Here is a 115,343-nt window from a genome sequence, read left to right on the forward strand (position 1 = left end):
CAACAACGACGGCGCCGCCAAAGCCGGGTTCTACGCTCCCTCGGTCGCGGGCCAGGCGGAGGTGATCGCGGAAGCCCATCTTCTGGCCGGCGTGGATGCCGCCGACATCGACTACGTGGAAACCCACGGCACCGGAACGGCCTTGGGCGACCCCATCGAGATCCAGGCCCTGACCCGCGCCTTCAGCCTTGCCGCCAAACCCCTGCGCGGGTGTACGCTCGGCTCGGTGAAGACGAATGTCGGCCACCTGGATACGGCCTCCGGGGCGGCCTCGCTGATCAAGACCGCGTTGATGTTGCACCACGGCGATATCCCGCCGAGCCTCCATTTCGCGACACCCAATCCCCGGATCGACTTCGAAACCGCCAAGCTGCGGGTCAACCGCGAATTGGATGCGTGGCCCGAACGCAACCGACCTCGTCGCGCCGCCGTGAGCGCCTTCGGTGTCGGCGGGACCAACGTCCACCTGGTTTTGGAAGAAGCGCCACGCCCCGTGTCGCTCGAAGGTCGACGCGGGCCCCAGGTTCTGCTGCTCTCCGCGCCCCACCGCGAAACCCTTTCACACCAGGCACACCAACTCGCGGATTACTTGGAGCAGGCGCCCGAAACACCGCTCGCGGACGTGGCCTACACGCTTGCCATGGGCCGCCGCCACTTTGCGCGGCGCCATGCGATCGTGGTCGCCAATACGGCCGAGGCGCTGGCCCGGCTGCGGGCGCCGATCCCCTTCTCGGACCGGGATTCGCATCTCCGCGAGGGGAACGATCATGCCGAAAAGGATCCCTGGGCGATCGCCGAGTCGGTGGCTCGCGATTGGACGGCGGGCGGTGCGCCCGATGCGGCGGCTTTTTCGGGAAGGCGCCTTCACCTGCCGGGTTATCCCTTTCAGCGTCGTACCTATTGGATCGACCCGCCGCCACCGGCGCCGGTCGCCCTGGCGCCGCAATCAGGTCGCGCTCGCGTTGACACGCCGCCGCCGACCAAACGCCGGAACGTCGCAGATTGGTTCTACCTGCCCTCTTGGCGCCAGGCACCGATGCCGCCCACGAGTCGGCGTCTGGATGGCGATGTGGTCCTGTTCGGAGATCGACATCCCCTGGTAGCGGGCCTCGAAACGTCCCTGGTCCAGCGTGGCGCACGGGTGCACCGGGTGCATCGCGCATCCGAATTCGGCACCACCGACGCGGGTGGCTTCCACCTGGACCCCTGCGATCGCGAACAGGTACGCGAACTGTTCGATGCCTTGGACCGTCGCGGCTGCGAACCGACCTGGCTGATTCACGCCTGGCCCGCGCTCGACGCCCCGTCCGACCGGGCATTTCGGTTTCTGCTCCACCTGGCCGCCGTGGTCGCACTCCGACCGCGACCCAGACCCATGTCCCTGCTCACGCTGGGCCGCGGCATGCTCGACCAGAGCGGCGACGATCCCGTGGATCCGCTCGCCGCGACCATGCTGGGTCCCCTGCGGGTGATGCCGCAAGAGTCGCCTCATCTGCGAACCCGCTGTGTGGATCTTCACCCGGACCGCTTCGATCCGAACCAACTGGCGGAACGACTGGCGGCCGAACTGTTCGATCTGGCCGAGGGCGATCCGCCGCTGACCCTGGAAATCGCCTACCGGGGCCGAACCCGTTGGGCCCGGTGCTACCAGCCCTGGGGCACGGGCGAAGCCACGCCAACGAGCCTCGTCCGCCGCGGCGGGGTATACCTGATCACGGGCGGTCTCGGCGAATTGGGCCTGTTCGTCGCCGATCACCTGGCCAGGATCTACGACGCCAGACTGATCCTGACGAGCCGTCATCCCGAAGCGCTGCCATCGCGGCGCGCCGAACAATTGGCGAGCCTGAAGACCCGCTGTTCCGCCTTGATGGTGGCCCAGGCCGATTGCGCCGATCGCGATCAGATGGGCGACCTGATGTCCCGCGTGGAAACGACCTTCGGCGCGCTGAACGGCGTCATTCACGCCGCGGGCATCACCGGCCACGCCGCGTTTCGCCACGCCGCGGAAGTGACGGAGGACGACATCGCCCCCCATTGGCGCGCCAAGGTGAACGGAACCCAGGTGTTGGGGGAACTGTTGGCAGCGCGACAAGCCGCGACGCCGCTCGATTTCGTGATGCTGTTCTCGTCACTCTCCACCGTGCTCGGTGGCATGGGCTTCTCGGTTTACGCCGCCGCCAACGCCTACTTGGACGCTTATGCGTCACAGCGCAATCGCGAGGGTGCCACGCCCTGGATCAGCGTCGCCTGGGACGGTTGGCGTCTGGAACCCACCCCCAAAACCGGACCGGAAGCATTGCTCGCCTACGCGATCGACGGATCGGAAGGCGACAAGGCGTTCGCCTGCACCCTCCAGCGAGAAGTCACACACCTGGTGGTATCGACGGCGAACCTGGATGTGCGCCGGAGCCTCTCGCGCGGCGGAGATCGACCGAAGTCTGCCTCGCCCGCCGGCGCCACGGCTGAACGACACGAGGCCACCTCGACCCTGGCCGAGGTGAAGGCCGCCCCCGCGCGCGGTTCTCACCCGCGGCCACCACTGGACAACGCCTATCAAGCACCCAGCAACGAAATCGAAGCGGCCATCGCCGAGGTATGGCAGGAGCTGTTCGCCATCGAATCGGTCGGCATCGAAGACGGCTTTTTCGATTTGGGTGGCGACTCGGTACTCGCGGCGCGCATCGTGTTCCGCGTCAACGAACGACTCGGCAGCGCCTGCCATGTGGCCGACCTGTTCGAAGCACCCACCGTTTCCGCTCTGGCGGAAAAAATCCTGGCCGACCGACTCGCACGTCTAGATGACGAGGCCCTTGCCGATCTGGTGGCCCAGGTCGAACATGCCGGCGCGTCCCATGCACCGCGCCCCTCTGGAAAGGATTCGCAGACCACATGACACACGACCGCCTCCCCAAAGATCTCGTGAGCCGCATCAAGGCCCTGCCCGAAGACCAGCGTTCGGCCATGCTGGCCAAGTTGATGCGGACCACGGAACCCGCAGCGAACGGGCGGGACCGCCCAGCCGTGAGCAAGGACCTGAACGGGTCCCAGGTAAAAGAGGCCGGCACTGCCGATGCAACCCACGTCAAAGAAGCGCCACTGACTCCCATTCAATCCCGGCTGCTGTTTCTGCAACAGCTCGAAGGGCCGAATGCGGCTTACCACATCCAGTTTGCGTTCGCGTTGCAGGGCCCGCTGGACCCGGCTGCGCTTCACCGCGCGCTGCTGCGGGTCATCGCCCGCCACGAGCCGCTCCGCGCTCGTTTCGACACCCGTGAAGGGCGCCAGGTCCAGCGCATTCTCGCCGATCCGCAGGTCACCTGGCGCGTGAACGACATGGGCGAAATCCCACCGGAACGGCACGAGACCGCAGTGGCCGAGGCCATCGCCAAAGACGAGCTGGACCCTTTCGACTTGACGAAACAGCCGCCCATTCGGGTCACGGTTCTGCGGACGGCGGAAAAGCATCACGTCCTGATCGTCAACGTGCACCACCTGGCTTTCGACGGCTGGTCGGGGAACCTGCTGTTCCAGGAATGGTCCGGTTTCTATCGCGACGAGCTGGGCTTGGCGGCGGCTCATCCCCCGGAGCTGAAGCTGAGTTATTCGGAATTCGCGAGCCATCAACTTCCCAGAAACCATGCGGACGAGGACGGGCTGATCGCCTATTGGCGCGATCGATTGAAAGGCGCGTCCACCCTGTTGGACCTGCCGACCGATCGGCCGTACCCGAACCCGCGGGGCTTCGAGGGCGGCATGGTACGTACCCGACTGTCCGAGACTTTGACACGAGGCCTGACCCGTTTGGCCGCCCGCGAGGGGGCCACCTTGTTCGCCGCACTGTTGGCGAGCTGGGGCGCTTTGTTGCGCCGACTGTGCGGGGCGACCGACGTATTGCTGGCAGTTCCCCACAACGGTCGCGGCGATCGCGCCCACGAAACGCTGATCGGCCCGTTCGTCAACACGCTGGTGGCACGGGTCGATCCCGATCCCCACGAGAGCTTTCGCGCATCGATCCGCCAGGCGCAGGCGACGATGGCCGGCGCCCTGCGCCACGCCGATCTGCCGTTCGAGCGCCTGGTCGAGGCCCTGGACCTGCCGCGCGACATGCGCCACATGCCGCTCGTCCAAGCCGGAATCGTCCTGCAAAACCAACCCGTCGCGCCGCTTTCGCTGCCGGACCTGACCATCACCCGATTACCCGCCGATCAACGGACCGCCAAGTACGACCTCAACCTGATCTGCATCCCCGATGGCAACGAGCTCGACGTCGCCCTGGAATACCACGCCGACTTGTTCGAACGAGAAACCGCATCGCGTTGGTTGGGCTACTGGACCTTCCTGCTCGAAGGGGCTTTCGCCCACCCCGACACCTCCCTGGCCGAGTTACCCTTGGTTCCGTCGGAGATTTTGGCGCAGGTGCACGAAGGCTGGCATCGGACCCGGCTCGATGACCCCGATCCCAGGCCGATTCACGCACTCGTCGCCGAGCGTGCGACGAACCATTCGGATCGACCGGCCCTCGTCTTCGGCGATCACGAGTTGAGCTACGGCGAGCTGAATCGCCGCGCCAACCAGCTCGCAACGCTGCTGCGGACGCGCGGTGCCGGTCCGGAAGCCTTGGTGGGTGTCGCGCTCGAACGCGGGTTCGAGATGGTGATTTCGCTATTGGCGGTGTTGAAAACGGGTGCGGCCTATCTGCCGTTGGATCCGAATTCCCCCCACGAGCGGTTGGTTCAGGTGATACGCGACGCGCGTCCCCTCTTGGTCGTGACCCAGGGTTCCCACGAGCGTTGCCTTCCCCCCGGTGAATGCGACATGTTGTCCCTGGATCGGGTGCCAAACCCGCAGGAAACCCCGGAAGCCCAACCGCCTCGCGACGAGGTTCATCCCGACATGCCCGCCTATGTGATCTACACCTCGGGCTCTACGGGAACACCCGAAGGCGTGGTCGTGACCCATGGCGCCATCCGCAATCGCCTGCGCTGGATGCAGGATTATTTCGGGCTACGGGTCGGTGAGCGAGTGCTCTTGAAAACCCCGTTCACCTTCGACGTTTCGGTTGGGGAATTCTTTTGGCCCTTGACGGTCGGAAGCACCCTGGTCATCGCGAAACCCTTGAGTCACTACGAACCGGATTACCTGGCCGATCTCATCGTCGCTCATCGGGTCACCACGGCCCATTTCGTGCCCTCGATGCTGTCGGTCCTGCTGGATCAAGTGGAGTTGAATCCCAGGTCCGACTTCCCGCTCCAGCGCATGATCTGCAGCGGCGAAGTGTTGCCGGCGGCCTTGGCGTCGCGCTTCCACCGGGTCCTGAACGCGGCGCTCTACAATCTCTATGGCCTCACGGAGACCACCATCTACGTCAGCGCCTGGAAGTGCCGACCCGGCGCCTCCGAGGACCGGGTCCCGATCGGGTACCCAATCGACAACGTTCAGCTCCACGTGACCGACCAGGGACTGCGCCGGCAGCCGCCCGACGTAGCCGGCGAGCTGGTAATCGGCGGGGTCGGCCTGGCTCGTGGGTACGCGGGTCACCCCCGCCAGACCGCGATTTCTTTCGTGCCCGATCCCTTTTCCGAGGAAGCCGGCGCACGCCTGTACCGCACGGGTGACCTGGTTCGCCGTAGCGAGGACGGCAGGCTTCATTTCCTGGGACGCATCGACCGGCAAATCAAGATCCGCGGTTATCGCGTCGAGCCGGCCGAAATCGAATCGGCCCTGCTGCACCACCCGGTCGTGGCCGAGGCCGCGGTCGTGCCGGCCCTGGACCGCCAGAACATTCCCTCACTCGTCGCCTGGCTGCGCCTGGTGCCCGGCCTGACCGCCGCACCCTATCGCGTCGACGATTTGCGGACCTGGCTTGCCGAGCGATTGCCGGAATACATGGTGCCCGCCTACCTGCTCCAGCGCGAGCACATGCCGTTGACCGCGAGCGGCAAGTTGGACCGCCAGACGCTGTCCGAATCGGCCGCCAAGACGATTCGCAACCCCCCCGGCCAAAAGACCAACATCGCGCCCCAGGGTCCCTACGAAACGGCGGTCGCGGAGATTTGGTGCGACATTCTCCAAATCGATCGGGTCGATGCCACCGACCACTTTTTCCGCATCGGTGGGCATTCCCTGCTGGCCGCCACCGTACTGAATCGGTTGGGCAAACGCTTCGGAGTCCGCCTCCCGGTTCGGACCTTGTTCGAGGCCCCGGTTCTTCGCGCCTTCGCCCGAAAAATCGAGACGGCACAGAAAGGTCCCCACCAACGCCACCAGCAGACCGACTCCACTTCAGACGAAAAGAATTCCCCTAAACGAGAATCAGGATTACTCTAGAAAAACATCAAATCGAAAGGAATTTCACTGTTTCACCAATATTTCATCAGTTAACTTTGGTTTATTCCATATGTCGATCTCTCTTCACCTCACCCCCGCTCACCGAATCTCGATGCCTTAAGGCCGGAAGGAAGGTGCTCGCTCTATGTGTGAAAACGGAGCTTTGGACACTGCAATGGACATTGAAGCGTTCCTGCTGGAATTGACAGAACGCGACATCAAGTTGTGGCGTGAAGGTGCGAATCTTCGTTACGACGCCCCAGAGGGGGTCATGGACGAGGATACCCGAGCTCGCATCGTCGCCAACAAATCCCATATCCTGGACTACCTCCGGTCGGGTTCGGCGACGGACCCGATCGAACTCGCGGACCGAGGTCGGCCGCTGCCCCTTTCCTTTCCGCAGGAGCGCCTGTGGTTCCTGGACCAAATGACACCCCAAAACACGGCCTACCTGCTCCAGGCCGGTCTGCTGCTGGACGGTCATTTGGATTACGGCCTGTTGCGGCGCACCTTGAGCGCGCTGATCGAACGTCACGAAATCCTGCGCACCTCGTTTCCGGCCGAAGACGGCAAACCGGTCATGCGCATCAGTGAGCGCACCGAGCCCGTCGTCGAAAAAGCCGATTGGTCCCATCAACCGGGCGAAATTCAATTGGCCCTGCTGAACGAGCTGGCGACGGACCAGGCCCGCACGCCTTTCGACCTGGCGAGTCTGCCCCTGATGCGGATCCACCTGGTGCGCTTCGGGCCGACGAACCACGCGCTGCTGATCACCATGCACCACATGATCACCGACGGCTGGTCGACCGGGGTGTTCACTCGCGATTTTTCGCGTTATTACGAGGCGTTCTGCCAGGATTTGAAACCACGCATGCCACCACTCCCGATCCAATTCGCCGACTACGCGTGCTGGCAGCGGCGGAAACTGGCCAGGACCCAACACCTCCACCTGGCCTTTTGGTGCCAACACTTGGAGGGTGCGGCGCCGGTCCTGGAGTTGCCTTGTGACCGGCCGCGTACGGCACGGGTTCAGTTCCACGGTCGCGCGGAATCCTTCTCGTTGCCGCCGCTCCTGACGCGCCGGCTGAGCCGCTTGGCGGAATCCTGCGAGGCCAGCCTGTTCATGGTGTTGCTGGCGACGTTCGCCACGCTGTTGATGCGTCTTTGCCGCACCGAAGACCTGGTGATCGGGGTGCCGGTCGCCAATCGCGAACGGGAGGAGCTGGAGCACTTGATCGGGTTTTTCGTGAACACGCTGCCGTTGCGGCTGCGGGCCGGCACCGGAACACCGTTCCGCGACCTGGTGGCCCAGGTGCGCGAGGTGACCTTGGACGGATTCGACCATGCCCAGGTCCCGTTCGAAAAGGTCGTCGAAGCGGTACAGCCCCGTCGCGACCTGAGCCACAACCCTTTGTTTCAAGTGATGTTCGCGCTTCAGAATACGCGCAGGGAACGGCTTCAGATGCCGGGCCTGACCGTGCGCCCCCTGGATTTGGACACGATCACCAGCAAGTTGGACCTGTCGCTCGTCATGTGGCCGGAGTCGAACGGCGAGGAGCTGCACGGGCTCTTCGAGTACAACACCGAACTCTTCGACCAGGTCACCATTCGACGCTGGATGGGTCATTTCCAGATTCTGCTTCAGGCCGCGGTCAACGGACCCGATCGGGCTCTGACCGACCTGGCCCTGATCGATACGCGCGAACGCAAGATGTTGCTCGACGCGGGCCGCCCCTCGGTGAGCACGGACAGTCCGGGCGGTTGCCCCCATCGCCGGTTCGAGATCCAGGCGGCGCGCTATCCCGATGCGGTGGCCCTGATGCGCGGCCCCCGCGAAATCAGCTACGGGATGTTGAACCGCAGCGCCAACCGGGTGGCCCACGTGCTGCGCAGTTTGGGTGTGACGCCGGAGACCACGGTGGGTCTCTTCATGGAACGCACGACGTCCTTCCCCGCGGCCCTGCTGGGCATTCTCAAGGCCGGTGGCGTCTACGTGCCCCTGAATCCCGACTACCCGCCCGCGCGCCTGGCCTGGATGATGAGCGACGCCCGGATCGGCGTCATGGTCACCGAATCCCACCTGGCCGAGCGATTGCCGCACCACCACGCCCGCCTGGTCTGCCTCGACCAGCTCGACGATCCCGGCGAACCGGGAGCCACGGCCGGCACCGACGATCGCAATCTGATGAGTGCACCCCACCCGGAAAACGCGGCCTACATCATCTACACGTCCGGATCGACCGGCAAGCCCAAGGGGGTGGTGGGCACGCACGCCTCCTTGATGCGCCACCTCGAGGCCCGCAACCGCCTCGACCGCATGCATCGCGGCGACCGCATGCTGCAGATGTCGTCGCTGAGCTTCGACATGTCGCTGGAACAAGTGACCGCGCCGCTGCTGGTCGGGGCGACCTGCGTGCTGCCCGAGTTGCAACGTTGGGACCCGGAAGCGTTCGCCGGGGAGTTGGAAGCGCGCCGGATCACCCACCTGATCCTGCCGCCGGCCCTACTGCAACAGTGGCTGGATTCCTGGCTGGAACACCCGGAGCGCCCGCCGCTGGCGCATTTGCGCATGGTCCAAAGCGGTGGAGAGGCGATGCCGCCGGAACTCCTGGAGCTGTGGGCGGATTCGCCGCTCAAGCACCACGCGCGCCTGGTCAACGGCTATGGCCCGACCGAGGCCACCATCTGCGCCACAGCCTTCGAAGTGCCGGAAACCTGGTTCGAAACGGCGCCGCCCAGCCGCATTCCCATCGGCGGGGTGCTCGGCGCGCGATCGATTCACGTGCTGGACGTGCGCGGCAACATGTTGCCGACCGGGGTGCCAGGCGAGCTTTGTATCGGCGGTCCCCTGTTGGCTCGTGGTTATTTGAACCAACCGCGACTGACGGCCGATCGCTTCCGACCCGATCCCTTCGGCGGCCGGCCCGGCGAGCGGCTGTACCGCACCGGGGATCTGGTGCGGTTCCACCCCGATTCGGAGGGCCATCCCGGCGCGCTGGAGTTCCACGGACGCCTGGACCACCAGGTCAAGGTGCGCGGATACCGCGTGGAGTGCGGCGAGATCGAAGCGGTCCTGATCGAACACCCGGCCGTCCATGCCGCCGCGGTGGTGACCCGAGCCGACGCGACCGGGCAGAACGCGTTGATCGCCTTCGTGGTCACCGAGACGCACACCAACGAGCTGAGGGCCTTCCTGGCGGCACAACTGCCCAACTACATGATTCCCGCCCACTTCGTGCTGCGCGGCCAGTTGCCGCTGACCGCCAGCGGGAAGACCGACCGAGCGGCGCTGGAGCGGGTCGATGCCGAGAACACCTACATCGAGGACGGCAGCACGCGCGGCTACCAACCGCCGTGTACACCCACGGAGGAGTTGCTGGCCACGACGTGGTCGGACGTGCTGCAAATCGGGGCGATCAGCCGCGACGCCCACTTTTTCGACCTGGGCGGACACTCGCTATTGGCGACCCGGGTCGTATCCCGGGTGCGCGCCAGCTTCCAGGTGGACATGCCGGTGCGCCGCCTGTTCGAATTGCCGGTGCTGGCGGATCTGGCTCGCCACATCGACAGCCAACGCCGCAAGCCGCACCAACGCCTTCCACCCATCGAGCGACGCGATCGCAGCCTGCCACTCCCGCTCTCGTTCGCCCAGGAGCGCCTGTGGTTTCTCGATCAACTGATGCCCAATCACGCCTTCTACAACATGCCCGCCGCGGCGACGTTGACCGGTGAGCTGGATACCGCGTCCCTGACGCGCGCCTTCAACGAGCTGATTCGGCGCCACGAGTCGCTGCGCACCCACTTCCCCGCCGTCGACGGTCGCGCCACGCAGGTGGTCGCCGAGACGTGGGAACTGGAGCTGGCGGTTCACGATCTCGAAAACCTGACCGAGGACTGTTGGCGCCCGTCCATGCTGCGCCTGCTGGACGAAGCCTTCGAGGAACCCTTCGATTTGAGCGGTGGCCCCCTGCTCCGCTGTGGCCTGATTCGCATGGGGCCGCGAACCAACGTGCTCTACTTCGTGCTTCACCACATCGTTTCCGACGGCTGGTCCATGGGCATCTTTCTCGACGAATTGACCCGCCTCTACCAGGCGTTTCACGGCGGCAAACCCAGCCCGCTCCCCGAACTCACCACCCAGTACGGTGATTTCACGGTGTGGCAACGCGCCCACCTGCATGTGGAGCCCCTGCTCGCCTACTGGCGGCGGCATTTGGCCGATGCGCCGCCCTTGCGTCTCCCCACCGATTTCCCTCGCCCACCGATGCCCAGCTTCCGCGGCGGCAGGGTGCGTCACGGCCTGGACGCTTCCCAGGCGGCAGGTCTGCGAGCCATCGCCGGCGCCTGCAACGCCAGCCTGTTCATGGTGTTGCTGTCGGGGTTCAGCGCCCTGTTGGCCCGCTACAGCCGCCAAGAGGACATCCTGGTGGGGAGCCCGATCGCCAACCGCAACTATCGCGAAATCGAGGGTTTGATCGGCTTCTTCGTCAACACGCTCGCGCTTCGTTGCGACCTGAGCGGGAACCCCAGCTTTCGCGATCTGGTGCTGCGGGTCCGCGAGACGGCGTTGGAGGCCTACGCCCACCAGGATCTGCCGTTCGAGCGCCTGGTCGACGCGATGGTACCCGAACGGGATATGAGCCGCAACCCACTGACGCAAGTCACGATGGCGCTCCAAAACGCGCCGCGGGCCCGCCAACAGATCATGGCGGGCCTCCACCAGGAAGCGCTCGACTTGGCCCCAAAAAACGTGCGTTTCGACTTGGAGCTACACATCTGGGAGGTCGAGGATCATCTGCTCTGCGATTTCTATTACTCCCGCGACCTGTTCGAAGAAGAGACCATCGACGCCATGGCGCGCTACTTCACCAACCTGTTGGCCTCGGCGATCGCGTCGCCCGACACGCCGTTGGACCGTCTGTCGTTGGTCAACGCCAACCAGGAACGCACCTTGATCGCGGCCGCGGGCCTGACCGCCAAGCCCTTCAGCCAGAGCCGTTGCCTGCACCACCTGTTCGAAGACTGCGTGGCCCGCCACCCTGAACGGATCGCCCTGCTGGACGAAGCGCGAGAAATCAATTACCTGGACCTGGACGTGGCGGCGAACCGCCTGGCCCACCTGCTGCGCGGCCGCGGCGTGACCACCGAAACCAGGGTGGGCCTCTGTCTGCAGCGATCGCCGGAAATGGTCACGGCCATGTTGGCGGTGCTCAAGGCCGGTGGCGTCTACGTCCCACTGCAGCCCGACTATCCCGATGCGCGGCTGCGCACCATGGTCGCGGACAGTCGCCCGGTCGTGATGCTCTGCGATACCACCTCGCGCGAAGCGGCGGCCGTGGCGGCATCGACGATCAAATGCCCGGTCATCGTACTCGACGACGAACGCCACCTGCGCGCGCTCCGCAGCCAACCGACGGTGGCGCCCCCCTGTCGCGCGGCACCGGAGGCCGCGGCTTACACGATCTATACTTCCGGTTCGACGGGTCGCCCCAAAGGGGTCGTCATCACCCACGAGGCCCTGGTCAACCACATGCAGTGGATGCAGGGCCGCTTCCCCCTGACCCCCGACGACCGGGTACTCCAGAAGACACCGTTCTTCTTCGACGCCTCGGTTTGGGAGTTCTACGCGCCACTGCTGGCGGGCTCGACCCTGGTTCTCGCCGCACCCGACGGCCATCGGGACCCGGCCTACCTGGTGGATTTGATCGACCGCGCCCAGGTCACGGTACTCCAATTGGTACCGTCGCTGCTGCGCCTGCTCCTACAGGAAACCGATCTGGGGACCTGCGCTTCGCTGCGACGGGTCTTTTGCGGCGGCGAAGCACTGACACCCGATGTCCAGACCGCCTTTTACGGTGTGTGCTCGGCAACCCTGATCAATCTCTACGGCCCTACGGAATGTTGCATCGACGCCACCGCCTGGGTCTGCCGTGCCGATCGCCCGCCGTTGATCGGCACACCGATCGACAACACGGCCGCCTGGATCCTGGACGACCGAATGCAACCCGTGCCGCCCGGCATACCCGGCGAGCTGTACCTCGCCGGAGCCGGGCTGGCCCGGGGCTATCACGGGCAGGCCGGCATGACCGCGGCCCGTTTCGTTCCCCATCCCTTCAGCAACCATCGCGGTGCGCGACTGTACCGCACCGGCGACCGCGTGCGGGTCCGCCCTTCGGCGGGTGCAGCCGGCCCCTTGGAGTTTCTGGGCCGCGTCGATCACCAGGTCAAGATCCGTGGGCACCGCATCGAGACGGGTGAAATCGAGGCGGAGCTGGCGAACCACGAAGCGGTTGCCGACGTGTCGGTGGTCGCGCGCGAGATTCTGCCCGGCGAATCGCGACTGGTGAGCTACGTGGTTCCGGATTTCGCGTCCTGGGACCAGGGAAGCGAGGGTGCCGAGCAACTGTCCCGTTGGGAAGAAGTCTTTCAAAACAACTACAGTACGACGTCAAGAGGCTCGACGGGGGACGGATCGCAAAGCGAACTCCAGCAGGATCCCCGCTTCAACACGGTGGGCTGGAACAGCAGTTACACGGGCGATCCGATCGCGGCCGAGGAAATGACCGAATGGGTGGAACGGACCGTCGAGCGCCTGAAGCGCTTCCGCGCCCAACGCATCCTGGAAATCGGATGTGGCAGCGGCCTGCTAGTCTCGCGACTGGCTCCCGCCTGCAGCGTCTACGTGGCCACCGATTTTTCGCGAGGCGCCCTGGATCACTTGGAAACGGTTCGCGCCGACCACCCCGAGTTGGGCCACGTTCAAACGCGTCTGCAACCCGCCGATTGCTTCGATGGGCTGGATCCCGATTCCTTCGACCTGGTGATTCTCAACTCGGTCATCCAGTATTTTCCGAACATCGACTACCTGATGCGGGTCATGGAAGGTGCCGCCCGCGTGCTGAGAACGGGTGGCGCCATCTTCGCCGGCGACGTGCGCGACCTAGGCCTGCTGGAAGCCTTTCACGCCTCGGTGGAGTTGTTCAAGGCCCAACCGACCGATACGTTGGCCCAGTTGAAGTACCGAATCCAACAGGCGATGCTGCAGGAAGAGGAACTGTTGGTGGACCCCGCCTGGTTTTTCTTGTTACGAGACCGCATCGGACGCCTCGACCATACCCAGGTCCTGTTGAAACGCGGCCGTTTCCACAACGAGATGTCGCTGTTTCGCTACGATGTGGTGTTGCACGCGGGCATTCGCCCGGTTCCCGCGGGGGCGCTCTCGATTACCGAGCTGGAACCGTCCAGCGACGGTCCCACCCTGGCGCGCGAGTTGACCCATCGCCAGGCGGATCTGGTTCGGGTTCGCGGTCTGCGAAACAGTCGCGTGAGCACGGCCCTGGCCGCGGTAGCCCTGATGCGCGATTTGGACGAGAAAACGACGGCCGCCGCGCTGCGCGATCAACTGGCCGACCTGCCCGCCCGGGGTTTCGATCCCGAACGGATCTGGACCCTCAGCGAGGAACACACGGCCAAGCTCAGCATCGCCGGACGAAGCGGTCCCGGTCGCTTCAACGTGATGTTCCGACGAGCCCACGCGCCGGCACGGCCCATCGCCTGGGACACGCCGGTACTCGATCCCCGCCGCCCGTGGAGGAGCTACGCCAACGATCCGCTGCAGAACAAATTCAGCAGAAAGCTGGTGCCGCGTTTGCGTAGCTTCCTGGAGCGCCGCCTGCCCGATCACATGATTCCGGCGGCCTTCGTCATGTTGACCGACATGCCGCTGCTGCCCAACGGCAAGATCAACCGCGCTGCACTCCCGGTGCCCGAACGCGTTCGACCGGATCAGGTGGATTTCGTGGCACCGCGCGATCGCCACGAACGCCTGCTGGCCTCGATCTGGAGCGAAGTGCTCGGTCTGAGCAAGGTCGGGGTTCACGACAACTTCTTCGAATTGGGGGGCGATTCGATCCTCAGCATTCAAATCGTGTCGCGCGCGAACCAAGCGGGCCTTCGCCTGTCGCCACGCGATCTCTTCCAAAACCAGACGGTTGCCGACCTGGCGATGGTGGCCGGCACGGACGAACCCTGCCATGCGGATCAGGGCCCGATCACCGGATCGGTGCCGCTCACGCCGATCATGCACCGCTTCCTCAGCCAGGCGCCGCCCACCTTGGCCCACTTCAACCAGAGCCTTTTGCTGCAGGTCCCACCCGATTTCGATCCACTCGCCTTCACCGAGACCCTGCGCCTGCTGATTCACCATCACGATGCGCTGCGTTTGAGAATGGTGCGCGAGGACAGCGGGCCACGCCTGGAACACGGCCCTGCGGAACAACAGCCGATCCTGACCCGGCACGACCTGAGCGCCATGGCGCCGGAGGCCCGCCTCCAGGAATTGAGCCGTCATTGCTCGTTCATGCAGCGGGAGTGCGACCCGATCCAGGGTCCCCTGTTGCGGGCGTCCCACTTCGATTTCGGCGGCGACCTGCCAGGCCGCTTGTTCCTGGTGGCCCACCATCTCGGGGTCGACGCCGTCACCTGGCGAATCCTGATGGAGGATGCGGGAAAGGTCTACCGAGCCATCAAGACGAACGGGCCGATCTCGCTTCCGCCCAAAACCACCTCGTTCCAACACTGGTCGCGCACGGTTGCCGCCCACGCCAACGAACCCTCGGCCTTTCCCTCGGCAGAGCTGGCCCATTGGCACGACCTCGTCGAGCGGAACCCGACCGCCCTGCCGACCGATTATCCGGTCACGGACCGCAACAATCGCTTCGGCGATCGCCTGACCTTGTACACCGCCCTCGACGAGGCGACCACCCGCTCGCTGATTCAGGACGTCCCGCGCGCCTACAACACGCGAATCAACGACGTCCTGTTGAGCGCCCTGCTGCAGACGGTCGCCGCCTGGACCGGCCGGGCCGAGCTGTGGGTCGAACTGGAGGGCCACGGTCGCGAGGATTTATTTCCCGGCGTGGATCTTTCGCGCACCGCCGGCTGGTTCACGACCCAGTTTCCCGTCTTTCTCGATCACCCCGGTGCCGGCGAGTCGCTCGATCGGGCCGAACGTCAGGGTGACCTGCTGAAATCGGTGAAGGAACAACTGCGCGCCATTCCCCGCAACGGCTTCGGCTTCGGCCTGCTGCGCGAGCTGCGTGGCGATGCCCGGCTGCGGGCCCTTCAGATTCCCGAAATCGGTTTCAATTATCTGGGTCGGTTCGAGCCGACCGACGGTGAGAGCCCCTTCGTTCCGGCTCCCGAATGGGTGGGCCCCGATCAGGACCCCGCCATGGGATGCGACCATTTGATCGATTTGCACATCGTCACCAACAATCGAGAACTTCACGTGAACTGGCACTATGGCCGACACCTGTTCCGCCGCGACACCATCGCCCGCTTGGCCGATGATTTCCTGGCCTCCTTGAGAGCAATCACGGCCCACTGCACCTCACCCGAGTCCGGCGGTTTCACTCCGTCCGATTTCCCCCAGGCCGACCTCGACATGGCGGAATTGGACGAAATTCTGGACGAACTGGAGGAATGACCCACCTGACGGCCTTGTTTCGACCGATACCGATCGCCCAATCGGAACCGGCACCGCCCCTGCCCTGAGGCCCTCGAAACGGCCCGCCGAGCCCGTCCCCCAAAGCCCGTTCGGGACTCCGGCACTTGCTCTTCCGACATCTTCCTTTCCGGCACCGGCGCCATCTTCTCACCCCCACACCCCACCTCCCTGCGACGCCGGCCATGCCCCCATTTCATCGATCAAGGTGTGTTCTCTATGGTACAAGATCGCAATATAGAAGATATCTACCCCCTATCGCCCATGCAGTCCGGCATGCTGTTTCACGCCCTCTACGAGCCCCGCGCCGGCCTCTACGTGGAGCAGGCCGTCTACGAACTGGCCGGCCCCTTGGAAAGCACGGCCCTCAAACGAGCCTGGCACATGGTGGTCGCCCGGCACCCGGTCCTGCGCACGCTGTTTCTGTGGAAGAAGCGCAAAAAGCCGCTGCAGGTGGTTCGTCGCCAGGTGGATGTTCCCTGGCACGAGGAAGATTGGCAGCGGTTGTCCGGCGAGGCGCGCGAGAAACGACTCGCCGCCTATTTGGAAGACGATCGCGGCCAGGGTTTCGACCTCGGCCGCGCACCGTTGCAACGCTTCGCCCTGTTTCGCCACGGCGCGGAGCGGTTCACCCTCATTTGGACCCATCACCACATGCTTCTCGACGGATGGTGCATTCCGTTGATCTTCAAAGAAGTGCTCACCTGTTACCTGGCCATTCGTTCGGGCCGGGCGCCACGCCTGGAAACGGTGCGTCCCTACAAGCATTACATCGCCTGGTTGGCCCGACAGGACCGGGAAAAGGCCGGTGTTTTCTGGCGCGACTCACTCTCGGGATGGGCCGCACCCACCCCATTGCCGCTGGCCGCCCATGCCGCGGAATCGACGCGTGGGCGCGATTTCGCGGCGTTCGAGCGCAGGCTCACCACGGAGTTGACCACCCAACTGAAGCAGCTCGCCCGCGACCATCGCATCACCATCAACACGCTGGTCCAGTATGCCTGGGCCCTGGTTTTGATGCGCTATACCGGCCATCGAGACGTAGTGTTCGGCGCCGTGACCAGCGGACGCCCCGCCGAGTTGGGCGGGGTGGAGAACATGATCGGGCTGTTCATCAACAGCGTGCCGATTCGGGTCGATTTGCGCGGGGACGCGCCGGCCCTGACCGGTCTCCAGGCGCTACATGCACGCAACATGAACATCAACCAGTACGCCTATCTGCCGCTTTCCGACATCGCCGCGGCCTGCGACACGGGCCAGGGCCGCGACCTGTTCGAGAGTCTGATCGCCTTCGAGAATTATCCCGTCGACCGCGACCTGAAACAGCGCCCATTCGACGTCCAGCTCCTTCAGACCAAGATGCTGGAAAAAACCAACTACGGCCTCAACATCCTGGTTTCCCCGGACGAAGCCATGTGGTTCGAATTCCTCTACGACACCGGGTGCCTGACTCGGGCCAAAACCGAAGCCCTGGCTGCCGCCCTGCGACAGGTCCTCACGGAACTGGCGGCGCACCCGCGCAAGCGACCTTCGCAACTGAGCATCATGGACGAAGCCGCACTCGCCGCGCGCTTGACCTCGGCCATCGTGCCCGCGACGGAGCGTGGCCGGCCGGAGCCGGTCACGGAACGCTTCGCCCGGGTGGCCGGGAAGGCGCCCGAAACGACGGCCTTGGTTCAGGGTGACGTTCGGGTGTCGTACTGGGAACTGAAATGCACCGCGGACGCCTTGAGCCGGCGGTTGATCGAGGCGGGCATCGAACGGGAAGAACCGGTGGGGCTGCTGCTCGAGCGGTCCCCTGAATGGATCGCGGCTCAATTGGCGGTCATGCAGGTGGGCGGCGCCTTCGTACCGCTGTATCTGGACGCGCCCGCGGAACGGGTGCGCTTCATTCTGGAGGACTGTGGCGCGAGAATTCTCATCGCCGCGGCGCCGATGGCGGAAGAATACGGCCTGAACGAGATTCTGGTCATCGATCCCGATCGAAGCGATTTGCACGAGGCGCCTCCGGCGGATACTCCGGCGCCGATGCCGCCCGGCCCCGACCCGCAAGACCTCGCCTATTTGATCTACACCTCCGGTTCTACCGGTCGTCCGAAGGGCGTGATGATCGATCACCACGCCCTGGCCAATCTGGTGGACTGGCACTGCAAACGATTTCACCTGGAACCCGGCGTCCGCACCAGCCACCTCGCCAGTCAGGCCTTCGACGCCTCGATTTGGGAAATCTGGCCCACCCTCGGCGCCGGCGGCGAACTGCACCTCCCCCTGGGCGATGACCTGGACTCACTGGAACGGTACCAGGCTTGGTTCGAGCGGGCGAAACTGGATATCGCCTTTCTACCGACGCCACTGCTGGAGCCGTTGATGGAGCTGGACTGGTCGCGGTCGCAGTACCCACGCCTGATTCTGACCGGCGGCGATCGCCTGAGTCGGACCGCACCGGGCGATGCACCCTTCCGATTGGTGAACAACTACGGCCCCACCGAGAACGCGGTCGTGTCCACTTCGGGACTGATCCCTCCCGGCGAGATGGAGACACCACCGACCATCGGCGGACCGATCGCCGGCGTTGCCGCCCACGTGCTCGACGCGGATTTGATGCCGGTTCCTCCCGGCTCCGTGGGTGAACTCTACCTGGGCGGCGTCCAGGTGGCGCGCGGTTATTGCCGGCGTCCGGCCCTGACGGCGGCGTCGTTCGTACCGGACCCCTTCGGTACCGCGCCAGGGGCGCGCCTGTATCGAACCGGCGACCTGGTGCGCATCCCGTTCGCACCGACAAACGAACCGATGTCGGGTTTCGATTTCGTGGGTCGGCGCGATTTCCAGGTAAAGTTACGCGGGTTCCGCATCGAACCCGGCGAAATCGATGCGGTCCTGTTGAGCCATCCGGAAGTTCAGCGCGCCCTCACCGTGTTGGACAGAAACGGTCCCGCACGCCTGGTGACCTTCGTGATCGGATCGGCCGCGGAAACATCCATGCGCGCCCACCTGGTCGCCAATCTTCCCGAATACATGATTCCATCGCAATTCTTCGAACTGACCGAGTTGCCGTTGACCGCCAACGGCAAAGTCGACCGCAAGGCACTGATCCAACGTGCGGCCGAAACACCACCACCCGTCGAGGTTCATTCGGCATCGGGAGAGCCGGCTTCGGAAACGGGATCGGAATCCGTGGATGAGACACCTTCCCAGCCACGCACCCCGGAACGAATGCACATCGAAGAAACCCTCGCGGCCATTTGGAGCGAGGTTCTGGGTCGGGATCGGGTGGGCCTGGACGAGAACTTTTTCGATCTGGGCGGCGATTCGATTCTCAGCATCCAGATCTTGTCGCGGGCCGTGCGGGCCGGTTATCACTTCACACTCAAAGAGCTGTTCGCCCATCCTACGGTGGCGGCCCTGGCCGAACTGGTCGAACGGGGTACCAGTGCCGCGAAAGACGAGGGCCCCAGCAGCGGTGAGGTGCCGCTGACGCCGATCCAACGCTGGTTTTTCGAGCAGGATCTTCCCAACCGGGATCATTTCAACCAGTCCTTGCTGCTCTCGGTGCCGGCGGAATGGACGGAGACCCAGTGGCAGGCGTGGGTTGCGAGCCTCGCCGCCCACCACGACGCCTTTCGGCTGCGGTTCCGTCACGACGGCGACGGCTGGCGCCAGTTCCATGTCGACGACGCCGAAAACCTGACGCTGGATGTGGTCGATTGCGACGAAATGGACATCGAGACATGCGCGGCGATGTGGCAGGAGCGGCTCGATCTCGGCGAGGGCCCGCTGGCCCGCTGTGTGTTGATGCGAACCGGGACACCGCGCAATCGCCTGCTCTGGATCGTTCATCACCTGATCGTCGACGGCGTGTCGTGGCGCATCCTGGTGGACGATCTGAACCACCTGGCGGTTCGCAAACGTGCGGGTGAACCGATCTGGCTGCCGCCGCGATCCACCTCCTTCAAGCGATGGTCCCAGATGCTTTTGGACTGGTCCCAACGGTCGTTGCCCGCCGAGCAGGTCGCGTGGTGGCACCAAGTTGCCGATCGGCCCCCTCCGCCGTTTCCCCGCGATCGAAATGCGACGGAGGGTGCCAATACCTTGGAATCCTGCGAAAGCGTGGCCGTATCCTTGGACGAAGAAGCGACCGAGGACCTGCTATTACGGGCACCCCGGGCCTATCGTTCGCAAATCGAGGATCTCCTGTTGAGCGCCCTGGCCCTGACCATCTGCGAATGGAGCGACCAACCCGCGTTCCCGGTGGAATTGGAGAGTCACGGTCGAGAGGCGCCCCTCTCGGAAGTGGACCTCTCACGCACGGTCGGTTGGTTCACGGCTGTCTATCCCTTGTGGTTGGAGCTCCCCGCCACGACGAACCTGGGTCGCGTCCTGACCGCGATCAAGGAATTGCGTCGGGCGGTTCCCGATCACGGCATCGGTTGGGGACTGTTGCGTCATCGGTCCGGCGCGCCCGAACGGGAGGACGCCGCACGAGCGGCCGCCGAGCGAGCCATTCGTGCCTGGCCCACCCCTCCGATCAGCTTCAACTACCTGGGTCAGTTCGACAGCCTAGCCAACGACGAGGACCAGGAACTCTACCTCGCCCAAGAAAGCACCGGGCTCGACATCGCCGCCCAGGGCCGACGAACCCACCTGTTCAATCTGAACGCGCTGATTCGGGACGGCCGCCTTCACCTGAGTTGGACCTACAGTCACCATCTCCACGATCGAGTCACCATCGAGAACCTGGCCCGATCGTACATGGACCACCTCGCGAAACTTATCGAACACTGCCTGGACCCCTCCGAAGGCGGATTCAGTGCATCGGACTTCCCCGCCGCGCGCCTCGACCAGAACCAACTCGAAGAGTTCATCGCCCAATTGGAATTTTGATCGAAAGCCCCCCGCCCACCGGGAACGACCCCAAGCACAATGGAAACGTGAATCATGAATCAACAGATCAAGAAGAACATCGAGGACATCTACGAACTGACGCCGATCCAGGAAGGCTTGCTGTTTCACACCGTCTACGCCCCCGGATCCGGAGCCTACCTGCAGCAGTACAGCTTCGAGTTGCAGGGGCCCTGGCGGCCGGAGTTGTTGCGGCGGGCCTGGGAGATCCTGGTCGCGCGCCACCCCATCCTGCGCACCTCCTTTCACTGGGAGAAAACGCCCAAACCGTTGCAGGTGGTCCACAAGGCGGTGGATCTGCCATGGACCGAGTTGGATTGGCGCGAGCGATCCCAGGCGGGCCGCCGCACCGACTTGGAGGCGTTGATGGCTCGGGAACGTGCCGAGGATCTGGACACCAAGCGGCCACCTCTGATGCGGCTGACGTTGATTCGTACCGGACCCCACGCATGTATCCTCGTCTGGAGTTTCCACCACCTGCTGCTCGACGGTTGGAGCATGGCGCGGGTGATGGCCGAGGTTGGCCAGCTCTGGCACCAGTTGGACGCGGGAAAAACGCCGAGCCTGGCGCCCTCGACACCCTTTCGGGCCTATGTGCTTTGGCTCCAGCAACAGGATCGCGCCGCGGCGCAAGCCTGGTGGCGCGCCAACCTTGCCGGATTCCGTCGGCCGTTGGCGTTGATGCCGGAGCGCGAAGCGCAATTGCCACAGGATGCGACGGCCCGCTACGCTTCGGTGGCCTCGACCCTGCCGGCAGACAGTATCGAGGCGGCCCGCGCTTTCTGCCGCGATCGACAGATCACCCTGAACACCTTCTACGAAGCGGTGCTGGCCCTGATCCTCAGCCGGTACCACGGCCGCGACGACGTCTTGTTCGGCGCCAATATGGCGACGCGGCCACCGACACTGACCGGCTCGGAGGCGATCGTCGGCCCGTTGATCAACACGGTTCCGGTGCGGATTCGGGTTTCCGGGGCCCAAACGGTGGAAGACTGGCTGCACGACCTGCAGCAGGGCGCACTGAACCGCGAACGCTATGCCTTCTGCTCGTTGGTGGACATTCAGAGCTGGAGCGAGGTCGCCAAAGGGTCGCCCTTGTTCCAGATCATTTCCGCGTTCGAGAGTTACCCGAAAGCCAAAACCAACGAGGACCCCGAAAGTGGATTGCGCATCGAGAACGTGAGCTTGAAGGAACGCATCAACTATCCGGTCTCGATCACGCTGGTTCCCGATGACGAGGTGCGCCTCGACATCACCTTCGATCGGGACCTGTTCGAGAAAGCGGAAATCCAACGATTGCACGATCAGGTCGCGCACCTGTTCGATCGGCTTCCCAAAGCGGCCGCGCACCGGCTCGACAGCATTTCGCTGCTGAGTCCGGCGGAAGCGGCGATCTTGTTACCGCCAGCGGCGCCCTCGCCGGCCTTTCGCGACGTGTCCGCATGGTTTTCTCAAACGGTCGAACGGTTTCCCAGAGCGGTTGCATTGCGGGAAGGGCCGCGGACCTGGACCTACGCCGAGTTGGAAGGTGCCGTCGCTGCGCTGACCGTGCAGCTTCGCGCCGAATTACGCGATTCGGAGTCGCGGGTGGGCCTTTGCTGTGGACGCTCGGCCGAAATGGTCGTCGGCATGCTGGCGATTTCCGCCGCGGGTGGGATTTGCCTGCCTCTGGAGCCCGAATATCCGGACGCGCGCTTGGCACAATGGTGTGCCGAAACCCAGCCGGCCCTGATCCTGGCGGAACGTGGCCAGGTGGCGCGACTACGGGCGTTGGGCAACGAAGCGGTTTGGGATTTGACGCCGGCGCCGGACACCTTTCTGGACACGCGCACGCGCGCGTACCGGGCGGAGATCCATCCCGATCAGGGTGCCTATCTGATGTACACCTCGGGTTCCACGGGCAAACCGAAGAGCGTGCTGATCCCCCATCGCGCCCTGAGCAATCACATGGCCTGGATGAAGCGGACCTACCCACTCGCCGAGGATGATCGGGTCCTCCAGAAGACGCCGTTTACGTTCGATGCCTCGGTCTGGGAATTCTGGGCACCGCTGCTTTCCGGCGCCCAACTGGTGCTGGCTCCCGCAGGGGCACATGCCGATCTCAATGCCATGATCGACATTGTTCGCGAGGCAGGCATCACCGTTCTTCAGTTGGTACCCTCCATCGCACAGCTCCTGTTCGACCTGCCCGACTTTGCGGGTTGCACCAGTTTGCGCCGCATCTTCTGTGGCGGAGAGCCGCTGACGCCGTCACTGCAGCAGGTCTTTTTCCAGGCGTCCGGCACGGTCCAAGCCGACCTGATCAATCTCTACGGACCCACCGAGACCTGCATCGACGCATCGTCCTGGTTGTGCCGGCGCGGGTGCGCCCCCTGCCTGGGCTTCGCCATCGATCACCTGCGTCTCCTGGTGCTGGATCGCGCCATGCGGCCCGTGCCGCCGGGCATTCCCGGGGAGATCTGCATTGGCGGGGAGGGCCTTGCGCGAGGCTACTTCGGCGATCCGGTCGCGACCGCGCTCAAATTCGTACCCGATCCTTTCACGGGTCCGGAAGCGCCTGGATCGCGTCTCTATCGCACCGGTGACTGGGCGCGCCGCGATCCCTGTTACGACGGTCAGGGTGCACAGGTGGCAGGTCCCCTGATCTATCAGGGCAGACTGGACGACCAACTTAAGATCAACGGACAGCGCGTGGAGGCGGTGGAAATCGAAACCGCGTTGTGCGACCACCCCGGTGTGCGTCAGGCGGCGGTGGCCATACGGTGCCTGGCGGGAGAAGATCGCGACCGTCTCCTGGCCTGGGTACAACCCCGAGCGGAGAAGGAAGAGGATGCACCGGGCGACGAGGCCTGGTCAAGGGAACTCCGGCAGCATTTGGAGGAGCGACTGCCTCGCGGTTGGATCCCTTCGCTGTTTACGCGTGTGACAGAGCTCCCGCGTCACGCCAACGGCAAGTTGGACCGAACCAGACTACCGAATCCCGAGCCCGTTCTTACGAAAACGGCAGAGCGGCTCGAACCCATGACGCCCACCGAACGACGCCTGACCGAAATCTGGTGTGACTTGCTGGGGATTGCCGAAATCGGCATTCACGACAATTTCTTCGAGCTGGGCGGTGATTCCATTCGCTGCATCCAAATCGTGGCCCGTGCCCATCTCGCCGGGCTTCGATTGACGCCCAAGGACATGTTCGCCCAACCCACCATCGCGGCTTTGGCGACGTTGGCCGACAACCGACCCTCCGGTCGCGGTTCCAGGGAGCCGGACCCCGGGTGGCCGGACCCCGGAAGGCCTGACCCCGGAAGGCCGGACCCCGGGTGGCCGGACCCCACCACCCATGACTTCCAGAAAGAGGATCTTCTCGAGCAGGAAGGCCTGGAAACCGTGGTCGATCGCAGATCGGCCCGGGATCCCTTCCCTCTCGCGAATTTGACGCCGGATCGATTGGCGCTTTTGAAAACACAGTATCCCGACTACGAGGACGTGCTGCGGCTCTCCCCTCTGCAGGAAGGTTTCCTGTTTCACACCCTGCTGGAACCGGAGCAGCCCATTTATTTCGAGCAAGCTTCTATCGAATTGGTGGGTGAACTCGATGGTGCCGCGCTGAAAGAGGCCTGGCAAGCGGTGATCAACCACCACACCATCACCCGCACAGCCTTCGCATGGCGCGATCTTGTCGATCCGCACCAGGTGGTTCTGCCGGCGGTGGAACTCCCCTGGCGCGAGGAGGACTGGCGCGAGATGGACGAGAGCGACCAGGAAGCCCGCCTCCAAAGGTTCTTGGATGAAGATCGCAGCCGCGGATTCGAACTGTCTCGAGCCCCCTTGATGCGCTGCGCACTCTTTCGCTTGAGCGACGACCGGTTCCGTTTCGTGTTCAGCCACCACCACCTGCTCATGGACGGTTGGAGCCTGCCGATTCTGTTCCGCCAGGTCCTGACCGCCCACGCGGCGCTGCTCGCGGGGATCAAACCAAGCCTCGCCGCCGCACCACCCTATCGCGCCTTCATTCACTGGCTGGCCGGCCGCGATCGCGAAGCCGCCAGAGACTTTTGGTGCGCCGAACTGAACGGGTTCACCCGACCGAATCCCCTGCCGGGTGCAATCGACATGGTCGGTCCCCGAAAAGACGGAGAGGGGACCCTCCGCAGACTTCACCGCACACTCGAAGAATCGACGACGACCGCCTTGACCGATTGGGTGAAATTCCACCGCGTGACGCTGAATGCGGTCGTGCAAGCCTGCTGGGCTTTTCTTTTGGCGCGTTACCTGGACCAGCGGGACATCGTGTTCGGCACCACGGTCGCGGGCCGGCCGGCGGATTTACCCGATGCCGGGCTCATCATCGGACCCTTCATCAACACCGTGCCCGTACGGGTTCGCATGGCGCACGCCGCGGTCTTCGCCGACCTGGCAGGGGAGATCCAGCATGGCCATATGCGGCGCGGCCCCTATGACTGGGCCAGTTTGAAAGATATCCGGGATTGGAGTGACGTCGACAACGGCTCGCCGCTGTTTCGGACCCTGCTGGTTATGGAGAACACCCCATTGGAGCGCTCCTTCCCGGAGCGAGCCCTTGGCTGGCAAATCCGAACCGTAGAGGCGCACCAGCAAACCAATTTCCCATTGAGCGCGATGGTGGTGCCAGGGCCCCGACTCGGTATCCACTTGAGCTGGCGGGACGAATGTTTCCCGCCCGGGGCCATGCCCCTGTTTCTCGATCGCCTGATGTGGCTGCTGGGCGAGGTCGTCCATCGGGGAGACCGCCCGCTGGGCTCCTGGCCGCCCATGTCCGAATCCGAGCGCCACCGCGTGCTCGTGACTTGGAACCAGACCGATCGACCCCCCACCGACGACGGTCCCCTCCACCTCCAAATCGAGGATCGCGCCGAAACCGCGCCGCAGGCGATTGCCTTGCGGCATGCCACGGGAACCATGACCTACGCGGATCTGAACAAACACGCGAACAGGCTGGCGCATCACTTGATCGGGCGCAATTTGGGCCCGGAACACCGGATTGCCGTCTGTCTGCCCCGCGGTTTCGATTTGATCGTGGCCATTCTCGGCATCATGAAGGCCGGGGCGGCTTTCGTTCCGCTGGATGTGGCACAGCCCAGGGCAAGGCGCCTCGGCATCTGCAGCGATGCGGATGTGGACCTGGTGATCACCAACGGCAATCAACGAGAGAGCTTCGTCGAACGGGGTTTGGACACCTTGCTCGTCGACGGGGGCATGGGTATGTTCGGTCGCGAATACGAACACAACCCGGTCGTGGCGATCGATCCCGCCAATCTGGCCTACGTGTTGTTCACTTCCGGTTCGACCGGCCGTCCCAAAGGTATCGCGGTTACCCACCGCAACCTCACGCATTTCATCTCCTGGCTGGTCACCGCCTATCCGCTGAAATCGGCCGAAGGCGTCACGCTCCATACATCACCGGCATTCGACGCCAGTCTGGCTTCGATGTTCGGCGTTCTGGTTTCCGGAAAAACGTTGCTCTTGGTGTCGGAAGGCGATGCGTTAGGGCATCTGGCCGATTTGATGGATGGAAATCGGGAAGCCAGCCAACCGATCGCCATGTACACCGGATCACCGGCCCAATTGGAGGCCTTGATGCAGCTATGGCGTCAACGAACCGATTTCCGTCCCAACATCGAATTCATCCTCGTCGGAGGTGAACTGCTCAAGGGAACCACCGTAGCCGCGCTCCGTGATTTGGTACCGAACGCCCCGCTGGCGAACTGTTACGGCCCGACGGAAGCGACCGTGGCCACCACGTACTTCGAAACCAAGCCGGGTCATCGCCAACCGGCCAACATCCCGATCGGTCGCCCCATCGCCAACGCCCGGGTCTACCTGCTCGACCGGCACATGGAACCGGTGGCGCCGGGCAGGATTGGCGAGTTGTTCATCGGCGGTGACGGCATCGCCCGCGGCTATCTGGGTCAATCGCGAACCACGGCGGAAGCGTTCGTACCGGACCCCTTCAGCGGTGAACCGGGTGCGCGACTCTACCGAAGCGGCGACCTGTGCCGTCACCAGGCGGACGCTTCGGGGGATTTGATCTTCGTGAGGCGGCGCGACAGCCAGGTTCAGGTGCGCGGGTTCCGCGTGGAAATGGGCGAGATCGAGCGCGCCCTGGCCGAGCAACCTGGAGTGCATACGGCTGCCGTGGCTGCGACCCGGGCAACGGACGGTCAACTTGAATTGTCGGCGTTCGTCGTCCCCCAATCCCCGGATTGGGAATGCGTCCGGGGAAGGCCCCTGTCGGGAGAGGCGTTGCGGCGCGCCCTGGGAGAAGTGCTGCCCAACTACATGCTGCCGCTTCATTGGTTCTTCCTGGACACGATGCCCATGAATGCCAACGAAAAGACCGACTACCGGACCCTGAAACGCATGGTTGCGGAGGGCCTGCTCGAGGAAGAGCTGGAAGACTGCGATGCCAGGCAGAACCGGCGCTCGACGCCACGTGACCGCTTCGAATTGGAGCTCATCGAGATCTGGCGTTTGGTATTGGATCGGGACGACCTCGGTCGTGACGACGATTTTTTCGAACGAGGCGGTAATTCGCTCAGGGCGGTGCGGTTGATGTCACAAATCCAATCGCGATTTCGACAGAACCAGCCGCTGCGGGAGATCCTCGCCAACAGTCGGCTGGCCGACATGGCGCGACTGCTGCGGCTCGGCCAGGACCCCCTGCCCTATCGGCCCTTGATCGCCCTGCAGCCAATAGGCGATCACCCGCCGTTGATCTTGATCCACCCGGCGGGCGGTGATTCGTTGGCGTACCTCGACCTTGCACGTCAGTTCGCGCCGGATCGACCCGTCTACGGAGTACAACCGAAAGGCTTGGAAAAGGGAGATCCGGAAGCGCCCGACACGATCGAGGCCATGGCACAAGATTACGCGACAGCCCTGCTCCAACAATTCCCCGAGACCGAGTTTCGATTGGCGGGTGCTTCCTTCGGAGGCTTGGTCGCCTACGAAACGGCGGCGAAGCTGGTCGATGCCGGCGCGCGCGTGGCCTGGGTGGGCCTGCTCGACACTCATTTAAACACCGAACCGGGCGAGGACGACGATGCGGCCATCATCGCGGCGTTTTTCGAAGAGGCACCGGGATTCTCGCTGGCAGAATTGCGCCAAATACCGGCCGAAGAGCTGCCGGCCAGGGTATTGCGACAAGCCGCGGAGGCCGGCATCCTGCCGGCGGATTTCGGTGAGACCAGGGTCCGCGCGATTCTGGAGATGACACGACACAGCATGCGTGCGGTCAGGCAGTATCAGCCTAGGGCACTCGAGGTGGCGGTGACCCAATTCAGGGCGAGCGAGACATCGGGTGCCGAAGACGAGAGCCTGGGGTGGCGCACCTTGCTGGGTCATCGCCTCGAAGTGATCGAAGTCTCGGGAAATCACCAGAGCATGTTTCGCGGAGAGAACGCGGCCATGCTGGCCGAGCAGATCGCGAAGCGGTTGTGAACGGGGCGTTCACGTTCGTCCGGATCAGGCAGGTAAAAGCGAACCGAAACTCAATGGAGCTGGCGTGCGATCGCCGATGAACAAACTCTCCCAATCTTGGGCAGGGATCCCGCTCGGGGTCGTGGCATGAGGGAGTTTCCTGCCAATGTCACCAAGAGCTTCGGAATGATGGTGTGGGTGACATTTGAGGCGTGATTTAGGGCCGAGACGCGATAACGCTTACTTCGGCACGGCTCATTTTGGCGATTTCCGCCACCTGCCGCTCATCCAAACCCGCGCGCAGCATGCTTTTTACCAGTTCATGTCGTGCATGCCGTTCGCCATGCTGCTCACCCTCTCGGTAGCCATGCTGCTCACCTTTTTGATACCCGACCTGTTCTCCCTTTTCGAAGCCAATTTGCTCACCTTGCTCAAGACCAATTTCGATGCCTCGTTGCTCACCTTTTTCCATCAGCATCTCGCGTACCGTCATGCTCATTTGGTCCTCCGTTTCCTCGAACAAGATCATAACCCTTCGTTTCTCTTCCTCACTCAACCGGGCGTTGACATCGATAAAATCCATGAATCGAATGAAGGTCCCGTGATCGGTCACCCTGTACAAATGAGTATAGGCCAAAGCGGTCACGTGCAACCGCTCCTCCTCCGGATAATCCAACAACGGCGCCAGGACATACCACACAGGGTTGTCGCTTCCCCAAATGTCGTCCACGTTCTGTTCACGCAACTTCACCCGCAGGAACGAAAAATCCAGCCAGGTCTCCCCGATCGCCTCGTGGCGAATCCGACGCGCCACGTCGCGCCGCCATCGCGGTCGGTCGGTAAACACCACCACAGGCAAAACCGGTAGCCCACCCACCATCCGATCCAGATCGAGAACGTAGTGGCACAGCCGGTGGATGGAAAACGACGACTTCTTGCTCTGGTGCTCCATCAAGCAGATCAGCCCGCCACCGCCGCGAAATTTGAGGTGCATCGCCAAATCTACGATGCGCCCGGGATCGTGCATCATGTGGCGAGGCATTTCCTGACGAAGCTGAACCACTTCCTCCAAGCGCCCATATTCCGATTCGAGCCTGGGCACCAGGGCCCGCACCGATTGCTTGGGAAAGGTCAGGACGAGATCTTTGAACGCCTTGTCATGGGAAAATTCCATTTTATTCTCCGTCATGACGCCTCCGTTCCCCTATCCGATAGCGGCCCCGATCCAGGAATGCGCGGAGAAGGAATGAGTGATGCTTTCCGAACGAATCGTGCCCCATTCTCCCCTGGCTTTCTTGAACCTGGCAAGCATTTAGTTCTTAAAAAAATTTCTCGGACACGCGAATAAATCCGCAACACCGAAACCAGATTCCCCACCATGAGAAAATGCTATGCCTAAAATGAGAAAGCGCACCCTAGGGTGCGCTTTCTGGGGCTTCTCTATTGCCCATATTCATATAAAAGGGGGCGCGGGGGTCGGACAGGCATCTCCGCCAAAATGCCATGCCGATAGCGCAAAGAGTCTACGGCCGTGTAACCATGCCTGGTGTATCAGGCCGATCACGAATCGACCGGTATAGGATAAGAAGGAATTGTGGGGAGAATATTCGGTGGCGTTCAAACGGTCCCGGCTGCGATTGCCGATAGGATTCGAGGCTCCGATTCGGAATGGAAATATTTCCGTAACTGGAGGACCTCACCGGCAAGTAAGGAACTTTCGCGATCGGGCGGGAGAATTGGGGTGTAATAATCCACAATTCCAGAGCGAATCAAATGACCCAGCGACTTCAAATCGTAGCTGAATCCCTCGCAACAGGGTTTGCAGATGCGGTAAGGGCCGTAACTCTCGTCGGGGGATCCGTCGATGCCGAAGCTGTCACGGGCTCCGTCATAGATCCCGACACGACAATTTTTTTCTGAATCCAAGTCGATTTGAAATCGACGCCCACAGGCCGCGCAATGGACGATACCGGCAACACGAGGAATCTTTCCCAAACCGACAAACGAAAACTGACTGCAGGAAGGACAAATAACTTGGGCCACATATTTGAGAGCACACGTCATATCGCCCTCCCGCAAACAACCACTGACTTCAATTTAATAAACAGATCACGTAAAAACACCTGCCCAACATTATTTAGTGATCAATAACACAAAAACTATTCAAGTTTTTCATAAACTCAATGTGCCCAGCAGTTTTTAGGTCAGTTTGAAGGCTGAAACCGGGCTATGACTAGGCATTTATCCGTTCTCCCGCAACACAAACACACCAAGACAAGAAAAGGCCCCACAGCAGGAACCGCGGGGCTCTCTTTTTCCGACTTCAACGACGAGGGTCAGGGTGCCTCGACCGAAATCACCTCGGTGACGCCATAGAGGTACTGAAGACTGGTATCGAGGACCACATCGGTCCAGTCGGATGCCTGTGACTGATCGTCTCCCTGCTTGGTGATCCAAACGGTATCAGGATCGTCCAATTTGGTCCGCCGCCGCAACGGCTTTCCACTCGTGTGGAAAGTGACGAAATACTCTGTACCTTCCGTCATCTGAAAGTCGATTTCGTCACTGAAGACGCGTTCGCCAGGCGCGATTTCCACACTGTCGCTCCCATCGAAGGTGACCGAAACCGGAACGCCAACGATATCCATGGTGCCAATTTGGCGCTCGGCGATGGTCGCCCCCATGACGGTATAGTTTTTGGTGTCGGAGCGGCCATCGAAGGCAATTTGGATGCGGTTGCTGCCCGCGTGAACGAACTCGCCTTTCAGCAAATTGCGGTAGGAACGATGGCGTCGCCAGGCGTCGCTCCACCATCCATTGTCGATTTGATCGTCCGCCCGCCACAGGACGGCGGGCGTCACCGTGAGGGAACGAGAGAATTGGTCCGCCTGGGCACCGTTGAAAACGGTCAGGACAACGGTGTACTCACCGGGAGCCTTGTAAGTGTGGACGGGGTGGAGTTCAGCCGAAGTGGTGCCATCTCCAAAATCCCATTGCCAACTTTGGGCTTCCTCGGAGAGATTCGTGAACGAGGCCGTCACGGGCAAAGCCTCGCGCTCGACGTCCAGCAGAAAGTGAGCGCGCAATCCGGAAGTCGCATACTCGAAGCAGCCTGCGGAAGTTCGGCCCTCGAACACCGCGGCTCCGGGCCAACTCGCGGGGATCTCGGCCAGGACGAATCCCAGCTCCTGACGCCCCGCGCTTTCGATGCCAAGCTGGAAGTAGGCTTGCGGATCGACGAGCGAACCGCCGACGAACTGTGGATCGCCCTGACGGTTGTTCTCCCATGCGGCGGGCATCGGCACATTGGCCAGGTCCAGATAGGTGCCACCGTTGAATGCGTTCCAATCGCGATAAAGGGATTTTCCCTGAGGGTTGCCGATCCCGATCAGCGACGAGTAGAACAGGTTGCTGTCGTAATTGTTGTCCGCACTCTCGAGCCCGCTCGCTTTGACGATCTGCTTGTTCGAATAGAAAATGTTGTTGCGGAAATCGAAGTCTTCGACTCCCTCGGAAAGCCAGAGGGGCGTCTGCCACTCATTCTTGGCGAAGAAGGTGTTGTAGTAGAACCGGACCTGGGTGGTATCCCAGGGTCCCCATAATTGAAATTTGGTGACGACACTGGATTTGGGTTCGGAAGACTGATCGATGAAATCCCAGGCATAGAGTTGTTCTTTGTCGGCCATCAGCAGGTTCCCATAAACGTAGGTCGGCCCATCGTGGTGGGGCGCCAAACTGAAGCCCACGTAGGCATCGTGAATGAGATTGTAGTGGAACTCTCCATCGATGACCCGCGCGCCCGCATCCAAAGCATCGTCAAAAATGTTGTGAATGTGGTTGTGATGCACGAGCACCCGCTCGTTGGGATCCTCGTCACGACCACCGCCGATATTGATGCCGTCGAAGAAACCAGTGACTTCGTTGTACGCGATCTCGGTGTCCGCACTGCCGTTATACGGTTGCACGCCAATGCCGAGGCCCTCCATGGTCTTGACACCGGCGGCATTCGGATTCGAAAGCGGTCCTCCTTCGAGACCATCACGACCGAACAGGCAACCGCACTTATCGACATCCTCGATCAAGGAACCCACATCGCGGATGTAGGTGGCGTAACAGTGTTTCACGTCGCCCCAAGTCCAATCGGCGTGATGATCCCGCGTGACCAGGTTGTCGGTGATCCGTATCCGGGTGGCGATCATCGGCGAACCGCTGGGTCCGCCGACGTAGATGCCGCTGATCGAATTGACGACTGCAACCGCATTGACGGTGACGTCCGTGCTCTCGGACAAGTAGATCCCATAGTTCGCGCCGTGTTTGAACATGAGTGATCGATCCAGCCCGTCGATCACGATGTCGCTTGATTTCTTGATGGAAAGAACCGACTTGGACTGGGATATGAAGTAGGGCCGTGCGTTGGGGTTCCGAATGCCCTTGGGATCGTGCAGGCCAAGATACACGTGGGTCGGCGTGAAATAGGCACCATCGCCATTTTGATCGTGGACGTGACGCATCTTGAACAGGGTTGGGCCGGGATAGGTCCAGAGCAGCCGATCGATGCCGGCTGTATCCGCGACACTGACGGTGTTGCGCGTCACGATGTGGGGATCGGGCGTGTTCTTCACGTTGAACTGATGGGGAAAACTGTAAACCGTGTAGGGTTCACCGGAATAGTCGCCCGTGAAGGTGCCCTCCTGGGTCCAATGGTCCATGCCGCGTTGGGTCAAGGCCTCGATCGCGGCGGAAACGACGACCTTTTCGACCTCGCCGTTCTCGTCGAAGGGTTGCAAGGTGAGGTGGTGTTTTTCGTAAATCGAGAGCGGTTCGTAATAGGTACCACCCCGAACCTTGATGGTGTAGTGGACGGTGGGATCGATACATCGATCGATCGCCGCCTGAATGGAACAGAAAGGAACGGTGAGTGTGCCCGCGCCTCCGTCGCTGCATTGTGTACCGGAGCCATCCACATAGAATACCTGACTTGTCGTTTGAGCGAAGACGCTCACCGGAACGGTGAAAACCGCACTCGAGACGACGAGCGTCGCAAAAATACCGAGGATACGGCGCGAAAAGGTCACTTTCATATAAGGTTCTCCCAAAATCGAATCGAGATCGCACCATCGGTTAGACCAGACAACCAATGGTGGTGAGGTTGCCTTCGGGACGGAGGGCGTCCCGAGCGAACCCGTCACCCGATCTCGAAAGGGAGCACGCGACGACCGGAACAAATCCGCCACGAAAAATGTCGTCCAGAAAAAAGCGTGACCGTCCTCACCCCACCCGACATAGGATTCGCCCGATGCCTGGACACGCGAAGCCCGGCTCGAACACTTCGATGGTTACAGCTCGCCCTTGTAGCTCTTCTTGATCAACTCGGCTTTGGAATTGATATGCAGTTTTTTGTAGATGTTCTTGATGTGGGTATAGACGGTTCCGATCGAAATGTGAAGCCGCTCGGCCACCTGCTTGTAACTGAGCCCATCCACCAAGGCCAGGGCCACTTCCTTTTCGCGCCCGGTCAGGACCGATTTCGGCTTCTCGATCGGGGTCCGCTTGGGGTGAAAATGCTGGACCACCTTCAGCGCGATGCGAGGCGACATGGGGGCGCCACCGTCACGAATGGTCAGCAACAACGACCGGATCTGATCGAAGGGCGTGGACTTCAACAAATAGCCGCTCGCACCCGCACACAACGCCTCGAAAATCGATTCGGGATCTTCCGACACCGTCAACATCACCACGTCGATGTCCGGATGGCGTTCCTTCAACAACCGGGTTCCCTGAATACCGTTCATCCCTGGCAACCCGATATCCATGAGCACCACGTCCGGCTGGGCCAGGTTGCGGCTTTCCCAATTCCAAACCTCCATGGAATCGACTGCCAACACACAATCGATGTCTTCCACCAGCTCGAAATAGTCAAGCAAGTTCTCGCGAATTTCTTCGTCGTCCTCAACCATGGCAACTATCAAAGTCTTGGTATTCATAGCGTTCCTCTACCGATCGACGTGGCGCGGCACTCAGCGAACCCGAACCGTCATGTGAAGCGAAAAGCCGAGACCCCGTTCCCACAGTGTCTCGGACTCGATCAGTCCGCGGGCTGTTCCGATGGCGAATCCGTTCCCTCGGCGTGTTCCCGCAACGGCGGCTCCCCTTCGGAAGATTGACGGAGGCACACCTCCGAATCCGATTCTTCTGGAGTGTCCTTACGGGCATCGACGGCGTTCAACTGGTTCAAATGAAAATTTTGAAGATCGCGCCGGGCGTGTTCCTGGAGGTCGGGAATCAAATCGGTTTCGTCGACGATCTCACCGGTCAGGACTTCCAGCACGTCCTCGAGCGTCACCACTCCGGACACCCCGGCGAACTCGTCGACCACCACGGCAAGGTGTTGCCGGGAACTTTGAAACAGGGTCAGCAGGCGATCGGCCGGCATCTGCTCGGGAACGAAACGCACCCGATGCTGGAAATTGGCGATGGGCTCGTCGGAGCGCCCTTCGACCATGCCGCTCAACAGCTCGGTCTTGTAGACGATCCCGGTGATGTCGTCCGGCACACTCTCGACCACGATGATGCGCGAATGGGGCGAATTCAGAATCGGCTCCCGGACAGAATCCAGGGTCTCGCTTCCCTTCAGGTAGGTAATCGCGACACGCGGCGTCATCAGGTCTTGGGCGGTCTTGTCGTTGAGTTCGAACACCCGTTGAATCATTTCCGATTCATCCTTCTCGATCACCCCTTCGCGCTGACCGATATTGGCCAAAAGGCGAATCTCGGCTTCGTTGGTGGTGAGTCGGGGATTGGAAGGTGTCATCCATTGGGTCAGGTGTTCCAGCAACCAGAGAATCGGGGCAAAGAGGTAGGACAAAAAGAGAACCGGACGCGCCACCCAAAGGGAGATGCGCACGCAGTAGAGTTCGCCCAAGGTTTTGGGAATGATCTCGGAAAAGAGAATCACCAGAAACGTCAAAACGCCGGAAAGGATGCTGCGCCCCAGGTCCCCCCATAGATCGAAGGCGATGGCGGTGACCGCCGCGGATCCGACGATGTTGGCGATATTGTTGAGAATGACGATGGTGCCGATGGGTCGGCTCATGTTCTCTTGGATACGCAAAAGAGCGATGGCAGCGGGCTTTTGGCTTTGAGCGAGGTGGCGGACTCGGGTCACCGGAATCGAGAACAGGGCAGCTTCGGAACCGGAGCAGAGCGCAGAGGAAATCAAAACCACCACGATGGCAACAATCAAAACGGACAAGGAACGAAAACCTCCCAAGGAATGCTGAAGGAAACCCGATCGCACATACCACGGTCAATGTTTCCATCATAACAAACTCACTGGCGTGAACGTGTCCAAGAAAGTGTCTGGCCAGTCACGAAAGGAAAAAGAACGCAGAAGGACATCTCTCCTCCATACGGGAATCGGAGCCCTCTGGTATCCTCAAATTTGTCACGATGTTACCAAGCGTCTCTCGCACCCGTGGAACGGGCGGGATCACGAGCGGGCCGACCCCAGCCTCCCGCATTCACCCACACGTCGATCACCCACACAAAGCCGAGCCGGAATGCTATGATAGGCCGGGCATCATCTTATGATTGCAATACTTGGCGTCACGAAGGACGGCTTCGCCGGGCCGACGGGCCCGGGCGATGTTTTCGTGTGTGCCGATGCGGCGCCATCGCCGTAAATCAACCTCGATCGTGGGGGAGGACGCCGTGCCGTTCGGCGCTTTTCGCTCAAACCGTCCGATCGTCGCCTTTTGGGCCGCGATCACCTGCGCGTTGACTGGTTGGATCCCCCTGTCCGCACAGATCGAAGTCTTTCCGCTCGAGGTCATGACCACCGAGCAGGGACTGTCACACGGAACCGTTTGGACCACGGTCCTCGATCAAACCGGGTTTCTATGGGTTGGGTCCTCCAGCGGCCTGAATCGTTTCGATGGCTACGGATTCAAGGTCTACCGTCGCGAGGTGGGCGAAGATTCCCTGCCCGACAATTTCATTCGGGTCCTGCTGCCGGCAGGCCAGAACCAGCTCTGGATCGGGACTTCCGCGGGTTTGGCCCTGTTCGACACCTTGACCGGAACCTGCCGTCGCTTTCGCCACAACCCGGTCGACCCCCATCACAGCCATCGCGATTTCATCAGCACGTTGGTACAGGCCAACGACGGAGGGCTTTGGATCGGCACGGACAGCGGCCTGAGCTATTTCGACACCCGCGAATTGGCGTTCCGCGATCCGCTCATCGCCGATTCCCATGCGGACCTACTGCGCGACACTCTGGTGGAAGCCCGGGTTCGCGCGTTATGGCCGCGCAAGGACGGCACCCTCTTCGTCGGCGGCGATCAAGGATTGGTCCACTACGATCCCGCCAGAGGTACCGGCGTTCGGTTCCCGGTGCGCACGGAGGACACCGCGGGCCTGAGCCACCCCGAAGTGCGGGCCCTCCACGCGACGCCGGACGGTCACCTCTGGGTCGGCACCTCCAATGGGCTCGATCGCCTGGACGCGGCCGGAGTCATCACCAATTTCAGTGCCCGAGACACCGACCGCCCCCTGATCCGCGACAACTGGATCAACGTTCTTGCCGGCGACGAGGCCGGTCGATTGTGGGTGGGGACCCGTTCCGGAGGCATCAGCCTCATCCAACCCAAATCCCGTCAGGCCGAGTTCTTCTCCAGCGATCCCAACCAGGGCAGCCTGCCCAGCAACAACATCGTCTCCCTGCGGCTGACACCCAGCGGCCTGCTGTGGATCGGCACCTACAAGGCCGGCCTGCTGAGGTTGGACCTGAAAAACCAAAAGTTCCGCTGCTTCCGGGTTCAACAGACGAAGGACCAGACCAAGGAAAGCGTGGCCGCCATGTACCTCGATCGGGAGGACAACCTGTGGCTGGGCAACCTGGACGGTTTGATTCGATTCAACCGCGGAACGGGCCAAATCTCGCACTACCACCACGATCCGGGGAACCCGCGTTCGCTGAGCACCAATTCCGTGTTGAGCATCGAGGGCTTCGCCGACGGCACCGTCTGGGTAGGTACCTACGACGGCGGTCTCAACCGCTATCGGCCCGAAACGGACGATTTCACCCACTTCCGGGCCCGTCCCGGCCGCCTGGGCAGCCTTCCCAACGGCGTCGTCAACGCTCTTTACACCGATCCTGGCGGGTTGCTGTGGATCGGCACCCGTACGGGACTGCACACCTACGACGCCCAGCGCAACCGCATCGTGGATTGGCCTTTTCCCGACGGCGGGATCTTCTCCAAGGAAACCCGCATCTCCACCATCCGGCCAGGACCGGAAGGCCTGCTGTGGGTCGGCACCAACGGCGGCTTTTGCAAATTCGTGCCCAGTACCGGCGAGTTCCGCCGCTACCGTCACGATCCCAACGACCCCAAATCCATCAAACACGACTCCGTTTCGGCGGTGCTGCAAGACAGCGAGGGCCAGGTGTGGGTGGGAACCAACAACGGCCTGGCACGCTTCGATCCCTGGACCGAGCACTTCGAGACCGTGTACCAGGGGGGCTTGAACAACCTTTGGATCAACGGTATCCAAGAGGGTCGCCCGGGAGAGTTGTGGATTACCACGAATGCCGGTTTGTTTCGCTTCACGCCCCCCGAGAACGTGGTGGTCTACGACCAATTGGACGGCCTGCAAGGCAAGGAATTCCTGCCGAACAGCGTCTTCCGGGCGCCGTCGGGCGAGCTCTTCATCGGCGGAGTCAAGGGCTACAACAGCTTTTTCCCGCGCGAGATGTTGATCAATCCCCACATCCCCAACGTCGCCATCACCAGCTTTCGCATTTTCGGTCTGGAGTTGCCCCTGACCGAGCGCCTGGACACCAACGGCAGATTGGTGATTCCCGCCTCGGAAAACTTCTTCTCCTTCGAGTTTTCGGCACTGGACTTCACCGCTCCGGCCAAGAATCGCTATGCCTACATGCTCGAGGGCTTCGACGAGCAATGGAACTACAGCTCCGGGCGGCGTTACGCCTCCTACACCAATCTCAATGGCGGCGATTACCGTTTTCGGGTCAAGGCCTCGAACAACGATGGTGTCTGGAACGAGGAGGGCGTGGTCATCGGCGTGCGCATCATGCCGCCATTCTGGCGACGCGAGAGCTTCCTGTTGATCCTGGGCCTGATGGTGCTGGCATTTTTGGTGGGGGGACACCAGTACCGCATGCGCGACATCAAACGCAACCAGCGCAACTTGACCCTGACCGCCGACCGCCAGACCGACGCCATTCGCGGCGCCCACCAACGCCTGGCCGAGGAAGTTCGCAAGGCCGGCATCGCCGAGATGACCACCGGCGTGTTGCACAACATCGGCAACATTCTCACGACCGTGTCCACTTCGGCCGCCGAACTGCGGGCCATCATCCAGCGCTCCAAGCTGGAACAGTTCCGCGCGGTGAACAACATGATGGCCGATCACAAGGGCAACCTCTCCAGCTACCTTCAATCGGATCCCAAGGGTCGCCTGATTCCCGAGTTCCTGAAAAAAGTGGAACGCCAGTTCCACCGGGAGAACGAGTCCATCGACAAGGAAACCGAAATGCTGCTGGACAAGATCGCCCTGATGGCCCAGGCGGTTTCCATGGAACAAAGCTACGTCAGCAGCTTCGATCGCAAGGAACAGGTGCACCTCACCGAATTGATCGACAACGCGCTCTCGCTGCAGGAGCCGTCGCTGAAGAAGCGCAACATCGAGGTCATTCGCAAGTACCAGACCCAGCCCCCCTGCAACCTGGAAACGGTCAAGCTGGTTCACGTGGTGACCAACCTCATCAAGAATGCCGCCGATGCGCTGACCGCGCGGCCCCCCAATGCGGAGGGACGTCGCCTCGAGGTCCAGGTAACCCCGCTCGACGCGGAGTTCAACATGATCCTCATCAAAGACAACGGCTGTGGCATTTCACCCGAAAACCAGGCCAAGTTGTTCGAATTCGGCTTCACGACCAAAGCCGACGGGCACGGGTTCGGGTTGCATTCGTGTCGTGCCACGATGCGGGAAATGGGCGGTGACATTCGCGCCGAAAGCGAAGGACAGAACCGCGGCACGACCTTCTTTCTCAAAGTGCCGATCATGTCCAAAAGTGTGAGCCGCAAGGGCCACCAGAGCTTTCCCAATCACCTTTCGGAGAACTGACGACTTTGGAAACACTTATTCAATCGGCCGCCAAATCGCCCCCGCCTCCAAAAAACGCCCGGGGGGCGGATTCCGGTTCGTTCAAGAACGCCGCCACGTTTTTTTTCCGTGCGAAGCGGTCGTTCTCTCCTAGAATAGTGGGCATGTTCGGCCGGGCATACCAGCTCGCTACCGGCATGATTGCGATTCACGGAGATCCGAGGCCGCAGGCCGGCGATATCGCGGTCGAGGGACCCGCGAATTTCAAGGCCCGCGAGATGCCTTTTCGGGACGAAAAAAGGAAAACCGACCTTCGCACGGGAGCGGACGTGCATTATTATTGTTGCAAAAACCATTTCACATTTCACGACTCCGCTCTCCGAACTCGATCCCTCTATCAAACAAGTTGTTTAAAGAGACCTGCATGAATCAAATAGGAAAGTACCGAATCATCAAAGAACTGGGCAAGGGCGGTATGGGTACCGTCTATCAGGCCGAGGATACGGTGATCGGTCGAACCGTCGCCCTCAAGATCATCAAAGACGAGGTGAGCGACGACGCGGAGCTCAAGGAGCGATTCTTTCGCGAAGCGAAATGGGCCGGTGGGCTTTCGCACCCCAATATCACCGTGGTCTACGACGTGGGTGAATACAAGGGCAAGCCCTACATCGTCCTTGAGTACCTCACCGGATTCGATCTCAAGACCATGATCCAGCGTGAAGAGCCGCTGACGCTTCTCCAAAAGATCGACATCGCCCTGGAAATGTTGGAAGGTCTCAGTTTCGCCCACGAGCGCGACATCACCCACCGCGACATCAAACCCGACAACATTCGCATCGTCGAGGGTAACCACGTCAAAATCATGGATTTCGGCATCGCGCGGCCCGCTTCCAGCGACTTGACCGAAACCGGTATGGTGATGGGCACGCCAGCCTACATGTCCCCCGAGCAAATCACCGGCAAGAAGCTGGATCCCCGCTCCGACGTCTTCTCCTTCGGCGTGGTGTTTTACGAACTGCTCTGTTACAAGAAGCCGTTCACCGGCGACTCGACCACGACGCTGGCCTACCAAATTCTGCTCTACAACCCGCACAAGCTGGACTTGCCGGAGGGTGACCGGGAATTCACCGACCAACTCCAGGCGATCATCAACAATTGCCTGAAGAAAAACGTCTCGGAGCGCTACCAGAGTTGCCGCGACATCATCAACGCCCTTCACGACGTGCGGGCGCTGATGGTGTCCAACCGAATCACCGACAAGATGTACCTGGAAGATTTGAAGGGTCGCTCGGTGCAGACGGTCGTGGCGCGGGGACGCGAGTTGGCCGATTCGCATCGCTTCGACAAGGCCCGTCAGGTGTACGAGTACGCCCTCGAGCTGGATCCCAGCCACCAACAGGCGCGGGAAGAACTGGACTCGCTCGACGCCAAAAGCGCCGTTCACGAGGAAGTGCGGGAAATGTTGCTGGAGGCGGACAGCTTCTTCGCCCGCAACGATTTCGAGAAAGCTCTCGACATCTACCAACAGGTCTTGGAAAAGGAGCCCCACAACCAGGATGCCCAGCGAAACCTGGAAGCGCTGCAAACCAAACTGGCGGCTCTGACTTCGCGCGTCTCGAGCACCCAAACCAACATGACGTCCACCGGTAGCCTGGTGGCCAAAGTGCTGGTGGGCGGTGGCGTGTTGGTCGGCGCCGCGGTGGGCCTGTTCTTCATGTTGAACAAGGATGAGAGCTCACCGGAAGCGGGGAGCAAACCACCGATCCAAGATACGTCCTCCAATGCTTCGCAAGACATCCCACCCGCTCCCGGTCCACAGACCCAACCGCCGTCCGGCAATCCGGAGGACACCGCCGACGAGGGTGCGGGCAACGAACCGCCCTCTCAGAATGCCGCAAATCCGCCCGGGAGAGACGCCGCGACACCCGAGTCGACCGCCGCGAACAGCGCAACACCGACCCAGGATTCGCCTACGCCGGTGGAGGATCCGGCCGTCGCGAAACTGCGTCGCGAATTGGACGATTTGATTGCCCGGGTGGAATCCCAGAAAAAACGGGCCCGATCCATCGAAGGAGCTTCGCGCACCGAATCCTTCGCCAATGGACTAGAAGCGGAGAACCAGGGTCTCAAACGCGCCGCCGGCCAGGACCCGAGCGATTTCCGCGCGGCCAAAGATATGTTGACGAATGCCCTCAATCACTATCGCCAGGCCGGTCGGGCTGCAGATGCCAACCGCCGCAAGGCCTCCCAGGAAGTCGACAGCCTCTCGGATCGCGTGGCGGCCGCCAAGGCCGAAGTCATCGGCGACGCCAGCCAACGCGATCGCTTGAGAGCCTGGCGCGATGCGATGGCCCTGGAACAACGCGGCCTGGATGCCGCCGTGCGCGGCGAATACGATCGCGCCAAGACCGCCTTGAGCGGGGCCCTGACCAAGTATGCCGAAGCGGCCACCGAAATGGAGTTGCTGCTGAAGCAGCAGGCCGATGACGCGCGACTGGCCATGAACCAGGCTCGCGAAATGACGCGTCCCGAACAGCGCGGTCTGGACACGTTCAAAAGAGCCATGGCCCGTGCCCGGGCCGCCGCCGAAGCCGAACAGGCCTTGGATTACTCGACCGCGACAGGCGCCTATCGCGAAGCCTCCATCCTGTTCCAACAGGCCGCCACCACCGCGATAGAACCTGCCGTTGACAGCGCTCCTCCCTCTCAACCCGTCGCCACCAACGACGAAGACCGCGACAACCAGCACATCGATCGCTTCATCGACACCTATCGCGACCTTTTCGTCAGTCGCGACGTGGGCGCCCTGGTCAAGCACATGAACTTCAGCAAACAGGAACGCGACAACTGGTCCGCCTTTTTTCAGTCGGCCGAGAAGATCGAACTGGAAATACTGGATCGCAAGGTGGACCTCAACGGCAACGAAGCCGACGTCAAACTCCAGCTACGGCTGATCTATTTCAACAAGAGCAGCCGCAAACAGGAACGCCGCGAGTTTCCGTTCAACTACACCCTGAAGAAAAACAACGATCAATGGCGGCGCGTTCGTTGACGCGTGCCGGCGACGACGACAACCTGATCCCTATCCTAGAGGAGTCCATTCATGAATCGTTCATTCCGCTCGGTAACCCATTTCGGGTTTCTGTCTTTCCTTCTGGTATCGATGACCAACTTACCGGTCCATGCCCAGTTGAACAACACCTTCGATTCGGTATTCAACGAGATTCTGGTCAACCGACTTCAGCTCAGCCCCGGCGCCCACGGCAACCACTATCGGGAAGCCGCCATGTTGGCCGCCAGCCAGCTCACGCCATCCCTCAACAGCCTGATCGCCAGCAACGTGTCCTCGTTCCCCAACAGCGCCACCTCGGTCGGGGTGACCTTCAGCTTCGAAGGCGGCGCGCCCCAGAAGATCCGCCAGGCCGAAGGCCCGATCTTCGGTGAAATGGCCACCACTCAGGGCAAGGGCGTCTTCAACCTGGGCATGAACGCCAGCCATTTGAGCCTCGACAAGTTTCGTGGGCTGGACACCGAGGACATGCGCTTCACCTTCCCCCACGTGGACGTCACCGGCGACGGCACCCTGGGTGAGAACCCCAACGAAAGCGACACCATCGACGTCACCATGGGCATCGATGTGGACGCCACCATCTACAATTTCTATGCGACCTACGGCATCACCGACCGGGTCGACGTCACCATCGGGGTTCCGGTAATCGACGTATCCTTGACCGGCACGGCGGTAGCCTCGGTCAACAGTTTCACGATCGCGGCCCTGGGCGAAGCCAACCACCACTTCGGCGACGACGCCACCCGCCCGGTCCTTCAAACCGCGGTACCCTATTCCGACTCCGCCGCGGGCATCGGCGACGCGACCATTCGCTTCAAGTACAACGCCTTCAGAAACGATCGGTTCGGCCTCGGATTCATCCTGGAATACCGCCTGGCCACCGGTGACGATGACGACTACCTCGGCACCGGCGAGAACGAGATCCGCCTCAGCCAGATTTTCTCCGGAGAACGCGAGTCCTTCAGTTGGCACCTGAACCTCAGTTTCGAACGGCGTCCGGCGGATTTGGACAGCGACGAGTTCGAATACCTCGCGGGATTCAACTACGAGGTCGGCGGTGGCTTGGCCTGGACGATGGAAGTCCTCGGCGAGTACGACCTCAATGACAAGGAAACCATCGAGTTGCTGCCCGGTACGGTCACCATCACCGATCGCTCGGGTGACGCCATCAACACCCGCATCGTCGAGCTTTCCAACATCCCCGAGCGCGACAACGACAATACGCTGAGCGGCTCGATCGGGGTGCGTTTCGCTCCCAGCGATCGCCTCGTTCTGATCGCCAACGTCCTGTTGCCGCTCAACGACGGCGGCCTGCGCTCGGACGTGGTCGGCACCGCCGGCGTCGGGTACACCTTCTGATCAGGAGTAACCCGGTAGGCAACGTATCCCAATCCATCACATGATTGCACGCCGGTAGGCGGAGAGACCCAGCCGGCCTCTCCGCTTCCCGGTGCCTCGTCTCGCGCTCCCGGGAGGGTTTTTGAACAGGCCCTTCGGCACGGATTTCCAAACCGATCGCCGGGAGTTTGGCAGACCGATCTCATTCGGCGGCGTTCGTGGTGTGTCCCGAAATTCGGGGCCCGACCATTTCGGGCCCGAAGGGCTGCGCGTTCCGTGGCCGTGGCGACCGTCAAAATCCAGATCGCCGCCAGTTTCGACAAAGGCCCGATTTCAAGGCAACTCCGCTCATTTCTCGAGTTGGCCGAATGCCGTGGTCGATGCGCCGTTTCCCCCAAAGATCCCGTTTATTCCCATATCACCAGAGTCTCTTTTGTCATCATGCGCGGCGAGAGCTGGTATGATGTTGGGTACTGCGCCGTTCACATTACAATCGGATGTCGAGTCACTGAGAGATTCCCACGGTAATCGCGGTACCGAGCCGTCCTCACGTCTCTCTCACTGTTCGCAGTGGTGCGAATCCCGCGGAGCATCTATTCATGCACATGTTGATGTTGATTTATTTGCTGTCTCTGGATCTGGAAAAAGTCCCCTACTTTTCGCACTTGGGTTCCGACGAGGGCCTGTCCCAAAGTACGGTCTGGGACATCCTCCAGGACAAACAGGGATTCCTCTGGATCGCCACCTCGGAAGGCCTCAACCGCTACGACGGCTACGAATTTTTAATCTACAAGCACGAGCCGGGCAGTACCACTTCCCTTTCCGACAACCAGATCCGGGCGATGTGCCTCGGCCGCAACGAGGACATCTGGTTGGCCACCGGACACGGCCTGAACCATTTCGATCTCCGCACGCGGATCGTCACACAGTATCACTATCGCCCCACGGACGTCAGTTCGCTCGCCTACGATTATCTGGTCAGCCTGGTTCGCGACGAAAACACGCTTTGGATCGGTTCGCGCAACGGGCTGAATCGCATGGACCTGGATCAGCCGGGAGTCTTCAGGCGCTATCAACATCAGCCCGGCCAGGATCGCAGCCTCAATCACAACGAAGTCCGCGACCTGATCATCGACCGTCGCGGTCGGCTGTGGATCGGCACCTTCAACGGGCTGGCCCGATACGACGCCGAAACCGACCAATTCGAACGCTGGACCCACGATCCCCGCGACCCCAACAGCCTCAACCACCCCAACGTGCGAGCCCTCGCCCAGGACGCACAGGGACTCATCTGGATCGGCACCAGTCGCGGCCTGCACAGCCTCAACCCCGACACCGGCCAAATGAACCGCTACACGGCGCGCCCCCAAGACCCCACCGCACTGAGTGACGACTGGATCAACACCCTGCTCAGCGATTCGGAAACCGGGCTCTGGATCGGCACCAAGGACGGAGGGCTGCATCATTTCGACGCCCGCTCCCAACAGTTTCAGCGATTCGTCCGCGATCCCAACATTTCCCATTCGATCAGCGGCAACAACATCATTTCGCTCTACGTGGATCGGGCCCGGATCCTGTGGGTCGGCACCTTCGGATCGGGCCTCAGCAAGTTGGACCTGAAAGCGGCAAAAATCCGAAAAATCGATTTTCAATCGCGAGGAAAAGAGGCCAAGGAAATCCAGGCACTACATATGGATCGGGAAGGAAACCTCTGGGTCGGCACCCAATACGGGTTGCTTCGCCACCGCAGCGGTCCCGGCCGTATCGATTTCTTCGAACACGATCCCGAGAACCCCGACAGTATCTCGGAAAACCAGGTGCTCAGCCTCGCCAGTGACAAGCTGGACCGGGTCTGGGCCGGGACCTACAGCGGCGGCCTGAACCGCTACGAGGGTGAAGGTCGCTTCGCGAACTACCGCCACGATTCCGAAAAACCCGGCAGCCTGGGCAACGACGTGGTTCTGCGCCTGCACACCGATCGCGGCGGCACGCTTTGGGTCGGCACCCGTGCGGGGCTTGAGCGGTACGATCTGGCGACCGACAGTTTCGAGCGCCTGACCTATCCGGATGCCGACCAGCTCGGCAGACGACAGATGGCGGTGATCGAAATATTCGAGGCCGGCGACGGCACGATCTGGCTTGGTACCGACGGTGCCGGGGCAGCCCGCTACAACCCGGGCACCGGTGATTTCCAACGGTTTCGCCACGATTTACGCGATCCCAGTTCCATCAATGCCGATGTGGTCAACGCCATTCACGAAGACAACGAGGGCACGCTGTGGTTCGGCACCAACAGCGGTTTGAATCGATACAACCCCCAAAACCAGGCGTTTTTCAATATCGGCGCGCAAAACGGCCTGCCTCCCGCCACCATCTACTGCATTCTGTCGGGCCCGATGGGCGAGCTGTGGCTGAGCACCAACATCGGCATTTTTCGCTTCGAACCCAGCGGCGACGATCTCAACACGCGCCATTTCGACGTATCGGACGGCTTGCAGAGCAACGATTTCTTTCGCGCCGCGGGCCTGCGTGCCGACGACGGCTACATCTACTTCGGCGGCATCAACGGGGTCAACGTGTTCAACCCCATCAACATCAAATACAACGAATTCCCGCCACCGATCGTGCTGACCACGGTCAAGATCTTCGACCGCAACCTCACCTCACCGCTCGATGTGAGCTACCTGGACCAATTCGAACTGAGCCACAAGCAGAACATGCTCTCCTTCGAATTCTCGGCCCTGGATTTCAGCGCCCCACGCAAGAACCGCTACGCCTACAAGCTGGACGGCTTCGACAGCGATTGGATCTTCAGCGGCGATCGGAACTTCGCCAGCTACAGCAATTTGGCCGGAGGCACCTATCGCTTCAAGGTCAAAGCGGCCAACAACCACGGGAAATGGAACGAGGAAGGCCTGGAAGTGCTGATCCGTGTCACGCCACCTTTCTGGCGTACCATGTGGTTTTTGGGGCTGGTCACGGCCACCGTGGGCGGTCTGGCCTGGTTCGCCCAACGCCGCTGGATCCTGTCGATGCGGCGCCGCAACGACCAGCTCCAGGACCTGGTGGAACACAAGACCTTCGAGTTGGAACAGGCCAAGATGAAATTGCTGGAGACCGCACACCAGGCGGGTATTTTCGAAATTGCCACGGGCGTGTTGCGCCAGATCAAGGACCAGCTCGAAGACGTGAAAAACGTGGTCAAGGAAATTCGCCACGACATGAACGGCGTATCGCTGACCCGCATGAGCGCAGCCAACGAGGCCGTGAAATCAGCCATCGGCAACGCCGAGCCCGGCGATCGCGAGACCGAGATCCTGGAGAACTCACGCCGCGAACTTTCCGAATTCGCCAATCTGTTCGAGATGCAGCGCGGGTCGATCGAGCGAGGGGCGATGCGCCTGGTGGACCGGGTCGAGCACATGAAGGACACTATTTCGGTGCAACACCAGTACGCCATGACGCCGCTCTATCACCAGGAAGTACAGATCACGGGCTTGATCGAGGATGCCCTGCGCTTGGAATCTTCGCGCATCGGCAACATGGGCGTGGAAATCCACAAAAACTTCGATGTCCGCCCCCGCGTTCGGGTGCCCAAAATCAAAGTGCTGCACGTCCTGACGCAAATCATCAAAAACAGCCTGGACGCGTTGGAGGTCCGCGACGTCTCGATCAAGCGCATGCGTTTCGCGGTGGAGGAGCGCATCGAGGGCTGTTACCAGATCACGGTGGAGGACAACGGCTGCGGCATCGATCCGGATCACCTGGACAGGGTGTTCAACGCCGGTTGGACCACCAAGACCGAGCGCCACGGCTTCGGGCTCCACGAGTCGGTCAACGCGATGCGCGAGATGGGCGGCGAGCTGATCATCCAAAGCCCCGGTAAGAACATGGGCACCAAGGTAATCGTCACCCTCCCCAAGGATTGAGGACCCCTCGCTACGTGCGAAGCCGTTTGAGGCGCGGACGAATTCGGGTGAAGTAATAGACTGCGCCGAAAAGGGTTCCCCCCAAGTGTGCGCCGTGACCAATGGGTAGGCCACCGCCCTGACTCTGGGCGAACAGGCCCCACAAGTCCAGGACGACGAAGGCGCCGACCCCCACCGCGGCCGGAAGCGGGATCAGCCCGAACAGGACGATTTTCTCTCGGGGCCAAATGGCGGCGAACACCAACAGCAGGGCGGCCAAGGCGCCCGATGCCCCCAATGCGGGGACGTCACCGCGCGCGATCAACAGCCAAGTGGTCACGCAGTGCATCAGGGAAGAAAACATGCCCGCGCCGAGGTAGAGAATCAGGAACCGTCCCTTGCCGAGGAAGCGCTCCAACCAACTGCCGAAACTCAGGAGAACCATCATGTTGAACAACAAGTGGAATGCCATGTTGTGGGAAAAGACCGAAGTCAGCACCGTCCAATAGTAACCGGCACGGAGGTGGGCGTTGCTGACCAAGAAATTCTCGACAAAGAAACGCTCGTTGGCTTCGGTTCCCGTGAACAGGGTCCAACCCAGAAAGATGGCGATGTTCAACACCAGAATGACGGGGACCACCAACAGGGGGCGCGTCACCCATTCGGGAACGGCAGGCTCCTCGAAGCTCTCATCCCATTGCTTGCGTTTCAGGTAAGTTATCTTCTCGGCCACGTGACCTCCTGGATTCCTCGGGATCTGAGACTACTTACGTCATACAGGTGAGAAATCCGCCGATTGGGAATGTTACCGCAAATGTGAGGACGGCACCTAGTATGTGCCCATCCGGAAACGGAAAGATCGGAACAGCCAGGTTTTTTCGCCAGGATGAACTCGGTATCGACACCCAATCGTTGAATTCAATCAACTTGCTTATTTCAAGACACATAAGCAAATCACATCAGCCAGTACGGGTACCATTTCCGATTGAGGGTCCGACCGATTCCCGCGGGCATTTACAAAAAACCGCTGTTTCTGGATGAACACCGGGTACGACTTCGATTTTTAGGGCGAAAGGCGGGTCGAACCGGGGCGACGCAAATTCGAATCACCATCCTACAGCCACAGCCTGCCATTTTCTCGAGCCGGCGAAAAGGTTCTTGGTAGCTGTCCACGATTTCATGGCAGAATACCAGGATTTGATCGCGGTCTTCCATTTCCAACGACGAACAGGGTCTCTCGAGAGAACCTCTCACGAGAACCACCTCAGCGTTCGGGAGCAGTTACGACCATGAATTACTTGATCGTCGGCGCGGGAATCGCGGGACTCAGTCTCGCACTCCGCCTCCTCCGCGACGGGCACCAGGTGACGGTCGCCGAGAAACAGAAGGGCCCCATCGACAAGGTTTGCGGCGAAGGCTTGCTGCCCTTCGGGACCACCCTCCTCGACGAGCTCGGGCTACTGGAAGCGGTGAAAAAAGCGGGCGGCAGCTTCGACGGCATTCGCTACCGCTATCGCGATCGCAGCGTCGAAGGCACCTTCCGAAACGGTGCGCGCGGCATCGGCATCGATCGCGGCACCTTGGACCGCATGCTGCGCCAGGCCTGCCACGAATACGACCGTTTCGAATTGTTGGAAGGCCACAAGATTCAACCGCAAGACCCCATCGATGCGGATCGCGTGTTTGCGGCCGACGGCGTCTTCTCGCTGTGGAGTGCACCCACCGGCCGTGAAGTCTGCATCGGCAACCGCCTCGGGGCCCGATTCCGGCTGGTCGCTCCTCCGCCGGACAAGGTCACGGTCCGGTTTTTCCCGTTCGGCGAAGTGTACCTGACCCCAACCGGAACAGGCTCCCTTTCGGTGGCCCTGCTACTGCGCCGCAACCGCATTCCCGTCATGGGCGCCGACCTGCAGCCCTGGTGCGCTTCCTGGTTCGCCGAAGCCTTTCCCGAGCTGGCCGGCTCGACCTGGCTGGATTGGCAGACCCGCGGCTCGATTGTCGCCACCTACCGAGGTCCCATGCCCAAGGTCCACCTGCTTGGCGACGCCTTACACACCTTCGACCCGATCAGCGGCGCGGGCATGTCCTTTTCGCTGATGTGCGCGAAATTGGCGACGCGCTATGCGGAGGACCCGGCGGGCTACTACCGGGCGATGGCACCCATTCGCCGCTCGATCGCCGACTTCACCAACTTGGTACTGTTCTTCAGTGGAGGCGGCGTGCGCACCAACGTGATGTTGCGTCAACTGGCTCTGGCACCCCACGCCTTCAACCGCATCCTGGCGATCTTCGACGGCCGCCACCGCCCCTGGCACCTGGGCCTGAAACACGCGATTCCCCTACTCCGTCCCTGGTGATGCACACGCCCGGCCCTGGCTCCGTTTCAGGAATCCGCCGATTCCGTTTCACCTAGGCCCGGAGACTGGTAGTACACCGGGTCGGACCAGCTTTCCCCGCGCTGTACGCGCAGCGCCGCGACACCGCGCATGTGGTCGGAGAGACGTAAATCGTCGCGCCGGGCCAAGACGATCAAAATCAAGTGATGGAGAAACAACGGCTCGGGCCACCCGATGGGCGCGGCCTTTTTGGCGGCATCCGAGAATTGCGCCATCGCGGCGTAGAGCTGCGACGGCAGCGGCTTTGCCGGAAGCGATTGCCAGGCCTCGCCGAATTGAGCGAGGACCTTCGGGCCACGAGCACTGCGAAGGCCCAGGTCGATCAAGGTGCCGTTGAAGGCCCGGGTCGAAAGGAAAAACTCGCGGTCCTCGAAAGAGACCGTCAACCGCGTGGGCACCTCCTGTACCGAACGGATCGGCAACAGGTCCTGGTATCCGGCGGACGCCACCACTCCGGGCAAAACGGTGGAGGCCGGAAACCTGGAAAAGATGGTTTCATCCACCAGGGCGTCGCCGTACCAGGCTTCGCCGGCCGCCAGGTACAGTTGCCGCCAGAGTTGGGGTTCCGCCGATGAAGCCCAGTCCATGAAGGCCTTCACCACGGTAACGTCGTAGGTCAATCGAATGCCGACCTTGACCCGTGGCTCCGTACCGTCTCCCGCCAAAACCGACGACAGATCCGGTGCGACCTTCAGGCCGAAGTTGGTCAGCAATCGCCGCAGCGGAGCGACCTCGTTTTGCGCCAGGGAACGGGTGATCGTGGAAGTCAACGAGAGTGACCAATCGACCTTGTCGTAGGCCGCCGTCACATCGGTGCCGCTTCCGGCGGCATGCGCCTGGAGCCCGGCGGTCGCGGCCCACTCCTCTTTGTTCTTGCCGCTGATCCGAATCAACAACGAACCGGTGTAATCGCCCGTTCGCGGCTCGGGCCCCTCGCTTCCCAACTTGCGCACCGATTCCTGAAAGCGCCGGTACGACACCGCGTTCTCACCCAAAATACTGCCCAGTCGGGTCAACACCCAACTGAACGAACTCGTCCAGGTTCGACTGGAGACCAGGGCACACTGAATCAGGCGATAGGGCTGGGCCGGCAGATCACCGGAGTCGGGGTCGACCGTGGCATCGCCCAATCCCGCGAGGAACTCGACCAGATCGCCGTCGCGCAAATGGCGGAAATTGGTGCGCATGCGGTGGTTCCGGGCATCGAAGTCCATGATCAACAGGTCGTTCTCCTGCACCGCCCGACCGTATTCGAAACCGGCCGAAAAGCCCAGGTCGCCATTCAGTTTCTGGAGCTTGGCGCTCAGCGTCTGGTCGAGGTCGAGCACCTGGTTCAGATAACCTTGGAGACGCGAAGCAAATCCCTGCAGTCGTTTCAAATCGTCCTGATCGATTTGATCGAACGCCTTTCCCAGAATTCGCGTGATCAATGCGCGCAACTTGTCGTCGATCGCCGAATTCAGGGCTTCGGTACTGGTGGCGTTCTGCTCCAAGAACGCGATCACCGAATTCAGTCCGCTCTTTTCCGCCAGTGTCTGCCAGCGATTCAGTACCTGATCGGGGAAGGATTGCAGGAAGGTCAACGACTGCTCGGCGAGCACCGCCGCGCGTTGCACCGCTGTGATGGGCTTCTCCCCGAGGCCGGTCAACAACTCGTCGAGGCTGACCCCCGACAGCGCTTCCAGCAACTGGACCTGGGGTGCAAAATGCTCGCGCGTGATCTCGGTGACCACCTGGGCGGCCGATTGGTCCTTCAATGCCGCAATCGCCTGAAGCCCCTCGCGAACCTTGGAGCCCTGTTGTAAATCGGCCTTGAACAGCACGTCCTGCCACAGATCGCGAACCCGGGCATCCAAACCCCGATAAGTCTCCACGATGCGGCGGGTGAAGCCTAGTACTTCCTGAACCGATTGAGATTGAAGGAGTTCGGGAATACCGAGCCAGGTTTCCAACTCGTCGGCAGCCTCGACACCCAACTTGTCGACAATGGCTTGCCAATTGCCCTGGGCGACTGGATCGATCTCCTGGTTGAATCGCTGCAACGCATCGAACACCCGCGCCACGGGCTGCCACGCCAAGACCTGTTCGAGAATCTGGATGCCCACACTGCCCAGGTTGTATTGAGATTGAAGGGCGATTTTCAGTCCGAAAGTAAAACCGTGCTTGTTCTCGCGAGTCAGGTGCAAGCGCACCCAGCCCGGACCCGGCAAATTCGCGACGCCGATGTTGCCCACGGCAATTTGGAATCGTTCGAAAAGGGATCCGCCTATCGCGGCACTCAAACTGGCCGTGGCGTCCACCTGTAACGCCGTGTTCTCGAACAGCTTTTCCAAAACCTTGCGCTCGAAAGAAAACGATTTGCCGGCCTCGGCCTTGAGGCCCAGATCGACTTCGAAGCGAAACACGCCCTGATGGGCGACCTGCTCTCTCAAGAACTGGTCGGGCTTCACCAATTGCGGAAGACGGGCCGTGCGCAACAGATCCACGAGGACCTCCAGCCCCGTGGGCGTGCCGGTCACCGGGCGATACAGGCTGTAATGCAGGAGCCCATCGGCTTTGGCGCTGGCCGAAATCGAGCCCAGCCCTTGGGCCACGGGGACGGACAGGCCCGCACTCAGGTCGCCCTTGAAATCCAGGGACAGGCTCGCGAGAAGGGGTGTCTTCTCGAATGGGGCCATGGTGTCATCCAAATAGATGTCGGCAGGCGTGAGCGTGGACGACACCAGGGTGGTCCAGTCCAACTGAAGCCCGGTCTCGAGCGCGGTGCCGAGAACCTCGAACCGTTGATCACCGGTGTTGACCGTCGCCGAAGCGAGCGGGCCTCCATCCGGGGGAACCGGTTGAACCAAAGTGGCCAAACTGGGGTTCACCGCCACCGAAATCGTACGGCCGTCAAACAAATCGATGGTTTCGGTCAAGCCTTGGGTTTCATTCGTCATGGGTCCCCTCCTGGTCTCGCACCACGGCGATCGTCGTCGCCCCGTCACGCCAAAAGGACGCACCCAGGGTCCCGTTCGCGAAGGCTTCGAAAAGAAATCGACCCCGAATTAAAAACGGCGCGAAAAAAGCAATTCGTTCATCACAAGGTGAATAGGCGCATTATGACAGATTCACCCAACCGCTGGAAGCACGGGAATTCGCCGAATCGAGGGGAAGTTTCCGCACGGGACGGACTCCGAACCTCACTCCCAAAAACGCGGAGCTTCGCCCAGCGCCTGGAGTGCAGCCTGGTGACCCTTGCCCTCCATGGATCGAGCGGTTTCGTTGCTGACCTGGAACAGGTTCTCGCGGCCGAGATCGGGTCTCAGGAAGTAGACTGCCGGGTCGCGTGCCAATTGACGCAGCCGGTTCTGCTGTTGCGGGCCGGGGAAACACAAGGTGTGGAACAGGACGTCGGATATCATCGGGTAGCGCTGGCGGCGTTTGAAGGGATTCAGGTGATGGGCGAGGATGCGCCAACCGGAAACGTGGTGGCCGTAGCGGGAGAAATCGGGGAACGCCTCGCGATCGAGGCCGAATTCGCTGTCGGGATCGGAGGCGACGGCGAGGCCCTCGGCGCAGGCCTCCAGAATTTCATCCAACGGCAGGTAGGTGACGGATCCGCCGTCCACCAGCAGATCGTCGCCCAACCACACGGGCGGCCAGACCGCCGGCAAGGCACAACTGGCGCGAACGAGTAACCAGATGGGACCAGTCTGGAGCCGCACCAATCGATGACGGTTGATATCGACGGCGGTGAAGACGCAGTGGCGAAACTGGTCTTCGATTCGGCGGTCGCCGAACAGGCGGCGATAGGCGTTGGCCAGGGCGTCACCGGACGTCAGGGAAAGCAAATGCGGCTGGAACGAGCGGGTATTCGGTAGCGAATGGTTGAGCTCGAGGCCGGAGTTGAGCGCATCGCCGGGGGTCACCCCGGTGGCGAGCATGGCCGCGGCCACGGTGCCGGAACTGCTGCCGGCCAACACATCGATGGGCATGTTGAGCTCGGCCATGGCGCGGTAGACTCCCAAGTGCGACAAGACGCGGGAGGGCGCGCCGCTGAAGGCGACACCGATGGCGCGGTTGGTGAGCTTGCGGGCCAAGGCGGCCAGGTCCTTCTGATTGCCGCGCCGCAAATGGTGATAACCCGCGAGGTAGGCGCGTGAGTCGAGCCAGGCCGCGGTGTTTTGCCCTTCCAGCGCTTCGGCGGGATGCATCAGCGCCAGGTGACAGGGCGCGTGACTGTTGGACTGCACGTCTTGCAGCAGACGCCGCTCCTTCTCGCCGACGGCCGGGTCGTCTTCGGGAGAGGCCACGAGCACCAGCCGATCGGCCTGACGCAGGCAGCGCAGCGTCCAGGGGGTCACATTCGAATCGCAGGCATACACGATGGTGGTGTGGTTGGCTTCCAACCGGTGGAAATATTCGAGCAGGTTACTGTCCCCGGCCTCTCCGCGACCGATGGCGGACATGCCGGCGCCCAGGTAGCCCTCGATACTTGCCGCCTCGAGGTGTTTCGAGGGTCCGAAGGGTCGGGCGGCCATCGCCAAGCGCTCGGCCAGCGGGCCCACATCGACGCCGCGACTGATCGGGAACAGGGCGATGTTGGTGACGTGGTACCGCCGTCGTTCGGGCCCCTGACGCCCGTGGCCGGCGACCAACCGGGCCAGGTTGCGGGTCAGTGACGGCAACAGTTCGGCCAGCTCCAGAAAACGGTTGGCGCGGATGCGCGCCACGCTTCCGTCGCGCAGGGCGCGCACGGTTCCCTGGTATTTGCCGTCGGACAGGATGTCCGTGGCGCCGAAGGAATCGCCCGGACCCAGGAACCGCGTTTCCGCCGTTTCGCCTTGGTGGACCTCGGTCACCTGGAATCGGCCCGTACTGATCAGGTACACGTGGCCCGCCGGCTCGCCCTGTTCCACCAGGGTCTCGCCGCCATCCACGTTGACCCACCGAATGTCCTCGTAAATCAGGGCACGATCTTCCGGTTGAAGTCCATCGAACACGGAAAACTCGGACAGCCGCTCCGGCCAGACCAGGTTGTTGACCAATTGATCGATCAGGCGGCCCGCCTGGATGTGGTGGGGCGCCGAAAGGATGTGGACGCGACCGATATTGCGCGGGATCGACCAGGCTTCGCGATCCACACTGGTCAGGCTCTCGTGCGGATTGACCAGAACCAGTTCGGCGGGCCGGCGCAATCGCGTGGTGAAGATCTTGTCTTCCCGCGCGACAGGTGTCGGATCGCGATCGGGTGAATTGAACATGACCACCAGATCGGCGTTGCGCTGTACCAGCTTGTTCCAGCCCTCCTGCTCCAGATCGTTCAGCATCCACACGTAGCGCAGCCGTTCCTGTTGGTTTTCGAACCAATCCGCCACATCCCGCCAAACCGGATCGGTCAGCGGACGATTCAGCACCTCGGGGTCGAACGCCGTGGCGAAATCGGAAATCTCCAGCAGTTCCCCCTCGGCGCGCTCGAACAGCGCGTGTTGGAGTGCGTTGTAGACCAAATCCTGTAATCCGGCGTGGTTGGCGCAGTTGGCGGCGATCACGATGGGCCCCGGACGCGCCTCCCGACGGGCGGCACGCTCCAAAATAAAACCCATGATTTGGCGGATGCGGGGCCAATCCAGCGCGAAACTCGCCTGAAAGGCCTCGGCCCCGACGGCCAGGACCAACGAGTCGCGACGCGCGATCACGTCGGCGGAGCGGGGTCGATCGGTAAACACGGCCCCCTCGCCGATCAAATCACCACGAGCGGACCAGCCGACCCGTTTGGATCTGCCCGGCTGCTCCTCGCGCAGCACCTCGAACAAACCACACCAGACGACAAACACCTCGCGCCCTACCTCACCCTGTTTGAGCAACTTTTGGCCAGCGGGCACAAACCGGGGTTGAAAGTGAGCATCCAGTGCAGTCAGATCACGATCGGAAAGAGAGGCAAACAGGGGGACTTGATCGCGAAGAAAGTCAAGACGATCTGCCGTCGAATTCACAAATGTTCCTTTTCCAGTCGTTCACGCAGGGCACCTCGTGGTTCGTACACGAAAAAGGTGAAAAAACGCAGCAAGAAAGACCGGTTCGAAAATCAAATTGATGACGGTTTTTCTAACCGAGATGGATCGAACCAATCCTACCACAATCGATGGTCACGCGTCCGTTCCGGAGCTCGGCGGAAGCGGAAAACGGAAAAAGTAGGAGGGATCACCTCCGGCCTTGTGGATGCGCCGGTGGTTTGGTGCCGGACCTCGTGCAAAAACCAGAGATCACGGGATTTACCCCACTACATTTTGTCTGGACCGAAATTTTCCACCCTTGGCGCTTACCAAACCGGAACCCCTCTGCTAAGATGTCCGAGATTCTCCCTGCCTACAATTTATGTTGCGTCCCGGCATTGCCCTCGACGTGGTCACGGAGCACTTCATGTTATTCCGGCATTGGCCAGGTGCCCGCCATCGGTTTGTCCCACGGGCGCTCGTTTGGCTGTTCCTGTTGGTACCCACCGCCCTTTCGGCCCTACCCGACACGCCTTCTCCCGAAACCCTTCCTCGGCTCGTCCAAGAGGCCAACATCTCTCAGATTGGTCCCGATACCTTTTTGGTCACCTTGACCTACGCCGTTCGCAACCGCGGATCCATCTCCCTACAGAACCTACAGGTCCATGCGGACCTGGGATTGGATTTTCCCGGCGCCTCCGTCCTGGCCGATCACGTTCCGGAGAGCGCCGACTTCACCGTCAATCCGAGTTTCGACGGTCGCGACGATACGCGACTGCTGCGCGGCCGAGATCGCTTGGACCCGCGGGCCGAGGGGACGATTCGCATCACCGTGACGGTCACGCGCGAATCCGCGCAAACCGAGTTTCGCCACAAAGCGCGGCTCGAAGCGGCGCTGCCGGATGGAACGCCCCTGCCGGCGCCGGCGGGGACCGGGCACGACGCCACTCGCCCCGGTTTCGAGACGCTCGATCCCCCGGTACACATCGGCCTGGTCGGTCCGTCGGTGCCCACGCTCGGTACCGCCGGCCTGGTGGCCCTGATCTGCGGCCTCGCCAGCCTGGTCCTGAACATCTCCCGCGCCCGAGCCCAGGAATGAGGAAAGATCCGACCGCGCCCCTCGCGGGAAGTCACGGCCGAATCGCGTTTCGCGGTTCCTGAATGGTGCCGGGGATCAATTGCCGATCGGGCTGCCTGGCGGGACCTTGACCGGCTCGGTGGGTGCCAGCGGTGCATCCTCGTCCAGGGCCGACTCGATGAGGGCCGCGATCCATTCGTTGTGTATCTCGTAGGCCTCTGCGCGGGCCTCGTTGGCCTCCTCAGAAGTTTCCTCCGAGGAGAGTTCCGACTCGTGAGATGTGAGCTGGGCCCGAATCCGCGCGCGTACTTCGTCTCGCAGGGACCCGTCCTGAAGGGTGGCCAACAGGGCCCGCACGATCTGGGCATGGGTCTGCCGGTGAACCGCACCTTCGTGGCCCTCGCGGTCCTGCGCACCCACGACCGCCAGTACCGCCTCACACACCGCGTCCACACCCGGCTGCTCGGCATCGAGGGAGGCCTGGACCATCATGCGATTCAGGCGCGCGGGGTGCAACAGTGCATCGAGCGTGAGCTGCACCGAGGTTTCCGCCAGGGCCAGTGGATCGAAGAGCAGGCCCGTACGGCGCTGGAACAGTTCGCGGTGTGGGTAGAACCCATCCGGGCGCGGCGGAATCAGGTGGCGCAGGTGTTCCGGCAAGGTGAGGAACTCCGGCTCGAGCGTGGCCGTCAGCAACGCGATCGCACGCTTCTGACGCTCCGGGCTCACCGGCTTCATCGCCTCCACGGCGCCGGGATCTCCATCCATCGCGTATTCGAAGTAGGCACCACCGACACTTTTCACACAGGCTTGAACCTGATAGCGGTGGTGCAGGTAGACCGGCACCAGCAGTTCCTCGAGCTCCGAAATCGGTCGACCGGCCGGAAGGTTGCGCGCGCTGAAGTGCTTCAGCAGGTGCGCGCGCAGCTCGGTCAGGCGCGCCATTTCGTCCAGAGGATCGGCACCATTGTCCCAAAGGTTGGCGAGCGGGTGCATGTTCTTCAATTCGCGGGCATTCTGGTCGGTGATGTAGAGCAGGCCCTTCTCCTTGGATTCGGCCAGCACCGCTTCGAGGCCCTTGGCCTCGTCTTTCCATTCGGCATACAGGTATTTGACGGCCTGCTTGTCCCAGGATCCGATGCCCACGCCGTAGACCCGGGAAAAATCGAGGCGACCGTCGCGCAACTCGACCAGGGGCGCCGGGTAGTCCATCACCGAGGCGCGATCGAACCCGCTGGCGGCGAAATTGTGGGCGATGCCCAGCGTATGGCCGACCTCGTGGGCCGCCAGTTGACGGATGCGCGCAAGCGCCAGTTCGGTGGGGTCCCAGGCGCCGCGGGTGCCATCCTCCTGGCGGGGAAGCATGCCCTCGAAAAGCAAGCGATCCTGGCGGACGCGCAGCGAACCCAAGGTAACGAAACCCTTGATGATCTCGCCCGTTCGCGGATCGGGAATCATGGAGCCGTAGCTCCAGCCGCGGGTGGAGCGGTGCACCCACTGGATCACGTTATAGCGCACGTCCATCGGATCCACATCGGCGGGCAACACCTCGACCCGAAAACCGTCGATGATGCCGGCCGCCTCGAAGGCGTCTTTCCACCAGGAGGCCCCTTCGATCAAGGCCTCGCGGATGCGTGGCGGCGCCCCGGGATCCACGTAGTAAACCAACGGCTTCACCAACTCCGAGCGCGGCGCGTCGGGATTTTTGCGCACCAGGCGATGGCGCAGAACCCAATTCTGGGCCAGCGCCTGATCCAACGGCGCCGCATAATCTTCCAATTCGAAGGGAATCGCGCCGGATCGCGGATGAAAGGGCCGCGACCGATAGCCCTCTTCGGGCAACTCGACCATCGAAAAGTGTTGGCGCAGACTGATCAGGTTGGGATCGGGCGCCACCCGACGAACCTGATCGCCCTCGGCCTTACCGCGAAAGGTCAGGGAGACTTCGATTTCGGTGTTCTTGGGGAACGCTTTGGTGCGCGGCAAGTACACGTAGGACAGGTTGGGCTCGAGACGATAATTTCCCTGATTTTTCTGCTCGAGGCGACGCGCGATGCCCACCCGATCGCTCACGAGGAAGCTGTTTAGGGAAAACCACATGCGTCCGTCGCGTTGCGCAGCGATGTCCCCGCCCCAAAGGGTGCTGGTGGCGAAACTCTCCGCCACGGAGCGCCGTTCCAGGGAATTGTCGCTAAAAGCCCGGTACCGCATATTGCGTTGAATCAAGAAGATGCGCCCACCCACGCGCTTGAAGTGAACCAGGCGGGTCGTCTCCACCTGACCGCGGTCGAGTCCGACATCGTTGGAGCCCAGGCCGCTGGCCAGGCCGAAAACCATGATGAAGTCCCGCTCGAGGTCTTTTTCCTCCAAAGCGAGAAAAAGTTCACCGGAGTCGTTGTCCCAGTGAAGATCGAAAAAACCGGGGAGATGCCGCTTCGCGGACAGTGAAGCGAGAAAAGCGTCCTGGGCGGCGGACGCCTTGGGAGAAGCCTGAGTCGGCTGGAACAAGAGCAGCGAGAAGAGGATAGCGAGCACGTACGAGCCTCCATTCAGGAAATGGGTGAATCCTAACCCGGGCGGACCGGAAATGAGCAGAAAATTGCGGACGAGGCAATCTTCTCGATGGGGGCGAGGCAAGCGCGGCCGGTAGACGCGGGGCGGGGGCGATCCTGGCGGGACGGTCGAGGAGCGCCAAGGGGGAGCGTACCGGCTGCCCAGCCACCTAACACTCAACTAATATATCAGCAATGATCCAAAATTGCCCGACTTACCGGTCAACCCGAGCCCAACCAGCATGCTCGTTCGGGGAGCCCCTCTCATTTCGATTCCGACCGGGCACTTATTTTCAAAACCCCGTGCCCACTCCCCTTCGGATCCATACCCACACCCGTTTCCAAGGTTCGCACCGCGCCATCGACAACCTCGCATTCGCGCAATGTTTGTGACGATTGTCGCTGTTCCTTCCCGCGTAAGCATGGGGGCTCAAGTCAAACTTGAACCAAGCCGAAAGAATCAACATACAACGTATTCAGGTTTTATGTGTTTTTATCGATCGCCGGCTCATCCATTTCCACGCACCGGCGCATGTCGATCGATCCACGAGGCCCACAGCCTCCACCCCTCGTCCCCAACTCTCATGTCCAAGATGGTGCACGGCAATTCACGACAGGCTCGACCCTCCGGTCCGCGGATGACGCGCGACGGGCCCGACCCCTCCGAACCGGGCTGCATGGATCATGTGTACCAAAGATCCCTACTGAATGAGCCATGAAGAAAAAAATCGCGATCGATCAGCTCCGCCCCGGCATGTACGTCCACTCTCTCAACCGCAGTTGGATTCGCTTGCCGTTCTTCTCCAACCCCATTCGCAATGTGGAAACGGTCACCAAACTCCGCGCCTATGAAGTGACCGAAGTGGTGATCGACACGTCCCGTGGGCTGGACGTGCCGCCGGAGACGCCGATGGGCATGGGGGAAACCGCCGAAGACGTCCTGCAGCAGGTGCACGAGTCGGCCAAGGTCCACGCCGAGGCGGGAGCCGAAACGAGCGCCCTGTTCCGCGACGTTCAGGATCACCTCGACTTCGACGACGCCCGCACGGATCGCCAGGTCCAGAACCTCACCGACCAGGTGTTCAGGGATCCCCATTCGATGCTGTGCCTGAGCGTGCTGCGCAACGCGGATACCTACACCTACGAGCACAGCGTCAATGTCTGCATTCTGGCCCTCTTTCTGGGGAGATCGCTGAACCTGTCCCAAGAGGAGCTGTTCCTGCTGGGCAAGGGCGCGCTGCTTCACGACATCGGCAAGTGCATGATTCCCCAGGAGTTGCTGCAAAAGACCGGAACCCTGACGGACGAAGAGACGCGCATCATGCAAAACCACGTGGAATTGGGAGTGGACTATCTGCGCCGCGCCGGCTCGTTACCGGAGCCCGGCCTGTCCTTCATCAGCCACCATCACGAACGATTGGACGGCAGCGGCTATCCCCGCGGCCTGAAAAGCGACGCCATTTCGAGGTTCGGCAAACTGGCCGCGGTGCTGGACATCTACGACGCCATGCTCCACCGCAATCACTACAAGGAACCGATCGACCCCCACACGGTCCTGCTGACCATGCGCGCCATGGTGGACACGCAGCTCGACCCCGATGCCTACCGAGCCCTGTGCCAGTGCCTGGGACCCTATCCGCCCGGAACCCTGCTGATGCTCAACAGCGGAGAGATGGCGATCGCCTTCGAACCCAACGGAGATTCGCCCGAACGACCACGCAGCCTGCTGATCACCACGCCCGACGGCACCATTCGCGGCCAGCCGATCCCCTGCGACCTGACGCAATCCGGAACCGACAAACACGGCTATGCCCGCTCGATCGTCACCGCGATCAACAATTCGGACATCCTCTTCAATCCGCTGGACATCATCGCCAAGGAATACTCGATGCTACCCCACGGGGTGCCGCTGACATCTCAAAGTCCTCGATGAGGCGACGGAACGGGAGGCCCACCTTGCCGTTCGCTTTCAATCCATCCGCGCTCAAAGAAAAGATCACCGATGGCTCCTTTCGGGCGAACCTTCTCTGGGCGGTCCTGTTCGCGGTCTCGATCCTATATCTGGGGAGGACCGGGATGGATCTTCGCCGAGAATTCTCGGCAAGGGAAAACCACCATCGATTCCGCCAGGATTTGGCCGAAGCCGGCCGCCAACTCCTGACCGGCCTGCACACCTACCGCGCCCAGGGCGAGCGCGATCCGGTGGACGTGAATCGACCCTTCGCCCATTGGTTGGCGGTCTTGAGAAGGGCCAAGCACCCCGAACTGCGGACGATGGCGGAGGAACGCGCCGCGGGGGGGCCACCCTGGCAGACGCTCAGTCCCTCCGCCGCGCCCAAGCTGGATCCCGACCTGCGCGATATGCTCATTCTTCAGGTCGCCGACGCGATGCGAATCGCCACGCGTGATCTCCCGGCCGAAGTGCCCGGCTCCGACGCGGCCCTCGAGATGCGATTGCGACGGTTGATCCGAGCGACCTTCCTGATGGGGTTCGTCTGCCTCGGTTGGTTCCTGTCGGCCTGGTTCCATCCCTTCCTGAAACTGCGGCGCCTGGTCCACCGGCTTTCGGCCGGAGGCGGCTACGGCTCCGCCGGTTCCTGGGACTTTTCGTCGCTGACCCGACAATTGGATCGCCTGGTTCACGATCGCTCACAGGGCTCGGAACGCACGCGCGAGGAGGACATCGCCCGCAGCATCAACGACGGCCTGGCGATCATTTCTCCGGAAGGCCGCATTCGCACCGTGAACAACGCCTTCTGCCGCATGCTGGGCTACGAGGAGCAAGAGCTCCTGGGCCGCGCATTCGATTCGATCTACGTGCAGCACCAAACGATCAAGGTCCAGGGCTTTTTCAAACGCCGCGACGACTCCCAGGTGGAGGAACTGTTCCAGACCAAGGCCGGCGACATCATTCCGGTCCGTTTCACGACCCAATTCCTCTTCGACGGCGACCACCGGGTTCAGGGCGTGCTTTGCCTGACCCGCGACATTTCCCGCGAAAAGGAATACGAAGAGGAATTGCAACGCCATACCGAGTGGTTGCGCGGCGTCCTTTGCAGTATCGACGAAGCGGTCATCACCACGGCCGTCAACGGGGGAATCTCGTTCATCAACCCTCACGCCGAACGCCTCACGGGGTTCAAGTTGAGCGAGGCACTGGACAAGCCAGTGGACACGGTGTTCCGGCTCAAAGGCGAAAAACAAGGCGATCCGGTGGCCTTTCTGGAGAACCTGGTGGCCTTCAAACCCTTGGAATGCGTGCTGATCGATCGCAAGGGCCGCGAACGGATCATCGACGAATCGGTGGCCCACATCCGCGCCGCGGAAGGTACCTCGTACGGCATGATCATCATTTTCCGCGACGTCACCGAGCATCGCATCGCCGCGCAGGAGCTGCTCGCCGCCAAGGAGGCGGCCGAGGACGCTTCGGCCGCCAAGAGCATTTTTCTCGCGCGCATGAGCGACGAGATCCGCACGCCCATCCAAACGATCATCGAAATGAACCAAATGCTGCTGGGCGCCCATCTCAACCGGGAACAGCACAAGCTCGCGGAAATCGTGCGGCGCTCGGCGGAGTCGCTGCAGGCGGTCATCAACGACGTGTTGGATTTCTCGACCATGGAGGCGGGACGACTGGAGCTGAACCCGGGTCCGCTGGAAATCCGCACCCTGGTCGAGGAAATCGGGGACATGATGGCGCCCACGGCCCGCGCGAAAAACCTGACCTTCCTGCACGTGATCGAGCCCAAGGCGCCGTCCCAGGTGATGGGCGATTTGCAGCGCATTCGCCAGGTCCTGGTGAATCTGGTGGAAAACGCCCTGAAATTCACCGAACGGGGCCAGGTGGTCGTGTATCTGGATCGGCTGACCCGCAACGATCCGGAGGTCCAGGTTCTGGCACGGGAAGCCGAAATGCGCCGCGAATCCGAGCCGTCACCCATCGGCCCCCGCGGCGCGGGTACCGCCTATTTGCGTTTCCGCGTTCGCGATACCGGCGCGGGCATCAAGACCGACGACCTGGATCGCTATTTCCAGGCCTTCACGGATACGCTCACCCCGACGCCCCGCGGAGGAACCGGGCTCGGCCTGGCGATCTGCAAGCGGTTGACAGAAGCGATGGGCGGCAGGTTGGAGGTCGAAAGCGAACTGGGCGAAGGCGCCACCTTTTCGGTGTTGCTGCCCCTCCCGGTGGTCTCGGAAATCTATCCGCCCGAACCCCTACCCTGGCCGAAAACCACGGGTTCGCGCCTGCTGATTCTGACCAACCGCGACATTTCCCGCGAGTTCTTCGGGAAATACCTGACCTACTGGGATTGCCACTGGGAAGCCATCGACGACGCTGACAAGGTCGTTTCCTGCCTCGAGGAGGCCTCGGTCAAGGGCGCACCCTATGCCGCGGCCGTGCTCGACATGGACGGCCAGCCCGTTTCGTCCCTGGAATTGTTGCGCTCCATTCGCACCTCTCCGGATGCGGCGGCCACGCCCCTGCTGATGACCACCACCCGGCCGATTCGGCCGCACACCGCCAAGGCGCTCGTCTCCGGGGTCGTCGCCTACCTCAACAAACCGCTCAAGGCCGACCACCTGCGCGCGGGCCTGGAACTGGCCGCGCTGCAATGGCGCGACGTCGATCGCCTCGCGACGCGCCACCCCCTGCCGGCCAAGCCCCGCATCCTGGTGGCCGATCCCAGCCCCACCAACCAAAAACTGATCGGCGCCCTCATCGCCGCCGCCGATGTGGCGTGCCATACGGTGAGCGACGGCTACGACGCGCTGGCCGAAATCGAACACGGTTCCTTCGATTTGGTGCTCATCGACTGCCACATGCCGGTGGTGAACGGCCTCGAAACCACGCGCAAGATCCGCGAGCGCGAAGGCCCGCTGCAGCACACGCCCATCGTGGGCACCACCTTCTCCGGACGTCCCCGCATCCGCGACGAATGTTACGCGGCCGGCATGGATGCCGTGCTGGAGAAACCGATCTCGGCACACCAACTACACAATCTGTTCGAGCAATTCCTGCCCCAAGGCGAGGCCCTGCGCAAGCTGGCCGAATACGAGCGAAAACCCTACGGTGGACCGGAGGAGCTGCTGCACATCGGCTCGGTCTGCGGCAAGAACCGGGCACTCGAGCAGGAGCTGGTGGAAATCGCCATGGTCGAGGTCCAGGATCACCTGACTTCGCTGGAACAAGCCCTGGAGAGCGGCACCGGGACCCAACTGCGCACGGAGGCGGACCACCTGGAGGACATCGTCGCCAATCTCAACGCCCAGAAGTTCCGCGACGCGGTCCATCTCCTGGCTCGTGCGATCCGAGAAAACGACAGGGAACACTGGCCTTACCGGATGGATCAAGTGAAGAAGGAATTCGTGCTGCTGCGCACCTACCTGTTCGACTACCTGAGCCGCCGCACCACCGAACCGGCCGATGACAGTTTCCCCGGCGACACCGTGTTCCGCGTGCTGATCGTGGACGACGAGAAGATGAACCGGGTCATGGTCCAGCACTACCTGAGCGGCCCCGAGTTCGCGGTCGACCAGGCGGCCGACGGCCAGGAGGCGCTGGACCTCATCCTGGCCGCGCTGAACGCCTCCGAACAGGCGCCCTATGACCTGATCCTGCTCGACGTGCTCATGCCCAACATGTCGGGTTTCGAAGTCTGCAACCACATTCGCCGCCACTACCCGCCCCACGAATTGCCGGTCCTGATGTTGACCGCCAAAGGCCAGCTCGCCGACATCATCAAGGGTTTCGAGGCCGGCGCCAACGACTACCTGGTCAAGCCGGTCAAAAAAGAGCTGCTGCTCTCACGGATCCGCCTGCAACTGAACTTGCTGAAAGCCAACCGCCGCCTCGAGGAATACAACCAATCGCTCGAGGATCAAGTGGCCGATCGCACCGCCAAACTGCGCCTGCGCAATGCGGAGCTGGAGACGCTGGACCGCATCGTGATCGCAATCAATCGCGAATTCCACCTGAGCAACCTGCTGCCGGCCCTGCTACACCAGGGCATGGAATTGTTCCCCAGTGCCGATCAGGCCCTGTTCCTGATTTGGGACGCGGCCGAGGAACAGTTCCGGGTCGCGGCCACCGCGGCCATTCCCTTCGAACGGGTGGCGGAGATTCGCCTTACGCGCGAAAGCCTGGGCCAGTCGTTTTTCGAGGGTTGCGAACAGGTGGAGAAGGGCATTTTCATCAACAGCCACGTGGAGCGCTTCGCCACCTTCGGCAACGCCCGCAAGCAGCCGCGTTCGGTGCTGGCCATGGCACTGGAGTTGGAAGGTCACCTGGAGGGCCTGCTGGTGCTGGACAACCTTCATGAAAAGCAGGCCTTCAGTCAATCGGACGTGCAGAAGCTGGCGCGCTTCCAACACCACGCCGTCACGGCCCTCGCCAAGACCCACTACCACCTGGAACTCGAAAAGAAGACGCGCGAAATCCTGGCCAATCAAAAGCAACTGATGACGCAGGAGAAGATGGCGTCGCTGGGCACCATGACGGCGGGCGTCGCCCACGAATTGCGCAATCCGCTGAATTTCATCAACAACCTGGCGGAGGTTTTGGAGGAGGACACCAAGGCGTTGTCAGAGAGTTTCCGGGCGTTGACCGGCGAACAGACCCATTCGGAGGTGACCGAGACGATCGAGAACTTGAACCGCAATGCCGCGATCATCGCCCGCAACGGCCGCCGCGCCGAGCGCATCATCGACAGCATGATGCTGCTGTCGCGCAGTGGCTCGGGAAAGCGGCGCGAAGTCAACATCAACGCCTTGCTCGAAGAGTACAGCTTTCTGGCCAGCCAGGGCATTCGCGGTCGAGACCTCGAATTCAATCCCAGCATCGTGACCCGCTTCGACCCGGATGTCACGCGCATCAACGCCACGCCGGAAAGCCTCAGCCGGGCCTTTCTCAACCTGATGAACAACGCCTTGTATGCCCTGCGCCAGAAGCGTCGTCGCCTCGGCGAGCGGTTCACACCCGAATTGCGCCTGGTGACCCGGCCGTCCGAGGAGGGCGTGGAGGTGTGGATCGAAGACAACGGCGACGGCATTCCCGAATCGGTGGTCAACCGCATTTTCACCCCGTTCTTCACCACCAAACCGCCGGGCGAGGGGGCCGGTCTGGGTTTGGCCCTGTGCTACGACATCATCGTCAGCGAGCACGGCGGCGACATTCGCATCGATACCGAGCCGGGCAGCTACACGCGGTTTCGGGTGAAACTGCCACGCGATCCGCAAGCCGCGGTGGTAGATCGACCGGAGGAGAAACCAACCTCGTCCATGTCGAATTGAACCCTTCGCAATTCCGCTCCCCCCCTCACGACTCGCAGCGAGTCCCCCGATCAGTCCGTTTCGCCGGACCGCGACGCCAGCACGGCCTCGACGCGCGCCTCCCATTGGGCGATGCGCCCCGACCGGAAATACTCGATATAGTCCAGCGCGAGCAAGTGGCGAAACAGCCCCGCCCGTTTCGCCATCGACACACCCTTCAGGCGGGTCTGCCGAAAACGGGCGAACCATTCCAAGGCCTCACCGTAGGATTCGTCGATCAGGTTCCCGATCAAGTCGCGGATATGGCCCGAAAAGGCCGGCCCCTTCCCGCAGGTAGATACGGCGATTTCCAGATCGCCACGGCGCAATACCGCCGGTGCGAAGAAGTCCGCCGCGTCCACGTCGTCCACGGCCATGCTGAGGACCCCCTTGCCGCGCGCCAAATGGTACAGCTTGCGATTGAGCACGCGATCGTCCGTCGCGAAAATGGCCAAGTACATGCCGTCCAGGTCCTCGGGCTCGACGGTTCCACGAATGATCCGCACCCCCTTTGGCATGGACCCGACCTCCGGTGCCACGACCGACAGATCCGCACCGGCTTCCATCAACCGCTCGGCCTTCTGGCGGGCGATCTTGCCGCCGCCGACAATCAGGCAACGCTTTCCGGCGACGTGCAAATTAACGGTCAGCAAGGGCATGGGCCACCTCCTTCGGGGCGAAACGGTTCAAGGTTACGAGTTCTTCGTCGGTCAGGTAACAGCCGGGATCTTCGGCCCAGGGGTCGCCGCACTGGGCAAAGGCCCGCGTCCGCGTATTGCCGTTGCAGATGGCCAGGGCGGGACAGGATCCGCAACGCCCTTTCAGGGGCCGCCGTTTCGCGCGCAGGCCGATCATCAGGGGATCCCGGGTCTGGGCCCAGATGTGGCTGAACGGGCGCGTTTTGACATTGCCGAGACCGTGGTCCCACCACATGGTGTCGGGATGAACCTCGCCGCGATTGTCGATATTGGCGACCCCCTCACCCGTAGCGTTTCCGCCCCATCGTTCCAAAACGGCACGCATTTCGTCGAACCGCTCGGGCATCTCGCGTGCGACCCAGCGCAGAAAGTAGACCCCATCGGCGTCGTTGTTGCCGGTCACGATGTGGGGCCCGGATCCGCGCAGGGCGAAGTCGGCCGCGGCCTCGAACAGAATTTCCATCGTGCGCCGGGCGCGAACGTGAGCCAGGTCCTTACCGCGGTGGATCCTGCCGCGTCCCGCGTAATTGAGGTGCGAGACATAGAACTTGGCGGCACCCTCCCGCTCGGCCAGTGCCAGGACTTCCGAAAGCTGATGCTCGTTTTCCTGGGCGAGTGTCATGCGAATGCCGGTGGACAGGCCGGCACCGATGCACCGCCGGATGCCGGCAAGAGAGGCGTCAAAGCTGCCGGGCTCGCCGCGGAACCGGTCGTGCACATCCCCGATCCCGTCGAGGCTGATCCCCACGTAGGCGAAACCCAATGCGCGGATGCGCGCGACCGCGGCGTCATCGATCAGGCAGCCGTTGCTGGAAAGCGTGAGCCGCAGACCGCGATCCGAAGCGTAAGCGGCGATGTCGAAAAAGTCGGGCCGCATCAGCGGTTCCCCGCCGGAAAGGATCACCATGGGCGGGTTCAAGGTCGCGAGATCGTCCACGACCTCGAACGCCTGTGCGGTGGTCAACTCCCCCGGGAAACGACCGTTCGCCGCAAAAGCGTAACAGTGGGTGCAACGCAGGTTGCAGGTTCGGGTCAGGTTCCAGATCACCACCGGCGCGCGGGGCGCTCGACCGCTCGGCGGCCGCCGGCTGCGCGATGGCGCGAACAACAAGGACATATAGGTGGATAGGCGAAACATGGGCGCTGACTCCTCGGTGTCCTCAGGTCGTGGCCGAAGCCCCGGGCCCCGCCCGCAGGGAGTCGGGCGGTGTGGCCAGCTTCAGGCCGGTTTTTTTCAAGAGGCGGGTGCTGAACAGCACGCGGTGTTGGCGAACCGGGTCGCCGAGCAGTTCGCGGATTTGCGCCACTTGCGCTTCCACGTCCTCCGCGCGGCGACCGTGCACCATGGCGAACAGGTTGTAGGGCCATACGGGTGGATGCCGTGGCCGGCGGTAACAGTGACTCACGAACGGCAAGGCCCCGACGGCCGCACCCAACCGGTCCACTTCCGAATCGGGCACATCCCAAACGGACATCCCGTTGAACCGGTACCCCAACGCGTAGTGATTGGGAATGATGCCGATCCGACGGATGGCGCCGCGGTCCAGGAGTTCCCGAAGCCGGGCCATGACCTCCTCGGCGGTCATCTCCAGGGTTGCGGCCAGGTGCGCATAGGGCTCGGGCACGAGCGGCAACCCGTCCTGCGTCGCCCGGATCAGGGCCCGGTCGCGTGCGTCCGGCCGCCAACCGAATCGATTCGTTTCACTTTGTGGGTACTTCATGCCAAGCTCCTCGTGCCAACGGGTCAGGCTTCCAATTTGAGTTCCAGGAAATAGCTCCGTTCCTTCGGGAAAGGGTAGATCGGCAGGCCCGTCGTCGCTTCCAGCCGTGCCAACACCCCTTCCAGGTCCTCGGCCCGCTCGGTAAGCACGACGAACCACATGTTCAGGTCGAAATCGCGAAGGTAGTTGTGAGCGACCTCGGGCGTCTCGTTCAGGAGTCGGGCGATCTCGGCGATGCGCAGCTCGGGAACGGCCATCGCGGCCAGGGTGACGCCACCGCCCATCGCTTCGGCGTTGTACAGCGGGCCGAAACGCGAGGCGATCCCCCACTCTTCCAGCCGGCCAATGCGCTCGATCAGCTCCTGTTCGCCAATGCCGAGCGTCTTGGCCGCCCGCGCGAAGGGTCGCGCGCAAATCGGAAACCCACCCTGCAGGCCATTGATGATGCGGCGATCGATGTCGTCCAGGGAAAACGTCTCTCGGACCCGTTTGCCAGTCACGCCTCACCTCCGGCGCATGATGCCAGGCGGTTCCGCCCAGTGGTGATCTCTTCGGGGTTTTGGGGGATCGGCTCGGATGTTTCCACGTGGCGCATCACGGGGCCACACTGCTTGAAGCGCCGCCGCGAAAAGAGAACGCGGTGGTTTTGGGCCAGGGATCCGGCGGCCTCGACGAGCCGGTCCACCTGATCCAGGACCCGGGCCCGGTCGACGCCGTGAATCATGCAGTAGAGGTTGAAGGGCCATCGTTCCGGGATCGGTCGCCGGCGGTAGCACAGGGTCACGAACGGGAACCCGGTCAGCACGGCGGCCAGCCGATCCAACCGATCCGGGTCGACCTGCCACACGACCATCGCGTTGGCCGACCATCCCAGTTCGTGATGGCGCACCACCACCCCGAAACGCTTGAGGGTGCCGTCCCGCAACCAGCTCTGAATGCGGGTCAACACGGCTTCTTCGGAAAGCCCGAGCGGGCGTCCCAATGCGGCGTAGGGCCTTGGTTCCAAAGGCAACCCACGACACAGCGCATCGAGAAGCCGCCGATCGAGCGGGGTGAGTTCCGTCATAAGGCAAACCCCGTATCCAGGTGATAACTCTTCTCCATGGGAAACGAGAAGATCGGTCGCTCGATGGCTCGTTCCATCTGCGCCAAGGTTTCCTCCAGGGCATCGTTCGAGGCGGCGTGCACCACGAACCACAAATTGAGCGCATCCTCGCGTTCGTAGTTGTGGTTGACCCCTGGAAATTCGGAAATGCGAGCTGCGATTCTCGCCAGTTCGTCGTCCTCCGCGGCGGTGGCCGCCAGTGTGGAAGCGCCTGTCCGACCTGGCCGAACGACCGCACCGATTCGAGAGAGTGCCCCCTGCCGCTTCAGCTCGCGATAGTGCGCCAGAACCGCGTCCTCGGTGAGACCCATCTCCTCCGCGATGACCGCGAAGGGGCATGGACTGAGCGGGAACCCACGCTGGAAGCGATCCAACAGTTCTTTTTGCAATGGATCGATCATCTCATTTCCCCAATTGGCCGGCGCGGTGGGTGAAGAAGATCCCGCTCGGCTTGGTGACGGGCAGTTCCCCCACTTTGGTCATGGCATAGGCGTCGTAGATTTCCACCTTGTTCGCATCGCGCACCGAGATCCAAATGCGTTCACCCTTGGGCGTGAATTCCATATGCATCACCCCTGGCCCGGGTTCCAGTCGCTTGACCACGCGGCGGCTCTGGGTGTCGATGACCTGCACCACGCCATTGTCCGGATAGGCGAAGTTGACCCAAAGGCGACGGCCGTCCGGGGCCGCCACGACGAAGACCGGCCGGCCGTGGACATCGACGCGGTCGAAGACCTTGAACCCCGTACCGTCGAGGCAGAGCACGCGGTTGCGCCCCACCGCGGGAAGGTAGGAATGGGCGTTGGTCATGGCCCAGCCCTCCAGGTGCGGCATTTTGTAGACCGGCAGCTTCTCGTCGCCTCTGCCCTGCTCGTCGACGACGCGCCGAACGCCCGATTCCAGATCCCACAGATCGATCAAGGCCATGCCGTCTTCGCCGAAAAGCCCCGCCACATAGTGACGGCCATCGGGCGTGATCATGGCGTCGTAGGGTTTGGCACCGATCTCGGTGAATTTGTGGATGGTCAGGTCGCCCGGCCCGCGAAATCGGGCGACCCAGATTTCGTCGCTGTCGAACAGCGACCACACGAACCGATGGTCGGGTGCTTCCACCAGGCCGACAGTTTTCGAGCCGCCGGTCGCGGGAACGTCGGCGACCAGGTCCAGCGTGTCGCTGTCGAAGATGCGCACGCCGCCGGGTTCGTAGTTGGAGACGGCGACCCATTTCCCGTCCTGACTGATGGCGCCACCGATGCTGTTGCCTCCCTGGATCACGCGTCGCACGATGCGGCGCCCCAACAAGTCGATCTTGGTCAGGCCGCCGTCGCGACCGAACACGTAGGCGTAGCGCTGGTCGCGCGAGAACACGATCGACGCGTGCGACAGGTCGCCCAGCCCCGTCACCTCACCCAGGATGCTGTTGGTGGTGGTTTCCACGATCACGACGGTTCCCGAGGCGCGCTCGATGATGCAGCCCAGGTCCCCCGTGCCACGGAGGCCCAACGGGGCGACGGTGGCTTCGGCTTCGCGAAATTCGGGCTCGGGCAAACCGGCGATGAGGCGTTCGGCCAGGAATTCGGCCTCCGCGACGCTGAGTTCATCGCGCCAGGCGGGCATGGCGGTGTGGGCCACACCATTGCGCATGATGGCCACCAAAGAGGCCTTGCCGTAGCGCGCCATGCGGTCGGGCAGCAGCGCGGGGCCCAATCCGCCCTTCATCGTGAGCCCGTGACAGGACCCGCAATCCTGACGCAGCAACTCGGTAAGTTCCCTGGGGCTTCGCGTGGGCTTCGCTTTTTTCTTCTGTCCTTTCGAAGGCGCGTGTTTTGTGGCCACGGTCGTGGTTGCCGCGGGACCACCGGCGCCCCCACCGGCAAGCGCCCCGACCATCGTGAACAGGCCCATGGCACACACCAGAAAAGTGCCGACTCTAGCCAAGGTGGGCATGACTTGCCTCCTGCAGGGGTTTGGCGACCATGTGGGGGGCCAGGCGTTCCGCGACGCGAACCACCGCGCCCACGACCAGTAGGGTCGGCGAACGGAAGCTCAGTTCCGCCAATTCGTTCTTCACCCTTTCGAGGGTACTGAAGTGGACCCGTTGCTCCGGCGTGGATCCATTTTCCACCGCGGCGACCGGCGTGCGGACGGACATTCCGTGTCGGGTCAGGTTCGTCCGTATTTCGTCGAGGTTGGCCAATCCCATGTAAAAAACCAGGGTCGTCCCTTCCGAAACCAGGCTCGGCCAATCCAGGTTCAGCGGTTTCCCCGCCCGACAATGGCCGGTGACGAAGCGAACGCTGGTGGCGTAACCTCGGTGGGTCAGCGGAAGGCCGACGGAGGCGCCGCAACCCGCGGCGGCGGTGATGCCGGGAACCACGACCACCTCGATCCCGGCAGCGACCAACTCGAGCGCCTCTTCGCCGCCACGGCCGAAGATGAAGGGATCGCCGCCCTTGAGCCGAACCACGGTGCCGTGGGTCTGGGCCAACTCCACCAGGATGTCGTTGATCTGGGCTTGGGGCGTGTGATGGCGGCCGGGGTATTTCCCCACGAATACGCGGGGAGTTCGCGAGGGGATCAGGTTCATGATCGAGGCATGAACCAACCGATCGTACACGACCACGTCCGCTTCGCCCAGCAGGCGGTAGGCCTTCAACGTGAGAAGTTCGGGATCTCCTGGCCCCGCCCCTACCAGAAACACTTTTCCAAGGGCTTTGCTATTCATGGTTTGCTCCTGTTCTCCGTCGATGGGGAAACCCGAGGCTCCAGGTCGGGGAGTCAGTGGCTCGTCCCTTCTTCGAAACGGGTTTTGTTGAACACGTTGTACTTGCCCGACGGCTTCTTCATGGGCAATCGCTTCACTTCCCGCAGCGTTTCCGCGTCGTAGACGATGACGGCGCCGTCCAGGTCCCAAACGCTCAGCAGGGCATACTTGCCGTCCTTGGTGAATTCCACGTGGGCCGCGGTTTTGCCGGGCTCGGGTTGCAGGGTCTTGGCGATGGTCAGGGTTTGCTTGTCGATCACGTGAACCTTGTCCCGGTGGGGTCCGAAAAAGACGTCGACCCAGGCGTAGCGACTTGCCCGGTGGCTGCGCATGAAGAATCCGGGGCCCAGCGTTTCCAGCTCTGCGGTGGTCTTCCACGTGTCCATGTCGATGAAACTGACCTTGCCGGTCTTCAGGTTCGGCGTGGCCAGAATGCGGCGTCCCTTCCAGTCCCACTTGATGCCCGAGCCCAGGTGGGGCATGCCCGCCAGATCCAGTGAAGCGACCACGGCACCTCGATCGAGGTCGACCACTTGCCCGCCCGGCGCTTCGGCGGCCTCGGGATCGGGCCGGGTGGCGCCCATCAGGTGGCGGTACTTTTGGTCGAAGAAAAAGTCGTCGAGGCAGTGCTCGACCGCGATGCGACGCACATCGACGCGGGCGATGTCGTCACCGCGGTACGGGATTTCCCAGACCTCCGGGATGTCCTTGAGGGCGACGATGAAGCTGTCCCGAGGCGGCGCGGTGTACACGGCACTGACGCGGCTGCTCCGTCCGTCGAAACCGGTAGCCGGCACCACCCGCAGGGGTCGCAGGTCTTCGCCCGAGAGGATCACCACGTTGTGGGGCAGGTAGTTACCCACGGCGACGAAGCGACCGTCCGGCGAGACTGCGGCGTTGCGGGTGTTGATGCCCGCACGGACCTCGGCCACCATTTTCAGGTTGTAGATGTCGTACTTGGAGATCCATCCGTCCCGCGACGCAAAGAAGACAAAGCGGCCATCGCGGGTGTATTTGGGACCCCCGTGCAGCGCGAAACGGGTGGGAAAGCGGTGGATGGGCGTGAAGGTGTCGCCATCCAGCAGGGTTGCGTGGTGGTCGCCGGTTTCCACCACGATGAAGAGATTCATCAGATCCGCGTCGAAGACCGGTTTGGCGGGAAGCGGCGCCGGTTGGTGCACGATGCGGCTGCGTGCGATTTCCCGCTCACCCCATTTGGGCACGCCAAACAGCGGGCGGTACATGTACCCGACCAGCGATTCGATTTGGTCGGCGTCGAGCACCGCTTCGAAGGCGGGCATCTGCGTCGCCGGGCGCCCCTTGGTGACGACCGCGATCGCGTGGTCGCGTTTGAGCCGGCGCAGGCTTTGGGGAATCAGTGCCGGGCCGGTGCCGCCCAGCCGGTCCGTACCGTGGCAGGAAGCGCAATGGTGAGCATACAGTGCCGCGGGTTTCGGTGCGTTTGCCGGGAGCGTGGCGAAGAGCGTCGTGGCGCCGGCGACGAAGGAATAAACCATCCAGAGAGCGACGATTGAACGAAACATAATCGACCTCATCAAATGTCGCGTGATGGGCCAACTTTAAAGAAGAACGGGCGGGCCCCTGGATGATCGAGGTCATAGTCGCCGGCAGTTCGTTCGGTAACTGTCGAACGGCAAATTCGCCGATGCGGGCTCTGCCACATTTCCTCGAAGGTGATATTTCCGCAGATCCCGCATTTTTGGAGAGAGGTGGTGCCTGTAGGTTGGCCGGCTCGGCCGACGCTTCGAAGCAACGTATTTAACAGAAGAGAGTTACACCAAAGAGCGAAGCGACCCCTTCCCCCGGACAGGCCTAAACCGAGTTTCCGACGCTCTCGCTCTTTTCGCCGCGGCGCATTGTAATTGCTCCGACTGGTTGAGCAGGCTGGCCTGGGCGGCCCCCCTCACTTACAGGTCTTACGTCACTTGCGTACACACGAGTACTTCAAGCCTATTTCCTTCGATGGGCTTCGCCTTCTGGGTGCCAGGCCTCGATCTTGATCGATACATCGAAGGGCGTAACTCGGGCGTCCCCCTCTCAGCATGCGGGAGCTCCCGGCTCGAGTCACTTCGATGTGTCGGCCGAGCCGGCCAACCTACAGCGGTGACGCCCCTCTCAACATGCGGGAACTCTCGAGGGAATTGCTTCGATCGGTGGAGCAAGCTGGCCTGGGCGGCCCCCTCATCTACAGGTACGGTGCCCCTCTCGGCATACGGAAGCTATCGGCTTGACGAATCTCTCGGAAATGCGGGAACTCCCAAGCGATCGATCAGCATCGATGGCGAACCCGTTCCCACTCGATGCCGAGCGGCAACGGGCTCTCCTTCGGCGAATCAGGTCAACCGCTCGCGCATCGCGTAGATCGCGTTCAGGTTGGCCGCACCGAGGCGGCGGCACCGTTCGGGTGACCAGCCCTCCAACTCGTTGGGCGTTTCGACGGTGTCCTTGAACGGCATCTCGAGCGTCATCGCCAGACACCCAAAGGTCTCCGCCACGTAATCCGTGGCCTTGGCCAGGTTGGCGCTGCCCGGTGCATCGGGTTCGTAACCGTGTTCGGTTTGAAAATCGGGGCTGGCCAGTACCAGCGCGGCCTCGTAGGCGTCCTGCAACGCTTGGCGTTCCTCACTCCAGGAGGCGATGCCTTCCGCGCCCGCGATGAAATTGTAGGGCAAGGCCTCGTCGCCGTGTACATCCAAGAAGAAGTCGACACCGACTTCGTGCATCTTCTGGCGAACCAGGAACACTTCCGGACTGCGCTCCATGGTGGGCTTCAACCATTCGCGGTTCAGGTTCGCGCCCGCCGCGTTCGTGCGCAGGTGGCCGCGCCGGCTTCCGTCCGGGTTCATGTTGGGCACCACGTAGAAGACGGCCCGTTTGAGCAGCTCGCGGCTGACCGGTTCGTCCTCGTCCAGCAGTTTGTCGAGGAACCCTTCCATCCACCACTCGGCCATGGTTTCGCCCGGATGCTGCCTGCCGATGATCCAGCACTTCAGCTTGTCACCTTCCGGCTCCCCAATGCGGAGCAGATCCAGGTCTTGGCCGTCGAGGGTCTGCCCGAGCCGCATGACGTCCACGCTCGGCGCCGCCAGCGTATCCGCGATCAGGTCCATGTGCCGTTCCACGCTGTAGGGCGCGAAATAGGCGAAGTACAAACTGTTGGCCAACGGCTTGTGCCGCAGCGTGAGCTCCTTGCCGTCGAATTCGGTTTCGATGCGAAACCAGCTTTCCCGATCGTAGGAAGCCACTGCCCGGTAATCCTTGAAGCCTCCGGGATAGGCCGCGCCACCGGCATTCTGAATGCGCATCACGCACTCCCGATCCTTGGCGCCGGTCAGGCGAAAAAAGAACCACTGATAGAAATCGGATTGGTTGTCCTTGACGATCTCGAGGCGAATGTCGCTCGGATCCTCGGCGGCGAGACAGCGAATGTTGCCGCCATCAAATTGACTGCTGATATGCATCTTGGTCGTCCCTTCATGAAAACATTCGACCAGGCATTCTACCAAGGATTCTCGAACCGTAAACGCAAGGACCCGCGGATCGTCCAGGGAAGATCGAAGCCACGCAGGAACGACGCGACCCCGACCTCATCACGGTTTCCTTTCGGAGGCGCAGACCACCCGTTACGCAACCCCGGTCCACGGCCTGTAAGGGATATCACGGAGGAGGTATCGGGCTCGGCCCGTTGCCTGCGGCATGGGAACCGCCGACACCCGATACCTGACATCATGCCCATCCAGTCGAATCGCTCGCTCTGGAACAATCGATCCATACCTGGATGGGCACCATCTAGAAGTTCGGGTAAATGTCGATCGTTTGCCCGCCGCTCCCTTGGTGGTTGCCTCCCGTTTCCCAGGTAGCGTCGTTGATCAGCGATTTGAATTCGAACCCCTGGCCGGCCGGAATGGCGTCGGTCTGCCAGACCCAGACGTTGCCGGTGGTCCAGGTGGCAGCCTGCCCGGATTGCCAACTCAGCGGCGCCACATTGCCGCGCACGCTGATCGAATTTCCCCAACCGGTATCGTAATGGACGCGAATCGTGGTCGTGGCATCGCCACCGTCGCCGCCATCACCACCATCGCCGCCGTCGCCACCGCCGGCGACCCACACGGCGTAGTTGGTTCCGGAACTGGCCAGGCTCCAATCACCGGAGGGGCTCCAGTCGCCCCAGCCGACCTTGACGGCCACGGAACCGTCGACGATCGCCGCATATTTACTGCCGTCCGCGGCCCGCACGCTGACGGAACTGGTGGCATGAATCCCCTGGCTTTTGCGAATCGCGATCAGCTCGCGGATTTTATCCGAAACGTCGGGGAAGCCACCCCAGGGGTACGCGTGGGTCCAAAAGACACAGGGCACACCCGGGTGGGTGAGGATGTAGGCGTAACCCGCTTCCAGGTGATGGCGCGGAAACGACTGGACGTAGGCGCCGCCGCGCTGCTCCTCCGTATCGTGGTTTTCGAGGAAGGTCACCGCTTTGGCCGGCTGCCGACCGATCAGTCCGGCCGATTGCAGGGCACCGTAATTATTGTTGTGGAAGGCATCGATCAGGATGAACCGCAGCGGAAAGTCGAACGCGGTGCTGTTGCCCGCCTGATTGACCCAGTTCTCGACCGCCCCGGCATCGCCGTCGAAAAACTCACCGATGGAGATCGCAGGTCCGGTGCGATTGTTGTAGAGCTGGACCGCCCAGGGTGCGAATCCCTTCACCAGATCGTAGCGCCAACCCTTGTAGCCCATACTCTTGAGCTGGTTCAGCCAACTCACGATATCGTCTTGGAGCTGCGGCAGGTGGTGGTCCAAATCACGCGCGGCGTCGTAGCGTTCGCCGGAATCGTGGTTCCCGCTCTTACAGCCGACGGGGCATCCGGGCCACTCGTCATCCGCGGTCACGTACCAGGTGGGCCAGGCAGGATTACAGAAATCGGCAAAATCGGTGCAGCCGACCCGGTGGTTGACGACGATATCCGCGATGGGGCCGATCCCCTTGCCGTTGAGGACATTCAGCAAATCCTGCAACTGGCCCGCGGAGCCGTACTGCGAGTTGAAATTCTGAAGTTCGCGCGGCAGGTACCCCTCGTTGGAAGCCGCGTCGGAGGAGGGCGGCAACCAGATGAGCGAATACCCGTCGGCCTTCATTTGATCGCTGAGATCGTCGAGGACAGTCCACCAATTGGCGGTGTGCGAGGTCCAATGGAATCCCTGCAACATGACGTCCGGTGAACCGGCCATGCAGGTTACGGCAAAGGTCAGGACAAGAACCAGGGCTTTACATTTGGTGAGCATTTTTCTCTCCTCGTAAATCTTACAAATCAGGAAAGAAACCCACACAGAGAGCAATAATTCAGGTCAAGACAATAAAACCACTTCCCTTTCAAGAGAAAGAGTTTGAAAAATGTAAAAAATAGGTAAATGAAAATGCCACCCGCTATTCCGCCAGAGATTGACACGTCTGTCAACGTATTTTCCCGATTTTGACGCACATTGCCAAAAAAGTCACAAAAGCCCGCGGCCGAGCCTCCGATCGACCGTCAAGACCGGGCCTTTCGTTCAATCGACCCACTCAGGGAGAAACGCAGACCGTTCGAGAGACGAGTTACTAAGGTTCGCCAAGCACTGGAAGAGGCGACCGTTCCGAAATCTAGACAGCCGACCAAACTGTGAAAAGAATCACGTATCTGGATACGTAAATTAACTTTTCTCCATATTTTTTCCTAGATCTAATAAATCTCCACGTTTTCTCCACAATCTTGCCGTAGATATTCTCGAAACAATGATGAGCGACCTGTCATTCGTGAACGCTTCGCGAGTGAATCACTTCGGTGTGTCAGGCTTCCCGGTATGGAACGAACATACTCAGACATACTGACACTTATCATCCTTTCCCCGAAAAACGGTGTACCACGGTTCGCATCCATCATTGATATCGACGTAGTGAACAGGGTGACCGATTCCTTCGGCACCAATACTCACTTTATTGAAATGCGGCGACTTGAACAGGGTTCTCGCGTTGGGTGTTTCCCCACACCAAGCCCGAAGTGTGTCGGTGTGTTTCACAACGAAAAAATCCACGGCCTCCGTGAAGACGCGTGACCTTCGATGGCACGGAGGCCCCATCATTTGGAGTAGAACATGGATATAAAAAAGCGTTTCAACGAACTCCTCGGCGAGTTCGGAACCATGGTCGGCATTCCCGAGTTGGCCTGCGATGAAGACGGCATCTGCACCATCGGCCTCGACGATACCTTCGTGCTGCACATCGGGGTTCGCGAGGGCGGCGCAGACGTGGCCGTTTCGAGTGCCTTGGGCTCGGTCGACCCGGAACGTCGCGCCGAGATGTTCACCGAACTGCTGGCCGAAAACCTGTTCCCCGACACCCTCGACATGGCCTTCGCCTGGGATCGGCAGCACGAACAGGTGGTGCTGACCGCCAAGGCGCCCCTCGCGGAGTTGGACGGCCAACTCTTCAGCCAGTTCCTCGAACGGTTCATGGACGTGGCCACCCATTGGGAGCCGAGACTTTCCGACGAACCCGAAGAACAGCCGGCCGCTCCGGAACCGCGTCCACTCGAGACGCCCGAGCAATCGGTCATGTTCCATCCGAAATTCATGGCCTGACCCGCAGGCCACCACTTCCATCAAAGGAGCGAAAAGATGACATTGAACGTCAATGCATTCAGAAAAGTCATGAACACCAATTCCGCCCGAATCGTCAACGAGAGCGGCAACCTGGCTTCCCGACCCGGCGGAACTTGGCAACAGTATGCCCTGAGTTGGTACAACAACAAGGGCGTCCAAAGCGAAATGAGGGCCCAGAACCGCGCGGTTCGTGCCGATTTCGTCGCGGCCCTCAAGAAGGACTACGGCACCAAATTGGCGAAACGCCTGATCGGCAGATATCACCTGAACGAGAACCGAAGCCAACCCCTGACCTCGGCGACCATCAAACAGGTCATCAAGGAAGCCGACAGGGCCTACGTGAGTCCCTTGAAAAAAGAGTTCCGCGGGATGTTGGGCACCGCCCCTCGTGACAAGGTGGCCTACCTGAAAGACAAGGGCTTCCAGCGACGCCTGGAAAACCAGATCAACAAAATGGTACAGCCTTTCGAGGGTCCGGGCCGGCAAAAGATCCTCAACGACCTGCGCGAGATGGTCAACGGTCTCCCGTTCTACATTCCGAAACACGTTCGCGAACACGCACACGACGCGATCGACCGGCACGATCGCCAGGTAGGCGCGCCCGGCTGGGGATACCTGGGGCCCAGCAAGACCGGGGCGAACGACGAACACGTCATGAACCGCGGCATCGCGGAAATCGTGATGATCGGGGACACGCCCTACACACCGGTCTACATGTCGGTTTACAGCGACGCCCTGACCGCCTCCAAACCCGGCTACAAAGATTTCGGTCAGGACGAGGACGGCAGGATCCTGATCCACACCGGCAACAAGAACCAGGACGAAAGTACCTTGTGGGTCAGCATGGGACGCCCCCAACGCCAGGTGAAATGGTTGGAGAACTACAGCCGGTCGGGCGATATCAAGGGAGACCAGAACCAGCCGTTGATCCGTTCCTTCCTCCTGCCGTTGAGCGTTGCCAACCAAATCTCGGCGGACGCCATCACGGAACACAATTCCAGTGGAACCGGCAAGGACATGAGCGTGGACAAACACTACGAAGCCAATCAGTATGGCATCGTCAACCCGCGATCGCTGGAGCTCATGCGCCAATACGCCCTGCCGGGATCGCTCAAGACCTACACCGACGGTTCCATCGAGAAACAACCGCAAAATTGGGGTGAAGTGGTGCCGGTTTCGGATCTGCGCATGAAGCTGGGCGTTCCCGATGCCAACATCCCGGGTATCGACATCTTCACCGAGGAAGTCCCCTCTTCCGACGCGCGCAAGCTCTACGCGATTTTGTCCAACGACACGAGCGTCTTGGAAAAGGGCGAGCGCCTGCCGGCGGGCAAGTACCTGACCAAGAAACGCAAGGACCTGCTGAACAAGTTCCTTCCCTCGGGTGCCACCGAAAAGGACCTCGAGAAGTTCCTGCAGCCTTGGGCCACCTCCGGAGGAAAAAACCCGCCGAACTCCCAACACCTGCGCAGCCAGGGCGTCGGGGAAAAGGCCATCACCAAGTTGGAGGCGAGCCTGCGCGAGGTGGGCTTCATCGAGAAGGCCAGCTATAAGGATCGCGCCGACGAGTTGCTGTCGATTTATGCGTTCCACACGGGCAACGAGGATTTTCTGCCCGAAGACGTGGACATGCCGAATCAAAAAACCCGTCAGGCGATCGTCGACAATTTCTGTTCGAAGCACCAACCCAAGGGCGTTTCCCGGGAGGACTTCATCAACGATTTCGTGGGTCCCTGGGCGACCCAGGCCCGGATTTCCCAGGAGATCAGCGACAACTTCGACGCGCTTCGCGAACACGAGATCGACGAACTTCCCACCGAAGCGCCGCTCATCGATTTTTCCAAGGACGACGACCTTCCGATCGTAGGCCGTGCATGGCCCCAGGAGCTGGCGCTGTCCACGGAGAATCAGATGATTCTCGAACAGCGCTTCCAAATACGGGAAGCGCTCTCGGAACTCACCGAAGCGATCGGCGAGGCTTTTGGCGACAAGGTCGGCGTCACGTCCGACGCGCGTCGCCTGTTGGGCCCCTTGAAGGATCGGGCTGGCCAGATCCTGAGCGACTACCACCTCAAAGTCGGAAAAATGAGTCACCTCAAGACGGTCATGCCCCTCTACCAAATGGAGTTGGCCGACTACCGCGATGCCCTCACGGCACTTTTGCCCAAATCCGATCCACCCGAATCCCTGGTCAAGGTCATCGCGACCCTGAACAAGGCGGTACAGCGATCCAAGGCCGACCTGAAGGATCAGCTCAACTTCGCGCTGAACGACATCGGTGAGAAGATCGAGGCTCGCCAGCAGTTCATGACCGGGACGGGCAGTACCAAACAATGGAACCAATTGGCCGTCGAGTTCGGCACCTCGGTCTCGAAGTTGGACGGCAAGGCTGCCCGCGAAACCTTCGACAAGATGATCCGCCTGTTTTCCACCGAAATGAACAGCGTGGTGGACGCGGGCCGCGAGGAAATGAAAAAGAACGGCAAGCTGAGCAAACCAACCCTGGACCGGATCGCCACGCTGCCCAAACGGGAACAGGAGTTCGTGAACCTCCAAATCGCCAAGGACACTTCGAAGACGTTCTCCAGCAGCTTCTACAGCTCGGGGATCAAGTTCAAAGGCAAGAGCTTGTCCCTGGACCGCACCAGCTCCGTTTCCCAAAAGGGCATCAGCAACACGGGCAACAGTTGTTACCTGGCTGCCGGCCTGAACATGTTGTCGGTGGTCGAGCCCTATCGCCAACTGTTCAACCCCGTGAACTACAACCAGGCCAACTACGTGGGTCGACCCACCGCGTGGGCGGCCGTGCAAACGATCGGCCCCAAGATCTGGAACGTCATGGAAGACGTGCGGGCCGGACGCGCGGTGGATCGTGCGACCATCAACGACCTCCTGGCCGATATGGATCACTACCACCTCTTGCCGGCCCCGTCCCTGGCGGCGCTGCGCAGCGGCCTGACGGCACGCAGCGCCCAGCAGGATCCCAACGAGGTCATCTTCCGAAAGCTGATTCCGCTGTTCGATCCCACCAACGCCATGTCCCTCAACCAGCAGATCGTCACCGATTTCAGTGGCAACCTTCACAACGCGCAGATCCGAGCCGACCTCGACGTCCACGACCACACCAGCCTGGTTCACGGTTCGATGACCCAGCATCAGATGGATCCGATCGTCGAGCTGCCGATCGTGAACCATCTTGGCGACATCGACACGCTGCAGGACGCCATTGACTCGTTCCAAAATACCGAGCAGATCGACGACGTGCGCGCGGTACACCAAGGCAACGTCATTCAAGGCCGGGCCGCCCGGACGATCACGGTTCAGGGCAATCCGCCGGCCGTGACCTTCACCCTTCGTCGTGGCGACGGCATCCGGAAGGACGAGCACGAGGTGGACGCGCCCAACCGGCTGAAGATCAACGGTCAGTGGTACAACCTGAAGGCGGTGGTGAACCACGAGGGGGCGACCCTGAGTTCGGGTCACTACACGGCCTTGACGGTCAACCCCAACAGCGGCAGTTGGGAACATCGGGACGACTCGTCGGTGTCCTCGATCCAGACACCGGACCACCTCAGCGCCGCCAACCAGTCCCAAAAGAACCATGGCTACATGTTCACCTATGTGCGCGAGTGATGCACAGGCCAAGTCCTGACGACGCGTAAGCGCTCAGGGGCGGCGGTTGCCATGGTGGCGGCCGCCGCCTTTTTTAAGTGTGGGTTGCAGGGTCCATATACTTTGGCGAGTGCTTGGGAGAGACAGATCCGATGCGACATCCGCGATCTGGGTGACCAGGGTCGTGAAATTCCCTTGCCCCTCAGACCTCTTCCGGGCCATGCACCAAGCATCCCGCTCGATTGCGCAACCAAAAACCGCATCCCCGAAGGAAACGATCGGTCCACCAAACGCCGGTGAAACGCCGAAAAACCCGGTGACCGAAATGCTCAAACCGGCTCGCCAAAAATTACTTAGCCGCCTATCATCCAGTTGTTCGAATTTTTGTTCAACTGGGAAACCATCCACGATTGTGCTATAACAAATCAAACCAGGATTTAATGCACCACGGCTACTTCTTTTCCGTTTCGTCTTCCTCCAAACGAAGGGATTTTCTACATCACTCACTCTCGGTGATTCGCGAGTCACCGTTTCGCCGTCGCTCCATCCCGGTCACCGCCACTCCACGGAGCACACCTCCATGGCCGATTCGCTTCATGCGCCATATCCTTTCGAGGACAAACCGGAAATCCCGGACGACGCCATGAACGACAGCCTCTCTTTTGTGGAGGAAAACGATGAGCCGGAGGAAGAACAGGCGGCGCCGTGGACGATCCTCATCGTGGACGACGAACCCGACGTTCACCAGGTCACCCGTTTGGCCCTTTCCGGAACGCGGTTCTCGGATCGCGGGCTCCAATTCGTGAATGCCTACAGCGCCGCCCAAGCCGCCGAAATCCTCGGCGTTCGCGACGACATCGCGGTGGCGCTGATCGATGTGGTGATGGAGCGCGAAGATGCGGGCCTCTGGCTCGTGCGGCACATTCGCGAAGACCTGGGGAACAAACACATGCGGCTCGTGCTCCGCACCGGACAGCCAGGCTATGCGCCCGAAACCCAGATCATCCAGGAATTCGACATCAACGATTACAAGACCAAGACGGAACTGACCGCGCAGAAGCTTTTCAATACGGTCCTGGTCGCCTTGCGCAGTTTCAAGGACATCCGCGAACTGGAGCTCACCAATCAAAAACTGCAACGCCTGATCACCGCCTACAGCCGCTTCGTGCCCCATCAATTCCTGGCGTTCCTGCACAAGGAAAGCATCACCCAAGTCAAGCTGGGCGACCAGATCGAACGGGAAATGACAGTGCTGTTCAGCGACATTCGCGACTTCACCCAGCTTTCCGAATTGATGACACCGCGCGAGAACTTCCGCTTCATCAATTCCTACCTCGGCCGCATGGAACCCATCATCGGCGAGCACGGCGGGTTCATCGACAAGTACATCGGCGACGCCATCATGGCGCTCTTCCCCAACTCCGCCGATGCCGCCCTCAGCGCGGCGCTGCACATGCTGCGCATCTTGACCCCCTACAACGAGGGCCGTGCCCGGGCGGGGTACCCGCCGATCCGCATCGGCATCGGCCTGCATACGGGCAGTTTGATGCTGGGCACCGTGGGCGGCGAGAACCGCATGGATCACACCGTGATCAGCCAATCGGTCAACCTGGCCTCGCGCATCGAGAGCGCCACCAAAATCTTCGATTCGGGCTGCCTGATTACCGGCAAGACCCACGCCCAATTGAAGGATCCCCATCATTACCAGCTCCGCCTCCTGGATCGCCTGGTCGTCAAGGGCAAGAACGAACCGGTGACGATCTACGAGGCCTTCGACGCGGATCCGGAGCCCGTCGCCTCCCTGAAGCGGAAAACCCTGTCAGAATTTCAAGAAGCCATCCACCTCTTTCGCGAGGGTCGATACCATCGCGCACATGACTTGTTTTCGAGGATTTGTCGGATCAACCCCGCGGATCGGGCCGCGCAACTCTACGTGGAACGCTGCGGCACTTCCACCCTTCGAAACGCGCCCAGTCTATAAATGGATCGACCCCCGGCACTGGGGGCCAAGCCTCGTCGAAGTCCATGCCTGGTTGCGGCAAGTGCCAAGTAATGGTAATAATAGGAGACTTTGGCGAAATTTCGCTGACAGGTGTTGCCTACATGATCGAGCTCCTAAACCAGATCGACGATCCCCAGGATTTAAAAACCCTTTCGCGGGAACAATTGCCCCAACTGGCGGAAGAAATTCGGAACTTCATCAAGAATTTCACCAATGTCACCGGCGGCCATATCGGCTCTGGAATGGGTGTCGTCGAATTGACCATCGCGCTTCACTACCTGTTCGAATTCAAGGAGCGCGATCACCTGATCATGGATGTAGGCCATCAGTGCTACCCTCACAAAATACTCACGGGCCGTCGCGACCAAATGGGTTCGATCCGCCAGAAGAACGGCCTCTCCGGATTCCCCGATCCCAAGGAATCGCCGTACGATCGCGTCAAGACCGGCCACGGCGGCACCAGCCTGAATACCGCGGTCGGCATGGCGGTGGGCCTCAAGAACGCGGGCATCAACGACGGGCGCAAGGTCGTGGCCATGCTGGGCGATGCCGGTCTGCAGGAAGGCTCGGCCCTCGAAGCGCTCAACTATGCGGGCGTCTTCGACGATCTCCCGCTGATCATCGTGCTGAACGACAACGAACACGGCATCGGCCCTTCGGTCGGCGCCTTCATGAAGTACTTCTCGAAGGTTCGTTCGGGCACCATCTACCGCACGGCCAAAGGCAATTTCAAACGCCTGACCAAAGTCATGGAAAGCGCCTCGCCGTTCGTAGGCAAGTTGGCCTATGACGTCGTCGACCGCGTCAAGTCCGGCATCCACGGGTTGGTTCCGGTGATCGCGCCGGGCGTGTTGTTCGAAGCCTTGGGTTACTTCTATTACGGCCCCATCGACGGACACGACCTGCCGACGCTGCTGGAAGCGCTGGAAGACTGCAAATCGTTCAACCGCCCCGTCGTCCTGCACTGCATCACCACCAAGGGCAAGGGTTACTCCTACAAGCAGGACCGGCTGGCGTACCACGCCGGCAAACCCAGTAAAAAGATCACGGCCCATCTACCCAACGAATATAGCTGCCAAGGCGGCCCTTCCTTTACCGAAGTGTTCGTCGACGAGGCCATCAAAATGGCCGAGGACGACCCCACCGTATGCGCGATTACCGCCGCCATGCTGGAAGGCACCGGCCTGGTCAAGTTCAAGGAACAGTTTCCCGATCGCTGCTACGACGTGGGCATGGCCGAACAGCACGCGGTCGGCATGGCCCAGGGCCTGGCCCTCGTGGGACAGAAACCCATCTGCGCCGTGTACTCCACCTTCATGCAGCGTGCGATCGACCAAATCTTCCAGGAAGTCGCCCTGATCGACACCCCGGTCATGTTCTGTCTCGATCGAGCCGGCGTGGTCGGCCCCGACGGCGCCACCCACAACGGCGTCTTCGACATCACCTACTGCCGAATGTTCCCGAACATGGTGGTCATGGCCCCGCGCGACGGCAGCGAGCTGCGCCAGATGATGCGCTTGGCGATGAACCACGACGGCCCCACCGCGATTCGCTTCCCGCGCACGCGCACACCGCTCGAAAACGCCGAGCTGCCGACCATGAGTTTCAAGATCGGTCAGTCGGAACAGTTGCGCGACGGGAACCACGGCTGCATTCTGGCCTATGGCGTCATGGTGTATCTGGCGCTGGACGTGGCCACGGAAATCTACAGCCGCTACGGTATCGATCTCGCCGTCGTCAACGCGCGCTTCGCCAAGCCCCTCGACGACTCCGTCTTGGGCCGCGAGTTCGACCGCCAACCGGTCATCTTCACGCTCGAAGACCACAACCGCGCCGGCGGATTCGGCTCGGCCGTGCTGGAACACGCCAACGCCAAAGGTTACGAAACCACCAAGCTCGAAATCCTGGCGATCGAAGACCGGTTCATCGACCACGGACAACGGGTGGAAGCGCTGGCCATGGCCGGTTTGGACGTGCCGTCCCTCGTCAAACGAATCGAAGAACGGTTGGGTCTGCACCGAGCCCACGCGGAGACGGAGCAGCCACACGAGACCAAGGCGCCGAGACCGGCCGCGACGCATTAGTCAGCGCCCATCCAGATACGGCATATTTGCGACGCCCAGAGTGGAAAAGCTGGACGGGCACGGTATCAGGTGTCAGGTTTCAACAAGGCACTTGTTCACAGATAGTTAGCTGACGCCTGATACCTGGATGTCGATAGCGACCCGCATTGGGAACCCGGTCGAACCAGGGCAACCCTTTCAAAAAAATCCTGTTTCCGGATGGGCGCCCATGGGGCACCAGGCATCGAGCCCGATCGAGCCCCCGATAGTCGGAGGCGGCTCCTGCAAAGGTGGGTCGCCCTGAACGAGGCCCTCTCAGGCCAGAGGGTCCACCGCCTCTTCCGGATTGAGCTCCATGGCCAACAGGCCCAGCATCGAAGCACACCCGTCGCTGCTGAGCGGGAAGACGGGCGCGGTCCAGGCGTCGCGAATCATGCGCTCCAGGGGTTCGGATTTGAACATGCCCCGCATGCCACAGGCGTTGACCACGTGGTTCGCGGTTCGGCGCACCCCTTCTCCCACCGCGTACTTGGCCTTGAGCAGGTGCTCGATGGCCTCGGGACCCGAATCGTTGTGGTCACAGTACCAGGCCGCCCGGTAGGTGAACAGCCGGGCCGTATCCACTTCCATCGACATCTCGGCGACACGACGGCGGATGTCGGGGTGAAAAGCCACCGGTTGGGAATAGCCTTTCGGCACTTTGTGGCACAACAGTTCGCGGGCCGCGTCGTAGAGCGCGCTCAACAAGCCCAGATAGACGGCGTTGGCGCCGCCCAGCCACTTGGACGCGAAAAAATCGGCCAGGAACTGTTCCGAAGTCTGCACCAGATAGTCCTCGGAAACGAAGACATCTTCGCAAATCAGTTTTTGGCTCTGGGTGGCGCGCATGCCCATGGTGTCCCACCATCGCTCCACCTGAATGCCCTCGTTGTCGGTGGGCAACAAAATGCCGCCGAACGGGGCCGGCCCGTTCACGAGTTTGGTGTAGATGAACACCATGTCGCTGCCCTCGATGTTGGTGACGAAACTCTTTTCACCCGAAAGGAGATAACCGCCCTCCACCCGGCGCGCCGAGAACTCGGGCGTGAAGGTACTGCTGATCATGCCGAGCGTGTTGGGTTCGGAAATGCCCACGCTGATGATCCGTTGCTGGTTGACCACCACGTCGGCGATCCATTTGCGCCGATCGGGAACCGTATTGGGGCTGTCCATCAGGAGCCCGATGCCGGCCACGTGCATGTGACAGGCGAGCGCGGTCGCGGTGCATCCACGGCCAAAGGCCTCGGCCACCAGAGTCCAATCCACCAGGGCGCCACCAAGGCCGCCCAGCCGCTCCGGAATCGAGAGCGTCAAAAGTGGGGATTGGCGAAACAAGCGAAAATTGCCGATGGGCACCTGGTTTTCACGATCGTATTCGGAAGCGTTCACGGAAAAGACCTGCGCCAGGTCTTCCGCCATCTTCACCAGTTCTCGCTGTTTCTCGGTCAGCTCGAGGTCAATACGCATTCGGCTCCTCCTTTGTGTCCATGATTTACCTGGAGCAAATGGCCGTGAGGCGGCACTGGGTGCACTTGGAAAACGGATTTGAAAAACGCCCGCCGAAGGGAGGCATGGTGGCTATCCACACATCAAACCGCAGGGTTGGCTTAACTAGAGTTTGGTCATGCAATCAGGCGCATTCCGTGCTTTCGCTTACTTTACCCAACAATGTATTCCTTAAGTGCTCATGCCATGCCGCTTTTTCGGCAAGCTGTTTTTGTTTCCATAAATAATACCACTTTTTATTTGTTAGAAAAACTCGGATTGTTGGCAATAGTCTATTTTCCGAATTCAGATCAAGGCCTTGATGGAAGTCTCACCCCGCCCTCTCGCGACCACAATCAGCGTCTTACACTCGTCTAAAATCCTAATCGCTTCCAATTTGGTTTCTGCGGGATTCCCGCAACTTCACGAGCCGGCCCACACGTGACACGGAAAACCACGTCGGTCGGGCGAACCGACTCACCCGTCCTGGACTCGATCACCGGCCGGGTCCCCGCCGCGTCCAGGTTTGACTGGCATCCTTAAAGCGTTCTCATTCAACGCCTTGCCTATTCATGTCTGAAAATCGAGATCCGCTTTTTCTTTTCTCCTTGGCTCGGGCTAAAATAGAACCCCGAGGAACGACTGATCTCCGATACGGTCGTCCTGCACGTTTTCTCGGACCTCTCACCTCTTTCAGGACGACCCCGCCAAGCTTCCGCTTGGAACTCCTTTCATCCATTTCATGTTGAGGATAGGTGTCATGGGAAATGATCGCGCTTTTCGTTTGAAGCATTGGGCAATCGTGACGGGCGCCGGTAGCGGCATCGGCCAGTCGCTCACCTGGTCCCTGTCCAAGCTGGGAATCCACGTCCTCGGTGTGGGGCGCCGAATGGAGCCACTCGAGAAGACTCGAGCCGCCGATCCGGAGCACATTCACGTTGTCGCCGCCGATGTGGGCAGCGAGGAGGGACGCCGTGCCGTGGTAGATGCGTTTCCCGCGGATCGAACCCTCGCGATGTTGGTGCACAACGCCGCCGTCCTGGAGCCGGTGGCACTGCTCAAAGACGTACGTCTCGAAGATTGGCGATACCACATGGCGGTCAACCTGGACGGCCCGATGTTCCTGTCCCAGGCGCTTCTGCCGCGCATGACGCGAGGCTCGCGCATTCTGCACGTGTCGTCCGGTGCCGGCCACAACGCCTATCACGGCTGGGGCGCCTACTGCACCAGCAAAGCGGCCCTCAACATGATCTGGCGTTGCCTGGACAAGGAAATTCGCGATCAGGGCATCCGGGTCGGCAGCGTTCGTCCCGGTGTGGTGGATACGCCGATGCAGGACGTGGTGCGCACCGCGGATCGGGACGTGTTTCCCACCTTGCAGCGGTTCCTGGATTTGAAGGAACACAACCAGCTTCAACAACCGGAGTTCGTGGCCAAGTTCCTGTCATGGCTGTTGCTCGACGTCGACGACGACGCCTATGCCGAAAAGGAATGGGACGTCCGCGACGCCGAACACCACGATTACTGGGAGCGCCAACCCTGAGGCGACCTGCACGCGAGCGCGCCACATTCGCCCGGTAGGGCTCGCGTGTGCCGGCTTCGGGTTTCACCCCATTCACTCGGGCCAATTTGCTGCAACCGTGAAGCCGATCGAGGAAGACGCTCAGCGAAAACGCCAGATCGGCCCCGCGTCTTTCGGCGGCGGATCGGTGGGACCCGGCAAAATTTCGCGCAAATAAGCGGCCACGCCTCGATCGCGCAGCCAATCCCGCGGATACCCCAGGGAAACCTCCTCGAATCGCACGTGATCGCGGTAATCGGTGGCCCTCATGTGTAAATGGCCGCTGACCACGACCTTGGCTTCATAGGCCAGGTGGAACGTTTCCGTTTCGCGGGTGCCGCACCAGATGGTGAACCGAGGAATGCGGCGTAGGCGGACCAGGTCGCGGCGCAACGGGAAGTGATTGATCAACACCGTGGGCGTGCCGTCCGCAATCGCCTCCAACCGATCGAGACTGTATCCGAGGCGCGCACGACACCAGGCCGGCATGGATTCGTAGGGCTCCGGATTGATCAATTTCTCGTCGGAGCAGAGCACGCCGTCTTCCATGGCCCAGGCCACAGCGTCCTCGAAGGCCACGTGTTCGGGGCGAAAGCTGTAGTCGTAGCCGAGGAAGAGCGGCACGATTCGGCAGGGCCCGCCCGGCCCGGTCCAGGTGACGTAGGGATCTTCGGGCGTGAGGACATCGTACTCGCGGCAGACGTCCACCAGGTGCCGGTATTTCGCCATGCCGCGCAAGAGGGGGCCGCCCGCGACCGGTGCGCTCGACCAGAGTTCGTGATTGCCCGGCACCCAGAAGACGCGTTTGAAACGCGGCACCAAAATGTCCAGCGTCGTGCGCAGGTGGGCCTCGCTGGTGCAGAGGTCGCCACAGGTGATCAGCCAATCCTGGGGAAAGGCCGGCATCTTGCGCAACGCGTCCATGTTGTCTTTGAAATCGAGGTGTAGATCACTGATGGCAAGTACGCGCAAAGCCCGCTCCTATCAATCGGAATCCCGTGGTCCCCGGATGAAAGGGGCATTTTAGCACCGCGCGCCGCGAGGTGCGAGTCCGCCCCCGCGGCACCGGAAACCGTGATGTTCGGGCGCTCGAAGTGTCCGGGACAACCCCCGACCAAACGTTCAGCCCGTGCCCACCAGAAGTCCCTCGTGGTCGACCGACACCATCCAGATCCGAACCGGTCCGACGAGCCCCTCGATCGAACCGCGAAAGGTCTCGGCGGTCAGGTCGGGCTTGTCCAAAACCCAGCCGGCCACCGTGGGCCCCGAGCCGCTCAGGAAGGATCCGGCAATATGGGGGTGGTCACACAGGTACTTGAAGATGCGTTCGGATTTGGGCTGCAACGGAAACCGATAGGGTTGGTGCAGGCGATCCTGCTGCGAACAGACCAGCCCCTCGGGTTGGCCTTCGGCCAGGCCCTTCACCAGATTTTCGGTGAGGGCCATGTTGGCGTGCCGATCTTCCTCCGGCCAGGCACAAGGCAGCGCCTCGCGCATGGTGGCGGTATCGGCCCTGGCGTCGGGGGTCACCAACAGCACCCGAATCGCCGGGTGGATCGGCACGCGAGCGGAAGTGAAATGCCAGGCCTGGCCGCCGCAACGGTTCAACCCGCCAAAAACGGAGGGCGCCACATTGTCGGGATGGCCCTCCGCCGCGGCCGCACGCTGAAAGATCGACTCGCGGTCGACCTCGCGCCCGTGTACCCGATAGGCGAGCGCCATGCCGCACACCAGCGCCGTGGCACTACTGCCCAGCCCGCCGCAGATCGGGATCGGGTTGCGTACCTCGATCGACAGCGGCGGTGCGGACACGTTCAAGGCGCTGCACATCTCGCGATAGCTGGCGAGGATCAGGTTGCTGCCATCGGTGGGAAGGTCTTCGGCGCCCTCCCCCACCGTTTGGGCTTCGAAATGTTTGGCGCGTTTGGCGACCACTTCCAGGCGCAGGTCGTAGGCCAGGCCGAGCTCGTCGAAGCCCGGCCCCAGATTGCCGGAAGTAGCCGGCGCGGAAACGCGAAAATTTTCCATCGACTCACCCCACCGGCTGCAGGCTCAAATGTTCCGCCAGCGCCCGTCCATCGGGCGCCATGACGGCGATCTCCTCAGAAAACCGCATGGCCGTCTGGGGATCTTTGAGACCGTTGCCGGTCAAAATGCAGACGATCGAATCGCTCGCCTTGAAAAAACCTTCCTTACCCAACCGCAAAATGCCGGCGACGCCTGCCGCCGAAGCCGGCTCGCAGAACACACCTTCCTTGGAAGAAAGGAAGCGGTAGGCTTCGAGGATTTCCTCGTCGGTGACGGCCTGAATGGTGCCGCCGGATTCATCGCGCGCCACTTCAGCCTGCTTCCAGCTCGCGGGGTTGCCGATGCGGATCGCCGTCGCCACGGTTTCGGGATGCGTCACCGGCGCCCCGTGCACGATCGGTGCGGCACCGGCAGCCTGAAAACCCAACATCGTGGGCAACGCGCCGGTTTTACCCACGTCGCGATACAGTTTGTAACCGGCCCAGTAGGCGGTGATGTTGCCGGCATTGCCTACCGGCATCGCCTGATAGGTGGGCGGATTGCCCAGCGCATCGACGATTTCGAAGGCGCCCGTCTTCTGGCCGTCGATACGGAACGGATTCACCGAATTGACCAGCTCGACAGGATAATGTTCGGAGAGGTACCGCACCATGTCGAGGCACTGGTCGAAGTTGCCCTCGATCTGCACGATGGAAGCGCCGGACAAGGCGACCTGGGCCAATTTACCCAAGGCGACCTTGCCTTCGGGGATCAGGACGATGCACTGCATGCCGGCACGGGCCGCGTAGGCCGCGGCGGATGCCGACGTGTTGCCGGTGGAAGCGCAGATGACGGCTTTGGCGCCGTGTTCGGCGGCCTTGGACACCGCCATGGTCATCCCGCGGTCCTTGAAGGATCCCGTCGGGTTGGCTCCTTCATACTTTAGATACACGTCCGCTCCGACGGCCTGGGACAAGCGAGGCGCGGGAATCAGTGGCGTATTGCCTTCTTCGAGGGAAATGACCGGGGTCTGGTCGGTAACGGGTAAAAACTCGCGGTAACGTTCGATCAAGCCTGCCATGGCTCACCTCATGTGGAAGAAATCATTGCGGTTACTCAACCCAAATCGGGCTGGTACGGTAGTGCATCACCGGCGAATTCGAGACCGATCGGCCCTTCGCCGTACGCCATGCAGGAAAAGAGAACCGCATGGACGCGTCGAACGCGAGCCATGCAGACAGCGCCAGGAAGTTCACGCCGCGTCCATCCGAAAAGAACGGCGGTTGGAACCGAAATACCGGCATCGAGCGCGGTACCGATGTGCGGGTATTCGGCCCAAGCCCGAAGGACGACCGGAACATCTCGTTCCTGGATGGGCACTAACCTAGTACAAATAGAGAAGCCTGACAACCCTGGCAGGTCGAATGGAATCACGGAGATTCGGCGCTACGTCGACTGGCCCGATGAGAGCCGGCCAGATACGTGGGAAACCACAAACCGGTTCGTCCTCGGAAACCCATGACTTCCCCAATCCCGATGAATCGAACCGAGATCGCTCGGGCGTCCCTCGTCAGGCGCGAAGATCCAGTACCAACTCGCGAAACGCGGCCAGAAAATGGGCCTCGTCACCACACAATTGTTTGCGGACCTCGGCCGTGCCGCCGGAATCCGGGTACCACTGCGGGTAGGTGCCGCGAATCGTCAAAACCCAGTTGGTCGTGTTGTAGTGATGAATCAGCGGATAGAACGGCTGGCTCTCCAACTCACGCAACTGCGCGGCCATCTCGGAGACCGAATCAGGATAGAGGAGCGGCATACAGAACTCGTACAGGTAGTCCGCTACCGCCACCATGGTTTCGAAAGGCCGAGCCAGCACCCGCTCCAAAAATGCGGCCAATTGGGATTCACCCTCTCCATACATTTCGAAATAACTACCCAGGCTTTCAAGGGTTTCCGCCATGAAATCGGTCTCGCAGCCGGCGCGACTGAGCAAACCGATCAAATACACATCGGAGCTGCTGGCCAGGGCTTCCGCCAGCAACATGTTCTCGGGATGACGTCCGCCGGTCATCTTGTCGACGGCCTGATGGATGGCCACGTGCACGACCTGATCGGCAAAAATGCCGTCGCCGTCGAGAAACTCGTGATAGGCGTGTGCCTCCCACTCGAGCAAGTTGACGATTCGCGCGATTCCCTTGCTGTGCGGGAAACGGGTGAAACGCGTGTGATTGCATTGAACCAGGGCCTTGGCGAGCGGCACCAGCTCGATTCCGGCCTCCAGGAAGAGATCTTCTTCATAAATGGGCAGGTCGTCCAAAGTAACCCATGCAGGACTCATGATGTAGATTCCACCTTACCGTTTTCGTCGTCGAAAGTGGGATTTCGCTTTAAAAACTTGAGCGTCAAGTAATAGGACAACACCGCCATGAGGGCGGCCAGAATCATGTGCCCCCAGAAAAAAGGGAGCAGGAAACTGAGAAACAAGGAGCCGTTTTCCTGCCAGAACTCGCTACTGAACGTGGTTCGCAGACCGAGTTCGTGCCATGGAAATTCACGGAAGGCGTCCATACTCTGCATCTTGCGGTACAACACCAGATCGCCGACCACGATCCCGCTCAGGTGAATGGGAAAGAAGGTCCAAGGGTTGTGAACCAGAATGCCGACGATCACGACCATGGAGTTTAGCCGAAGCCAATGCGTGAGCACGATCGCGAAAATAAACTGCAAACCGGGAAAGGGGCTGAATGCGAGGGCGACCCCAACGGCCATCGAAAGAGCGGTAACCTTGGGGCTGGTGTCGGAAAGAAGCAGAGCTTCCTTTGCGCGGGTGAAAATTTTCATAAAGAAATGGCCGAATCCAAGCCGTTTATCGACCGCCCATGATAGCAGCTTACCGACAGGGGAGCCAGCATCAATACCATATATATGTCCAACCCGAAACGGGCCGATTCCGGGTCGCCGATTCGGGCCTCAGGCTGAGCGTGAATTCAGGCTCCGGCAGCCAGGTTGCGAGCGAATCAACGCCCTCAGATCTTTGAGGCCCACTCGGGCGCTCGCGACCCCCGCACCACCCGAACCCGCCTCGATCCACAGGGAAGCCCGCCGGCGCCGCGCATTCGCCTCGACTTTCCAACCTCGCCGCGCCGCTGGCGATTTCCTGTCTTCGAAAAGACCGCGCCGGGCACCTGTCGTTTGCACCTAATCCCTCTACTTTCAAGGGTTTGCGCCACGTCATGGCCACCGAAATTCGCCGCTGTAACACTTTGTAAAGCGCACCGGCCCTATGGCGAAGTCAGTGTCTACTAGTGCAAAGGACGCACGAAACGTGTCGATCTCTTCTCTCTCGAGCAAGTACGAAACGACTTTTTTGGAGGCATGTCATGAAAGCACCCTACTTTAAAACACTGGTAGCCCTGTTGGTTCTCTGCTCTTCCCTCACCGTTTTGGCCCGCGGCCCCTTTCCCGGCCCCGGCTTCAAACACGCCGAACAAATCAATGAAGACCTGGTCTACATCCACCAACACATCATGGATCAAAAGGCCGCCGAACTGGCCGGCATCCTCGACCTGAGCGACGAGCAGGTCACCAGCCTGAGAGCGGTCCGAGCCGATGTAGACGCCATCAAAGCCGCACACGAGCCGACCATCGAGGCCGCCCGCGAAGCCTTGAACACCGCCGCGGCGGACATTCGCGCCCAACTGGAAGCGGGTGCCGAGCTGAGCGATGCCCAGAAGGAGCAACTCAAGGCATTGCGCGACGCCGTTCGTCAGGCCGGCCGAGACATGAAAGGCGAGATCCGCGAAGCCTCTCAAGGCCTCGATGACCTGTTGACGGATGCACAGACCGCCGCCATGCGCGACTTCTTCATCGCCAACCGCCCCGAGCGCGACCAATCCGCCGAAGACGGAGAGTCCCGCCGCCGTCGGGGTCGTGGCTTCGGTCGCAGAGCCAAACGCGGTGGAGATCGCAGCGGTCAGTTCCGCATCCTCCTCAGCGACGCCTTCCTGAACCAGTACAACTAAACCCCACCTCCCGCGCCCGGCTCCGGCCGGGCCCTCTTCCCTCGAACAGTTCAACCCTCCACTTGGTTCTGCCCTGAGCCACTTCGGGGATTTCGGATACCCTTCCGAAATCCCCTTTTTTATTTGCAGAATCGTGCCGACCACCTCGGCCGGGAATCCTCACCAAGGATTGACCGAGATCCCGGGCCACGCAGGTCCCGTTTCCGCTAGAATGAGACACATCGTTCCCAGACCTTCGATTCGCCTCTTTCCATTTCGTTCTCGAACCGATCGATCCCCCGCCATGCCGCCCCGGACCGAGGTTTCCGCGAATGGAACAAGTTCCGGCACAGGCGCGATATCCGCCATTTACAACCCAGACCGCTTTCGATAGGCTTCAGGATCACCTGAAAACCCCATCGATCGAAAACAGGCTTCGACCTGGGGTGAGACAATTTCATCATTCGAACCGGGAGCGTCCCCTTTGGATTTCGACTTTTCAGATATCAGACCCTACGAGGGCGAGGAAATCACGACCGCCATCGCGGCCCTCGCGAAGGCACCGGAATTTTCCGAACTGGCCCGAACCCTGGTCCCGCAACGCCATCCGCGCGCATTCATGCGACGCATGCGCAGGATCTCGGACATCGAGACCTTCCAAACCAAGGTCATGGCGCCCGCCATGGCCTGGATCGAACAGCATTTCACCGCGGGGGTCACGGTCAGCGGCCTGGAACGGTTGGACGCCGACCAAACCTACGTGTTCGTTTCCAACCACCGCGACATCGTACTGGATCCGGGGTTCATGTGTCTCACCCTACACCGAAACAAGATCCCCACGCCCCATATCGCCATCGGCGACAATCTGCTCGATCGACCCTGGCTGGTTCACCTGTTCAAGCTGAACAAAAGTGTTTCGGTTAAGCGCGGCCTGAGCCAACGAGAACTGCTGAAGGCGTCCAAAACGCTGTCGCGTTACGTGGCCGACCTGGTCCGGTCCCAAAAGGGCAATTTTTGGATCGCCCAACAGGAAGGACGCGCCAAGGACGGCGACGATCGCACTCAAACGGGTGTCGTGAAAATGCTGGCGTTGGCGGCTCGGGAATCCTGGCACAAGCATCTGGGATCACTCCGGTTAGTCGGCCTATCGATTGCTTACGAGTGGGACCCCTGCGATGCCCTCAAGGCGCGCGAGCGTTTTTTGCGCCAGCGAGACGGACAGTACCAAAAAACCGAAGCCGAGGATCAGGAAAGTATGGCGCTGGGTATCTTCGGCGACAAGGGCCGGGTTCACCTCCATTTTTCCGAGCCGTTGGAAACCGACCACCCCTGCCTTCGCGACGATTGCAAACGCAACGAGCTGGTCCATCGCGTCACGGCGGAAATGGACCGACGAATCATGGGCGCCTACCACCTTTGGCCGTCGAACTACCTGGCCGCCGACCTGCTGCGCGGACAAACCACCTATGCGGACCACTACACCACCGGCTACGAGGCCGAGTTCCGCGAACGCTTGGAGAGGAAGCTGAAGGAACTACCCGAAGGCAGGGCCCTCGAACCATTCGTGCTGGAGATGTACGCGCGACCCGTGATCAACCGCGAAATTTCGGATCGACCGGAAGAAACCTGAATCCCAAAATCCTCTCGTCGGCCTGGAAGACCCGAACCATTTCCGGGTCGGTTCGACGAAGGCTTCAGGTAGTCGTTTCCCTGCAGAAAAAGCGCGAACTTCCAGCCCCCGAAATACGGTAGGCACCGCTCTGCTGAAACGCCAAAGAAAGCCAAAAAGACACCAATTTGCCCAACCCAAAGATTCCTTCAAAAAAAGTTGCCCAATCACGCGAATTAACTGTTACTACACAGGTTCCGTGTTATGATTCATTTTGGTTGTGGGTCATCTCACAATGATCAGGAGAAAATAAAAATGAAGATTTTTGTAGGCAGCTTGAGCTGGAATACCACTGATGAAGGTCTTCGTCAGGCGTTCGAACGTTTCGGGGAAATCGACTACGTCCGCGTCGTCACCGACCGCGAGACGGGCCGATCTCGAGGCTTTGGTTTTGTCACGTTCCGCAACCGTGACGAAGGCCAAAACGCCATCGAGTCCATGAACGGCACCGAACTCGACGGCCGCACCATCAAGGTGGATGAAGCCAAAGAAAACCGTGGCGGCGGCCGCGGCGGCGATCGCTTCCAATCTCGCAACCGGTGGTAAATCACTAAGTCACCCAGACGCCCCAAGCTAACCAGTTTCCAAGGACGATCTACGGTCATCAAAATCTGAATCACCAGTTGCCCAGGAGTTGCGGTCATGGCCCACAACTTACAGAACTCTGACTCCCAAGGCGCTACGGATGCGCGCTCGGTACCATGTTTCCCGCTCGCGATCGCCAGATTCCTTTTTGACGTACAGGGAGATCCTTCCCTGCCGTAGGATATACCCCCATCGCGAAAGGTCGGCACACACCCTCTTTCGTGAAAAGCGTGTATTTCCTGGTGGGAAACGAAAGCATCCGTTTCCCCTTCATATCCAATCCTCAATTGCACCGATCGAAAGGGGGCGGCCGTCGTCGCCCCTTCCGCAGCCCGTCTACGGGCCCAGACAGTCAAAACTTCTTTTTCGCGATCGTGCAATTGCCGTGATTGAATGCCCCCCGCCACGAGGGTACGAACACCGTTTCGAACCCGCGAGGTCGAACGTCGAAAGGAACGCCTCGGCGCGCCGTCGTCTTTTCCCGAAGCTTAATTCGGAGAAAAGGCGATCGGCTCGCCCCGGCGATGGCTACAAGGAGAAGGCCCGCACAAAGTAGGTGAAGTCTTCGCGGTCTTCGTCCTCGTAGAACACGTAAACCCGCTCATCGACGACACCCATCATCAAGCCATCCAAAATCAGCGGCTTGCCGATGGCACGGCCATCGAAACCGACGCGTTGGACGACCTGCTTTTCACTTTCCGGATCACCTTCGATGGGAATGCTGTAACACACCACCAGATCCTTGCCCAAACGCCCGAAATAGTTGATTCGCGACCAGGCGTACCACCAATGCACGTAGTCGCGGTGGCTGCGCGTCCGCGGCATACTGCCCTTGGCCTTGACGAAACGAGAGAGCTGGACGGGAATGAAGCTGGGCTCGAACGCATCCTCGTCGGAAACGTTGTGTTCCCGTTCGATGGTCGCGGGGTCGTAAATCTGCATCTTGGGCTCGAGTTGATCCATGATCAACAGGCGATCCCGGTCCCGAACGACCCACAGCAACTTGAAGTTCCCCCGAAAATCGGCCTGAGCCGGGGTCATCTTGCGAAAAAAGAGGTCGGTCTTGTTGACGTTCAGGTCACCGCTCTCGGTGATCTGATACTCGATTTCCCGCAAACTCGGAGGATAGACCCGCTCGAACATGCGAAACCGGGACAGATCCAACACGAACATTCGGTTTTCGACGGGAACGAACTGACGAAAAAAGACATCACTGCGAGAAAGGTACTTCCCTTCTTCGTCGAAGACACTCGACCGTAACAGTTGACCATCGACGATCCAATAATGATTGCCGGTCCACAGGACTTCACCCACGTGTCGGAACTCACCGGGCCCCTCGCCCTTCTCGCCGATCACGTTGATGATCCGACCCTGGCCATCCCAATGCCACAGTTGATAACTCGTTGCGGCCATGTACGTTCCATCGTGGTTGAGATAAACCATCGAGGAACCGAGCGGACCTAGGTAACGACCTTTGTTGTCGAGCCTGACCTCCGATACGGGGCCAACCAGGGCCAAAAACAAAGAAAACCACAACATATACAATTACTCCGTCCCTCTTTGCCCAAAAAGAAATGATCCGCGATGCGAAATCACCCAAAGAAAACTTATATGTAAGAGCAAACCAGGAACACACAAGAAAGACTCTCGCCACCACCACGATTGAAAGCATTATAGGCGACACGAATTAGATTGGCTATGGAATATCCGCAAAAGCGCCGCCGCGAACAGGCGTGAGTGCGGCGCCCATTTCCGTAAATAGACTTGCCGTGGAGAGTCGATACAAAACGAATCTCGTGGATACTATCCATTCAGCTCGAAAAAGCAGTGGTACTTAGCGCCCGAGGTCGGTGGCGAACCCACGCGGGGCCTGCCGCACGGAGCCTTGGAAAGGTCACAAAACGCCAATTTTCGTATGCGCCAATTTCCCGGATATTCGACCGTCGATCCCGGCGAAGGGCGCGCCATTCCTGGGTCGAGAATCCGTGCACACCGTCCCGGAACATCGAGGTGCTTCACCCGCGAATCCAGGACGTGATCGGGACCACTTGACCCCGCCCTCGTTTCCCTCTTTAAATATTTGGAAAAGGTTGCCTTTGCATTTAAGATAACCAACAGAAGAACTGCGGTGGCGGAAGACCTTGCAATCTAGGGGGATTACGGTGGGATTCTTGGATGATCTCGACAGTGCGTTTGACAACATTATGCTCGACGATGATGAGGCAGCCAAGACCGATGCCGGTGCCTACAATCCCAGCCTCAGCGAGATGGGACTCCCCGCCGAACTCAAGGAACTCAAGGCCGCGATCTCGGGTGAAACGCTATTGCCGATCTGCGGGCTGCTCCGCAACATCGATCGTTGTAAGCGCGCCTACATCCTGGCGGCACTCAAGGGTAGCCTGAACTACCACCTGGCCGTGGAAAGCGACGCGGAACGCCGCGCCACGGCCGAGTCCATGGATCGCCACCTGACCACGCGTCGCGGGACGACCCGCCAGGTATTCCGCCCCGGCCAAAAGGGCGAGGTGCTGGACCTGGGCAAGGAGCTCGGCGGTCCCCGAGCCGAAGCGGAAGGAAAACGGGTACGCGAGTTTCTACTCGATTTACAGCAGTGTCCGCTCATCTCTCCCCAGGACACCGAGAAGCTGTTCAAAGCCGGCATTTGGGAACGGGAGAGCATCCGAAAAGGCACCATGGAAGGCTTGATCACCCTGAGCACCCTCGACCAGGAGCAAATTCAGGCCTTGAAAGAAATCGCCGCGTCCTGATCGGCTCCTTCACCACTTAGCCGCTGCTCGGGCCGAAGGCCGGATTGCCGAACCACGGTATGCCGATGGTCCGACACAACGGCAACCGGTATTCCGATCACTGGGTTCTCAGGTCAGAAACGAATCAAAGCATTTCCACGGAACGGTTGCCGAATTACTGCCGGACCTTCAAAAAATCTGGAAAACGAGATCGGAGGACGGTTTATAAATCCGTGTCAATCGGTGTGATTCGTGGACAGACTTTTTTCCTAATTGGCGTTCCCGCATTTCCGAAAGGAGGGTTGCTGCAGCAGGTAAGGCACGGCCGGTAGGGCACGGCCTGCACGACGAATCTCTCGATATTCGGGCACTCCGATGCAGTTTTTTCAAGAGAGCTCCAAGTCAGCGGGCATACCCAGCTCGATTTCGAGAAAAAACGCCACACCTGGTTTCAGGCGGAGGATGCGCGGCCGCCCAGCCGCGTCGAAGATTGCGAGTCGCACGCCTATCGCGTTATGCTGGCCTCCAACATCGAACCCGCGTGCCGCATGGACCGCCGCGCGGGATCGTCTGAGGCGGTACATCATGGCTTGGTTCCAAAAGGAGCTGCGGCTCGAGGCAAGATCTCGCGGATTCCACTTGATCACCCGGGAAGTGCTTCGGCAGTTGCCCGAATTGGCGCAATTCCAGGTCGGTCTGGCCCACTTTTTCATCAGGCACACCTCGGCGTCGCTGACCCTCAACGAGAACGCCGATCCCGACGTGCGTCGCGACATGGAATCCCATTTCAATGTGCTGATACCGGAGAACGCACCCCACTATCTGCACACCTGCGAGGGGCCCGACGACATGCCCGCCCATTTGAAGAGCTCCATCCTGGGGGCCTCGGTCACCATTCCGATCAGCGCCGGCAAGCTGAACCTGGGTACTTGGCAGGGGCTTTACCTGTGCGAGCATCGCAACCACGGCGGAAGCCGCCGTCTGACCGTCACCCTGCAAGGCGAATGAGATCGCCGAATCCGCTCAAGCGAATTCCATTTCTTCGCTGTAGTTTTCGAACTTCGTGTATTTTTTGAAAAAAGCCAGGTTGACGGCACCGGTCGAACCGTTGCGGTGTTTGGCGATGATCAATTCGGCGATCCCGAATTCCTGCTCTTCTTCGTCGTCGTCCTTGACCGCTTCCTTCTCCTTGTAATAATCCTCGCGGTAAAGGAAGCACACCATGTCGGCGTCCTGCTCGATCGAACCGGATTCACGCAGATCGGAGAGCTGGGGCCGGTGATCGGACCGCTGCTCGGCGGCACGGGAAAGCTGGGAAAGGGCGATGACGGGCGCATCGATTTCCTTGGCCATGACCTTGAGTCCGCGGGAAATCGCCGAAACCTCCTGAACGCGACTCTGTTGCTGCTGCAGGGTCGATCCGGACATCAACTGGAGGTAGTCGATGACCACCAGGTCGATGCCTTCCTCGGCGACGACGCGCTTGAGCTGGGCCCGCATCTGGGCGACGGTCGATTCGCCGCTGTCCTCGATGTAGATCTTGGCGCTGCTCAACTCGGCCACGGCATGGGCGACCCGGCTCCACTCGTCTTCCTGGAGTTTGCCGGTACGCAGACTGGAGATACTGACGCGCGCCTCACTGCCAATCAAACGCATAACCAATTGAGTGCCAGGCATTTCGAGCGAAAACAGGGCAACTCGTGCATTGCCCTTGACGGCGGCGTTGAGCGCCACGTTCAAGACGAAGGAGGTCTTACCCATGGCGGGTCGGGCGGCGACGATGATCAAATCGCCCTTCTGGAGACCCGCGGTCATGCGGTCCCAATCGAGGAAGCCGGTCCGCAGGCCGACCAGTTCGCCTTCCAGCGCGGCGCGTTCGCGCATCGTCTCGTAGGTTTCGGTGAGCAGGGCCCCGAAATCGCGGAAGCCCGTATCGACTTCACCCTCGCGCATTTCGTAGAGGGAGTTCTCGGCGACCCCGATCGCATCGACCGCGGTCATTTCACCATCGATGGCGGCTTCGGTGATCTTCTGGCCCAGGTGCGCGAGTTTGCGCAGCATCGATTTTTCTTTGACGATCTGGGCGTAGTACTCGATGTTGGTGGTGCGCGGGATGCCCTGGGTGAGTTCGTCCAGGTATTCGTAACCGCCGGCCTCGTCCAGTTCGCCGCGGTTGATCAGTTCGTCGGAGACGAGAATCGGATCCACCTCGGCGTTTTTTTCGAAGAGGATCACCATCGCCTGAAAAATGAGAAAGTGGCTGCGTCGGTAGAAGTCTTCGACCTTCAGGTTATCGAGGACCTGGGCGATGTTGTCGCTTTCCAGCAGCATGACGCCGAGCAAGACGCGTTCGGCCTCGTCATTGTGAGGCAGGCCTTTTACGGCGATGTCGGGTTTTTCCTTGTCGCGCTTGCGTTTCTTCATGGATGGGTCAAACCCAGTCTCAGCCATAACCTTCTATTTCCCAATAATTCATACAAAGATCATCGCCAAGGTCGGAGGGGCGACGGCGTCCGAGGACAACTTCTCATGATGCACCAATTCAGGCCGAATCGCAAGGCACGGACGTGTGCGCCGAGCCCTCCCATCGAGGCCAACCCGATCGCCGACGCGGCCATTCCGAACCCACCCGAAAAGCCCAAGTCCCCTGGTCCGAGGAGGTACCCACATCGAAACCCATTTCGAGGTGTTCGTCAGGTGGCGCGATCAACCGGCGACCTGAAGCGCGAGCTTCTCTCGAAAGATCTTGGCGTTGTGACGGATATCCACCGGAAAGGCCGAAATGAAGCGAATGTCGCGAATGGTGCGCGTGTGTTCGTGTCGCGATCCGAGTTCCAGCAATTCGGCGACGATCTTGTCCCGGTTCCGGGATACCGACCCCTTCTCCAGTTCCACGCACAATACCGGCGTTTGCACGTTGCCCTCCCCCGCCTTGCCCACCAGGGCGGTGCGGAAGACATCGGGATGGGCGTTGAAGACCCCCTCGACCGGTACCGTGTACAAGGTGCCCGATTCGGTGTGGACGCGATGGGCCTTGCGGCCACAGAACCACAATCGGCCCTTGCCGTCGAAGTAGCCCAGATCGCCCATGCGGTGGCGAATGATGTCGTCACCGTCCACCATTTTGTGGAGTTTGGTGGCTTGATCGCGGTTGAAGTACTTTCGCGTGACGACCGGGCCGCGAACCACGACTTCACCGATTTCGCCGGAAGCGACCTCCAGATCGGGATGCCATTCCGCGACCGGTTCATCGGAAATGCGCATGATCCGTACTTCCATTTCCTCCACCGGCCGGCCCACGCAGACGCCCTTGCCCTGTGCCGTGGCTTCCGCCGTTCCGCCGAGAATTTCCTTCGACCCGATATTGCAGACCGGCAGCGATTCGGTGGCGCCATAGGGCGTGAAGATCTGGGCGTGGTCGGGCAGCATTTGCGAAAAACGCCGCAGGATTTCGGCGCTGACCGGTGCACCCGCGCTGATGATCCGCTTGAGCGAGCCGCATTGAATGCCCTTCGCTGCACCGAAGCGGCCCACCGTATTCAGCAGTGCCGGCGAACCGAACATGTTGGTCACGCCGAAGTTCTCGATGGCCTCGATTATCTTGGTGGGGTCCACCTCGGCGGGGCGGGTCGCATCCATGTCGGGCACGATGGCGGTCATGCCCAGCGCCGGTGCGAACAGGGCGAACAAGGGAAACGTCGCCAAGTCCACTTCGCCTGGCTGGATGTCGTAGGTATTTTTCAAGAGCCGAACCTGGGCATCGAAGGTTCCGTGGGTGTAAACGGCGCCCTTGGGCGGGCCCGTGCTGCCGCTGGTGAATAGAATCGCGGCCAAATCGTCGGCCGCCGTCCGAGCCATGGAAAAGACGTCGTCCGGGCCGATCCGCGCCCGCAAATCGGCGAGTGTCGCGCCACCCCATCCCTTTTTCGAACCCACGGTCACCAGCTTCTGGAAACGCGGCCAGCGCAGGAGCAAGCGCGCGATGTGCGCCTTGGGAATGCCGATGAAGGCCTCGGGTTCGGCTTCCTCGAGACACGTCTTCAAACTCTTGAGGCCCATGCCAGGGTCGACGAACACCGGTACGGCGCCCATTTTGAACAAGGTGAACGTCAGTGCGAAAAACTCGAGACAGGGTTTCACCATCAACACGGTGCGCATGCCGCGGCCGATCCCGTATTCGGTCAGCGCGAGCGCCAGCCGATCGCTCTCGCGGTTCAATTGGCGGTAGGTCAAATGGGTGTAGGCGACGCGCCCGGCGGCATCGCGACCTTCCGGAAAAACCACACCCAGAGTGTGCGGTTGACGCTCCCCCATTGCCGGCAAGTGCGCGGCAATATTGACGAATGCGTCGTTCACGCGGCCACCTCGAGCGGATGCTCCCGCAAAAAGTCCTTCACGAGTTGGGTGATCTCATCGGCCGCATCTTCGAGAATGTAGTGGCCGCCATCCGACCAGCGGTGCACCTGGGCGTCGGGGAAACGCCGAATCCACTCCTCGAGGAATTCCACCGAGAACACGAAATCCTTTTCACCCCAGCAGATCAACAGCGGGATGTTTTTGAATTGTTGGAGGTTCTCCTGCACCCCGTGGCAGGTGGTCCAGGCCGGATCACCCTCTTTCAGGGGGATGTCCTGCACGAAACGCAGGGTCGCGATGCGGTTGCTCCAGGTATCGTAAGGGGCGCGATAGGCCTTGCGAACCTTGGCGCCGAGTTTGGCGCGCTTGGTGCCGATCACACTGGCGCCGAAGCTGAAGGCGTTGAAACCGCGCACCAGAAAGCTGCCGAGGGCGGTGTTGCGGACGAGCCACAAGGCGAGGGGGAATTTTTTGGCCGGCGGTAGCAGAAATGCCGCCGTGTTCATCACGACCAGGCGCTTGATTCGCTCCGGGTGGCGCGTGGCATAGGCCATGCCGATCATGCCGCCCCAATCGTGCAGCACGAGGGTGATGTTCTCGCGCAGGCCCAGATGCTCCAGCAGGGCTTCCAGGTCGTCGACCCGCTGGTCCAGGGTGTAGCGGTAATGGGTATCGTCCGGTTTGTCGGAGAGCCCGCAGCCCATGTGATCCGGCACGATGACGCGATACTGGCTGCGCAGGGCGAGGGCGAGATTGCGCCAATAAAACGACCAGGTCGGATTGCCGTGCACCATGACCACGGTTTCACCGCGGCCCTCGTCGAGGTAGTGGTACTTCAGATCATTCCGCAACAGGAAATGACTTTCGAATGGATAGAGTTCGCGATCGGGTAGCATCTGTACCTTTCCTTGTCGGTCGGGATGGCGCCGGGGCGCCGATCATCCTACCACTGGAATCCGAGCATGGTGCAATTCAAACCGGAACCGATCCCCAGAAAACCCACCCGGTCTCCTTCTTCCAGGAAGTCGCGTTCTTCGGCGATGGCAGCGGTGATCGGCACGGATACGGTCCCGATGTTGCCCAGAAAAGGGTATGTCACGTAGTCTTTGTTGTTGGGAATACCCAAAAATTTGAGAATGGTGTTCTGGTGTTCCGAGCCGACCTGGTGACACACGACCTTGTCCACCAGGTCCACGGTCCAATCGAGGCGACGCATGAAGGCGCGCCAGGTCTTGAGGCCCAGTTCGACCCCGTACTTCAGGACCGCGACGGAGTCGGTGGCCATGACCGGACGAAAACGGTCGGCGCCCAATTGCTCCAGGCCCCAGCGGCAAAGGCTGTGATAGCGCGGCTCGGTCATGGTCACGCCGCCCAGCAGGCGCCGGCGCGGCCGATCGGAGAAGCTGCCGTCGGTCAGGAGAATGGCGACGGCTCCGGAGCCACCGGTCAAGGTGGCCAGCGACAGTTTGAAATTCTCCATGTCCTGATCCTCGAGCATGCGCTGGATCATGATCTCGTTGATTTCGCGGGCACTTTCGCAGGAAACCACCAAACCGGCCCGAATCTGGCCCAGCTCGATGCGGTTGGCCACGTCCAAAATACCGTTCAGCGCGCCCAGGCAGGCATTGGAGATGTCGAAAACGTTGGTTTCCTCGGAAACCCCGATCCCCGCCGCGATCGCACAGGCGGTGGCCGGCTCGAATTGCTCGCGGCACACACCGGTGTAGACGAGGGCGCCCAGGTCGCGGCTGTCGAGACCGGCCGCGTCGAGCGCGCGTCTGGCGGCTTCGGTGGCGCGTTCCGTAATGGAATCGGATTCGTTCCACCAGCGTCGCTCCACGACACCAGTCAACGCTTCCAGTTGACCCATACTGATGTGCAAGTTCTTGTAGAGCGGGCGCAGCCGCGCTTCCAGCTCGCGGGAGGAGACCACCACGGGCGGCAACACATATTTAATGGAATCCATAAAGACTCGAGAGTACTTCATTACAACTCGCTATCCGTGTTCTTCATAAAAGGTTGGATGGTTCTCGAGGGATGGCTCGAGAAACACAAGCACGAAAGGTGGGGATGGGCGAAAGGGTGGGCGGCGTAGGACGCTCGGGATATTGAAGCGACATTCACCTTTTATCAGAATGGACCGACCCGAAACGAATATTCAAGCATAATCCCGATTCGCTGGGAAGGCCCAGAACGCGACATACCCAAAACCACCGGCGCGTTCCGGCACCACAGGGGGTCGCCGCACCGCGTCATTCTACCACCGAATGGAACTGCATTCGACCCGCAATCTTCGCCGAACCCGTCCTGGGCAGCGGTTTCCACCGCCATGGCCACCAATCCTCCGGCCCCGAACGCCTTCCGCAATTCCCCACGGGCCGGCCGGATTCTCGTTTGCACTTTTGTTCATCTCGTGAAACACTGGACGGCAAAAGCACCAAGCCCGATCGCTTCAATCGATGAGGTTCATCTATACCCTTGATTTTGAAGTCTTTCGAATTAGTCAATGTCTTGAGGAGTCATCATGAATAGGTTGAGTTTGTGTTTCGCTACCGCGCTTTTTTGTCTCGCCGCCCCCGCCCTTGCCGGTGAATGGACACTGGATGGCGGCAAGGTCTTTTTCTACAGCGTGAAGAACAACAATGCGGCCGTCGGCGGCACCTTTCAAGTTTCTGGCGGGGCGAAAGGGAACGCCTTCGAGGTCATCGTCGATCTCGACACACTCGACACCGATCTCGTCCCACGCGATATCAGCATCAAGAATTCCCTGTTCGAAGTGGCCAAACATCCCCGTTTCGTGCTGAAGGGCGCCTTTCCGGCCGATCAGCTCCCCAAAAAGGCGGGCGACACCGCCGAAACGACCTTCGAGGCCACCATCCATTACCGCGGCCTGAAGCCGAAAGTCAGTTTTCCCATGATCCTGTTCCGCACATCCGACAACACCATTCACGCGCGCACCAAACAAACGGTGGCCATCGGCCTCGGTGACCTGGGCCTTTTGGGCGCACCGCTCGAAGCGATGATGAAGCTGTGCGGCCACCAGTCCATCCTGCCGATCGCGTTCGTGACCTTCGAGGGCACCTGGAAACAATAGTCCTGGCGAGACGCATCAACAGGTCAGACCACTAGAGCCGCCAAGAGCTCGATTCGGCGAGGAATCGCTCGGTGGATGGCCTACGCCCTTGGCCGAAAGGAGTGGAGCATGCGCTACGAAAAACTCGGTCGAACCGACATCGACCTCTCGAAAATCATCATGGGCACCTGGCAGGCAGGTAAACGGATGTGGTCCGGAATCGAGGATCGCGACTCCATCCAGGCGCTCCAGGCGGCCTTCGACAGCGGCATCACCACCTTCGATACCGCCGAGGTATACGGGGAGGGACATTCCGAACAGATCATCGGCAAGGCCCTGGGCAATCACCGCCACCAGATCGTGATTCTCTCCAAGGTGTTCTCCAACCACCTGCGCTACGACCAGGTGTTCGAGGCCTGCCACCGCTCGCTCAAGAACCTGGGCACCGATTACCTGGACCTTTACCAAATCCACTGGCCCCCGGGCACTTGGGGCGGCGAGGAAGTCCCGCCGGAGGAGACCATGCGGGCGCTGTGCGAACTGGTGCAGCAGGGCAAGATCCGGGCGATCGGCGTTTCGAACTTCAACGCGGAACAAATCGCGGAAGCGTCCCGCTACGGCCGCATCGACAGCCTTCAGCCGCCCTACTCGCTGTTCTGGCGGGCGGTCGAGGCGGAAACCCTGCCCTACTGCCGCGAGCAGGACCAAAGCGTGTTGGCCTACTCCTCCCTCGCCCAGGGTATTCTCGCCGACCGGTTCGCCGGCGAAATCCACTTCGAGCCAGGCGACCACCGCGCCAAAAACCGATTGTTCCAGGAGCCTCACTGGACCCGGGTCCAAGCGGCCCTGGCCGAATTACGTCCGATCGCCAAGGCCTGCGGCATGACCATGGCGCAACTGGCACTCGCATGGATTACGACGAAACCGGGCATGTTCGCCATCGCCGGCGCCCGGCGTGCGGAACAAATCCGCGAAACGGCCGCAGCCGGTATGCACGTCCTGTCGGACGGTGACTGGGCGGAGGTCGATCGCATCGGCAGAACGGTGACGGACCATCTCGACGACAACCCGTTGTTGTGGAACTTCTAGGACCTCTTTTGGCGTTACCCGGAGCGAAGACTGCCAAGCCAAACGCCGTCAAATAATTCATTACCAAGGACTTGGAGCTGATCGTGACGACAGAAAAACTCTACCTTGACGCCCCTGGGGACGGCCAGCCGCTGTTGACCTTCCAAGCGACGGTACTCGAGGTCGTTCACTATCGCGATCGACCGGCGGTCATTCTGAACCGGACGGCGTTTTATCCCGAGGGCGGCGGCCAGCTGGGTGACCGCGGGCATTTGCGAATCGAAGGAAGGTCCCTGGCCGTCAACGACGTCCAGATCGACGATCGCGGCAGGATCCTCCACCTGATCGACGATGCCGAGCCGCAAGATTGGCTTCAGGCCGAGATCGAGGGCCAGGTCGACGCATCACATCGGCGCGACATGATGAGCCAACACACGGGCCAACACATGCTTTCGGCCGCGTTTTTCACCCTGGCCGGGCTGGAAACGGTCTCGGCACGACTCGGTTCGCGCATCAGCACGGTCGACCTGAACAGCCCGAAACTGGACGAATCAACGATCGAGCGGGTCGTCGCGCACGTCAACGACCTCGTCCTGGAAGATCGAGTCGTGCGTCCCATCTACCCCAACGCCGAAGAGTTGGCCCGGATGAACCTGCGCCGTGCACCGAAGGTCAGCGAGGACGTTCGGATCCTCGAAATCGAAGGTTTCGATGTCACACCGTGCGGCGGAACCCATTGCGCGCGAACGGGTCAGGTCGGCGCGGTGCACGTGGTGAGCACCGAACGAATCAAAGGCATGACCCGGGTGAACTTCCTGTGCGGGCGCAGAACGCTCGAGTATTTTCGCGAATTGGAACGTCAGGCCCGCCAAGCCGCGGCCGTCCAGGGTTGTACACCGGCCGAACTGGCGGAAAACCTGACGGGTCAGCGGGAAACCATGCGGACGTACCAACAGGAACTCGGCCGCCTGCGGGCTCGAAATGCGGAACGCGAAGCCGCCGAACTCCTTGCGTCCCACCAGCCTACGGCTTCCGAATGGACCCCGATCGTGGTCGTTCGCGAAAGCGATGTAGACAGCGCGCGAAAGCTGGCCAACAGCCTGATTCGCCGCGAAGACGTGCTTGCGGCGATCTTCAGTCGCGAGAATGCGGATTCCGACTGGCGCGTGATCCTCTCGCGAGGTTCGAACGCCGCTTTCGATTGCGGAAAGTGGTTTCGAGAAGCCGGACGCGAACTAGGCGCACGCGGTGGTGGACGACCCAATCACGCCGAAGGAAAGTTGCCGCTGTCGGTCGATCCGAATACGATCACGTGGACTCGAGCGGCAGGATGAAGGCCTAGCGGGATAAGAAACCGTGTGCGAAACAACGCGGGTGATGGATGACCTCATCACCCTTACCGCACATCGAAAAAAGATCTCGAAGGAAAAGCACCAACGCCGGGGTAGAGCATGGCTGCCCGTAGGAGACAGGGCGAACTAGAGGTCAAAAAGGTTTGGAACCTCTTTCTTTTTAACGGGCTGTGCCTTTTTCTTAGTTTTCGTCTTGGCTTTTTCACGGCTGGATTTGACGGTGTGGCGAATACGCCCGAAAAGCATGTTGAGCACATGGTCCCGGCTGAGAAACGGAAAGATAGGCTTGGACCGTTTGCCGAGTCGCGCCTGGAGCTGCAACAAACCACGATGTTCGGACTCTACTTTCAACCCTTCCTCTACGGCCAAAACAGCCTGGCGACGATTGTCGCGCATGAGGTAGATGCGAGCCAGATTGTAATAGTTATCCGCGTCAAAATAACCGACTTCCACGCCCAACTGGGCTAAATTGAGACCTTCCCAAAGCTTGTTCTCACGCAAGGCCATCGCATATCCCAAATACGAATAGGCCGTGCCGGGCAAAGACTGTCGATCTGCCTTGAGCGCCTGGTTCAGGCATAGTAGCCCCTCATCCCAGTGCCCGCGCTTGCAGAGATCGATCCCCTCGCGAGCTGCCTCGGTCAAATCTACCTTAAGGGGTTCCGGAGCACTCATTCAATCACCTGCGACAAGATTAGTGAAATCTCAAAAAAGAGATTCCCTAAACCATATTAGTGGTCTGGCCACTGAAGGGGAAGCCCCCAATTTCAAATTGGAAGTAAAATCACAGATCGAATGATGGCAGGATCTAACCCCGTCAAAAATACAGGCTTCTGGGAAAAAAAGACAAAAAAATACCGGCCAACAAAACGCTTACAGCGTTCGCTTTCACGGATAACGAAACCCGCGCGTGGCCGGTAGTACAAAGGGTTGTGTGAAAAAAGCAAGAGCTTGTATTCGCATATTACATCCGGCAACGAGGCCGATCAACAAGAAAATGAACTTTTTTTAGTAAATTCAATAAATTTGCAATGTTCATTAAATTACGGTTTAACCTATACCTCTCCCATCAAAGGAGTACGTAGGGATCCAGCCCCTTTCGAAGGCGAAACCACGCTGTCCCGCGGCCAGGTCCGTGTCCTCCGTTACAAACGAAAAAAGGGGGCCCATTCGGCCCCCTTCGCGTTTGGAATCGGTGTTTATCGACGCGGTGGTCGCTTGGATTCGTTCGGCGGATCGGGCATTTGGATTTTCTTGGGTGGATTCTTTTCCAACTCCTTCAACAATGCCTCGACAGCGGCTTCCAGAGTGGGATCCTGGCCCTTGGCGATCAGGTCGGGACGATCGACGACTTCCACGTCGGGCGACACGCCCTCGTTCTCGACCGCCCACTGGCCGGTGTCCGGATCCACGAAACGGAAGACGGGAATGGAAAGCGAACCGCCGTCTAGGAAGGCCGGGTTGCCCTGCAGCCCGATGAGCCCACCCCAGGTGCGGGTGCCGTAGAGCTTGGCGAGGCCCTGCTTGCGCATGTAATAGGGGAACGCGTCGCCGCCGGAGCTGGAGTACCCGTTGGTCAAGACCGCCTTGGGCCCCACGTGCGCGTAGCCCGGCGACCGGAACGGCTCGATGTCGCGCTGCGCCCAGTAACTGAGCACCGGGCGACCGAGCAGTTCGATCATGTGGAAGGGAATGAAACCGCCACCGTTGTACCGGTCATCCAGGACCAGCGCGTCCTTGTGCATTTGGGCGTAGAAGTGTTTGAACAGTTCGCGGTTGCCCTCGAACGCGGTGTTCGGCACGTGGATGTAGCCGATGCGCCCGCCACTGAGTTCGTCGACCTTGGCCTGACGCTCGCGGACCCACTTCAGGTAGCGAAGATTGGTCTCGCGGGTGATGGTGCGCACGACGACCTCGCGCGCGCCCTCGGTGCTGGGCTTGTCGTTGACGGTGAGCGTGACCTCCTGGTCGCCCTTGCCCTCCAACGTGGCGTAGAAGTTGGTGTCGGTCCGCACATTCACGCCGTCGACAGCCAGGATGAATTCACCCTCCGACACGTTCACGCCCACGTCGCGAAGCGGCGAACGGAAGTTTTGGTGCCAGTTCTCGCCGGGCAGGATCTCGCGAACCTTGTAGAAACCGGAGGCATCCGCTTCCATTTCGGCGCCCAGCAGGCCGCTGTTATCGCGTTCCACTCGCGGCTCGTCACCGGAATTCACATAGTAGTGACCGGCGTTGAGTTCGCCACCCAGTTCGCCCAGGATGAAATCCAACTCGGAGCGGGTCTTGACGTGGTCCACCAGCGGTCGGTAGCGATCCCACAGGGCTTTCCAGTCGTAGCCGTGCATGTCGGGATCGTAGAACCAGTCGCGCATCAGCAGGTAGGCGTCGTGATAGATCTGGCGCCACTCGGCCCTGGGTTCGATCTTCACTTCCATCTTGCTCAGGTTCAACGACTTGGGCTTCTGCTTCGGCTGGGCCTTGACGATGCCGTAGTTGTTGCCCGAACGGTAGATCAACGAATCACCCTTGGCCGAAAGACGGTATCCGAACACGTTTTCGAGCACGGTCTCCGTCTTGCGCTTGGCCATGTCGAAGTGCCGCAGCGTGGCCGGTCCACCCTGGTTGCGTTCGAGGAAGAACACGCCCGCCTTGTTGGCGCTCAGCGCACCATAATTGCCGGAGCCCACATCCAACACGAATACGCGCGACTCGAAACCATCCACCTGCAGGCCCGGTTTCTCGGACTCGGATTCGGCTGCTTTTTCGGCCTTCTTGCGACCCTTTTTCTTACCCTTCTTGCGGTCTTTCGCGGCGCTGTCATCTTCCTCTTTGGGAGGCTCCGCGGCTTTGGCCTCCTCTTCGTCGCTCTTGGGGGCGAAGGGACGTGCCACGCTGTCGTTGAGCGTCGCCGCGTAGATCCGCGTGGGTCTCGTGTACATGTAGGAGAATTCGTAACCGCTGAAGGTCAGGTTGTAGTCGCGGTTCGAAAGGAAGTAGAGGTAATTGCCGTCCGGCGAGAAGGCCGGATTGAAGTTGTTGATGTGTTCGCTGGTCAACTGGTGATGTTCACCCGGCTCCAGGTGGAAGCCCCAAATCACGCCGAACTGGTTTTCGGCCACCTGGGTGTACACCAACCATTCGCTGTCCGGCGACCAGGCGTGGTCCAACAGATCGCCGTAACGACCCTTGGCCACTTCGACCATTTTGCCGTCGGCCACATGCACGATGTACAGTTTGCGATCTTTGCTGGAAACGGCCAGCTTCTCGCTGTCCGGCGACCAGGTGGGCGCCATGGGCCACATCGGCAGGCCGGTCGTGATGCGACGCTCCTCACCGCCCTTGGCGGGACGCACGAACAGCTCGTATTCGCCTTCGCGGTCGCTGAGGTAGGCGATCCACTTGCCGTCGGGCGACCAAACCGGGTTGCGCTCGCGCACACCCGAGGTACGGCTCAGGTTACGGGTCGGACCGTGCTCCACCGGGACCGTGAATACATCGCCGCGGGCGGTGAACACGGCGCGTTTCCCGCTGGGAGAAACTTCGAAACCGTCGATGAACTCACTGACATTGGCGCGGTAGGCCAAGGTCTGTTCGAAAGCACCGACGATTTGAACCGAGACCTCGCGGTCGTTACCGGACACCGAATCGAACACCCGCAGCCCGCCCGCGTTCTCGTAGACGATCTGGGTGGGGCCGGCGCTGGGCCACAGGACGTCCCACTCGCCGTGGTTGGTGACCTTGGTCAGATTGCCGCCGTCGGGATCGCAGCGAAACAGGTTCAGCGTGTACTCGCGATCGGAGGTGAAGAACAGCGATTTGCCGACCCAC

Annotated in this window: 60 protein-coding genes (2 of these 60 cut by a window edge); 27 read left to right on the top strand and 33 right to left on the bottom strand. The window is 61.1% G+C overall.

Annotation, left to right across the window (positions count from 1 at the left end; translation table 11 throughout):
• From J3U87_RS32570 to J3U87_RS32590, 5 genes are all read left to right on the top strand, one after another.
• Positions 1-2,893: the 3' portion of a type I polyketide synthase gene (locus J3U87_RS32570; protein WP_237379987.1), read on the top strand. The gene continues 839 nt to the left of window position 1, outside the view; the window shows 2,893 of its 3,732 coding nt (coding positions 840-3,732); the start codon falls outside the window, past its left edge; it ends in the stop codon at positions 2,891-2,893.
• On the top strand, positions 2,890-6,327 hold the full coding sequence (locus tag J3U87_RS32575) for a non-ribosomal peptide synthetase (protein ID WP_237379989.1): 3,438 nt from the start codon (positions 2,890-2,892) through the stop codon (positions 6,325-6,327). Before J3U87_RS32570 ends, J3U87_RS32575 begins: the two co-directional genes overlap by 4 nt.
• Positions 6,328-6,502: 175 nt before the next feature.
• Positions 6,503-15,814, top strand: coding sequence for a non-ribosomal peptide synthetase (locus J3U87_RS32580; RefSeq protein ID WP_237379990.1), 9,312 nt, complete (start codon positions 6,503-6,505; stop codon positions 15,812-15,814).
• Between the two features lie 237 nt (positions 15,815-16,051).
• Complete coding sequence (locus J3U87_RS32585; protein WP_237379992.1) at positions 16,052-20,713, top strand: non-ribosomal peptide synthetase; 4,662 nt, start codon at positions 16,052-16,054, stop codon at positions 20,711-20,713.
• A 54-nt stretch (positions 20,714-20,767) separates the two neighbouring features.
• A complete protein-coding gene (locus tag J3U87_RS32590) occupies positions 20,768-28,207 on the top strand; it encodes an amino acid adenylation domain-containing protein (protein WP_237379993.1) in 7,440 nt (2,479 codons plus the stop codon).
• Between the two features lie 196 nt (positions 28,208-28,403).
• Here the strand turns inward: J3U87_RS32590 and J3U87_RS32595 are convergent, their stop codons facing one another.
• The 4 genes from J3U87_RS32595 to J3U87_RS32610 form a co-directional block, all read right to left on the bottom strand.
• Positions 28,404-29,258 (bottom strand): RpnC/YadD family protein, encoded by an 855-nt coding sequence (locus J3U87_RS32595; RefSeq protein WP_237379995.1) that lies wholly within the window; start codon positions 29,256-29,258, stop codon positions 28,404-28,406.
• Positions 29,259-30,522: 1,264 nt separating this feature from the next.
• The gene (locus J3U87_RS32600) at positions 30,523-33,267 is read right to left on the bottom strand and encodes a PKD domain-containing protein (RefSeq protein WP_237379997.1); all 2,745 of its coding nucleotides are present in this window, start codon (positions 33,265-33,267) and stop codon (positions 30,523-30,525) included.
• 255 nt (positions 33,268-33,522) lie between these two features.
• Positions 33,523-34,170: a response regulator gene (locus J3U87_RS32605; RefSeq protein ID WP_237379998.1), complete on the bottom strand. Its 648-nt coding sequence runs from the start codon at positions 34,168-34,170 to the stop codon at positions 33,523-33,525.
• Between the two features lie 101 nt (positions 34,171-34,271).
• Positions 34,272-35,438 (bottom strand): hemolysin family protein, encoded by a 1,167-nt coding sequence (locus J3U87_RS32610; RefSeq protein WP_237380000.1) that lies wholly within the window; start codon positions 35,436-35,438, stop codon positions 34,272-34,274.
• Between the two features lie 458 nt (positions 35,439-35,896).
• Here J3U87_RS32610 and J3U87_RS32615 point away from each other — a divergent pair, with 458 nt between their 5' ends.
• The 4 genes from J3U87_RS32615 to J3U87_RS32630 all read left to right on the top strand — a co-directional run bounded on the left by J3U87_RS32615 (position 35,897) and on the right by J3U87_RS32630 (position 47,650).
• Positions 35,897-39,334 carry a sensor histidine kinase gene (locus J3U87_RS32615; RefSeq protein ID WP_237380002.1) on the top strand — a complete coding sequence of 1,146 codons (3,438 nt, stop codon included), beginning with the start codon at positions 35,897-35,899 and terminating at the stop codon, positions 39,332-39,334.
• 403 nt (positions 39,335-39,737) lie between these two features.
• The gene (locus J3U87_RS32620; protein ID WP_237380004.1) at positions 39,738-42,365 is read left to right on the top strand and encodes a serine/threonine-protein kinase; all 2,628 of its coding nucleotides are present in this window, start codon (positions 39,738-39,740) and stop codon (positions 42,363-42,365) included.
• 51 nt (positions 42,366-42,416) lie between these two features.
• Positions 42,417-43,742: a transporter gene (locus J3U87_RS32625; protein WP_237380006.1), complete on the top strand. Its 1,326-nt coding sequence runs from the start codon at positions 42,417-42,419 to the stop codon at positions 43,740-43,742.
• Positions 43,743-44,320: 578 nt separating this feature from the next.
• The gene (locus tag J3U87_RS32630; protein ID WP_237380008.1) at positions 44,321-47,650 is read left to right on the top strand and encodes a sensor histidine kinase; all 3,330 of its coding nucleotides are present in this window, start codon (positions 44,321-44,323) and stop codon (positions 47,648-47,650) included.
• 10 nt (positions 47,651-47,660) lie between these two features.
• Here J3U87_RS32630 and J3U87_RS32635 read toward each other — a convergent pair whose 3' ends face one another.
• Complete coding sequence (locus tag J3U87_RS32635; protein ID WP_237380010.1) at positions 47,661-48,362, bottom strand: rhomboid family intramembrane serine protease; 702 nt, start codon at positions 48,360-48,362, stop codon at positions 47,661-47,663.
• Positions 48,363-48,918: 556 nt separating this feature from the next.
• Here J3U87_RS32635 and J3U87_RS32640 point away from each other — a divergent pair.
• A complete protein-coding gene (locus tag J3U87_RS32640) occupies positions 48,919-49,986 on the top strand; it encodes an NAD(P)/FAD-dependent oxidoreductase (protein WP_237380012.1) in 1,068 nt (355 codons plus the stop codon).
• Positions 49,987-50,012: 26 nt separating this feature from the next.
• On the opposite strand, the gene J3U87_RS32645 is transcribed toward J3U87_RS32640, so the two are convergent.
• Positions 50,013-52,964 carry a hypothetical protein gene (locus J3U87_RS32645; protein WP_237380014.1) on the bottom strand — a complete coding sequence of 984 codons (2,952 nt, stop codon included), beginning with the start codon at positions 52,962-52,964 and terminating at the stop codon, positions 50,013-50,015.
• Between the two features lie 243 nt (positions 52,965-53,207).
• A complete protein-coding gene (locus J3U87_RS32650) occupies positions 53,208-56,003 on the bottom strand; it encodes a cyclic nucleotide-binding and patatin-like phospholipase domain-containing protein (protein WP_337249546.1) in 2,796 nt (931 codons plus the stop codon).
• Between the two features lie 427 nt (positions 56,004-56,430).
• Here J3U87_RS32650 and J3U87_RS32655 point away from each other — a divergent pair, with 427 nt between their 5' ends.
• A complete protein-coding gene (locus tag J3U87_RS32655; protein WP_237380017.1) occupies positions 56,431-57,102 on the top strand; it encodes a hypothetical protein in 672 nt (223 codons plus the stop codon).
• Positions 57,103-57,177: 75 nt separating this feature from the next.
• Here the strand turns inward: J3U87_RS32655 and J3U87_RS32660 are convergent, their stop codons facing one another.
• Positions 57,178-59,616: a zinc-dependent metalloprotease gene (locus J3U87_RS32660; RefSeq protein ID WP_237380019.1), complete on the bottom strand. Its 2,439-nt coding sequence runs from the start codon at positions 59,614-59,616 to the stop codon at positions 57,178-57,180.
• Between the two features lie 732 nt (positions 59,617-60,348).
• Here J3U87_RS32660 and J3U87_RS32665 point away from each other — a divergent pair.
• Together J3U87_RS32665 and J3U87_RS35100 are read left to right on the top strand one after the other, a co-directional pair.
• Complete coding sequence (locus tag J3U87_RS32665) at positions 60,349-61,566, top strand: HD-GYP domain-containing protein (RefSeq protein ID WP_237380021.1); 1,218 nt, start codon at positions 60,349-60,351, stop codon at positions 61,564-61,566.
• A 143-nt stretch (positions 61,567-61,709) separates the two neighbouring features.
• Complete coding sequence (locus J3U87_RS35100) at positions 61,710-66,926, top strand: response regulator (RefSeq protein WP_272932441.1); 5,217 nt, start codon at positions 61,710-61,712, stop codon at positions 66,924-66,926.
• A gap of 50 nt (positions 66,927-66,976) precedes the next feature.
• Here J3U87_RS35100 and J3U87_RS32685 read toward each other — a convergent pair whose 3' ends face one another.
• The 11 genes from J3U87_RS32685 to J3U87_RS32740 all read right to left on the bottom strand — a co-directional run bounded on the left by J3U87_RS32685 (position 66,977) and on the right by J3U87_RS32740 (position 78,539).
• The gene (locus tag J3U87_RS32685; protein WP_237380022.1) at positions 66,977-67,603 is read right to left on the bottom strand and encodes a precorrin-2 dehydrogenase/sirohydrochlorin ferrochelatase family protein; all 627 of its coding nucleotides are present in this window, start codon (positions 67,601-67,603) and stop codon (positions 66,977-66,979) included.
• Complete coding sequence (nirJ, locus tag J3U87_RS32690) at positions 67,584-68,780, bottom strand: heme d1 biosynthesis radical SAM protein NirJ (protein WP_237380024.1); 1,197 nt, start codon at positions 68,778-68,780, stop codon at positions 67,584-67,586. Before nirJ ends, J3U87_RS32685 begins: the two co-directional genes overlap by 20 nt.
• Positions 68,781-68,802: 22 nt before the next feature.
• The gene (gene ahbB, locus J3U87_RS32695; RefSeq protein ID WP_237380026.1) at positions 68,803-69,363 is read right to left on the bottom strand and encodes a siroheme decarboxylase subunit beta; all 561 of its coding nucleotides are present in this window, start codon (positions 69,361-69,363) and stop codon (positions 68,803-68,805) included.
• A gap of 23 nt (positions 69,364-69,386) precedes the next feature.
• Complete coding sequence (locus J3U87_RS32700; RefSeq protein ID WP_237380028.1) at positions 69,387-69,863, bottom strand: Lrp/AsnC family transcriptional regulator; 477 nt, start codon at positions 69,861-69,863, stop codon at positions 69,387-69,389.
• The gene (gene ahbB, locus J3U87_RS32705; protein WP_237380030.1) at positions 69,860-70,429 is read right to left on the bottom strand and encodes a siroheme decarboxylase subunit beta; all 570 of its coding nucleotides are present in this window, start codon (positions 70,427-70,429) and stop codon (positions 69,860-69,862) included. The genes J3U87_RS32700 and ahbB (J3U87_RS32705) overlap by 4 nt, the downstream gene beginning before the upstream one ends.
• Positions 70,426-70,869: an Lrp/AsnC family transcriptional regulator gene (locus tag J3U87_RS32710; RefSeq protein WP_237380032.1), complete on the bottom strand. Its 444-nt coding sequence runs from the start codon at positions 70,867-70,869 to the stop codon at positions 70,426-70,428. The genes ahbB (J3U87_RS32705) and J3U87_RS32710 overlap by 4 nt, the downstream gene beginning before the upstream one ends.
• Before the next feature lies 1 nt (position 70,870).
• Positions 70,871-72,415, bottom strand: coding sequence for a nitrite reductase (locus tag J3U87_RS32715; protein ID WP_272932442.1), 1,545 nt, complete (start codon positions 72,413-72,415; stop codon positions 70,871-70,873).
• On the bottom strand, positions 72,399-73,193 hold the full coding sequence (gene cobA / locus J3U87_RS32725) for a uroporphyrinogen-III C-methyltransferase (protein ID WP_237380034.1): 795 nt from the start codon (positions 73,191-73,193) through the stop codon (positions 72,399-72,401). Before cobA ends, J3U87_RS32715 begins: the two co-directional genes overlap by 17 nt.
• Positions 73,194-73,246: 53 nt before the next feature.
• A complete protein-coding gene (locus J3U87_RS32730; RefSeq protein WP_420038237.1) occupies positions 73,247-74,788 on the bottom strand; it encodes a cytochrome D1 domain-containing protein in 1,542 nt (513 codons plus the stop codon).
• Between the two features lie 798 nt (positions 74,789-75,586).
• Positions 75,587-76,714: a M14 family metallopeptidase gene (locus J3U87_RS32735; protein WP_237380038.1), complete on the bottom strand. Its 1,128-nt coding sequence runs from the start codon at positions 76,712-76,714 to the stop codon at positions 75,587-75,589.
• A gap of 328 nt (positions 76,715-77,042) precedes the next feature.
• Positions 77,043-78,539: an alpha-amylase C-terminal beta-sheet domain-containing protein gene (locus J3U87_RS32740; RefSeq protein WP_237380040.1), complete on the bottom strand. Its 1,497-nt coding sequence runs from the start codon at positions 78,537-78,539 to the stop codon at positions 77,043-77,045.
• Between the two features lie 846 nt (positions 78,540-79,385).
• Between J3U87_RS32740 and J3U87_RS32745 the strand changes: the two genes are divergently transcribed.
• Together J3U87_RS32745 and J3U87_RS32750 are read left to right on the top strand one after the other, a co-directional pair.
• Positions 79,386-79,871, top strand: a complete 486-nt coding sequence (locus J3U87_RS32745) for a type III secretion system chaperone (RefSeq protein ID WP_237380042.1) — start codon at positions 79,386-79,388, stop codon at positions 79,869-79,871.
• 36 nt (positions 79,872-79,907) lie between these two features.
• Entirely contained in the window at positions 79,908-83,525 is a 3,618-nt protein-coding gene (locus J3U87_RS32750; protein WP_237380044.1) for a ubiquitin carboxyl-terminal hydrolase, read from the top strand.
• A 33-nt stretch (positions 83,526-83,558) separates the two neighbouring features.
• Here J3U87_RS32750 and J3U87_RS32755 read toward each other — a convergent pair whose 3' ends face one another.
• Entirely contained in the window at positions 83,559-84,011 is a 453-nt protein-coding gene (locus J3U87_RS32755; protein ID WP_237380046.1) for a hypothetical protein, read from the bottom strand.
• Positions 84,012-84,084: 73 nt separating this feature from the next.
• On the opposite strand from J3U87_RS32755, the gene J3U87_RS32760 reads away from it, so the two are divergent.
• Both J3U87_RS32760 and dxs read left to right on the top strand, forming a co-directional pair.
• Positions 84,085-85,485, top strand: coding sequence for an adenylate/guanylate cyclase domain-containing protein (locus J3U87_RS32760; RefSeq protein WP_237380048.1), 1,401 nt, complete (start codon positions 84,085-84,087; stop codon positions 85,483-85,485).
• A gap of 122 nt (positions 85,486-85,607) precedes the next feature.
• On the top strand, positions 85,608-87,590 hold the full coding sequence (gene dxs, locus J3U87_RS32765) for a 1-deoxy-D-xylulose-5-phosphate synthase (RefSeq protein ID WP_237380049.1): 1,983 nt from the start codon (positions 85,608-85,610) through the stop codon (positions 87,588-87,590).
• A gap of 294 nt (positions 87,591-87,884) precedes the next feature.
• Here the strand turns inward: dxs and J3U87_RS32770 are convergent, their stop codons facing one another.
• Positions 87,885-89,075: an acyl-CoA dehydrogenase family protein gene (locus J3U87_RS32770; protein WP_237380051.1), complete on the bottom strand. Its 1,191-nt coding sequence runs from the start codon at positions 89,073-89,075 to the stop codon at positions 87,885-87,887.
• A 778-nt stretch (positions 89,076-89,853) separates the two neighbouring features.
• Here J3U87_RS32770 and J3U87_RS32775 point away from each other — a divergent pair.
• Complete coding sequence (locus tag J3U87_RS32775; protein WP_237380053.1) at positions 89,854-90,636, top strand: SDR family NAD(P)-dependent oxidoreductase; 783 nt, start codon at positions 89,854-89,856, stop codon at positions 90,634-90,636.
• A 120-nt stretch (positions 90,637-90,756) separates the two neighbouring features.
• Here the strand turns inward: J3U87_RS32775 and J3U87_RS32780 are convergent, their stop codons facing one another.
• The 3 genes from J3U87_RS32780 to thrC all read right to left on the bottom strand — a co-directional run bounded on the left by J3U87_RS32780 (position 90,757) and on the right by thrC (position 93,742).
• Positions 90,757-91,626, bottom strand: a complete 870-nt coding sequence (locus J3U87_RS32780) for a metallophosphoesterase family protein (RefSeq protein WP_237380054.1) — start codon at positions 91,624-91,626, stop codon at positions 90,757-90,759.
• Between the two features lie 150 nt (positions 91,627-91,776).
• Entirely contained in the window at positions 91,777-92,682 is a 906-nt protein-coding gene (gene thrB / locus J3U87_RS32785; protein ID WP_237380056.1) for a homoserine kinase, read from the bottom strand.
• Between the two features lie 4 nt (positions 92,683-92,686).
• Positions 92,687-93,742, bottom strand: coding sequence for a threonine synthase (thrC, locus tag J3U87_RS32790; RefSeq protein WP_237380058.1), 1,056 nt, complete (start codon positions 93,740-93,742; stop codon positions 92,687-92,689).
• A gap of 128 nt (positions 93,743-93,870) precedes the next feature.
• Here thrC and J3U87_RS32795 point away from each other — a divergent pair, with 128 nt between their 5' ends.
• Complete coding sequence (locus J3U87_RS32795; RefSeq protein ID WP_237380060.1) at positions 93,871-94,044, top strand: hypothetical protein; 174 nt, start codon at positions 93,871-93,873, stop codon at positions 94,042-94,044.
• 187 nt (positions 94,045-94,231) lie between these two features.
• On the opposite strand, the gene J3U87_RS32800 is transcribed toward J3U87_RS32795, so the two are convergent.
• A complete protein-coding gene (locus tag J3U87_RS32800) occupies positions 94,232-94,999 on the bottom strand; it encodes a hypothetical protein (RefSeq protein ID WP_237380062.1) in 768 nt (255 codons plus the stop codon).
• On the bottom strand, positions 94,996-95,502 hold the full coding sequence (locus tag J3U87_RS32805; RefSeq protein ID WP_237380064.1) for a DUF2062 domain-containing protein: 507 nt from the start codon (positions 95,500-95,502) through the stop codon (positions 94,996-94,998). Before J3U87_RS32805 ends, J3U87_RS32800 begins: the two co-directional genes overlap by 4 nt.
• 539 nt (positions 95,503-96,041) lie before the next feature.
• Here J3U87_RS32805 and J3U87_RS32810 point away from each other — a divergent pair.
• The 3 genes from J3U87_RS32810 (at position 96,042) to J3U87_RS32820 (ending at position 98,877) form a co-directional block, all read left to right on the top strand.
• Positions 96,042-96,683, top strand: a complete 642-nt coding sequence (locus J3U87_RS32810) for a hypothetical protein (protein WP_237380066.1) — start codon at positions 96,042-96,044, stop codon at positions 96,681-96,683.
• Positions 96,684-97,146: 463 nt separating this feature from the next.
• Positions 97,147-98,292, top strand: a complete 1,146-nt coding sequence (locus J3U87_RS32815) for a 1-acyl-sn-glycerol-3-phosphate acyltransferase (RefSeq protein ID WP_237380068.1) — start codon at positions 97,147-97,149, stop codon at positions 98,290-98,292.
• A 243-nt stretch (positions 98,293-98,535) separates the two neighbouring features.
• Positions 98,536-98,877, top strand: coding sequence for an RNA recognition motif domain-containing protein (locus tag J3U87_RS32820; RefSeq protein ID WP_237380069.1), 342 nt, complete (start codon positions 98,536-98,538; stop codon positions 98,875-98,877).
• A 567-nt stretch (positions 98,878-99,444) separates the two neighbouring features.
• Here J3U87_RS32820 and J3U87_RS32825 read toward each other — a convergent pair.
• Positions 99,445-100,329: an NHL repeat-containing protein gene (locus J3U87_RS32825; RefSeq protein WP_237380071.1), complete on the bottom strand. Its 885-nt coding sequence runs from the start codon at positions 100,327-100,329 to the stop codon at positions 99,445-99,447.
• A gap of 749 nt (positions 100,330-101,078) precedes the next feature.
• Between J3U87_RS32825 and J3U87_RS32830 the strand changes: the two genes are divergently transcribed.
• Both J3U87_RS32830 and J3U87_RS32835 read left to right on the top strand, forming a co-directional pair.
• Positions 101,079-101,684, top strand: a complete 606-nt coding sequence (locus tag J3U87_RS32830) for a hypothetical protein (protein ID WP_237380073.1) — start codon at positions 101,079-101,081, stop codon at positions 101,682-101,684.
• Between the two features lie 564 nt (positions 101,685-102,248).
• The gene (locus J3U87_RS32835; protein WP_237380075.1) at positions 102,249-102,671 is read left to right on the top strand and encodes a secondary thiamine-phosphate synthase enzyme YjbQ; all 423 of its coding nucleotides are present in this window, start codon (positions 102,249-102,251) and stop codon (positions 102,669-102,671) included.
• Positions 102,672-102,686: 15 nt separating this feature from the next.
• Here the strand turns inward: J3U87_RS32835 and dnaB are convergent, their stop codons facing one another.
• The 4 genes from dnaB to J3U87_RS32855 all read right to left on the bottom strand — a co-directional run bounded on the left by dnaB (position 102,687) and on the right by J3U87_RS32855 (position 108,006).
• A complete protein-coding gene (dnaB, locus tag J3U87_RS32840; protein WP_237380077.1) occupies positions 102,687-104,087 on the bottom strand; it encodes a replicative DNA helicase in 1,401 nt (466 codons plus the stop codon).
• 282 nt (positions 104,088-104,369) lie between these two features.
• Positions 104,370-106,019 (bottom strand): fatty acid CoA ligase family protein, encoded by a 1,650-nt coding sequence (locus J3U87_RS32845; protein WP_237380078.1) that lies wholly within the window; start codon positions 106,017-106,019, stop codon positions 104,370-104,372.
• A complete protein-coding gene (locus tag J3U87_RS32850) occupies positions 106,016-106,915 on the bottom strand; it encodes an alpha/beta fold hydrolase (protein ID WP_237380080.1) in 900 nt (299 codons plus the stop codon). The genes J3U87_RS32845 and J3U87_RS32850 overlap by 4 nt, the downstream gene beginning before the upstream one ends.
• Positions 106,916-106,962: 47 nt before the next feature.
• Entirely contained in the window at positions 106,963-108,006 is a 1,044-nt protein-coding gene (locus tag J3U87_RS32855; RefSeq protein WP_272932443.1) for a 3-oxoacyl-ACP synthase III, read from the bottom strand.
• A 537-nt stretch (positions 108,007-108,543) separates the two neighbouring features.
• Between J3U87_RS32855 and J3U87_RS32860 the strand changes: the two genes are divergently transcribed.
• The 3 genes from J3U87_RS32860 to J3U87_RS32870 all read left to right on the top strand — a co-directional run bounded on the left by J3U87_RS32860 (position 108,544) and on the right by J3U87_RS32870 (position 111,494).
• Positions 108,544-109,113 carry a YceI family protein gene (locus J3U87_RS32860; protein WP_237380084.1) on the top strand — a complete coding sequence of 190 codons (570 nt, stop codon included), beginning with the start codon at positions 108,544-108,546 and terminating at the stop codon, positions 109,111-109,113.
• Positions 109,114-109,221: 108 nt separating this feature from the next.
• Entirely contained in the window at positions 109,222-110,181 is a 960-nt protein-coding gene (locus J3U87_RS32865) for an aldo/keto reductase (RefSeq protein WP_237380085.1), read from the top strand.
• Between the two features lie 83 nt (positions 110,182-110,264).
• A complete protein-coding gene (locus J3U87_RS32870) occupies positions 110,265-111,494 on the top strand; it encodes an alanyl-tRNA editing protein (protein ID WP_237380087.1) in 1,230 nt (409 codons plus the stop codon).
• Between the two features lie 144 nt (positions 111,495-111,638).
• Here J3U87_RS32870 and J3U87_RS32875 read toward each other — a convergent pair whose 3' ends face one another.
• Together J3U87_RS32875 and J3U87_RS32880 are read right to left on the bottom strand one after the other, a co-directional pair.
• Positions 111,639-112,187 (bottom strand): hypothetical protein, encoded by a 549-nt coding sequence (locus J3U87_RS32875; protein ID WP_237380089.1) that lies wholly within the window; start codon positions 112,185-112,187, stop codon positions 111,639-111,641.
• Positions 112,188-112,711: 524 nt separating this feature from the next.
• Positions 112,712-115,343, bottom strand: partial view of a S41 family peptidase gene (locus J3U87_RS32880; RefSeq protein ID WP_237380091.1) — the 3' portion only. Its footprint extends 668 nt past the window's final position; 2,632 of the gene's 3,300 nt are visible here — the last part of the coding sequence; its start codon lies off the right edge, out of view; its stop codon occupies positions 112,712-112,714.

The sequence above is a fragment of the Sulfidibacter corallicola genome (assembly GCF_017498545.1).
GTDB lineage: Bacteria > Acidobacteriota > Holophagae > Acanthopleuribacterales > Acanthopleuribacteraceae > Sulfidibacter > Sulfidibacter corallicola.

Excerpts from the sequence above, each read along its gene's own strand:
- J3U87_RS32575 (WP_237379989.1), top strand. The coding sequence starts at position 2,890 with ATGACACACGACCGCCTCCCCAAAGATCTCGTGAGCCGCATCAAGGCC.
- J3U87_RS32580 (WP_237379990.1), top strand. The coding sequence starts at position 6,503 with ATGGACATTGAAGCGTTCCTGCTGGAATTGACAGAACGCGACATCAAG.
- J3U87_RS32585 (WP_237379992.1), top strand. The coding sequence starts at position 16,052 with ATGGTACAAGATCGCAATATAGAAGATATCTACCCCCTATCGCCCATG.
- J3U87_RS32590 (WP_237379993.1), top strand. The coding sequence starts at position 20,768 with ATGAATCAACAGATCAAGAAGAACATCGAGGACATCTACGAACTGACG.
- J3U87_RS32600 (WP_237379997.1), bottom strand. The coding sequence starts at position 33,267 with ATGAAAGTGACCTTTTCGCGCCGTATCCTCGGTATTTTTGCGACGCTC.
- J3U87_RS32605 (WP_237379998.1), bottom strand. The coding sequence starts at position 34,170 with ATGAATACCAAGACTTTGATAGTTGCCATGGTTGAGGACGACGAAGAA.
- J3U87_RS32620 (WP_237380004.1), top strand. The coding sequence starts at position 39,738 with ATGAATCAAATAGGAAAGTACCGAATCATCAAAGAACTGGGCAAGGGC.
- J3U87_RS32625 (WP_237380006.1), top strand. The coding sequence starts at position 42,417 with ATGAATCGTTCATTCCGCTCGGTAACCCATTTCGGGTTTCTGTCTTTC.
- J3U87_RS32630 (WP_237380008.1), top strand. The coding sequence starts at position 44,321 with ATGCACATGTTGATGTTGATTTATTTGCTGTCTCTGGATCTGGAAAAA.
- J3U87_RS32640 (WP_237380012.1), top strand. The coding sequence starts at position 48,919 with ATGAATTACTTGATCGTCGGCGCGGGAATCGCGGGACTCAGTCTCGCA.
- J3U87_RS32645 (WP_237380014.1), bottom strand. The coding sequence starts at position 52,964 with ATGACGAATGAAACCCAAGGCTTGACCGAAACCATCGATTTGTTTGAC.
- J3U87_RS32655 (WP_237380017.1), top strand. The coding sequence starts at position 56,431 with ATGTTATTCCGGCATTGGCCAGGTGCCCGCCATCGGTTTGTCCCACGG.
- J3U87_RS32665 (WP_237380021.1), top strand. The coding sequence starts at position 60,349 with ATGAAGAAAAAAATCGCGATCGATCAGCTCCGCCCCGGCATGTACGTC.
- J3U87_RS35100 (WP_272932441.1), top strand. The coding sequence starts at position 61,710 with ATGGATCTTCGCCGAGAATTCTCGGCAAGGGAAAACCACCATCGATTC.
- J3U87_RS32685 (WP_237380022.1), bottom strand. The coding sequence starts at position 67,603 with ATGCCCTTGCTGACCGTTAATTTGCACGTCGCCGGAAAGCGTTGCCTG.
- nirJ (WP_237380024.1), bottom strand. The coding sequence starts at position 68,780 with ATGTTTCGCCTATCCACCTATATGTCCTTGTTGTTCGCGCCATCGCGC.
- ahbB (WP_237380026.1), bottom strand. The coding sequence starts at position 69,363 with ATGAAGTACCCACAAAGTGAAACGAATCGATTCGGTTGGCGGCCGGAC.
- ahbB (WP_237380030.1), bottom strand. The coding sequence starts at position 70,429 with ATGACGGAACTCACCCCGCTCGATCGGCGGCTTCTCGATGCGCTGTGT.
- J3U87_RS32710 (WP_237380032.1), bottom strand. The coding sequence starts at position 70,869 with ATGATCGATCCATTGCAAAAAGAACTGTTGGATCGCTTCCAGCGTGGG.
- J3U87_RS32715 (WP_272932442.1), bottom strand. The coding sequence starts at position 72,415 with ATGCCCACCTTGGCTAGAGTCGGCACTTTTCTGGTGTGTGCCATGGGC.
- cobA (WP_237380034.1), bottom strand. The coding sequence starts at position 73,193 with ATGAATAGCAAAGCCCTTGGAAAAGTGTTTCTGGTAGGGGCGGGGCCA.
- J3U87_RS32730 (WP_420038237.1), bottom strand. The coding sequence starts at position 74,788 with ATGAGGTCGATTATGTTTCGTTCAATCGTCGCTCTCTGGATGGTTTAT.
- J3U87_RS32735 (WP_237380038.1), bottom strand. The coding sequence starts at position 76,714 with ATGCATATCAGCAGTCAATTTGATGGCGGCAACATTCGCTGTCTCGCC.
- J3U87_RS32740 (WP_237380040.1), bottom strand. The coding sequence starts at position 78,539 with ATGCTCACCAAATGTAAAGCCCTGGTTCTTGTCCTGACCTTTGCCGTA.
- J3U87_RS32745 (WP_237380042.1), top strand. The coding sequence starts at position 79,386 with ATGGATATAAAAAAGCGTTTCAACGAACTCCTCGGCGAGTTCGGAACC.
- J3U87_RS32750 (WP_237380044.1), top strand. The coding sequence starts at position 79,908 with ATGACATTGAACGTCAATGCATTCAGAAAAGTCATGAACACCAATTCC.
- J3U87_RS32760 (WP_237380048.1), top strand. The coding sequence starts at position 84,085 with ATGGCCGATTCGCTTCATGCGCCATATCCTTTCGAGGACAAACCGGAA.
- dxs (WP_237380049.1), top strand. The coding sequence starts at position 85,608 with ATGATCGAGCTCCTAAACCAGATCGACGATCCCCAGGATTTAAAAACC.
- J3U87_RS32770 (WP_237380051.1), bottom strand. The coding sequence starts at position 89,075 with ATGCGTATTGACCTCGAGCTGACCGAGAAACAGCGAGAACTGGTGAAG.
- J3U87_RS32775 (WP_237380053.1), top strand. The coding sequence starts at position 89,854 with ATGGGAAATGATCGCGCTTTTCGTTTGAAGCATTGGGCAATCGTGACG.
- thrB (WP_237380056.1), bottom strand. The coding sequence starts at position 92,682 with ATGGAAAATTTTCGCGTTTCCGCGCCGGCTACTTCCGGCAATCTGGGG.
- thrC (WP_237380058.1), bottom strand. The coding sequence starts at position 93,742 with ATGGCAGGCTTGATCGAACGTTACCGCGAGTTTTTACCCGTTACCGAC.
- J3U87_RS32795 (WP_237380060.1), top strand. The coding sequence starts at position 93,871 with ATGGACGCGTCGAACGCGAGCCATGCAGACAGCGCCAGGAAGTTCACG.
- J3U87_RS32800 (WP_237380062.1), bottom strand. The coding sequence starts at position 94,999 with ATGAGTCCTGCATGGGTTACTTTGGACGACCTGCCCATTTATGAAGAA.
- J3U87_RS32805 (WP_237380064.1), bottom strand. The coding sequence starts at position 95,502 with ATGAAAATTTTCACCCGCGCAAAGGAAGCTCTGCTTCTTTCCGACACC.
- J3U87_RS32810 (WP_237380066.1), top strand. The coding sequence starts at position 96,042 with ATGAAAGCACCCTACTTTAAAACACTGGTAGCCCTGTTGGTTCTCTGC.
- J3U87_RS32820 (WP_237380069.1), top strand. The coding sequence starts at position 98,536 with ATGATTCATTTTGGTTGTGGGTCATCTCACAATGATCAGGAGAAAATA.
- J3U87_RS32825 (WP_237380071.1), bottom strand. The coding sequence starts at position 100,329 with ATGGCCGCAACGAGTTATCAACTGTGGCATTGGGATGGCCAGGGTCGG.
- J3U87_RS32835 (WP_237380075.1), top strand. The coding sequence starts at position 102,249 with ATGGCTTGGTTCCAAAAGGAGCTGCGGCTCGAGGCAAGATCTCGCGGA.
- dnaB (WP_237380077.1), bottom strand. The coding sequence starts at position 104,087 with ATGAAGAAACGCAAGCGCGACAAGGAAAAACCCGACATCGCCGTAAAA.
- J3U87_RS32850 (WP_237380080.1), bottom strand. The coding sequence starts at position 106,915 with ATGCTACCCGATCGCGAACTCTATCCATTCGAAAGTCATTTCCTGTTG.
- J3U87_RS32855 (WP_272932443.1), bottom strand. The coding sequence starts at position 108,006 with ATGAAGTACTCTCGAGTCTTTATGGATTCCATTAAATATGTGTTGCCG.
- J3U87_RS32860 (WP_237380084.1), top strand. The coding sequence starts at position 108,544 with ATGAATAGGTTGAGTTTGTGTTTCGCTACCGCGCTTTTTTGTCTCGCC.
- J3U87_RS32865 (WP_237380085.1), top strand. The coding sequence starts at position 109,222 with ATGCGCTACGAAAAACTCGGTCGAACCGACATCGACCTCTCGAAAATC.
- J3U87_RS32875 (WP_237380089.1), bottom strand. The coding sequence starts at position 112,187 with ATGAGTGCTCCGGAACCCCTTAAGGTAGATTTGACCGAGGCAGCTCGC.